This is a genomic window from Pseudomonas sp. Z8(2022), from assembly GCF_025837155.1.
Classification (GTDB): Bacteria; Pseudomonadota; Gammaproteobacteria; order Pseudomonadales; family Pseudomonadaceae; genus Aquipseudomonas.
Map to the genome: position 1 here is coordinate 3553748 of NZ_CP107549.1, position 115343 is coordinate 3669090.

92 protein-coding genes, 3 tRNA genes and 1 pseudogene (2 of these 96 running past the window's edge) are annotated in these 115343 nt (G+C 63.0%); 51 read left to right on the forward strand and 45 right to left on the reverse strand.

Features of this window, described 5'->3' with window-relative positions; all coding sequences use genetic code 11:
- A protein-coding gene (rapZ, locus tag OEG79_RS17040) for an RNase adapter RapZ (protein ID WP_264146132.1) crosses the window boundary here: on the forward strand, positions 1–61 show its 3' portion. Its footprint begins 797 nt before the window's first position; 61 of the gene's 858 nt are visible here — the last part of the coding sequence; its start codon lies off the left edge, out of view; it ends in the stop codon at positions 59–61.
- A 14-nt stretch (positions 62–75) separates the two neighbouring features.
- Complete coding sequence (locus tag OEG79_RS17045) at positions 76–348, forward strand: HPr family phosphocarrier protein (RefSeq protein ID WP_264146133.1); 273 nt, start codon at positions 76–78, stop codon at positions 346–348.
- A 54-nt stretch (positions 349–402) separates the two neighbouring features.
- Here the strand turns inward: OEG79_RS17045 and pmbA are convergent, their stop codons facing one another.
- On the reverse strand, positions 403–1749 hold the full coding sequence (gene pmbA / locus OEG79_RS17050; protein WP_264146134.1) for a metalloprotease PmbA: 1347 nt from the start codon (positions 1747–1749) through the stop codon (positions 403–405).
- A 126-nt stretch (positions 1750–1875) separates the two neighbouring features.
- On the opposite strand from pmbA, the gene yjgA reads away from it, so the two are divergent.
- On the forward strand, positions 1876–2394 hold the full coding sequence (gene yjgA, locus OEG79_RS17055) for a ribosome biogenesis factor YjgA (RefSeq protein ID WP_318840822.1): 519 nt from the start codon (positions 1876–1878) through the stop codon (positions 2392–2394).
- 12 nt (positions 2395–2406) lie between these two features.
- On the opposite strand, the gene tldD is transcribed toward yjgA, so the two are convergent.
- The 8 genes from tldD to mreB all read right to left on the reverse strand — a co-directional run bounded on the left by tldD (position 2407) and on the right by mreB (position 13444).
- Positions 2407–3849, reverse strand: a complete 1443-nt coding sequence (tldD, locus tag OEG79_RS17060) for a metalloprotease TldD (RefSeq protein ID WP_264146135.1) — start codon at positions 3847–3849, stop codon at positions 2407–2409.
- Positions 3850–3851: 2 nt separating this feature from the next.
- Positions 3852–4700, reverse strand: a complete 849-nt coding sequence (locus tag OEG79_RS17065; RefSeq protein ID WP_264146136.1) for a carbon-nitrogen hydrolase family protein — start codon at positions 4698–4700, stop codon at positions 3852–3854.
- Between the two features lie 49 nt (positions 4701–4749).
- Positions 4750–8565: a YhdP family protein gene (locus tag OEG79_RS17070; protein ID WP_264148743.1), complete on the reverse strand. Its 3816-nt coding sequence runs from the start codon at positions 8563–8565 to the stop codon at positions 4750–4752.
- Between the two features lie 23 nt (positions 8566–8588).
- The gene (rng, locus tag OEG79_RS17075; protein ID WP_264146137.1) at positions 8589–10046 is read right to left on the reverse strand and encodes a ribonuclease G; all 1458 of its coding nucleotides are present in this window, start codon (positions 10044–10046) and stop codon (positions 8589–8591) included.
- Positions 10047–10139: 93 nt separating this feature from the next.
- Positions 10140–10742: a Maf family protein gene (locus tag OEG79_RS17080; protein WP_264146138.1), complete on the reverse strand. Its 603-nt coding sequence runs from the start codon at positions 10740–10742 to the stop codon at positions 10140–10142.
- Between the two features lie 49 nt (positions 10743–10791).
- Positions 10792–11280, reverse strand: a complete 489-nt coding sequence (mreD, locus tag OEG79_RS17085; RefSeq protein ID WP_264146139.1) for a rod shape-determining protein MreD — start codon at positions 11278–11280, stop codon at positions 10792–10794.
- The gene (gene mreC / locus OEG79_RS17090; RefSeq protein WP_264146140.1) at positions 11280–12215 is read right to left on the reverse strand and encodes a rod shape-determining protein MreC; all 936 of its coding nucleotides are present in this window, start codon (positions 12213–12215) and stop codon (positions 11280–11282) included. Before mreC ends, mreD begins: the two co-directional genes overlap by 1 nt.
- A 191-nt stretch (positions 12216–12406) precedes the next feature.
- Positions 12407–13444: a rod shape-determining protein MreB gene (mreB, locus tag OEG79_RS17095; protein WP_013714086.1), complete on the reverse strand. Its 1038-nt coding sequence runs from the start codon at positions 13442–13444 to the stop codon at positions 12407–12409.
- A 228-nt stretch (positions 13445–13672) separates the two neighbouring features.
- Here mreB and gatC point away from each other — a divergent pair, with 228 nt between their 5' ends.
- From gatC to OEG79_RS17125, 6 genes are all read left to right on the forward strand, one after another.
- A complete protein-coding gene (gatC, locus tag OEG79_RS17100; RefSeq protein ID WP_264146141.1) occupies positions 13673–13960 on the forward strand; it encodes an Asp-tRNA(Asn)/Glu-tRNA(Gln) amidotransferase subunit GatC in 288 nt (95 codons plus the stop codon).
- Positions 13961–13975: 15 nt separating this feature from the next.
- The gene (gene gatA, locus OEG79_RS17105) at positions 13976–15427 is read left to right on the forward strand and encodes an Asp-tRNA(Asn)/Glu-tRNA(Gln) amidotransferase subunit GatA (protein WP_264146142.1); all 1452 of its coding nucleotides are present in this window, start codon (positions 13976–13978) and stop codon (positions 15425–15427) included.
- Positions 15428–15438: 11 nt separating this feature from the next.
- Positions 15439–16884, forward strand: coding sequence for an Asp-tRNA(Asn)/Glu-tRNA(Gln) amidotransferase subunit GatB (gatB, locus tag OEG79_RS17110; protein ID WP_264146143.1), 1446 nt, complete (start codon positions 15439–15441; stop codon positions 16882–16884).
- 68 nt (positions 16885–16952) lie between these two features.
- Positions 16953–17375, forward strand: coding sequence for a septal ring lytic transglycosylase RlpA family protein (locus OEG79_RS17115; RefSeq protein WP_264146144.1), 423 nt, complete (start codon positions 16953–16955; stop codon positions 17373–17375).
- 93 nt (positions 17376–17468) lie between these two features.
- Positions 17469–18563, forward strand: a complete 1095-nt coding sequence (locus tag OEG79_RS17120) for a calcium/sodium antiporter (protein WP_264146145.1) — start codon at positions 17469–17471, stop codon at positions 18561–18563.
- 2 nt (positions 18564–18565) lie between these two features.
- Positions 18566–18946 (forward strand): carboxymuconolactone decarboxylase family protein, encoded by a 381-nt coding sequence (locus OEG79_RS17125; protein WP_264146146.1) that lies wholly within the window; start codon positions 18566–18568, stop codon positions 18944–18946.
- Positions 18947–18993: 47 nt separating this feature from the next.
- Here the strand turns inward: OEG79_RS17125 and OEG79_RS17130 are convergent, their stop codons facing one another.
- The 3 genes from OEG79_RS17130 to OEG79_RS17140 form a co-directional block, all read right to left on the reverse strand.
- Entirely contained in the window at positions 18994–19935 is a 942-nt protein-coding gene (locus tag OEG79_RS17130; RefSeq protein ID WP_264146147.1) for an AEC family transporter, read from the reverse strand.
- Positions 19936–20060: 125 nt separating this feature from the next.
- Positions 20061–20621, reverse strand: a complete 561-nt coding sequence (locus tag OEG79_RS17135; RefSeq protein WP_024306962.1) for a response regulator transcription factor — start codon at positions 20619–20621, stop codon at positions 20061–20063.
- A gap of 14 nt (positions 20622–20635) precedes the next feature.
- Positions 20636–21889 carry an ATP-binding protein gene (locus tag OEG79_RS17140; RefSeq protein ID WP_264146148.1) on the reverse strand — a complete coding sequence of 418 codons (1254 nt, stop codon included), beginning with the start codon at positions 21887–21889 and terminating at the stop codon, positions 20636–20638.
- 188 nt (positions 21890–22077) lie between these two features.
- Here OEG79_RS17140 and OEG79_RS17145 point away from each other — a divergent pair, with 188 nt between their 5' ends.
- From OEG79_RS17145 to OEG79_RS17175, 7 genes are all read left to right on the forward strand, one after another.
- The gene (locus OEG79_RS17145) at positions 22078–22791 is read left to right on the forward strand and encodes an SIMPL domain-containing protein (RefSeq protein ID WP_264146149.1); all 714 of its coding nucleotides are present in this window, start codon (positions 22078–22080) and stop codon (positions 22789–22791) included.
- 224 nt (positions 22792–23015) lie between these two features.
- Positions 23016–24614, forward strand: a complete 1599-nt coding sequence (locus tag OEG79_RS17150) for an ABC transporter substrate-binding protein (RefSeq protein ID WP_264146150.1) — start codon at positions 23016–23018, stop codon at positions 24612–24614.
- Positions 24615–24666: 52 nt separating this feature from the next.
- Positions 24667–26265: an ABC transporter substrate-binding protein gene (locus tag OEG79_RS17155; protein ID WP_264146151.1), complete on the forward strand. Its 1599-nt coding sequence runs from the start codon at positions 24667–24669 to the stop codon at positions 26263–26265.
- Positions 26266–26393: 128 nt separating this feature from the next.
- Positions 26394–27404: an ABC transporter permease subunit gene (locus OEG79_RS17160; RefSeq protein ID WP_264146152.1), complete on the forward strand. Its 1011-nt coding sequence runs from the start codon at positions 26394–26396 to the stop codon at positions 27402–27404.
- A gap of 108 nt (positions 27405–27512) precedes the next feature.
- The gene (locus tag OEG79_RS17165; protein WP_264146153.1) at positions 27513–28412 is read left to right on the forward strand and encodes an ABC transporter permease subunit; all 900 of its coding nucleotides are present in this window, start codon (positions 27513–27515) and stop codon (positions 28410–28412) included.
- A gap of 10 nt (positions 28413–28422) precedes the next feature.
- Positions 28423–29391 (forward strand): ABC transporter ATP-binding protein, encoded by a 969-nt coding sequence (locus OEG79_RS17170; RefSeq protein ID WP_264146154.1) that lies wholly within the window; start codon positions 28423–28425, stop codon positions 29389–29391.
- Positions 29391–30362 (forward strand): peptide ABC transporter ATP-binding protein, encoded by a 972-nt coding sequence (locus OEG79_RS17175; RefSeq protein WP_264146155.1) that lies wholly within the window; start codon positions 29391–29393, stop codon positions 30360–30362. Before OEG79_RS17170 ends, OEG79_RS17175 begins: the two co-directional genes overlap by 1 nt.
- Before the next feature lie 417 nt (positions 30363–30779).
- On the opposite strand, the gene OEG79_RS17180 is transcribed toward OEG79_RS17175, so the two are convergent.
- Positions 30780–31952: an HD-GYP domain-containing protein gene (locus OEG79_RS17180; RefSeq protein WP_264146156.1), complete on the reverse strand. Its 1173-nt coding sequence runs from the start codon at positions 31950–31952 to the stop codon at positions 30780–30782.
- Positions 31953–32122: 170 nt separating this feature from the next.
- On the opposite strand from OEG79_RS17180, the gene ada reads away from it, so the two are divergent.
- Complete coding sequence (ada, locus tag OEG79_RS17185; RefSeq protein ID WP_264148744.1) at positions 32123–33151, forward strand: bifunctional DNA-binding transcriptional regulator/O6-methylguanine-DNA methyltransferase Ada; 1029 nt, start codon at positions 32123–32125, stop codon at positions 33149–33151.
- Between the two features lie 160 nt (positions 33152–33311).
- On the opposite strand, the gene OEG79_RS17190 is transcribed toward ada, so the two are convergent.
- Entirely contained in the window at positions 33312–33863 is a 552-nt protein-coding gene (locus OEG79_RS17190) for a DJ-1 family glyoxalase III (protein ID WP_024306949.1), read from the reverse strand.
- 199 nt (positions 33864–34062) lie between these two features.
- Here OEG79_RS17190 and OEG79_RS17195 point away from each other — a divergent pair, with 199 nt between their 5' ends.
- The 4 genes from OEG79_RS17195 to OEG79_RS17210 all read left to right on the forward strand — a co-directional run bounded on the left by OEG79_RS17195 (position 34063) and on the right by OEG79_RS17210 (position 38164).
- Complete coding sequence (locus OEG79_RS17195; protein ID WP_264146157.1) at positions 34063–35352, forward strand: NCS2 family permease; 1290 nt, start codon at positions 34063–34065, stop codon at positions 35350–35352.
- 183 nt (positions 35353–35535) lie between these two features.
- A complete protein-coding gene (trmA, locus tag OEG79_RS17200; protein WP_264146158.1) occupies positions 35536–36624 on the forward strand; it encodes a tRNA (uridine(54)-C5)-methyltransferase TrmA in 1089 nt (362 codons plus the stop codon).
- Between the two features lie 197 nt (positions 36625–36821).
- On the forward strand, positions 36822–37256 hold the full coding sequence (locus OEG79_RS17205; RefSeq protein ID WP_264146159.1) for a DUF411 domain-containing protein: 435 nt from the start codon (positions 36822–36824) through the stop codon (positions 37254–37256).
- A 47-nt stretch (positions 37257–37303) separates the two neighbouring features.
- Entirely contained in the window at positions 37304–38164 is an 861-nt protein-coding gene (locus tag OEG79_RS17210) for a neutral zinc metallopeptidase (protein WP_264146160.1), read from the forward strand.
- 8 nt (positions 38165–38172) lie between these two features.
- On the opposite strand, the gene OEG79_RS17215 is transcribed toward OEG79_RS17210, so the two are convergent.
- The 3 genes from OEG79_RS17215 to OEG79_RS17225 all read right to left on the reverse strand — a co-directional run bounded on the left by OEG79_RS17215 (position 38173) and on the right by OEG79_RS17225 (position 43720).
- The gene (locus tag OEG79_RS17215; RefSeq protein WP_264146161.1) at positions 38173–39342 is read right to left on the reverse strand and encodes a Bcr/CflA family multidrug efflux MFS transporter; all 1170 of its coding nucleotides are present in this window, start codon (positions 39340–39342) and stop codon (positions 38173–38175) included.
- An 89-nt stretch (positions 39343–39431) separates the two neighbouring features.
- Entirely contained in the window at positions 39432–42566 is a 3135-nt protein-coding gene (locus tag OEG79_RS17220) for an efflux RND transporter permease subunit (protein WP_264146162.1), read from the reverse strand.
- A gap of 5 nt (positions 42567–42571) precedes the next feature.
- Complete coding sequence (locus tag OEG79_RS17225; protein ID WP_264146163.1) at positions 42572–43720, reverse strand: efflux RND transporter periplasmic adaptor subunit; 1149 nt, start codon at positions 43718–43720, stop codon at positions 42572–42574.
- A 123-nt stretch (positions 43721–43843) separates the two neighbouring features.
- On the opposite strand from OEG79_RS17225, the gene OEG79_RS17230 reads away from it, so the two are divergent.
- Positions 43844–44464: a TetR family transcriptional regulator gene (locus OEG79_RS17230; protein WP_264146164.1), complete on the forward strand. Its 621-nt coding sequence runs from the start codon at positions 43844–43846 to the stop codon at positions 44462–44464.
- Between the two features lie 12 nt (positions 44465–44476).
- Here OEG79_RS17230 and OEG79_RS17235 read toward each other — a convergent pair whose 3' ends face one another.
- Entirely contained in the window at positions 44477–44674 is a 198-nt protein-coding gene (locus tag OEG79_RS17235) for a heavy-metal-associated domain-containing protein (protein ID WP_264146165.1), read from the reverse strand.
- 113 nt (positions 44675–44787) lie between these two features.
- Here OEG79_RS17235 and OEG79_RS17240 point away from each other — a divergent pair, with 113 nt between their 5' ends.
- From OEG79_RS17240 to cueR, 11 genes are all read left to right on the forward strand, one after another.
- Complete coding sequence (locus tag OEG79_RS17240) at positions 44788–45180, forward strand: hypothetical protein (RefSeq protein WP_264146166.1); 393 nt, start codon at positions 44788–44790, stop codon at positions 45178–45180.
- A gap of 64 nt (positions 45181–45244) precedes the next feature.
- The gene (locus OEG79_RS17245) at positions 45245–47617 is read left to right on the forward strand and encodes a heavy metal translocating P-type ATPase (RefSeq protein ID WP_264146167.1); all 2373 of its coding nucleotides are present in this window, start codon (positions 45245–45247) and stop codon (positions 47615–47617) included.
- Positions 47618–47725: 108 nt separating this feature from the next.
- Positions 47726–49768 (forward strand): type VI secretion system tip protein VgrG, encoded by a 2043-nt coding sequence (locus tag OEG79_RS17250; protein WP_264146168.1) that lies wholly within the window; start codon positions 47726–47728, stop codon positions 49766–49768.
- Positions 49765–50328 carry a DUF4123 domain-containing protein gene (locus OEG79_RS17255; protein ID WP_264146169.1) on the forward strand — a complete coding sequence of 188 codons (564 nt, stop codon included), beginning with the start codon at positions 49765–49767 and terminating at the stop codon, positions 50326–50328. The genes OEG79_RS17250 and OEG79_RS17255 overlap by 4 nt, the downstream gene beginning before the upstream one ends.
- Complete coding sequence (locus OEG79_RS17260; protein ID WP_264146170.1) at positions 50325–53186, forward strand: toxin VasX; 2862 nt, start codon at positions 50325–50327, stop codon at positions 53184–53186. Before OEG79_RS17255 ends, OEG79_RS17260 begins: the two co-directional genes overlap by 4 nt.
- A gap of 2 nt (positions 53187–53188) precedes the next feature.
- The gene (locus OEG79_RS17265; RefSeq protein WP_264146171.1) at positions 53189–54136 is read left to right on the forward strand and encodes a hypothetical protein; all 948 of its coding nucleotides are present in this window, start codon (positions 53189–53191) and stop codon (positions 54134–54136) included.
- Positions 54137–54146: 10 nt separating this feature from the next.
- On the forward strand, positions 54147–54419 hold the full coding sequence (locus OEG79_RS17270) for a hypothetical protein (protein ID WP_264146172.1): 273 nt from the start codon (positions 54147–54149) through the stop codon (positions 54417–54419).
- Between the two features lie 329 nt (positions 54420–54748).
- Positions 54749–55369 carry a hypothetical protein gene (locus tag OEG79_RS17275; protein ID WP_264146173.1) on the forward strand — a complete coding sequence of 207 codons (621 nt, stop codon included), beginning with the start codon at positions 54749–54751 and terminating at the stop codon, positions 55367–55369.
- Entirely contained in the window at positions 55370–55555 is a 186-nt protein-coding gene (locus OEG79_RS17280; RefSeq protein ID WP_264146174.1) for a hypothetical protein, read from the forward strand. It begins immediately after the preceding gene.
- Complete coding sequence (locus OEG79_RS17285; RefSeq protein WP_264146175.1) at positions 55552–56490, forward strand: DUF6708 domain-containing protein; 939 nt, start codon at positions 55552–55554, stop codon at positions 56488–56490. The genes OEG79_RS17280 and OEG79_RS17285 overlap by 4 nt, the downstream gene beginning before the upstream one ends.
- Before the next feature lie 276 nt (positions 56491–56766).
- Complete coding sequence (gene cueR, locus OEG79_RS17290) at positions 56767–57198, forward strand: Cu(I)-responsive transcriptional regulator (protein WP_264146176.1); 432 nt, start codon at positions 56767–56769, stop codon at positions 57196–57198.
- 178 nt (positions 57199–57376) lie between these two features.
- On the opposite strand, the gene OEG79_RS17295 is transcribed toward cueR, so the two are convergent.
- Together OEG79_RS17295 and OEG79_RS17300 are read right to left on the reverse strand one after the other, a co-directional pair.
- Positions 57377–58264 carry a PA4780 family RIO1-like protein kinase gene (locus tag OEG79_RS17295; RefSeq protein WP_264146177.1) on the reverse strand — a complete coding sequence of 296 codons (888 nt, stop codon included), beginning with the start codon at positions 58262–58264 and terminating at the stop codon, positions 57377–57379.
- A gap of 153 nt (positions 58265–58417) precedes the next feature.
- Entirely contained in the window at positions 58418–59161 is a 744-nt protein-coding gene (locus tag OEG79_RS17300) for a 5-oxoprolinase subunit PxpA (RefSeq protein ID WP_264146178.1), read from the reverse strand.
- A 228-nt stretch (positions 59162–59389) separates the two neighbouring features.
- Here OEG79_RS17300 and OEG79_RS17305 point away from each other — a divergent pair, with 228 nt between their 5' ends.
- Positions 59390–61648 carry a TonB-dependent receptor domain-containing protein gene (locus OEG79_RS17305; protein WP_264146179.1) on the forward strand — a complete coding sequence of 753 codons (2259 nt, stop codon included), beginning with the start codon at positions 59390–59392 and terminating at the stop codon, positions 61646–61648.
- Positions 61649–61817: 169 nt separating this feature from the next.
- On the opposite strand, the gene OEG79_RS17310 is transcribed toward OEG79_RS17305, so the two are convergent.
- The 8 genes from OEG79_RS17310 to OEG79_RS17345 form a co-directional block, all read right to left on the reverse strand.
- On the reverse strand, positions 61818–63203 hold the full coding sequence (locus OEG79_RS17310; RefSeq protein ID WP_264146180.1) for an efflux transporter outer membrane subunit: 1386 nt from the start codon (positions 63201–63203) through the stop codon (positions 61818–61820).
- A gap of 2 nt (positions 63204–63205) precedes the next feature.
- Positions 63206–65146, reverse strand: a complete 1941-nt coding sequence (locus OEG79_RS17315) for a MacB family efflux pump subunit (RefSeq protein ID WP_264146181.1) — start codon at positions 65144–65146, stop codon at positions 63206–63208.
- Between the two features lie 10 nt (positions 65147–65156).
- A complete protein-coding gene (locus OEG79_RS17320; RefSeq protein ID WP_264146182.1) occupies positions 65157–66359 on the reverse strand; it encodes an efflux RND transporter periplasmic adaptor subunit in 1203 nt (400 codons plus the stop codon).
- A 232-nt stretch (positions 66360–66591) separates the two neighbouring features.
- Complete coding sequence (locus tag OEG79_RS17325; protein ID WP_264146183.1) at positions 66592–67689, reverse strand: alpha-hydroxy acid oxidase; 1098 nt, start codon at positions 67687–67689, stop codon at positions 66592–66594.
- 2 nt (positions 67690–67691) lie between these two features.
- Positions 67692–68369: a Fe2+-dependent dioxygenase gene (locus OEG79_RS17330; protein WP_264146184.1), complete on the reverse strand. Its 678-nt coding sequence runs from the start codon at positions 68367–68369 to the stop codon at positions 67692–67694.
- A 68-nt stretch (positions 68370–68437) separates the two neighbouring features.
- Positions 68438–70711, reverse strand: a complete 2274-nt coding sequence (locus OEG79_RS17335; RefSeq protein WP_264146185.1) for a catecholate siderophore receptor Fiu — start codon at positions 70709–70711, stop codon at positions 68438–68440.
- A gap of 324 nt (positions 70712–71035) precedes the next feature.
- A complete protein-coding gene (locus tag OEG79_RS17340; protein WP_264146186.1) occupies positions 71036–72199 on the reverse strand; it encodes a type III PLP-dependent enzyme in 1164 nt (387 codons plus the stop codon).
- A gap of 432 nt (positions 72200–72631) precedes the next feature.
- On the reverse strand, positions 72632–75160 hold the full coding sequence (locus OEG79_RS17345) for a sulfite reductase flavoprotein subunit alpha (protein ID WP_264146187.1): 2529 nt from the start codon (positions 75158–75160) through the stop codon (positions 72632–72634).
- Between the two features lie 234 nt (positions 75161–75394).
- Between OEG79_RS17345 and OEG79_RS17350 the strand changes: the two genes are divergently transcribed.
- Entirely contained in the window at positions 75395–76978 is a 1584-nt protein-coding gene (locus OEG79_RS17350; RefSeq protein WP_264146188.1) for a peptide chain release factor 3, read from the forward strand.
- Positions 76979–77016: 38 nt separating this feature from the next.
- Here OEG79_RS17350 and OEG79_RS17355 read toward each other — a convergent pair whose 3' ends face one another.
- Positions 77017–79416, reverse strand: a complete 2400-nt coding sequence (locus tag OEG79_RS17355) for a membrane-bound PQQ-dependent dehydrogenase, glucose/quinate/shikimate family (RefSeq protein WP_264146189.1) — start codon at positions 79414–79416, stop codon at positions 77017–77019.
- 180 nt (positions 79417–79596) lie between these two features.
- Between OEG79_RS17355 and cobB the strand changes: the two genes are divergently transcribed.
- The gene (gene cobB, locus OEG79_RS17360; protein WP_264146190.1) at positions 79597–80304 is read left to right on the forward strand and encodes a Sir2 family NAD+-dependent deacetylase; all 708 of its coding nucleotides are present in this window, start codon (positions 79597–79599) and stop codon (positions 80302–80304) included.
- A gap of 140 nt (positions 80305–80444) precedes the next feature.
- Here the strand turns inward: cobB and OEG79_RS17365 are convergent, their stop codons facing one another.
- Both OEG79_RS17365 and OEG79_RS17370 read right to left on the reverse strand, forming a co-directional pair.
- Entirely contained in the window at positions 80445–82625 is a 2181-nt protein-coding gene (locus tag OEG79_RS17365; protein WP_264146191.1) for a hypothetical protein, read from the reverse strand.
- A 201-nt stretch (positions 82626–82826) separates the two neighbouring features.
- Positions 82827–84875 (reverse strand): AsmA family protein, encoded by a 2049-nt coding sequence (locus OEG79_RS17370; RefSeq protein ID WP_264146192.1) that lies wholly within the window; start codon positions 84873–84875, stop codon positions 82827–82829.
- Between the two features lie 137 nt (positions 84876–85012).
- On the opposite strand from OEG79_RS17370, the gene OEG79_RS17375 reads away from it, so the two are divergent.
- Positions 85013–85792 (forward strand): TatD family hydrolase, encoded by a 780-nt coding sequence (locus OEG79_RS17375; RefSeq protein WP_264146193.1) that lies wholly within the window; start codon positions 85013–85015, stop codon positions 85790–85792.
- 74 nt (positions 85793–85866) lie between these two features.
- Here the strand turns inward: OEG79_RS17375 and OEG79_RS21340 are convergent, their stop codons facing one another.
- The 5 genes and pseudogenes from OEG79_RS21340 to OEG79_RS17395 form a co-directional block, all read right to left on the reverse strand.
- Positions 85867–86796, reverse strand: a complete 930-nt coding sequence (locus OEG79_RS21340) for a methyl-accepting chemotaxis protein (RefSeq protein WP_413247549.1) — start codon at positions 86794–86796, stop codon at positions 85867–85869.
- Positions 86770–87864, reverse strand: a pseudogene (locus OEG79_RS21345) (methyl-accepting chemotaxis protein); the annotation flags it as partial. The gene OEG79_RS21340 and the pseudogene OEG79_RS21345, both read right to left, overlap by 27 nt.
- Before the next feature lie 352 nt (positions 87865–88216).
- Positions 88217–89050, reverse strand: coding sequence for a regulatory signaling modulator protein AmpE (ampE, locus tag OEG79_RS17385; protein WP_264146195.1), 834 nt, complete (start codon positions 89048–89050; stop codon positions 88217–88219).
- A gap of 2 nt (positions 89051–89052) precedes the next feature.
- Entirely contained in the window at positions 89053–89604 is a 552-nt protein-coding gene (ampD, locus tag OEG79_RS17390) for a 1,6-anhydro-N-acetylmuramyl-L-alanine amidase AmpD (RefSeq protein ID WP_264146196.1), read from the reverse strand.
- A gap of 202 nt (positions 89605–89806) precedes the next feature.
- Positions 89807–92107: a DUF1631 domain-containing protein gene (locus OEG79_RS17395; RefSeq protein WP_264146197.1), complete on the reverse strand. Its 2301-nt coding sequence runs from the start codon at positions 92105–92107 to the stop codon at positions 89807–89809.
- 409 nt (positions 92108–92516) lie between these two features.
- Here OEG79_RS17395 and nadC point away from each other — a divergent pair, with 409 nt between their 5' ends.
- Positions 92517–93365: a carboxylating nicotinate-nucleotide diphosphorylase gene (gene nadC / locus OEG79_RS17400; protein WP_264146198.1), complete on the forward strand. Its 849-nt coding sequence runs from the start codon at positions 92517–92519 to the stop codon at positions 93363–93365.
- A gap of 32 nt (positions 93366–93397) precedes the next feature.
- Here nadC and tfpZ read toward each other — a convergent pair whose 3' ends face one another.
- On the reverse strand, positions 93398–94135 hold the full coding sequence (tfpZ, locus tag OEG79_RS17405; protein ID WP_264146199.1) for a TfpX/TfpZ family type IV pilin accessory protein: 738 nt from the start codon (positions 94133–94135) through the stop codon (positions 93398–93400).
- 112 nt (positions 94136–94247) lie between these two features.
- The gene (locus OEG79_RS17410; protein WP_318840823.1) at positions 94248–94736 is read right to left on the reverse strand and encodes a pilin; all 489 of its coding nucleotides are present in this window, start codon (positions 94734–94736) and stop codon (positions 94248–94250) included.
- 225 nt (positions 94737–94961) lie between these two features.
- Here OEG79_RS17410 and pilB point away from each other — a divergent pair, with 225 nt between their 5' ends.
- The 5 genes from pilB to yacG all read left to right on the forward strand — a co-directional run bounded on the left by pilB (position 94962) and on the right by yacG (position 99726).
- Positions 94962–96668 (forward strand): type IV-A pilus assembly ATPase PilB, encoded by a 1707-nt coding sequence (pilB, locus tag OEG79_RS17420; protein WP_264146200.1) that lies wholly within the window; start codon positions 94962–94964, stop codon positions 96666–96668.
- 2 nt (positions 96669–96670) lie between these two features.
- Positions 96671–97888, forward strand: a complete 1218-nt coding sequence (locus OEG79_RS17425; protein WP_264146201.1) for a type II secretion system F family protein — start codon at positions 96671–96673, stop codon at positions 97886–97888.
- A complete protein-coding gene (locus OEG79_RS17430; RefSeq protein WP_264146202.1) occupies positions 97889–98758 on the forward strand; it encodes a prepilin peptidase in 870 nt (289 codons plus the stop codon).
- Positions 98759–98926: 168 nt separating this feature from the next.
- A complete protein-coding gene (gene coaE / locus OEG79_RS17435; protein ID WP_264146203.1) occupies positions 98927–99535 on the forward strand; it encodes a dephospho-CoA kinase in 609 nt (202 codons plus the stop codon).
- On the forward strand, positions 99532–99726 hold the full coding sequence (gene yacG / locus OEG79_RS17440; protein WP_264146204.1) for a DNA gyrase inhibitor YacG: 195 nt from the start codon (positions 99532–99534) through the stop codon (positions 99724–99726). Before coaE ends, yacG begins: the two co-directional genes overlap by 4 nt.
- A gap of 36 nt (positions 99727–99762) precedes the next feature.
- Here yacG and OEG79_RS17445 read toward each other — a convergent pair whose 3' ends face one another.
- Together OEG79_RS17445 and OEG79_RS17450 are read right to left on the reverse strand one after the other, a co-directional pair.
- Entirely contained in the window at positions 99763–99978 is a 216-nt protein-coding gene (locus OEG79_RS17445) for a hypothetical protein (protein ID WP_264146205.1), read from the reverse strand.
- Between the two features lie 105 nt (positions 99979–100083).
- Positions 100084–100773 (reverse strand): energy-coupling factor ABC transporter permease, encoded by a 690-nt coding sequence (locus OEG79_RS17450; RefSeq protein ID WP_264146206.1) that lies wholly within the window; start codon positions 100771–100773, stop codon positions 100084–100086.
- Positions 100774–100972: 199 nt separating this feature from the next.
- On the opposite strand from OEG79_RS17450, the gene OEG79_RS17455 reads away from it, so the two are divergent.
- The 4 genes from OEG79_RS17455 (at position 100973) to OEG79_RS17470 (ending at position 103710) form a co-directional block, all read left to right on the forward strand.
- Positions 100973–101602 carry a DUF1780 domain-containing protein gene (locus OEG79_RS17455; protein ID WP_264146207.1) on the forward strand — a complete coding sequence of 210 codons (630 nt, stop codon included), beginning with the start codon at positions 100973–100975 and terminating at the stop codon, positions 101600–101602.
- Positions 101599–102147, forward strand: coding sequence for an MOSC domain-containing protein (locus OEG79_RS17460; RefSeq protein WP_264146208.1), 549 nt, complete (start codon positions 101599–101601; stop codon positions 102145–102147). Before OEG79_RS17455 ends, OEG79_RS17460 begins: the two co-directional genes overlap by 4 nt.
- 24 nt (positions 102148–102171) lie before the next feature.
- Complete coding sequence (locus tag OEG79_RS17465) at positions 102172–102345, forward strand: DUF3094 domain-containing protein (RefSeq protein WP_264146209.1); 174 nt, start codon at positions 102172–102174, stop codon at positions 102343–102345.
- A gap of 63 nt (positions 102346–102408) precedes the next feature.
- On the forward strand, positions 102409–103710 hold the full coding sequence (locus OEG79_RS17470) for an NAD(P)/FAD-dependent oxidoreductase (protein WP_264146210.1): 1302 nt from the start codon (positions 102409–102411) through the stop codon (positions 103708–103710).
- A 320-nt stretch (positions 103711–104030) separates the two neighbouring features.
- On the opposite strand, the gene OEG79_RS17475 is transcribed toward OEG79_RS17470, so the two are convergent.
- From OEG79_RS17475 to OEG79_RS17490, 4 genes are all read right to left on the reverse strand, one after another.
- The gene (locus tag OEG79_RS17475) at positions 104031–105455 is read right to left on the reverse strand and encodes an IS1182 family transposase (protein ID WP_264145506.1); all 1425 of its coding nucleotides are present in this window, start codon (positions 105453–105455) and stop codon (positions 104031–104033) included.
- Positions 105456–105557: 102 nt separating this feature from the next.
- Positions 105558–105633 (reverse strand) — tRNA-Lys (locus tag OEG79_RS17480).
- 5 nt (positions 105634–105638) lie between these two features.
- Positions 105639–105715 (reverse strand) — tRNA-Pro (locus tag OEG79_RS17485).
- A 9-nt stretch (positions 105716–105724) separates the two neighbouring features.
- A tRNA-Asn gene (locus OEG79_RS17490) sits at positions 105725–105800 on the reverse strand.
- Positions 105801–106005: 205 nt separating this feature from the next.
- Between OEG79_RS17490 and OEG79_RS17495 the strand changes: the two genes are divergently transcribed.
- Together OEG79_RS17495 and OEG79_RS17500 are read left to right on the forward strand one after the other, a co-directional pair.
- Positions 106006–108330: a DUF1631 domain-containing protein gene (locus tag OEG79_RS17495; RefSeq protein ID WP_264146211.1), complete on the forward strand. Its 2325-nt coding sequence runs from the start codon at positions 106006–106008 to the stop codon at positions 108328–108330.
- Positions 108331–108339: 9 nt separating this feature from the next.
- Positions 108340–108672 carry a PilZ domain-containing protein gene (locus tag OEG79_RS17500; RefSeq protein ID WP_264146212.1) on the forward strand — a complete coding sequence of 111 codons (333 nt, stop codon included), beginning with the start codon at positions 108340–108342 and terminating at the stop codon, positions 108670–108672.
- Positions 108673–108728: 56 nt separating this feature from the next.
- Here the strand turns inward: OEG79_RS17500 and ettA are convergent, their stop codons facing one another.
- Complete coding sequence (gene ettA / locus OEG79_RS17505) at positions 108729–110396, reverse strand: energy-dependent translational throttle protein EttA (protein WP_264146213.1); 1668 nt, start codon at positions 110394–110396, stop codon at positions 108729–108731.
- A gap of 478 nt (positions 110397–110874) precedes the next feature.
- Between ettA and OEG79_RS17510 the strand changes: the two genes are divergently transcribed.
- On the forward strand, positions 110875–115026 hold the full coding sequence (locus OEG79_RS17510; protein WP_413247550.1) for an EAL domain-containing protein: 4152 nt from the start codon (positions 110875–110877) through the stop codon (positions 115024–115026).
- 158 nt (positions 115027–115184) lie between these two features.
- Positions 115185–115343, forward strand: partial view of a serine hydroxymethyltransferase gene (gene glyA, locus OEG79_RS17515; protein WP_264146215.1) — the beginning only. It continues 1095 nt past the right edge of the window; only the first 159 of its 1254 coding nucleotides appear in the window; the start codon lies at positions 115185–115187; its stop codon lies beyond the right edge, outside the window.

Below are 115343 nucleotides of genomic sequence, written 5' to 3' on the forward strand. Positions count from 1 at the left end.
GAGTCAGGCACTCAAAGATTTGCTGAAGAATGTCCAGGTGCGTCACCGCGACCTCAGCTAAGGAGCCATGCCGCGATGCCCGCACGTGAGATCACCATCATCAACAAGCTCGGTCTGCATGCCCGCGCCGCGGCGAAGTTCGTCGGCGTGGCGAGCACCTACCCCTGCCAGGTACGCATTGGTCGCAGCGCCGAAAGCCTGGTGGACGGCAAGAGCATCATGGCAGTCATGATGCTGGCTGCCGGCAAAGGCACCAATGTACATCTGCTGACCGAAGGCGAGCAGGACGAAGAAGCGATGGCCGCCCTGGTGGGGCTGATCGAAAACTACTTCGACGAAGGCGAGTAATACCTTCCGCCAAAACAAAGGCCACCTGCGGGTGGCCTTATCGTTACTGCCGCCTCAACTGCCGGCGACGGTCATCCTCTCGATCAACACCGAGCCGGTGCAGATATTGCCGCGCCGCTCCAGGTCGCAACCGACCGCGACGATCTGGCGGAACATGTCACGCAGATTGCCGGCGATGGTTACCTCCTGCACCGGGAACTGGATCTCGCCGTTCTCCACCCAGAACCCCGCCGCGCCACGGGAATAGTCGCCGGTTACCAGATTCAGGCCCTGGCCCATCAGCTCGGTCACCAGCAAGCCACGCCCCATGCGCCGAATCAGCGCCTGCTGATCCTCATCGCCATGTGTGACGAACAGGTTGTGCACGCCGCCGGAGTTGGCGGTGCTCGGAAGCCCCAGCTTGCGTCCGGAATAGGTACCGAGCACGTATGACACCAGTTCGCCCTTCTCCACGAACGGCTTGGCGTATGTGGCCAGACCATCGCCATCGAAAGCCGCACTGCCCAGGGCACGCGGCAGATGCGGACGCTCGTCGAGGCTCAGCCACTCGGGGAACAGACGCTGGCCGAGCGCGCCTTCGAGGAAGGACGAATGACGATAGAGATTGCCGCCGGAGATTGCCGCCAGCAGGTGACTGAACAGACCGCCGGCGAGCTCGGCTGCGAACAGGACCGGCACCTCGCAGGTTGGCACCGGACGCGCACCAAGCCGGCTGACAGCGCGATCGGCAGCACGCCGACCGATACCGGCGGCATCGGCCAGCAGTTCCCCCTGGCGATTGACGTCATACCAGTAGTCGCGCTGCATCTGCCCTTCGCCTTCGGCGATCATCACGCAGCTCAGGCTATGTCGGGTGCTGGCATAGCCCCCTACGAAACCATGGCTGTTGCCATACACGCGGCAACCCTGATGGGTGTTGAGACTGGTGCCGTCGGCGTTCTTGATACGGGAGTCAGCAGCGAACGCGGCCGCCTCGCAGGCCAATGCCCGCTCGACCGCCTGCTCCGGGGTGATCGACCAGGGGTGATAGAGATCCAGCTCCGGCAGATCGCGCGCCATCAGTGCCGCGTCGGCCAGACCGGCGCAATCATCCTCGCTAGTGTGTTTGGCGATCGCCAGGGCGGCCGCCACGGTCTCGCGAATGGCCTCGATACCGGTTGCCGAAGTACTGGCCGAGCCCTTGCGCTGCCCCACATACAGGGTGATGCCGAAGCCCTGGTCGCGATTGAATTCGACGGTCTCCACCTCACCCTGGCGTACGGTGGTGGACAATCCCTGACCTGCCGAGACGGCCACTTCGCAGGCACTGGCGCCCTGGCGCCTGGCCTCGGCAAGGATCGACTCGACCTGCTCCTGCAGAGCGTGCAGGGCCTGCGGCCCGATGCGTTCAACTTCACTCATAACCACTCCCGATTCTCTTGGCGCAGCCCTGCCAACGGAGTCCAGGGCCTGCTCTCGACTGCAGGCCAAGGGCCGGCAATCACGGTTACTGCTATCATGGCGGCGTTTCCCTCTGGACCCCACCCCATGTCTGATTCCTATGACGACTTCTCGCTGGAGAAGAGCAAATCCCAGGTCAAGCGCGAACTGCATGCACTGCAGGAGCTCGGTGAGCGTCTGACTGCGCTCAAGCCGGACCTGCTGGCGAAGATGCCGCTGACCGACGCACTACGGCGCGCCCTGGCCGAAGCGCCGAAACACACTGCCAATGCCGCGCGCAAACGCCATATCCAGTTCATCGGCAAGCTGATGCGCGAACAGGATGTCGAGGCGATCGTCGCCATGCTCGATCAGGTGGACAGCTCCACCCGCGAGTACAACGAACGCTTCCATGCCCTCGAGCGCTGGCGCGACCGCCTGATCGGCGAAGGCGACAGCGCTCTGGAAAGCTTCGTTGAGCTTTACCCCGAAGCAGACATCCAGCATTTGCGCGGCCTGGTCCGTCATGCCCAGCACGAAGCCGCGCGCAACAAGCCGCCGGCCGCTGCACGCAAGGTGTTCAAATACATCCGCGAGCTCGACGAAATCCAGCGCGGCCTGCGCTGAGTCGGCAGCGCCTCAGGCACCGGTGCCGCCGACGGTGATCGCGTCGATCTTCAGCGTCGGCTGACCGACACCGACCGGCACCGACTGGCCATCCTTGCCACAGGTGCCGACGCCACTATCCAAAGCCAGATCATTGCCGACCATGGACACCCGGCTCATGGCTTCAGGGCCGTTGCCGATCAGCGTGGCACCTTTCACTGGCGCAGTGATCTTGCCGTCCTCGATCAGGTAGGCCTCACTGGTAGAGAAGACGAACTTGCCGCTGGTGATATCCACCTGACCGCCGCCGAGATTGGCGCAGTAGATGCCCTTCTTCACCGAACGGATGATTTCCTCCGGGTCGCTCGCGCCGGCCAGCATATAGGTGTTGGTCATACGCGGCATGGGCAGGTGCGCATAGGACTCGCGCCGACCATTGCCGGTAGCGGCCACGCCCATCAGCCGTGCGTTGAGCTTGTCCTGCATATAGCCCTTGAGCACACCGTTCTCGATCAGCGTGGTGCACTGGGTCGGTGTACCTTCGTCATCGACGCTGAGCGAGCCGCGACGGCCGGCCAGGGTGCCATCATCGACGATGGTGCACAGGCTCGACGCAACCTTCTCGCCGATCTTGCCGCTATAGGCGGAACTGCCCTTGCGGTTGAAATCGCCTTCCAGGCCGTGGCCAACGGCTTCGTGCAGCAGCACGCCGGACCAGCCCGCGCCCATCACCACGGGCATGCTGCCGGCAGGCGCAGCGATGGCCTCGAGGTTGACCAGTGCCTGACGCAGCGCCTCGCGGGCATAGCCCATGGCGCGGTCCTCATCGAGGAAGTAGCGGTAGTCGGTACGCCCGCCGCCGCCATGCCCGCCACGCTCGCGGCGGCCGTTCTGCTCGACGATGACGCTGACGTTGAAACGCACCAGCGGACGGATATCGGCGCTCAGACTGCCGTCATGGGCCGCCACGAGAATGCGGTCCCAGACGCCGGCCAGGCTCACCGTGACCTGTTTGATGCGCGGGTCGAGCGCCCGCGTGGCACGGTCGATACGCTGCAGCAACTCCACCTTCTCGGCGCGGTTCATGACGTCCAGCGGGTTGCCTTCGGCGTAGAGCTGAGTCACCTGCGGGCTGACAAATGCCTGTACCCGACCCTGCTGGCCGGCGCGGGAAATCGAGCGTGCAGCCTGCGCGGCCTGGGTCAGAGCGTCGAGACTGATAGCGTTGCTGTAGGCGAAGCCGGTTTTCTCGCCGGACTGGGCGCGTACGCCAACGCCCTGATCGAGGTTGAAACTGCCTTCCTTGACGATGCCATCCTCGAGAACCCAGGTTTCCGAGACCTGGCTTTGGAAGTACAGATCAGCGGCATCGATGCCGGGACCTGCGACTTCACCCAGCACGGCACTGAGGCTGTCGAGCGTCAGGTTACCGGGCGCTAGCAGGTGCTCGCTGACGGATTGCAACATCGTATTCATGGTCACTCCACAACGACCGGACGCGGAGCGTCCGATAAAAAGAATCGGCGGTGCTGCTGCACCGGCATACGTTGGCGAATGGCCGCCTGGTCGGCGGCGTCGCGGGCGGCCAGCAACGCGGCCTCCCCTTGATCCTGCTCGACCAGCACGCGGCCCCAGGGATCGATGATGGCCGAATGGCCAAAGGTCATGCGCTGCCCCGGGTGCTCGCCACCCTGCCCGGCCGCCAGCACATAGCACTGGGTTTCGATGGCACGGGCGCGCGTCAGCACCTGCCAGTGCGCCGCGCCGGTAACAGCAGTGAAGGCCGCCGGCACACTGATCAGCTCGGCCCCCGCCTCACGCAGCGCACCGAACAGTTCGGGAAAGCGCAGGTCGTAACACACGGTCAGACCCAGGCGTCCTACCGGCGTGTCCGCCACCACCACGCGCTGGCCATGGGCAAAATCGTCGGACTCGCGATAACGACCAGTGCTGTCGGCTACATCGACATCGAACAGGTGCAGCTTGTCATAGCGAGCCACGCGCTCGCCCTGATCGTCGATCAGCAGCGAGCAGGCGTGCGGTTTGCCCTCGGCATCGTCGTCCGGCGGCAGCGGCAGGGTACCGGCCACTATCCATAAACTGAGGTCACGCGCGGTCCGTTTCAACCAGGGCAGAATCGGCCCTTCACCCAGGGCCTCGGCACGGCCGATGGCGGCGAGGTCACGACGCCCCATGGCGGCAAAGTTCTCCGGCAGCACGGCCAGACGTGCGCCGCCCTGGGCGGCGCGCTCCAGCATACGGCGAGCCAGGCGCAGGTTGGTTTGCACGTCGTCCTGACTGACCATCTGGATTACAGCGAGATTCATGGCGGCACTCATCGGTTGTCGTCACAACAGCCTACGCCAAGACGCACTGTCATTGCGGTTTTTCGAAAGGCTTGTCGAAAGTGATTTCCGGATCCTGCAGCGGGCCCTTGACGTCGTACTGCACGCTGGCGAAACGGGCCACCTTGTCTCCGAGCAACTTGTCCGCCACAAACAGCGCGCCACCAATGGCCGGCGCGCCGACGATCAGCGCCGCCAGCGGCAGGTTGTTGGTCACCGGCAGGGTCACCAGCAACTTGGCATCGACGCGCTCGTCACGCATATCCAGATTGCCGTTGAGCTCCAGATTGCTCGAAGGCCCGGTCATGGTGATGGGCTCCCGAGTCACGAACAGGCCATTGGTTGCCTGCAGATTGCCCTTGACCCGGTCATAACTGAGCCCCTTGCCCAGCAGGTCGGAAAAATCCAGACGCAGGCGGCGGCCGATGGAGTTGAAATTGAGCAGACCGAACACACGCAGTGCCTGAGCTGAGCCCTGTACTTCAACAAACTGGCCCTTGCGCAGCGAGGGATCGAGATTGCCGGAGAGGCGCTTGAAGGAGAACCAGGCTGGCGAACCGGGCCAGTTGCCATCGACATCGACACGGAAACTTTCGCTGGTCACGCTCGGGGCGAAATCCCAGGCTTGGAGGACTGCACCGAGGTCCTTGCCCTGCAGGCGCCCCTTGTACCAGCTGCGCGTATTGCCCGGGGTGCCTCGCCAACCGGCACTGCCGCCGATCTTCAACCCCTGCAGATCGAGATCGAGTTCGTCAAAACGCACGCCCTGGGCTTCCGGGCGCACCTTGAGCGACCACGCACCCAGCACCTTGTCGCCACGCTCTACACGCTGAATGCTGATATCCAGCGACGGTATCTGGCCGGGATCGAAGTCGGCCAGCGGATCAGGCGCATCGGCGACCTTTTCGGCATCGGGGTCCGGCGCCGGCAGACGCACATGCTGCAGGCCGACCCGAATCGGCATCCCCTCGGCGTCGGGCAGCAGCACGCGACCGGCCGTCAGCTCACTGTCGATCTGCACGGCCCAACCCTGACCTTCGCGTTCAAGGCTGACGGCCACTTGGTCGACCTCCTGACCGAAACCGCGGAAGCGCCCGATATCCAGTCGCGCACTGCGCAGCAGGCGCTGGCTGTCGGCGTCTACTTGTATCGGATGACTGCTGCCGAGCTGCTTCCAGGCCTCCAGATCCAGTTCTTCCAGACGTCCCCGCACACGCAGGCCCTTGCCTGGCGGCAGGCCGGCAGCACCACCGCCGAGCACAAGTTCTCCGCGGCCGTCAGCCAGTGCTCCGGCAGGAGCGGCCAGGTTCAAACTGGCCAGATCGCCATAGTCCGCCCAGTAACGGCGCTCGCGCCCGGCGAAAGTCATGCGCCAGCTGGCAGCACGCTCCTGCGCTGCCGGCTTGCCGAACGGCGGCGGCAGATCGATGGCAACCCCGCGCAGGTTGGAATCGACACGCAGCTTGCTGTCGTCGCCATCCAGGGTCAGGTTCAGGCGGTAAGGCAGCAGGCCGCTGACGGGGAGTTTCCGCGGACCACCCAACCACTGGCTTAGCGTATCGACCTGCACCTGACCACGCAGATCGAACACCGTACGTGCCTGTCCGCGCGCGCCCTCGGCGCTGATCTTGCCGCTGACCTGACGTCCGAATACCTCGGCGCGTACCTGCGGAGCGCTCAACCCCTTGGCGCTATCGAAGCGAAACGCGCCCTGCACCTTGCTCAGTTGCAGATTCGGGTTGGGCAGCCTGAGGCTGGCATCCTCGGTGGCGAAATCCACCACGACACCCGGTTTGCCACCCTTCTGCAACGGAATATCCAGCTGCAGCTTTCCGGCCAGCGGGCCTTGGCCCTGCCAGCCGGCAAAGATATCCGACGTCCCCAACGGTGCTTCCTGCAGCAGCCTGATCGCATCGCCCAGGCTGCTCTGCACCTCGCCCTCGAGCAGCAGCCGCGGAGGCTTGCCGTCGTGCAGCAGAGGAATGTTGGCGGTAACGTCATTGACCTGGCTGTCCAGCAGACGCCCACTCTGCAAGCGCACGCGCACCGCATCGTCCTCGATCAGCACCTCGCCTGCACCCTCACGCAGCGAGGGCCAGCCAGGTTGAAATGCCAGCTCGGCATCCCTGACCTTGAAGAACAGACTCAGGCTGCGCGCGCCCAGCGGCGCCCCCTTGTTCAGCGAGCCCTGGAACTGGAAATAGCCTTCCTCGACCTGGCCTGCGCGAATCGCCGTCTTCAACCAGTGATCGAGTTCCGCACTCATGCCGGTTGAAAGGCTCGGCAGGTACTTCTCGGTATAGGCCGCATCGCCATCACTCAGGCCGACGCGCAGATCCATGTAGTCTTCAGCCTCGGGATCGCGCAGCAGGCGAATCAGCATGTCGCCGGCGATCTGTCCCTCTTCACCATCGATGCGTATGTAGGGGCTGCGCAGGGTCAGGCCGGTTTCGCTCCAGTCCCAGCTCAAGCGCGCCTGAGCATGGCGATAGCGCCAGGGCTTGGGAAACAGCTGGTCAAAATGCAGGGCGAAGTCCTCGGCATTCAGGCGCAACTCGCCCTTGAACATGTTGCCCGAGGCGCTGCCGCTGACATTCTCGGCTGCGGGCGCCCCCTGATAGGCCTGGATACCCACCTTGTTCAGATTGGCGGCAAACTGCAGGCGCTCGGCGCCCTCCCGCTGCGGGTAATAGTCGAGCAACAGGTTGCTCACCGCGCCGACCGGGGCCAGCGCAACCAGTACCTCGCGGGCATGGTCGGGCATTGGCACCAGCGCCTCCACCAGTGGCGCCCAGGCAGCGAGATCGAGACGATCGGCCGACAACACCCAGCGCTCGTCGGCCTCGCCGACTTCGGTCTGCCTCAGGTTCAAGTGCAGCTCGCCGATGCGCCGTTCGCCATGGGTCAGGGCCAGGGAGTCGATCTGCGCACGCACGCCCTGCCTGCCCCGGTCGAAGAAGGCGTTGAAAGCCACATCCTTCAAGGTCACGGGCGCTTGCCGGGCCTGACCGCCAACCAGCTCGGGGGCATGCAGGCGCACGGCTCCCTTGCGCAGAGCCAGTCCGCGCCCTTCCAGCCAAAGCTCACCGCCGGCCTGCAGGTGCTGCACCCGCCAGTCGCCGAACAGTGATTTCGGCAGCCAGGTTGCCCAGTCACTCTGCGGCAGGCTCAGATAAAGTTGCGACTCGGCCTCGCGCCAGGTCTCCGGCTGCATGCGCGTACGCAGGTTCAGCGCCACCGGTTGGCCGTCGGGCAGCAGCAGGCGGCCATCGAGACGCTGACTGTTGCTGCCGTAACGCAGGCTCAGGTTGACGTAGCTGAGCAGCAGCGGTTCCCGCTCGAGCGGCTGAACCACCACACGGCTGTCGAGCAGGCTGATGCGATGCACGACCTGCAGTTGCTTCAGCAGCTGCTGGACATCCGGTGCGGGGCCTTCGCGTCGTGGCAACCCCTGCAAATGCCAGTTGCCTTCGGCGGTCTGCTGCACGTTCAGTTGCACACCGTCGAACTGCAGATGGGCGATACGTGGCTGGCGTGCCATCAGGCTCGCGCCCACGTCCGGCACCAGTTGCACACGCTCCAGGCTCAGGCCTTCACCTTCTTCATCGCCCAGACGCACATCATGTGCTACCAGCAGCGGCGCGAACCTCTGCCAGCGCCCCTCGAGACGGCCAATGCGTACCGGTACGCCCAGTTGCGCGCTGGCGCGATCCTCCAGTTCGAGGCGGTACTCAGCCACCAGCGGTACCAGTTCGCGCCCGAGGCTGACGTACAGCGCGGCCAGCACCAGCACGGCGGCACACAGCCCCAGCCCCCAGCGCAGCAGCGCCGAGAACAGACGCGCCAGTGCGCCCTCGGTGCCCGCCGGGCTCAGAGCAGCACCACGTCGTACTGTTCCTGGGAATACATGGTTTCCACCTGGAACTTGATGGTACGTCCGATAAAGGCTTCCAGATCGGCGACGTTGCCCGACTCCTCATCGAGCAGGCGATCGACCACCTTCTGATTGGCCAGCACGCGATAGCTTTCCGCCTGATAGGCGCGCGCCTCACGCAGAATCTCGCGGAAGATCTCGTAGCAGATGGTCTCGGCGGTCTTCAACTTGCCGCGACCCTGGCAGGCCGTGCAGGGCTCGCAAAGGATCTGTTCGAGACTCTCGCGGGTGCGCTTGCGGGTCATCTGCACCAGGCCGAGCTCGGTGATGCCGATGATGTTGGTCTTGGCATGGTCACGCTCGAGCTGTTTCTCCAGAGTGCGCAGGACCTGGCGCTGATGCTCTTCATCTTCCATGTCGATGAAGTCGATGATGATGATGCCACCCAGGTTGCGCAGACGCAGCTGGCGGGCAATGGCGGTGGCCGCCTCCAGATTGGTCTTGAAGATGGTCTCTTCCAGGGTGCGATGACCGACGAAGGCGCCGGTATTGACGTCGATGGTGCTCATCGCCTCGGCCGGGTCCACCACCAGATAGCCACCGGACTTGAGCGGCACCTTGCGCTCCAGCGCACGCTGGATTTCATCCTCGACACCGTACAGATCGAAGATCGGCCGTTCCCCCGGGTAATGCTCCAGACGATCGGCAATTTCCGGCATCAGCTCGGCGACGAACTGGGTGATCTTCTGAAAGGTTTCCCGCGAGTCCACACGAATCTTCTCGGTACGCAGGCTGACCAGGTCACGCAGGGTGCGCAACGCCAGGGACAGATCCTCGTAGATCACCACCGGCGCCTTGGCATTCTGGATCTGCGTGCCGATCTGATCCCACAGGCGACGCAGATAACGGATGTCGATCAGAATTTCATCGGCACCTGCCCCCTCGGCAGCGGTGCGCAGAATAAAGCCACCGGCTTCCTCGATGCCCTCGGCGGCCACGCAATCGGCCACCACCTGCTTGAGGCGGTCACGTTCGGCTTCATCTTCGATCTTCAGGGAAATGCCGACATGGCTGGTACGCGGCATGTACACCAGGTAGCGCGACGGGATCGACAGCTGAGTGGTCAGCCGCGCACCCTTGCTGCCAATGGGATCCTTGGTGACCTGCACCACCAGGCTCTGTCCCTCGTGCACCAGCGCGCTGATCGGCTCCACCGCGGCACCTTCGCGGGTGGAAATTTCCGAAGCATGGATGAAGGCTGCGCGCTCCAGGCCGATATCGACGAAGGCCGCCTGCATGCCGGGCAGAACGCGAACGACCTTGCCCTTGTAGATGTTGCCGACGATGCCGCGCTTCTGCGTGCGTTCGACGTGCACTTCCTGCAGTACGCCGTTTTCCACCACGGCCACGCGCGACTCCATCGGCGTGATATTGATCAGAATCTCTTCGCTCATGCATCCATCCTGGTGATCATGCCGGCCGGGCCACTACCCCGTCCCGCGGACTCAAGCTTTCAACCCCCCCACCGGCGTTGCCGTCGCCAGGCCCTAGAGGTGCCCTCGCGCCGGCAGCTGCCAACAGGCAATACCGAATTCGCCGAGTAGCTCGGCTGTTTCGCACAGAGGCAGGCCGACCACCGCCGAATAGCTGCCCCGCAACTGGTTGACGAACACGGCCGCCAACCCCTGGATACCATAACTGCCCGCCTTGTCACATGGTTCGCCGCTGGCCCAGTAGGCCTCGATTTCCGCGTCGCTGATGGCGCGGAAGCTCACCTCGCTGCTGACCACGCGAGCCGCCTCGCGCCCACCACCGACCAGCGCCACGGCTGTCAGCACCTCATGACTGCGCCCCGACAGGGCTCGCAGCATGGCGCGCGACTCGGCGAAATCCGCCGGCTTGCCAAGAATGCGCCCATCCAGCACCACAGCGGTATCGGCGCCCAGCACCACCGCATCGGCAGGCTCGCCCAAGGCACGCAGACCGGCACGCGCCTTTTCCCGCGCCAGACGCTCTACATAGGCAGCTGGCGGCTCGTCTGGCAACGGATTTTCATCTATCGAGGCGATTTGCGTGACGCATGGCACAGCAATCTGGGCCAGCAATTCACGGCGACGGGGCGAGGCGGAGGCCAGAAACAGCTCGGCCATGCGGGTATCTCCCTTGGCGAACCGCGGCAGGGCGTACGCCAGGCCGCGTTTAATTGACGTTGAGGCGCAGGTGCAGACCACGCAGGATGGTGCAGACCCAGGGCCACAGCAGAGCGCTGACCAGCGCCGGCAAGATGAAGGCCAGGGTCGGCGGACGGCTGCCGGTCAGGGCGTTGAGCCACAGCTGCACCAGCTGGGCGAGGCCGAACACCACCATCAGCACCATGCTCTGCTGCCACATGGGGAACATGCGCAGGCGCTGGTGCAGGCTCAGCACCAGGAAGGTGATCAGGGTAAGGATCAGCGCGTTCTGCCCGAGCAGCGTGCCGAACAGCACGTCCTGCGCCAACCCGAGCACCCAGGCCGTGGTCAGGCCGACACGGTGCGGCAGGGCCAGCACCCAGTAGGTGAGAATCAGGGCGACCCATAGCGGACGGCCGATCTGCATGAACTCGAGCAGCGGCGCAACGCTGAGCAGCAGCGCGAAGGCCAGGCTCAGCCAGATCACCCAACCGTTACGTGACGTTACGCCGACCATCAGTTCGCCTCCTGTGCGGGAGCATCCGCGGCTGCGGCGGGAGGCGCCTGCTGCTCATCCTCCGCCTGCTCGGCCTGGCGATCGGCCGCTTCCTGCGCCTCGGCCGAATCCGCGGCGCGCTGCTCGGGGCTGCGACGATCAGAGAACACCAGCAGCAGATGACGACTGCGATTGAGCGCCGCGGTTGGCGTGGCGCGAACGATGGCGAACGGCTGGCCGGAATCGTGAATGACTTCCTTGACCGTGGCCACCGGGTAGCCCGCCGGGAAGCGCTGGCCCATGCCGGAACTCACCAGCAGATCGCCTTCCTTGATATCGGCGGTATCGGCGACGTGGCGAAGCTCCAGGCTCTCCGGATTGCCTGTGCCGACCGCGATGGCGCGCAGGCCGTTGCGGTTGACCTGCACCGGAATGCTGTGGGTGTTGTCGGTCAGCAGCAGCACGCGCGAGGTGTACGGCATGACCTCCACCACCTGCCCCATCAGGCCGCGCGCATCGAGCACCGGCTGTCCGATGAACACGCAGTTCTTTCTGTTCTCGTCAACGCAGTCCTTCTCGCCCTTGTCGATCAGGATGCGATGAGTATAGGGGTTGGGGTCGACACCGATCAGTTCGCTGACCAGCACTTCCTCGTCCACCAGCGCTGCGGAGTTGAGCAGCTCGCGCAGGCGCACGTTCTGCTCGGTCAGGGTCGCCAGTTTCTGCAGGCGGCGCTGCAGCAGCAGAGCTTCGGCCTTGAGCTTCTCGTTCTCGGCCATCAGCTCGCTGCGCGAGGAAATCTGCTGGGTCGCACCTTCCCAGGCACGCACGGGCAGTTCGGCCACTTCGTACAGCGGCGTCAACACCATACCCATCAGACTGCGCACGGGCTTGAGCGTATCGAAGCGGGCATCGGCCACCATCAGCACTGCCGACAGCACGGCAAATACCAGCATTCGAATGCCCAGCGAGGGACCTTTGGCGAAGAGCGGCTTAATGGGCTGCTCCTTGTGCGCCGCGAGGGCGAAAAGCGCGCGAATTCATGCGAAGGGCAAACCGGTCAAACGAAGAGTGGGCCGAGTGTACTGCAATGCTCGAATATGCGCGTGCCGCCCGGAGGCGGCACGGCGGACACGCGGGGTGAACCTTACTCGGTGGAGAGCAGGTCCATGGCGTGGCGATCCATCATTTCCAGGGCCTTGCCGCCGCCACGGGCGACGCAGGTCAGCGGGTCTTCAGCGACGATCACCGGCAGGCCGGTTTCCTGCGAGAGCAGCTTGTCCAGGTCACGCAGCAGTGCGCCACCACCGGTCAGCACCAGGCCGCGCTCGGCAATGTCCGAGGCCAGCTCGGGCGGCGACTGCTCCAGTGCGCTCTTGACCGCCTGGACGATGGTCGCCAGGGACTCCTGCAGCGCTTCGAGCACTTCGTTGGAGTTCAGGGTGAAGCTGCGCGGTACGCCTTCGGCCAGGTTGCGGCCGCGTACGTCGACTTCACGGATTTCGCCACCCGGGTAGGCGGTGCCGATTTCCTGCTTGATGCGCTCGGCGGTGCCTTCACCGATCAGCGAGCCGTAGTTGCGGCGCACGTAGGTGATGATGGCTTCGTCGAAACGGTCGCCGCCGACGCGAACGGACTCGGCATAGACCACACCGTTCAGCGAGATCAGGGCGATCTCGGTGGTACCACCACCGATGTCGACGACCATCGAGCCGCGGGCCTCTTCGACCGGCAGGCCGGCACCGATGGCAGCGGCCATCGGCTCTTCGATCAGGAACACTTCACGGGCACCGGCGCCCAGGGCCGATTCACGGATGGCGCGACGCTCGACCTGGGTCGATTTGCACGGTACGCAGATCAGCACGCGCGGCGACGGCTGCAGGAAGCTGTTCTCGTGAACCTTGTTGATGAAGTACTGCAGCATCTTCTCGCAGACGCTGAAGTCGGCGATCACGCCGTCCTTCATCGGACGAATTGCGGAAATGTTACCGGGTGTACGGCCGAGCATGCGCTTGGCCTCGGTGCCAACGGCAACGACACTCTTCTGGTTGCCGTGGGTACGAATAGCGACCACAGACGGCTCATTCAGGACGATACCGCGCTCGCGCACATAAATAAGGGTATTGGCAGTGCCCAGGTCGATCGACAGATCACTGGAAAACATGCCACGCAGTTTCTTGAACATTAGGAAGGGACCCTAGGCAACGCGTGGGTGAAGGCCAGGCGCGCAAAACGCGCAGGTAAAAAGTGCGGCAAACTCTAACAACGGCAGGGATTTTGAGCAAGGCGGCAATATGGTAGATTGCCTGTTTTTCCGGGCCTTGTAGCTGCACATCGCGGCCTTTGACCGCTGGCTCGCGACATCCGTTCCCTGCATGCCCTCTCTGTCACACTTCCACTGGAGAACCCCCCGATGGCGCTTGAACGCTCCGAGGTGGAAAAAATCGCCCACCTGGCCCGCCTGGGTCTGAACGAAGGCGATATTCCGCAAACCACCGAGACCCTGAACAACATCCTCGGCCTGATCGACCAGATGCAGGCCGTCGATACCCAGGGCATCGAACCCCTGGCCCACCCGCTGGAAGCGACCCAGCGCCTGCGCGCCGACGTGGTCACCGAGAGCAACCAGCGTGACGCCTACCAGGCCATCGCCCCGGCCGTGGAAAACGGCCTGTACCTCGTGCCAAAAGTCATCGAATAAAGGAAAGGGCCCGACATGCATCAATTGACCCTGGCCGAGATCGCCCGCGGCCTCGCCGACAAGCAATTCTCTGCAGAAGAACTGAGCCGCAGCCTGCTGGCGCGTATCGCGCAGCTCGACCCGCAGCTCAACAGCTTCATTACCGTCACCGAAGACCTGGCCCTTGAGCAGGCCAGGGCCGCCGACGCCCGTCGCGCAGCCGGCGAGAATGGCGCCCTGCTCGGCGCCCCGATCGCCCACAAGGACCTGTTCTGCACCAATGGCGTGCTGACGTCCTGCGCTTCGAAGATCCTCACCGGCTTCAAGGCGCCCTACGACGCCACCGTGGTCGAAAAACTCAAGAACGCAGGCACCGTGACCCTCGGCAAGCTGAACATGGACGAGTTCGCCATGGGCTCGGCCAACGAATCCAGTCACTACGGCCCGGTCAAGAACCCCTGGGACACCAGCCGCGTACCCGGCGGCTCCTCGGGCGGCAGCGCCGCGGCCGTGGCCGCGCGCCTGATTCCGGCCGCCACCGGCACCGACACCGGCGGTTCGATCCGTCAGCCGGCGGCGCTGACCAACCTCACCGGGATCAAGCCGACCTACGGCCGCGTATCGCGCTGGGGCATGATCGCCTACGCCTCCAGCCTCGACCAGGGCGGCCCGCTGGCCCGCACCGCCGAGGACTGCGCCCTGCTGCTCGGCGCCATGGCTGGTTTCGATGCCAAGGATTCCACCAGCGTCGACCAGCCGGTCGATGACTATCTGGCCGCCCTTACTCAGCCGCTGGCCGGCCTGCGCATCGGTCTGCCCAAGGAATACTTTGGCGCCGGCCTCGATGCCCGCATCGGCGAGAAGGTGCTGGCGGTGGTCGAGGAGCTGAAGAAGCTCGGCGCCACGGTGAAGGACATCTCGCTGCCGAACATGCAGCACGCCATTCCAGCCTACTACGTGATCGCCCCGGCCGAAGCCAGCTCCAACCTGTCACGCTTCGACGGCGTGCGTTTCGGCTATCGCTGCGAGAATCCGGTCAACCTCGAAGACCTGTACAAGCGCTCGCGCGGTGAAGGCTTCGGTGCGGAGGTAAAACGCCGCATCATGGTCGGCACCTATGCGCTGTCTGCCGGTTACTACGACGCCTACTACATCAAGGCCCAGCAGATCCGCCGACTGATCAAGAACGACTTCGTCAGCGCCTTCAAGGACGTCGACGTGATCCTCGGCCCGACCACGCCGAACCTGGCCTGGAAAATCGGCGAGAAAGGTGGCGACCCGGTGTCGGCCTACCTCGAGGACATCTACACCATTACCGCCAACCTCGCCGGCATCCCCGGCCTGTCGATGCCGGCCGGCTTCGTCGATGGCCTGCCGGTGGGCGTGCAGTTGCTCGGCAACTACTTCCAGGAAGGTCGCCTGCTGAACATCGCGCATCAGTACCAGCAGGTCACTGACTGGCATCAACAGGCACCGAGCGGCTTCTGAGGACGACACACATGCAATGGGAAACAGTGATCGGGCTCGAGATCCACGCTCAGCTCAGCACCCAATCGAAGATTTTCTCGGCCAGCGCCACCAGCTTCGGCGCCGAGCCCAACACCCAGGCCAGCCTGATCGACCTCGGCATGCCCGGCACCCTGCCGGTGCTCAACGCCGAAGCCGTACGCATGGCCTGCAAGTTCGGCCTGGCCATCGATGCCGAGATCGGCGCGCGTAACATCTTTGCGCGCAAGAACTACTTCTACCCCGACCTGCCCAAGGGTTACCAGACCAGCCAGATGGATCACCCCATCGTCGGCAAGGGTCATCTGGACATCACCCTGGAAGACGGCACCGTCAAGCGCATCGGTATCACCCGCGCGCACCTGGAAGAGGATGCCGGCAAGAGCCTACACGAAGACTTCCACGGCATGAGTGGCATCGACCTCAACCGCGCCGGCACCCCGCTGCTGGAAATCGTCTCCGAGCCAGACATTCGCAGCGCCAAGGAGGCCGTGGCCTACGTCAAGGCGATCCACGCGCTGGTGCGTTACCTGGGCATCTGCGACGGCAACATGGCCGAAGGCTCGCTGCGCTGCGACTGCAACGTCTCGGTGCGCCCGAAGGGCCAGGCCGAGTTCGGCACCCGCGCCGAGATCAAGAACGTCAACTCCTTCCGCTTCATCGAGAAGGCCATCAACCACGAGATCCAGCGTCAGATCGACCTGATCGAGGATGGCGGCAAGGTCATACAGGAAACCCGCCTGTACGACCCGAACAAGGACGAAACCCGCTCCATGCGTGGCAAGGAAGAAGCCAACGACTACCGTTACTTCCCCTGCCCCGACCTGCTGCCGGTGGTGATCGAGCAGAGTTTTCTCGACGAGGTGCGCAGCCAGCTGCCGGAACTGCCGACGCAGAAGCGCGAGCGTTTCCAGAGCCAGTACGGCCTGTCCAGCTATGACGCCAGCGTTTTGAGCGCCAGCCGCGAGATGGCCGAATACTTCGAGGAAGTGGCCAAGGTCTGCGGCGACGCCAAGCTGGCAGCCAACTGGGTGATGGGCGAGCTGTCCAGCCTGCTCAACAAGGAAGGCCTGGAGATCGAGCAGTCGCCGGTTTCCGCCGAGCACCTGGGCGGCATGATCCTGCGCATCAAGGACAACACCATCAGCGGCAAGATCGCCAAGATGGTGTTCGAGGCCATGGCCGCCGGTGAAGGCAGCGCCGACGCGATCATCGAGAGCAAGGGCCTCAAGCAGGTCACCGACAGCGGCGCGATCGAGAAGATGCTCGACGAGGTACTGGCGGCCAATGCCGAGCAGGTCGAGCAGTATCGCGCCAGCGACGAGGCCAAGCGTGGCAAGATGTTCGGCTTCTTCGTCGGTCAGGCCATGAAAGCCTCCAAGGGCAAGGCCAACCCGGGGCAAGTGAACGAACTGCTCAAGAAAAAGCTCGAAGGCTGAGCCGGTCCGGCTCGCCTGCTAGTGAAGAACGCCGGGCTCGCCCGGCGTTTTTCATGGAGACAGCCAAGATGAATATCCATACCCCGAATGCAATCCGGGAATGTTTGCCCCCCCGAATCGCAAGCGGATTGCGCGGCTATGCCCTGTTCGGCGCCCTGGCATTGCTTGCCGGTTGCTCCACCCTTGGCGGCGGAGCAGGCAACAGCGAAAGCGGCAAGGCGTCCTACTACGGAGATCGTCACCACGGCCAGCGTACCGCCAGCGGCGAACGCTTCGATCAGAACGCACTGACCGCTGCGCATCGTACCCTGCCGTTCGGCACCCGGGTGCGGGTGACCAACCTGAACAATGAACGCAGTGTCGTGGTGCGCATCAATGACCGCGGGCCGTTCGTACGAGGTCGCGTGATCGACGTTTCGCGTGCCGCCGCGCTGCAGTTGGACATGCTCCGTGCAGGTGTGGTGCCGGTACGGATCGAGGCGCTGGACTGACGAACAGTAACCAATAAACACCTTTCAACCGCATCTGGCGGCGCAAGAAGCCAGCACGACATTAGCCGCACTTTTTTTCGGAGCAACGCTGCAATGACCCTGATGACCTATGTCTACCTCATCGCCGGCCTGGTGCTGCTGGTGGCCGGCGCCGAAGTGCTGGTGCGTGGCGCGGCCAAGCTGGCCGCACAGTTCGGAATTCCACCACTGGTGATCGGCCTGACCGTAGTGGCCTTCGGCACCAGCGCGCCGGAAACCGCCGTCAGCGTGCAATCAGCCCTCAATGGTAGCGGCGACCTGGCCATCGGTAACGTGGTCGGCAGCAACATTGCCAACGTCCTGCTGATCCTCGGCGTGACGGCGCTGGTCGCACCGCTGATCGTATCGCGTCAGCTGATTCGCCTCGATGTGCCGATCATGATCGGCGCCAGTCTGCTCACCTTCGGCCTGGCCTGGGATGGCGAGCTCAGCCGCCTCGACGGCGCACTACTGTTCAGCGGCATTCTGCTGTACACCGCTTTCCTGATTTACAGCGCACGCAAGGACAAGGGCGGCGATGACGACGAGTTTGCCAAGGAGTTCGGCCTCCACGAACAACCCAAACCCTATGCCTGGGCGATCAATCTGGGGCTGATCGTCATCGGCCTGGTGCTGCTGGTGGTGGGTTCGAATTTCCTTGTGGAAGGCGCCGTACAACTGGCACGTGCGCTGGGTCTCTCGGAGCTGGTGATCGGCCTGACCGTAGTTGCGGTGGGCACTTCGCTGCCGGAGCTGGCCACCTCGATCATCGCGGCCTTCAAGGGCGAGCGCGATATCGCCGTCGGCAACATCGTCGGCAGCAACATCTTCAATCTGCTCTGCGTGCTGGGCCTGGCCTCGCTGGTCTCGCCGGCAGCCATTCCGGTCGCAGCCAATGCGCTGGCCTTCGATTTCCCGGTAATGATCGCTGTGGCGGTTGCCTGCCTGCCGATCTTCTTCAGCGGCTATCGCATCAACCGCTGGGAGGGCCTGCTGTTTCTCGCCTACTACGTGGCCTACACCCTTTATCTGGTGCTGTTCAGCACCGGCCGGCCACAGGCCGAGATCTTCGGCACCGCCATGATCGGCTATGCTCTGCCGCTCACCGCCATCACCCTGGTGGTCATCGCCGGGCGTGCCTGGCAAAAACAACGCGGCCAAGAGGTATAAACATGAACGAGAACCACGACCGTGGCCTGCAGGTACGCCGTGAGGTGATGGGCGATGCCTTCGTCGACCGGGCACTGGGCAACGCGACCGAGTTCACCCAGCCGCTCCAGGACTTCGTCAACGAGCACGCCTGGGGCGGTGTGTGGACACGCAGTGGCCTGCCACGCGCGACCCGCAGTCTGATCACCCTCGCCACATTGACCGCGCTGAAATGCCCGCAGGAACTCAAGGGTCACGTGCGCGGCGCGTTGAACAATGGCTGCACCGTCGAGGAAATCCGCGAAACCCTGCTGCACTGCGCCGTGTATGCAGGCGTGCCAGCCTGCATCGATGCCTTTCGCGCAGCGCAGGAAGTGATCGAGGATTATCAGCGCAACAGCTGAGGCGCCTGAGCCTGCCGACGTATATCCCGCGGCAGGCTATTCAGGAGTCAGATCCAACCGCCCCACTGCAACAGCAGCAGGCCGACATTGGTAGTCACCACCGCAGCCAGCGTGGTGATGACGATAATGGCCGCCGCCAGCTCGTGATTGGCGCCCACCGCACGGGCCATGACGAAGCTCGCCGCCGCCGTCGGGCTGGCGAAGTACAAAAAGAGGATCGCCAGGTCCGCGCCGCGAAAGCCGCACAGCCAGGCACCGACAGTGCTCAGCAAAGGCAGCCAGACCATTTTCATCATGCCCGAGCCGACGGCGGTACCGCTGCTGCGATGCAGCGACGCCAGGCTCAGGGTGCCACCGATGCAGATCAGCGCCAGCGGCAGGGTCATCTGCGCGAAATACTCGGCCGAGGTCAGAAACCACTGCGGCAGCGGAATCTTCCAGTAGGCGAAAGGAACCGCCAGCAACACACCGATGATCATCGGATTGCTCACGATGCTGCGTGCAATGGCTTTGGCACCGGGCTTGGCACCAGGGCTGTAGATGGCCAGCACCACAGCCGAGAGCGCGTTGTAGCAGAGGATGACCAGCGCAGCGAGCAGCGAACCGACCGACAGGCCGTAATCACCGTACATGCTGGTGGCGAGTGCCAGACCAATAATGCCGTTATTGCCACGAAAGGCGCCCTGGGTATAGATGCCACGATCTTCGAATGGCACCCGCCAGATCGCCCAGGCCCAGGCCACGAAGAACGAGGCCACGGTGGCGAGGAAGAAGTAGGTCAGCAGCTGCGGCTGCAGGGCCGCGTCCAGGTCCGCCTTGACCACGCCAAGAAACAGCAGGGCGGGCATGGTGCCGCGAAACACCAGGCTGGAGGCTGTATCGATGAAGGGCGTGTCGATCCAGCGTACACGCTTGAGTACCACGCCGAGAAACAGCATGGCGAACACGGGCGCAGTGATGGCGAGGGTTTGTGCAGCGATGGCGAACATGACCAAACCAGCAGGTTGTATGACGACCTATGTTAGCTGGCTAAGCATTTATCCGCCATGGGCAAAACAGGTTCAGCGTGAAAGAACGGGCTTTGGCCATCCCGGCCCGAGCCCGCTCCGGTATTTCAGCGTCGAACCGGACGCTTCTGCAGCTTGCGCTGCAAGGTGCGACGGTGCATGCCCAGCGCACGTGCAGTGGCGGAGATGTTGCCCTCGTGCTCGGCCAGTACGCGCTGGATGTGCTCCCATTGCAGGCGATCCACCGACATCGGGTTCTCCGGAACCAGGCTGTCGAGATCGGCGTGCTCGGAAAGCAGTGCGGTGAGCACGTCGTCGGCATCGGCCGGCTTGCACAGGTAGTTGGCCGCGCCGCGCTTGATGGCTTCAACCGCGGTGGCGATGCTGGAATAGCCGGTGAGGATCACCACGCGCATCTCGGCGTCCAGCTCGAGCAGCTTGGGCAACAGCACCAGGCCGGAGTCGCCTTCCATCTTCAGATCGACCACGGCGTAATCCGGCAGATCATCCTTGGCCAGGGCCAGGCCTTCTTCGGCGCTGGATGCGGTAGACACGCGCAGGCCGCGGCGACTCATGGCACGCGCCATCACGCGAGTGAAGGTAGGATCGTCGTCCACAAGCAGCAGATGCGGCTGCTCTTCGCCTTCGAACAGGGATTCTTCGCTCATGCTTGGTTTCCTAATCAGGCCACGCCATAGGCTCGCGGCAACTTCAGTTCGGTGAGGGTGCCGCCCTCTTCATGGTTATACAACTTAACCGTGCCACCGGCACGGGTCACGCTGGCCTGGCTGAGGAACAGTCCCAGACCGAAGCCCTTGCCCTTGGTAGTGAAGAAAGGCCGTCCCAGCTGCTCGGCGATCGCCAGCGGCACGCCGACGCCATGATCGCGAATGCTCAGACGCAGCCACTGGTGGTCCCAGTCCAGGCGGATGTCGAGTTTGTCCGGACAGGCATCGGCAGCGTTGTTGAGCAGGTTGAGCAGCGCCTGGGTGAGGTCGGCCGGCGGCATCACGCGCGGCGGCGTGCCACGCCCCAGACACTGGTAGCGGTAGCTGGCCTCGGGGCGCATCAGATGCCAGCGATTGAGGGTGGTTTCCAGCCACTCCACGCAGGACTGCTCGATGACCGCCTGACGCCGGTCGTTCTCGGCAGCGCGCACCAGTTGCTGCAGGGTGTACTTGCACAGCTTGACCTGCTCCTGCAGCAGCGCCAGATCGTCCTGCAGCGCGGGCGTGTCGCGGTATTCCTGGCGCAGTTCCTTGAGCAGCACGCTCATGGTGCCCAGCGGCGTGCCCAGCTCGTGCGCAGCGCCGGCAGCTTGGGTAGCCACGGCCAGCAACTGCTGATCGCGCAGGCTTTCCTCGCGCCGCTCGGCACGCAGCTCGTCCTGACGGCGCAGTTCCTCGGCCATCTTGGCAACGAAGAAGGTGATTAGCGCCGCCGCCAGGGCGAAGCTCAGCCACATGCCGTAGACCAGCAGGCTCTCGCGGGCGGCGGGCAGTTCGAGCGGATGCGTCCACACCAGCAGCAGGGTGTACCCCGCCAGCGCCAGGCCGGACAGCACGATGGTGAACAGCCAGGGCAGCGTTGCCGCGGCGATGGTCAGCGGCACCAGATAATAGGAAACGAATGGGTTGGTCGAACCGCCCGAGTAATACAGCAGCACACTGTGAATGATCAGGTCGCAGCCCAGCTGCACCGCGTACTCGACTTCGGTCACGGGCCAGGGACCGCGCAGACGCAGCGCCGTGCCCAGGCACAACAGCAGAGAAACGCCAAGGGTGACCGAGAGCTGCAACCAGGGCAGCGGTATCATGCCCGACTTGTAGGCAAGCCCGACCGAGCCGGCCTGAGCGGCCAGCACCAGCATGCGGATGAGGGTCAGGCGCCAGAGATTCTGGCGGCTGGCAGAGAGTAACTGCACGGGTTCGAGCATGGCGACTCCAATTGATGGCAGCGAGTATAACCAAGCCTGGCGCGGCCTTCCGCCGCTGCGGCAACCGGACGCACAGGGTTCTTGCCTCAGCGCATGGAAAAAAATCAAAGCTGCTTAACCCGAATGCGCACGCGCGTTCGTCTAACCTCGGGAAACGGCCATCGAGGCCACTGAAAAAGGAACTGCTCATGCGCACCATGCCCCGTATCGCCTCCGCCCTCGCCCTGACCATCGCCAGCCTGGCCAGCACCGGCCTGCTGGCCGACGAGGCACGCTACAACCAGATCGCCCTGCGCGCCGAGGTGAACCAGGAGGTCGCCCACGACCTGATGCACGTCACCCTGTATACCGAAGCGCAGAATGCCGACCCGGCCAAGCTGGCTGCGGAAATCACCAACACCCTGAACCAGACCCTGGAGCAGGTACGCAAGGTTCGCGGCGTTTCGGTCAAGCTGGGCAGCCGCCACAGCTACCCGGTGTACGACGACAAGGGGCAGAAGATCACCGCCTGGCGCGAACGCGCCGAAGTACGCCTGGAAAGCGCCGACTTCGCCCGCCTGTCCGCACTGACCGGCGACCTGCTGCAGAAGATGAAGATGGGCGGCATGGATTTCAGCATCGCCACCGACACCCGCAAGACCCGCGAGGACGCCATGCTCAAGGATGCCGTCAACGCGTTCAAGGCGCGCGCCCAGCTGGCCACCGAAGCACTGGGCGGCAAGGGCTACAAGCTGGTCAGCCTGAATCTCAACACCGGCGGATTCCAGCCGCCGATGGCCATGCGCAGCTTCGAAGCCAAGGGCATGGCGATGATGGACGCAGCGCCCACGCCGCAGATCGAAGCCGGCACCAGCCAGGTCACGGTCAGCGCCGATGGCGTCATCGAAGTGCAGATGCCCTGATCCCTGCCCCGCAACGAAGCCACGCCGTTATCGGCAGATAACGGCGTTTCGCCATCTTTTCCCGACCAAATTTCAGAAATGCGACAGCAAGTTACACCGCTGTAGCGCTAACCATTTTCCGCGCCACGTAGCGCTTGCCTCGGGCACAAGGCCTGCATAGTTTCGCTGGTGGTCTCCATAAGAGGCTCCTCAAGGATCACAACCACAACAACGATGAGGTCAAGATGCGCAAGAACGCCATTATCCAGGCTTTGCTTACCGCTGGGCTGATCGCCAGCGCCCCCCTCGCCAGCGCCGCCAACCTGGTGTTCTGCTCCGAGGGCAGCCCCGCCGGCTTCGATCCCGGCCTGTACACCACCGGCACCGATTTCGACGCCGCAGCCGAAACCGTGTTCAACCGCCTGACCCAGTTCGAGCGCGGCGGCACCAAGGTCGAGCCAGGTCTGGCGGAAAGCTGGGACGTGTCCGAGGACGGCCTGATCTACACCTTCAAGCTGCGCTCCGGGGTGAAATTCCACACCACCGAGTACTTCAAGCCCAGCCGCGAGTTCAACGCCGACGACGTGCTGTTCACCTTCGAACGCATGCTCGACAAGAACCACCCCTTCCGCAAGGCGTACCCCACCGAATTCCCCTATTTCACCGACATGGGCATGGACAGCAATATCGCCAAGCTGGAGAAGCTGGACGACCATACCGTGCGCTTCACCCTCAACGAAGTGGACGCCGCCTTCGTGCAGAACCTGGCGATGAGCTTTGCCTCGATCCAGTCCGCCGAATATGCCGACCAGTTGCTCAAGGCCGGCAAGGCCGCCGACATCAACCAGAAGCCCGTCGGCACCGGCCCCTTCGTGTTCAGCCGTTACCAGAAGGACGCGGTGATCCGTTACAAGGGCAACAAGGACTACTGGAAACCGGACGATGTGAAGATCGACAACCTGATCTTCGCCATCAACACGGATTCGTCGGTACGCATGCAGAAGCTCAAGGCCGGTGAATGCCACGTGACTCTGTTCCCGCGGCCGGCCGACATCGAGTCGCTGCAGAAGGACGCCAAGCTGCAGATGCCCGAGCAGGCCGGCTTCAACGTCGGCTACATCGCCTACAACGTCACCCACCCGCCGTTCGACAAGCTGGAAGTGCGCCAGGCGCTGGACATGGCGGTGAACAAGCAGGCCATTCTCGACGCCGTATACCAGAACGCCGGTCAGCTGGCCGTGAACGGCATGCCGCCGACCCAGTGGTCCTATAACGAGGAGATCAAGGACCCGGCCTTCGATCCGGAGAAGGCCAGGGAGCTGCTCAACGCCGCCGGGGTCAAGGAAGGCACCGAAATCACCCTGTGGGCCATGCCGGTGCAGCGTCCGTACAACCCCAACGCCAAGCAGATCGCCGAAATGCTGCAGGCCGACTGGGCCAAGATCGGCATCAAGGCACGCATCGTCAGCTACGAGTGGGGCGAGTACCTCAAGCGCGCCAAGGCCGGCGAGCACGATGCCATGCTGATCGGCTGGAGCGGTGACAACGGTGACCCGGACAACTGGCTCGGCACCCTCTATGGTTGCGATGCGGTGGACGGCAACAACTTCTCCAAATGGTGCTTCGAGGACTACGACAAACTGGTCAAGGCCGCCAAGCGCACCACCGATGTGGCCGAACGCACCGAGCTGTACAAGCAGGCACAGGTGATCCTCAAGCGCGAGGTGCCGATCACCCCGCTGGCGCACTCCACCGTGTACCAGCCGATGCGCAAGGAAGTGCAGGACTTCCGCATCAGCCCGTTCGGCATCAACTCCTTCTATGGTGTAAGCATCGGCAAGTGATGAAGGACGGCGCACCTCGCGGTGCGCCGTTTCCACCTGGATAGGAGTGCCCATGTCTTCCATGCCCGTTAAGCGCGGCAGCCTGCTGCTCATCGCCTTGCTGTGCGTGCAGGTGCAGGCGGCGAGCGACCTGGTGGTCTGCAGTGAGGCCAGTCCGGAAGGTTTCGATATCGTCCAGTACACCGCGGCGACCACCGCCGATGCCAGCGCGGAAACCCTGTTCGAACGTCTGGTGGACTTCGCCCCCGGCAGCACAGAGATCGTTCCTTCACTGGCGCAGAGCTGGGACATCAGCGGCGACGGCCTGAACTACACCTTCACCCTGCGTCAGGGCGTGAAATTTCACGCCAACAAGGACTTCACGCCAGGCCGTGCATTCAACGCCGATGACGTGCTGTGGAGTTTCCAGCGTCAGCTCGACCCGACGCATCCCTGGCACAAGCTGTCGCTACGTGGTTTTCCCTATGCAGAAGCCATGGGCCTGGCGCAGCTGATCGAGCGCATCGAAAAGCTCGACGAGCATCGTGTGCGTTTCGTTCTCAAACATCCGGAGGCGCCCTTCCTGGCCAACCTGGCCATGGGCTTCGCCTCGATCTATTCGGCCGAATACGCCGAGCAGTTGCTGGCCGTCGGTAAACCCGAACGGCTGAACAACGCCCCCATCGGCACCGGCCCCTTCGTTTTCGAGCGCTACGCCAAGGACGCCCAGGTACGCTTTCGCGGCAACCCGGAATACTGGGGCGGCGCACCCGCGATCAAACGCCTGGTGCTGGCCATCACCCCCGAGCCCAACGTGCGCCAGCAACGCCTCAAGGCCGGCGACTGCCAGATCGCCCTCTACCCCCGACCAGTGGATATCCCGGCGCTCAAGGCCGAGCCGAAACTGCAGGTACTGGAGCTCGATTCGCTACTGACCGCCTATATCGGCATCAATACCCGTCACCCGCCGCTGGACGACGTACGCGTACGCCAGGCACTGAACCTGGCGTTCGACAAGGCCGCCTACATTCGCGCGCAGTATGGCGAGGACAATGCCACGCCCGCCGTGGCGCCCTACCCGGCCACGCTGTGGGGGCATGACGAGAGACTGCAGGACTGGCCGCACGATCCCGAACGGGCCCGCCAGTTGCTGGCCGAGGCCGGCCACGCCGACGGTTTCGCCTTGTCGATCTGGACCCGCCCAGGTGGCGGGCCGACCAACCCCAACCCCGGTATCGGCGCGCAGATGCTGCAGGCCGATCTCGCTGCCATCGGTATCCGCAGCGAAATTCGCGTGTTCGAGTGGGGTGAACTGATCAAGCGTGCCAAGAACGGCGAGCACGACCTGGTATTCATGGGCTGGGCCGGCGACAACGGCGACCCGGACAACTTCCTCACCCCCAATCTGTCCTGCGCGGCTGCCGAGAGCGGCGAGAATCAGGCCGGCTGGTGCAACAAGACCTTCGATGCGCTGATCACCCAGGCCCGTCGCGAGCCCGAGCAGAACGAACGCGCCGCGCTGTATCGCCAGGCGCTGGCGATCTTCCATGAGCAGGCGCCGTGGATCGCCCTGGCCCACCCCAAGCAGTTCGCCGCAATGCGCAGGGGTGTCGAAGGCTTCGTGCTCAGCCCGATGGGCTCGAACAACTTCGCCCGGGTGAAGCTGGAATGAACAGCCATAAACGTACCTATCGCCACCCTCACCCGAGTTCCGGAGCACATCCGGGTCACGACAGAATCAAAAAAGCGCCGGGCCATGTAGTCCGGTGCGCTTATCCCGCCAAGGAGTAGAACCGCCTGATGTTGTCATTCATCGCCAGACGCCTGGGACTTCTGATCCCCACTTTCTTCGGCGTCACCCTGCTGACCTTCGCGCTGATCCGTCTGATCCCCGGTGACCCGGTGGAAGTGATGATGGGCGAACGCCGCGTCGACCCCGAAATGCACGCCCAGGCCATGGAACGCCTGGGGCTGAACAAACCGCTGTACGCCCAGTATCTGGACTACATCGGCCAGCTCGCCAGCGGCAACCTGGGCGAGTCGCTGCGCTCGCGGGAAAGCGTGTGGAGCGAGTTTCTCACCCTGTTTCCCGCCACCGTCGAGCTGGCGCTGGCAGCCCTGCTGTTCGCCGGCACCCTGGGCCTGATCGCCGGAGTGGTCGCGGCGCTCAAGCGTGGCTCGCCGCTGGACCACGGCGTGATGGGCATCGCCCTGACCGGCTACTCGATGCCGATCTTCTGGTGGGGTCTGCTGCTGATCATGTTCTTCTCGGTGGGCCTCGGCTGGACACCGGTCTCAGGACGCATCGACCTGCTCTACGACATCGAGCCGGTCACCGGCTTCATGCTGATCGACACCCTGCTGTCCGACGAGGAAGGCGCCTTCGGCGATGCGCTGCGCCATCTGATCCTGCCGGCCATCGTGCTCGGCACCATTCCGCTGGCGGTGATCGCGCGGATGACCCGCTCGGCGATGCTCGAAGTGCTGCGCGAGGACTATATCCGCACGGCGCGGGCCAAGGGCCTGTCGCCAGCGCGGGTGGTGTTCGTGCACGGCCTGCGCAATGCACTGATCCCGGTACTGACCGTGTTCGGTCTGCAGGTCGGCACCCTGCTGGCCGGCGCGGTACTCACCGAAACCATCTTTTCCTGGCCCGGTATCGGCAAATGGCTGATCGAGGCCATTGGCGCGCGCGACTACCCGGTGGTGCAGAACGGCATCCTGCTGATCGCCTGCCTGGTGATCCTGGTCAACTTCACCGTGGATCTCCTCTATGGCCTGGCCAATCCACGCATTCGCCATCAGAAGTAGGGAAGGCGCAATGAAGAACAAAGCTACCAAATTCCAAGAGGGCACCATGCGCACAAATACCAAGTGCAGAAGAACGGTGCACACAGCTACTGCCGTGGAGGTTTGCCGATGACCGCCGCCAGCCTCGATCAGAGCCTGCTCTATCCCTCGCCGCTCAGGGAGTTCTGGCAGGCCTTCAGCCACAACAAGGGTTCTCTCGCCGGCCTGGCATTCATGCTGCTGATGGTGTTCTGCGCCCTGTTCGCCCCCTGGGTTGCGCCGCATGATCCCAGCGAGCAGTACCGCGACTTTCTGCTCACCCCGCCGGTATGGCTGGAAGGCGGGCAATGGCAGTTTCTGCTCGGCACCGACGAACTGGGCCGCGACCTGCTCTCGCGCCTGATCCATGGTGCCCGCCTGTCGCTGGTGATCGGCCTGGCCTCGGTGGTGCTGTCACTGATCCCGGGCATCCTGCTGGGCCTGGCCGCGGGCTTTTTCCCGCGCCTGCTCGGCCCCGGCATCATGCGTCTGATGGACATCATGCTGGCGTTGCCGTCGCTGCTGCTGGCGGTGGCCATCGTCGCCATCCTCGGCCCCGGGCTGATCAACACCATCTTCGCCATCGCCATCGTCTCGCTGCCCTCCTACGTGCGCCTGACCCGTGCGGCGGTGATGGGCGAGTTGAACCGCGACTACGTCACTGCCGCGCAACTGGCCGGTGCCGGCCTGCCACGGCTGATGTTCGTCACCGTATTGCCCAACTGCATGGCACCGCTGATCGTGCAGGCCACTTTGAGCTTTTCCTCGGCGATTCTCGATGCTGCCGCGCTGGGCTTTCTCGGCCTCGGCGTGCAGCCGCCAACCCCCGAGTGGGGCACCATGCTGGCCTCGGCGCGCGACTACATCGAGCGTGCCTGGTGGGTGGTGACGCTGCCCGGCCTGGCGATCCTGCTCAGTGTCCTGGCCATCAACCTGATAGGTGACGGCTTGCGCGATGCGCTCGACCCGAAACTGAAGAACGCGCAGTAAGGAGCCTGGAATGAGTCTGCTGAACCTCCGCAACCTGTCCGTACGTTTCGGCTCCGCCATACCGGTGGTCGACGGTCTCGACCTCAGTGTGGACAAGGGCGAGGTACTGGCCATCGTCGGCGAGTCCGGCTCCGGCAAGTCGGTGACCATGATGGCGCTGATGGGCCTGATCGACGCTCCCGGCATCGTCCAGGCCGACTGCCTGCAATTCGACGGCACCGACATGCTGCGCCTGAAGGGCCGTCAGCGACGGCATATCGTCGGCAAGGATCTGTCGATGATCTTTCAGGACCCGATGACCGCCCTCAACCCCAGCTACACCGTGGGTTTCCAGATCGAGGAAGTGCTGCGCCAGCACCTCGGGCTGAAGGGCAAGGCCGCGCGCGCACGGGCGCTGGAACTGCTGGAAAGAGTTGAGATTCCTGCCGCCGCCAGCCGTCTCGATGCCTATCCGCATCAGCTTTCCGGTGGCATGAGCCAGCGTGTGGCCATCGCCATGGCCATTGCCGCCGAGCCCAAGCTGCTGATCGCCGACGAGCCGACCACCGCTCTGGATGTAACCATCCAGGCGCAGATCATGGAGCTGCTGCTGAACCTGCAGCGTGACCAGGGCATGGCGCTGGTGCTGATCACTCATGACCTGGCGGTAGTGGCCGAAACTGCCCAGCGCGTCTGCGTGATGTACGCCGGCCAGGCGGTGGAGCTGGGCCAGGTACCGACCCTGTTCGATGCCCCCAGCCACCCCTACACCGAGGCATTGCTCAAGGCCATCCCCGAACACAGCGCCGGTGCCAGCCGCCTGGCCACCCTGCCCGGCATCGTGCCCGGTCGCTACGACCGGCCGCAGGGCTGCCTGCTGTCACCGCGCTGCCCCTACGTGCAGGAGCGCTGCCACCAGCAGCGCCCCAGCCTGGAGGAACATTCCCGCGGCGCCGCGCGCTGCTTCTTCCCTCTTGAACCAGCGGCGGAGGTAGCCTGATGAGCTCCGTACTCAAAGCCCATGAGCTGACCCGTCATTACAGCGTCTCGCTCGGCCTGTTCAAACCGGCGGCAACGGTGCAGGCGCTCAACGGCGTGTCGTTCGCGCTGGAGGCCGGCAGGACCCTGGCGGTGGTCGGTGAATCCGGCTGCGGCAAGTCCACCCTGGCTCGTGCCCTGACCCTGATCGAGGAACCCAGCGCCGGCTCCCTGCAGATCGCCGGGCGCGAGGTGGCCGGCGCCAGCAAGGCCGAGCGCAAGCAGCTGCGCCGCGACGTGCAGATGGTGTTCCAGAACCCCTATGCCTCGCTCAATCCCAGGCAGAAGGTCGGCGATCAATTGGCCGAGCCGCTGCTGATCAACACTGACCTGTCGCGAGCCGAGCGCCGCGAGCGGGTCCAGGCGATGATGCAGCAGGTGGGGCTGCGCCCCGAGCACTACCAGCGCTACCCGCACATGTTCTCCGGTGGTCAGCGCCAGCGCATCGCCCTGGCCCGCGCCATGATGCTGCAGCCCAAGGTGCTGGTGGCGGATGAACCGACCTCGGCGCTGGACGTTTCGATCCAGGCGCAGGTGCTCAATCTGTTCATGGACCTGCAGGAAGAGTTCGACACCGGCTACGTGTTCATCTCGCACAACCTGGCGGTGGTGCGCCATGTCGCCGACGACGTGCTGGTGATGTACCTCGGCCGCCCGGCGGAAATGGGCGCATCGGAATTGCTCTACAGCCGCCCGCTGCATCCCTACACCCGTGCGCTACTGTCGGCGACGCCGGCCATCCATCCCGACCCGGACAAGCCCAGGATGAAGATCAGCGGTGAATTGCCCAATCCGCTGAATCCGCCTTCCGGCTGCGCCTTCCACAAGCGCTGCCCGCATGCCGACGAACGCTGCCGTGTCGAGCGCCCGGAGCTGCGCCTGATCGATGCGCGGCAGGTGGCCTGCCATCACGTGGAGCGGATCGTCGATTGACACTTGCGATGGCCACGCAGGTCGCTAGGTTCTGTACGAAAACTGCCTGCGCTCGGTGATGCTTCGTTAAAAACAGGTTCGGAATGCTCATTTACAGCTCGTAAACTCGAATGCGAGCCCAGTCCGTTCCTCACCTGTTTTTGCCTCGCCTGACCTTCGCTCGACGACTTTTCGTACAGAACCTAGTGTCTCTTCAACCATGGAGTATCGGTTCGGCGCCCGGCTTCCTGGGAAGGGCTTTAGCCGCGACGCTTTTAGCGCATTCAAAGTCGCTCGCGGCTGAAGCCCCTCCCACGGTTCAAGGCAGCGACCGATCATCCGTGTCGCGACACTGGGGTGCCGTGGGCCGAGTCGGTGGTGCACGGCAGACGCGGTGCAGCGGTGCGCATAGCGCATCCTGCACGAGCCGCCACTACGTCAGGACGCCGGCGGCATGGTCAGCTCGATGCTTTCTGCCAGCGAATCTTCCAGGCGCTGCAGCTCGACGCCGACTGCAGCGGCGTCGTCGGCCAGGCTCTGGGCGATATGCAGGAACTCCGGGGTCGCCTCGACGAAGGCCAGCACTACCATCGGATCGAAGCGCGTACCGCTGGCCGCGCAGATCTGCGATACCGCCTGCTCCGGGCTGACAGGCGGCAGGTAGGCATGCTGGCAGGTCAGCTCTTCGAAATGCCCCACCAGCGCCATCAGCCGCGCCGACAGCGGGATCTGCTCACCAAACAGGCCCTGCGGATAGCCCTTGCCATCCCAGCGCTCGTGCTGGCCGTAAACGATATCCTTGGCGTCGGAGAGAAAGTCGGTGATGCTGCCCAGCTTGCGCTCGGCTCGCTCCAGCGCTTCACGCCCGGCGATCACGCCCTCGCTCAAAAGGCGCAGATCACTCTCGTCCGGCTCGCCATGGTTGAGTAGTACGCGATCGGGCAGGGTCAGCCGGTCGATCACATGCAGCATGGCCGACTTGCCCAGCTGAGCGATGCGCTCCTCGTTCAACGTTTCGGACAGGGCCGGCTGCTGCCGCGCCAGGGCGGTGGCCAGGCCGATCATGTAGCGCTCGATACGCTCCAGGCGACGGCTGCGCGGGTTGTCGCGCATCACCGCGACACTGGCCATGGCCTCGATGGTGACGTCCTGCAAGCGCTGAATATCGCGCGTACGCCGTTTGACCTCGAGCTCCAGGTACTCGCTCTTGTCGCGCAGGTAGTCGGTGGCTGCCTTGAGTTGCAGCTGCGCCCGCACGCGAGCAAGCACGATGGGCGGGCTGACCGGCTTGGTGATGTAGTCGGCGGCGCCGAGGTCGAAACCCAGCTGCTCGTCGGCGGCATCGCTTCTGGCCGTCACCAGAATCAGCGGGATGTAACGTATCTGCGGGTCGCGCTTGAGTTCGCGGCACAGCGTGTAGTCGTCCTGCCAGTTGAGCAGGATCAGGTCCGGTTGCGGCCGCGACCTGGCCGCCGCCAGCGCTTCCTCATTACCCACCAGTCTCACCTGATAGCGGTCGACCAGCAGCGCGCCGAGTCGCTGGCGCGCCTCGACGGCATCGTCCACCACGAGAATCAGTTCCTGTTCCGGCCTATCGAGCATCCCGCGCATGGCGACCTCCTTTGGCATCCGCCTACCTTCATTAAAGACGCTGGGCTGTATTTGCGCTCAGGCCGTCATACAAATGACCGCACATGGCTTTTGAAAGTGCGATACGGATTGGCAGCACCCGGGTGCCAGCCGACAATCGTCGCCAGATCACTTACGAAAAGGGCTGCCCCATGCTCGATCAGGAACGCTGCTGGCGGGCTGTCTGCGAGCGTGACGAGGCGTTCGACGGTCGCTTCGTCTTCGCCGTACGCAGCACCGGCATCTATTGCCGGCCGAACTGTCCGGCGCGGCGACCGCGGCGTGACAATGTCAGTTTTCATGAAAATTCAGCGAGAGCCGAAGCGGCTGGCTTTCGCCCCTGCAAGCGCTGCTCGCCACAAGGCCAAAGCCCGGCACAACAGCTCGACGCGCTGGTCACGGCCGCCTGCGAACTGCTACGTGGCGAACAGCGCCTGACACTGGCGCAACTGGCCGCACGTATCGGCCTGTCGCCATCGCACCTGGCCCGCGCATTCAAGGCGCGCACCGGGATGACGCCCAATGCCTGGGCGGCGGCGCAGCGCCGGCAGCGTCTGGAGGCCCGGCTACCCGAGGCGGGCAGCGTGCTCGATGCGGCCCTGGCCGCCGGTTACTCCGGCACTCGCGCCCTGTATGAAAAACCTCAGGCCCTGACGCCCGCGCAACGCCGCCAACGAGGGGCCGGCGAGCGCCTGCGTTACAGCATCGCCCCCTGCCCGCTTGGCCAGGTGCTGCTGGCCACCAGCGACAAGGGCGTCTGTGCGCTGCTGTTCGGCGACGAGCCCATGGCCCTGCGCGAAGAGCTGCAGCAACGCTTTGCCGCGGCGCAACTGGAAGAGGATGAGACAGGCCTGCGCAACTGGCTGCAGCAGATCCTGGCGCAGTTGGAGGAGCCCGAGCGCGCCGCCCGCCTGCCGCTGGACATTCGCGGCACGGCCTTTCAGCAGCGCGTCTGGCAGGCGCTGCAGGACATTCCTCGCGGCGAAACCCGCAGCTACACCGAGCTGGCCGGGCAACTCGACAGTCACCCCCGTGCGGTTGCCCGTGCCTGCGCCAGCAACGCCATCGGCCTGCTGCTACCGTGCCACCGCGTGGTGGCCGGCGATGGCAGCCTCAGCGGCTACCGCTGGGGGCTGCAGCGCAAGCGCCAACTGCTAGAGCAGGAAAGCCAGGAGACATAGCCCGTGCGGGCGCTTCAACTCGCAGGGTGGGCTTCAGCTCGTAGGGTGGGCTTCAGCCCACCAGTCCTGGACCGCGCGTTGCGTAACCCGGATGCAATCCGGGGAACATCATGGCCAGCGCCCCGGATTTCATCCGGGCCACAGAGTCAGGTCGCGTCCTCTACACCAGCATCGCCTTGGCCACCTCGCTGCGCGTGCCACGCCCGACCAGACGCTCGACCAGGGTCAGCGCAAAGGCCAGCGCGGTTCCCGGCCCCTGGCTGGTGATGCAGTTGCCGTCGACCACCACGGCCTCGTCGACGAAGGTGCAACCGCTGAGACGATCACTGAACGCCGGGTAGCAGGTCATGCGCCGCTGCCTGAGCACGCCGTAATTCTGCAACGCCAACGCCGGTGCGGCGCAGATGGCGGCGAACAGCTCACCGGCCTTGGCCTGCCTGCGCACGCGCTCGGCCAGCGGTTCGAACTCGGCCAGGCGCTGCGCGCCAGGCATGCCACCGGGCAGGACGATCAGGTCGAAATCCTGGGCCAGCACGTCGACCAGCATGGCGTCGGCCGTCAGACGCGTGCCACGGGCGCAGGTGATCATCCGCCGCTCTTCGATGCTCGCCACCAGCACCTCCACATCGGCGCGGCGCAGCACGTCGATCAGGGTCACGCATTCCAGATCCTCGACACCATCGGCGACGGCAATCAGTGCTCGCTTGCTCATTTTTCAACTCCTTCAGGCACAGAACGAAACTGTCCGGCCGGTCATGAAAAGGCCGAAAAGACCATAAATTCACCCGGAAAAACCTTGCTGGTATGATGCGCGGCTTTTGCGAGACCGAGCAATTTTCCGGCCCGTACGGACGAATGTGCTTTGCTGTCTGCAGACCAATTTCGGCGCGTTCGCGCCTCGGGGAGCCACCATGCTGGAAAGACTGTTCCAACTCCAAGCCCACAACACCAACGTGCGCACCGAAGTGCTCGCCGGTGTCACCACCTTTCTGACCATGGCCTATATCCTGTTCGTCAACCCGAGCATCCTCGGCGAGACCGGCATGGACAAGGGCGCGGTGTTCGTCGCCACCTGCCTGGCCGCCGCGTTCGGCTCAGCGGTCATGGGCATGATCGCCAACTACCCGATCGCCCTGGCCCCCGGCATGGGCCTGAACGCCTTCTTCACCTACACCGTGGTGCTGGGCATGGGCCACACCTGGCAGGTGGCCCTCGGCGCGGTGTTCCTCTCGGCGTGCCTGTTCTTCCTGCTGTCGATCTTCAAGATCCGCGAGTGGATCATCAACAGCATCCCGCTGGAACTGCGCTCGGCCATCGCCGCCGGTATCGGCCTGTTCCTCGCGCTGATCGCCCTGCAGAACGCCGGCATCGTCGTCGCCAACCCGGCCACCATGGTCGGCATGGGCGACATGGGCTCGCCGCAGGCGCTGCTGGCGATCCTCGGCTTCTTCCTGATCATCGGCCTGGAGGCCATGCGCGTGACTGGCGCGGTGCTGATCAGCATCCTGGTGGTCACCGGCCTGAGCATCCTGCTCGGTGTCAGCGAGTTCGGCGGCATCGTCTCGATGCCACCGTCGCTGGCCCCCACCTTCCTGCAGCTGGACATCCTCGGCGCGCTGGACGTGGCCCTGATCAGCGTGATCTTCGCCTTCCTCTTCGTCGACCTGTTCGACAACTCCGGCACCCTCATCGCCGTGGCCAAGAAGGCCGGCCTGATGCGCAAGGACGGCCATCTGCCGAAGATGGGCCGCGCCCTGATCGCCGACAGCACCGCGGCGCTCGGCGGCTCGCTGCTGGGTACCAGCACCACCACCAGCTATATCGAATCGGCAGCCGGCGTCAGTGCCGGCGGGCGCACCGGCCTGACCGCCATCGTGGTGGCCATCCTGTTCCTCTTTGCCCTGTTCTTCGCCCCGCTGGCCGGTAGCGTGCCGGCCTTCGCCACCGCCCCGGCGCTGCTGTTCGTCGCCGTGCTGATGGCCTCGGGCATGGCCGAGATCGACTGGGACGACATCACCGTCGCCGCCCCCGTGGTGGTTACCGCGCTGGCAATGCCGCTGACCTATTCGATCGCCACCGGTATCGCCTTCGGCTTTATCACCTGGGTCGCTGCCAAGACCCTGGCCGGTCGCGCTCGCGAGCTGAACGGCATGCTGGTGGCGCTGGCGGTGTTCTGCGCAATCAAGCTGGCGCTGTTCTGATCGAAGTGGGGCGCGCCGTCATGGCCGCCCCAGTTTGCCGGCTCATGGTGGATGAGCAGAGCGTCATCCACCCTACCTCCAGCCAGCAGTGCCCGTCGGGGCAGCACACCGACAAGCAACTCAAGGCACGGCGGCACCGGCTCCGTTACAATGGCGCCCCGTTTTCCTGTCCATGAGTGACCAATGAGCCGCCCCGCATTCGACCCCGCCACCTACGACGCCCAACTCGCCGAGAAGAAGGCCCGCCTGGTCGAACTGCTCGGCCCTTTCGCCGCACCGGAGCCACAGGTGTTCGATTCGCCGCGCGAGCACTACCGCCTGCGCGCCGAGTTCCGCCTGTGGCGCGAAGATGGCCAGCGCCACTACGCGATGTTCGCTCCAGGCGACAAGCACACGCCCATCCTGCTCGACGACTTCCCCATCGCCAGCCTGCGCATCAACGAACTGATGCCGCGTCTGCGCGCCGCCTGGCAGGCCAGTGAGGCGCTGTCGTTCAAGCTGTTCCAGGTCGAGTTCCTCACCACCCTGGCCGGCGATGCGCTGATCACCCTGGCTTACCACCGTCCGCTGGACGAAGCCTGGCAGGCCGCAGCAGAAAAACTGGCCGGCGAACTGAACGTCAGCCTGGTCGGCCGCTCCCGCGGCCAGCGCCTGGTGATCGGTCGTGACTACGTGGAAGAAGAACTGAACGTGGCCGGACGCAGCTATCGGTACCGCCAGCCGGAAGGCGCCTTCACCCAGCCCAACGGCCGGGTATGCGAGAAGATGCTGGGCTGGGCATACGACGTGCTCGGCCAGCGCGACGACGATCTGCTGGAACTGTACTGCGGCAACGGCAACTTCACCCTGCCGCTGGCCACCCGCGTGCGCCGCGTGCTGGCCACCGAGATCAGCAAGACCTCGGTGAACGCGGCCCTGGCCAACCTGGCCGACAACGGCGTGGATAACGTCGAGCTGGTGCGTCTGTCCGCCGAGGAACTGACCCAGGCCCTGAACGAGGTGCGCCCGTTCCGCCGCCTGGCCGGTATCGACCTGAAGAGCTACGAGTTCGGCAGCGTCTTCGTCGACCCGCCGCGCGCCGGCATGGATCCGGACACCTGCGAACTGACCCGCCGCTTCCAGCGCATCCTGTACATCTCCTGCAACCCGGAGACCCTGGCCGCCAACATCGCCCAGCTCAACGACACGCACAAGGTGACGCGCTGCGCGCTGTTCGACCAGTTCCCCTACACCCACCACATGGAAGCGGGTGTGTTGCTGGAAAGGCGCTGAGAATCAGGCCGCCTGCGAGTCGTCCGGCAAGGCGATGGTTTAGCCAGTGGGCGACAGCACCAGGGCATGGCCTCTTTCCGCGGCAAGTCGCAACGCCTCCAGGCATGGCTGCCACCCGTCGCGACGCATGGTCGCAATCACTTGGGCCATGCCTGCCGCGGCGCTATGCTGAGCCCTCGTTTATCCGGAGCCCTGCCATGCGTCGTTCCCTGCTCGCCCTCTTCCTCGTCACCGGTCTGGCGCATGCCAGTGAGTCTCTGAGCATCGATGTGCACCGCGACGCCAACTGCGGCTGCTGCAAGGCCTGGATCAGCCATCTGCAGGACAATGGTTTCACCGTCAACGACCACGTCGAGGCCGATATGAGCACCGTTAAGCAGCGCCTCGGCGTACCGCCACGTCTGGCGTCCTGCCACACCGGAGTGATCGACGGCAAGTTCGTCGAAGGCCATGTGCCGGCCGCCGACATTCTCAAGCTGCGCGAGCGTGCAGACCTGATCGGCGCCGCCGTACCCGGCATGCCCATGGGCTCGCCGGGCATGGAATATGGTGACCGTGTCGACGCCTATCAGGTCATCGGCCTGGATCGGGAACGCAATGATCAGTTGCTCAGCGACTATCCGACCAACTGAGCCGGACCCGGCTAAACTGCGCAAATAATCAATCAGGGAGAGCGGCCATGCGCTGGCAACGCGGTAGACGCAGTGACAACGTGGTGGACGCACGCGGCCGTTCCGGCACGCGCATGGGCGGAGGACTGAGCCTGGGCGGCGTGGCGCTGATCGTTATCGTTGGCCTGCTGACGGGCCAGGATCCGCTGCAGATTCTCGGCCAGATCGCCGGCCAGGCCACCCAGCCGCAGGTCGCCCAGACCCAAAGCGCACCGCCGGCCAACGACCAACAGAGCGAGTTCGTCCGCGCCATTCTGGGCGATACGGAAGACACCTGGCGCGCGCTGTTCCAGCAGGCCGGCCAGCAGTATCGCGACCCGCAGCTGGTGCTGTTCTCCGGCGGCGTCAATTCGGCCTGCGGCTTCGCCAGCTCGGCGGTCGGCCCCTTCTACTGCCCAGGCGATCAGCGCGTGTATCTGGACATGGCGTTCTTCCGCGAAATGGAACAGCGCTTCTCCGCTGCCGGCGACTTCGCCCAGGCCTACGTGATCGCCCATGAGGTCGGCCACCACGTGCAGACGCTGCTAGGTGTTTCGGCCAAGGTCAACGCGGCGCGCCAGCGCGGCGAACGTGTCGAGGGCGACGGCGGCCTGCTGGTACGTCAGGAGCTGCAGGCCGACTGCCTGGCGGGCGTCTGGGCGCACCACGCGCAGCGCCGGCATGACTGGCTGGAGGCAGGCGACCTGGAAGAGGCACTGAATGCCGCCAGCGCCATCGGCGATGACCGCCTGCAGAAGCAGGCACGCGGCCAGGTAGTGCCGGACGCCTTCACCCACGGCACCTCGCAGCAGCGTGTGCGCTGGTTCAGCACCGGCTTCGAGAGCGGTCAGCCGGGGCGCTGCGACACATTCAAGGCGACCCGTCTGTAACGCGCGGCTCAAACCACGAAGCGCTTGCTCCACCAGGCGAAGCCACAGGCGACAGCACCGCACAGGGCGATCACCAGTGCCATGGGCATGGCCGAGCCATCGTGCAGGAAGGCCACCAGTGCCGACGCGCTGGCCGCCACACTGAACTGCATGCTGCCGAGCAACCCGGACGCGCTGCCGGCATGACGGCCCTGCCCGGCCATGGCACAGGCCGTGGCATTGGGCAGCACGCAGCCAAGGCTGGCGACGCAGATGAACAGCGGAATCATCAGCGGCCACAGTTGCGTCGGTTGCCACAACGCCAGCGCCAGCAGGCACAGACCACTGATCAGGTATACCAGCACCATGCGCCGCAGCCACAGCGCCGGCCCGCCGCTACGCACCAGGCGTGCATTGACCTGCGCCATGATCACGAAACCCGCGGCATTGCTGCCGAACAACCAGCCGTAGTGCTCGGCCGGCACCCCGTAAAGCTCGATGAAAATGAAAGGCGAGCCGGCGATATAGGCGAACATGCCGGCCATGGCGACACCTCCGGCCAGGCTGTAGCCCATGAACGGCGCATTGCCCAGCAACGCGCGGTACTGGCCGAACGCCCCGCTCAAAGGCGCCGGTTGCAGATTCTGCGGGCGCGTCTCCGGCAGCCACAGCAGCACAGCGAGCAGACACAACCCGGCGAAGACCGCCAGGCTGTGGAAGATCGATGGCCAGCCCAGGGTGTTGAGCAACAACCCGCCCCCCAGTGGAGCGAGAATCGGCGCCAGCCCCATCACCAGCACCAGTTGCGAGAACACCTTGGCCGAAGCCAGCGGGTCGCACAGGTCACGCACCACCGCGCGGGTAATGACCATGCCGGCACAACCGCCGAGGGCCTGCACGAAACGGGCGGTCACCAGCCATTCCAGGTTCGGCGCCAGGGCGCAGGCCAGCGATGCCACGGTGAACAGGGCCACCCCGACCAGCAGCGGCACACGGCGACCGAAACGGTCCGCCAATGGCCCGTAGAACAGCTGACCAATGGAGATACCGACGAAATAGGCCGCAAGCGACAGCTGTACATGTTCGACATCGGTGCCGAACTGCCGAGCCAGGGTGGGAAAGCTCGGCAGGTAGAAATCGATGGCCAGGGGTCCGAAGGCGCTCAGCGCGCCCAGAATCAGAAGTGTTCGCAGATTCATGAATAGTCCGGTTTTTTATTAGCCGGCTAATCATCTCACCGACCCGGCCGCTGGCGAAAGCGCGGGTCGCCTTGCGACGACCCCGTGGCTCAGTGCGACTCAGTCTGCCCGGTCTTGCCGCGTCGGCTCATGCGCTGCGCCGCCGACTCCACCAGCAGGTAGAACATCGGAATGAAGAAGGTAGCCAGCAAGGTGGCTGCGAGCATGCCTCCGATCACCCCGGTGCCGATGGAATGGCGACTGGCAGAGCCGGCGCCGGTGCTGATGGCCAGCGGCACGCAACCGAGAATGAAGGCCAGTGAGGTCATCACGATGGGGCGGAAGCGCAGCTTGGCCGCCTCCAGCGCCGACTCGAAGATGCCCTTGCCCTCGGCGCGCAACAGCACGGCAAACTCGACGATGAGAATGGCGTTCTTCGCCGCCAGGCCGATCAGGGTGACCAGGCCGACCTGGAAGTACACGTCGTTCTGGATACCGCGCAGCCACACCGCGAGAATCGCCCCGAACACCGCGAAAGGTACGGCGGTGACCACGGCCAGCGGCAACGTCCAGCGCTCGTACTGCGCCGCCAGGATCAGAAACACCAGAATCAGGCCGAAGACGAAGGCCTGCGCACCCGAGCCCTGGGTCGCCAGCTCCTGATAGGCCGAGCCGATCCAGCCCAGGCTGTAGTCCTCGCCCAGCACCTCGTCGGCCACTTCCTGCATCGCCGCCAGCGCCTGCCCGGAGCTGTAGCCCGGTGCCGGACCACCGAGCACCTTGGCCGACGGATAGACGTTGAAGCGGTCGTAGGAATCCGGCCCGAGAATGCGCCGCACCCGCAGCAAGGTCGACAGCGGCACCAGATCGCCACTGCTGGAGCGCACATAGACCTGACCGAGATCCTCCGGCTTGCGGCGGAACTGCGACTCGGACTGCAAGCTGACCTGCCAGGTACGCCCGTAGAGGGTGAAGTCGTTGACGTAGTAGCTGCCGAAGGTCGCCTGCATGGCAGTGAACACGTCGCTGACGCTGACGCCCAGCGCGCGGGTCTTGGTGCGGTCCAGGTCGATGTAGTACTGCGGCACGTTGGCGCTGAAGGTGCTCTGCACCCCGGCCAGCTCCGGCCTCTTGCCGGCAGCTTCGACGAAGGCCTGCACCTTCTCGCCGAGTTTCTCGACGCTGCCGCCGGAGCGGTCCTGAATATAGGACTCGAAACCACCGGTGGTGCTCATGCCGGTGATCGGCGGCGGGTTGAACGACAGCACCAGACCATCCTTCTGCGCGGCGCCCATGCCCATGAACGTCCGCGTCAGGTTGCGCGCATCGAGCTCGTCGGTGGTGCGCTCGCTCCAGTCCTTGAGCGGCACGAAGGACACCCCGGCATTGCTGCGCACGCCGAAGGTGAGCACGTCGAAACCGGCGAAGGTCACCACATCCTGCACAGCCGGGTGCTCCATCAGTTGCTGGCTCACCGCCCCGGTCAGGGCTTCGGTGCGATTGAGCGACGCGGCCGGCGGCAGGTAGTAGGCATTGATCACATAGCCCTGGTCCTCGTCGGGTACCAGCGAACCGGGCACCCGCGCGAACAGCAGCAGGACCAGCGCGATCATCCCGCCAAACAGCAGCAGGCCGACCACCGAACGCTTGAGGAAGAAGCGCACGCCGGCGCCATAGCCTTCGGTGGCCTTGTCGAAGAAGCGGTTGAAGACGCGAAACGGCGCGGCCGGCTCGTGGTGGCCGGGCTTGAGCAACAGAGCACAGAGCGCAGGCGACAGGGTCAGGGCGACGATGCCGGAAATCACCACCGATACTGCGATGGTGATCGCGAACTGCTTGTACATCTGCCCCGCCAGGCCGCCGAGAAAGCCCACCGGCACGAACACCGCGCAGAGCACCAGGACGATGGCGATGATCGGTCCGGTGACCTCCTCCATCGCCTTGATCGATGCCTCGCGGGCGTTCAGCCCCTGGGTACGCATGACCCGTTCGACGTTCTCGATTACCACGATGGCATCGTCCACCACGATGCCGATGGCCAGCACCATGCCGAACAGGGTCAGCAGGTTGATGGAAAAGCCCAGCAGGTACATGCCGGCGAATGTGCCGACCAGCGACACCGGAATCGCCAGCACGGGAATCAGCGTGGCACGCCAGTTCTGCAGAAACACGAAGACCACCAGCACCACCAGCAGCAGGGCCTCGAAGAAGGTGTGGATCACCTCCTCGATGGAGACCTGGACGAATTTGGTGGTGTCGTAGGGGATCTTGTAGGCGATGCCTTCGGGGAAGCGCTTGCTCAGCCGCTCCATGGTGCGCTCGACCGCTTCGGCAGTATCCAGCGCGTTGGCGCCAGGCTGCAGGTAGATGCCGAAGGCGGCGTTCTGCTGGCCGTTGAGGGTGGTGACCAGCGAATAGTCCTGCGCCCCCAGTTCGACCCGCGCCACATCCTTGAGCAGCAGGCTGGCGCCGGTATCGCCGGTGCGCAGGATGACGCTCTCGAACTCCTTCGGGTCAGTGAAACGGCCCTGGGTGGTGACGGTGTAGGTGAAGTCCTGCGGCTCCTTCAGTGGCTGCTGGCCGAAGCTGCCGGCAGCGAACTGCGAGTTCTGCTCGCGGATGGCGTTGACCACGTCGGTGGGCGTGAGGTTGTACTGCGCCAGCTTGTCCGGGCGCAGCCAGATGCGCATGGAATAGTCCTTGGAGCCGAACTGGCTGGCATCGCCCACGCCTTGAAGACGCTTGAGTTCATCGATGACGTTGATCAGCGCGTAGTTGCTGATGAAGATCGGATCGCGCGAGCCATCCGGCGAGTAAAGGGTGATCACCTGGAGGATGTCGGAGGATTTCTTCTCCACCTTCACGCCCTGGCGGCGCACCTCCTCCGGCAACTTGGCCAGCGCCGCCTGCACCTTGTTGTTGACGTTGATGGTGGCCTGGTCCGGGTCGGTGCCGACCTCGAAATACACCGTCAGGCTCATCGCCCCACTGCTGGATGAGTTGGACAGCTGGTAGATCATGTTCTCGACGCCGTTGATCTCCTGCTCCAGCGGCGCGGCCACGGTTTCGGCGATGACCTGTGAGCTGGCACCGGGGTAGGCGGCGGTCACCGACACCTGCGGCGGCAGGATTTCCGGATACTGGGCAATGGGCAGCGAGCGCATCGCGGCCAGACCGGCAAGGACGATGACGATGGAGATGACGGTGGCGAATACCGGACGGTCGATGAAGAAGCGCGAGATCATGGCCGTTACTCCTGCGCCACACTTGCTGGCGCGGCTGCCTTCGCCTCCTCGACCTTGACCGGGGTGTCCGGCCGCACCTTGGGCAGGCCGTCGACTATCACCCGATCTCCATCATTGATGCCGGAGAGGATCAACCAGCGCCCTCCGGCGGTGTCGCCCGTGGTGACCTGGCGCATGCGCGCGATGTTCTGCTCGTCCACCACGTAGACGAAAGTCCCGCGCGGCCCCTGAGCGACGGCGCGTTCCGGCACGGTGATGGCGTTAGGGCGGGTCAGGCCCTTGACCTGCACCCGCACGAACTGGCCGGGCAGCAATTTCTGCTCCGGGTTCGGCACCACGCCACGGGCGCTGACGGTACCGGTGCCGCGGTCGATCAGGCTGTCGGTGAAATCCACCTCACCCGCCGTCGGATAGGTCGATCCATCACCGAAATGCACTTCGACACTGAGCTTGCCGCTGCTCGGCGGCACCAGATTGCCAGCGGACAGATCGCGACGCAGGCGCTCGGCCTCGGCGTCCGGGTAGGCGAAGTTGACGAAGATGGGATCGAGCTGAGTGATCTGCGTCAGCAGGCTGGCACTGGGGTCGCCGGCGACGATCAGGCTGCCTTCGGAGACGCTTTCCTTGCTGGTGATGCCGGTGATCGGTGCCCTCACCGTGGTGTAGTCGAGGTCGATCTGCCGTGACTGCACTTCGGCCTGGGCCGCCTCGATATTGGCCTTGCTCTGCTCGAAGTTGGAAATGGCGTTGTCCAGCTCGCTCTCGCTGGCGAAGCCCTTCTTCTGCAGCTCGCGAATGCGCTTGAGGTCACGATCGGTCTGGCGATAGCGCGCCTGCTCCTGCGCCAGCGCCCCCTTGGCGCGCGCCAGGGCAGCTTCGTAGGGGCGCGCATCGATGCGAAACAGCACCTGGTCCTTCTGGACCCGGCTACCCTCCTGATAGGTACGCTCCTGCAGGATGCCGCCAACCTGAGCCCTGACCTGCACTTCGCGATAACCGGTGGTTCTTGCGGGATACTCCAGCACGACGGGCAGCTCGCCGACCTTGACCTGTTCGACCGTCACCGCCGCGGGTGGGGCGTCTGCGGCATGCACCCCCAGCGCGAAGATGAATGTTGCAGTCAGGCAGAATCGATCCAGACGAACAAACGGCATGAGGCATCCTCTCCATGGCGATACGCAAAGCAGAAGCAATACGACGAAGCATGCCACCAGCAGGCGGGGCAAAATCGGTAAACTCGACACCCACTGAGCCTAGCTCCAATTGCCCGGATCGCCATGCGTAAAACCAAAGAAGACGCGGAGAAGACCCGTAGCGCCATCCTCGCGGCGGCGGAACAGTTGTTCCTCGAGCGCGGGGTGGCCCACACCAGCCTGGAGCAGATCGCACGGCACGCAGGGGTGACACGCGGGGCGGTCTACTGGCACTTCCAGAACAAGGCGCATCTGTTCCACGAAATGCTCAATCAGGTACGTCTACCGCTGGAGCCCCTGGCCGAGCAGCTGGCTACAGTCGATGGTCTGTCATCCCTGCAACTGCTGCGCGATCTGTGCATCGAGGCCATGGCCAACCTGGTGCTGGATCAACAGCGCCGACGCATCCTCACCGTACTGCTGCGCCGCTGCGAGTTCACCGAGGAACTGCGCGAGGCCGAAGAACGTCACGAGACCTTCATCAACCAGTTCATCGCCTTGTGCGAACAGCAGTTCGCCCTGCCGGCAGTGCAAACGCATCTGCAGCCGGGCATCACCCCGCGCCTGGCCTCACGTACCCTGCATGCGCTGATTGTCGGCCTGTTCAGCGACTGGCTGCGCGATCCCAACCTGTTCGATGCGCAGACAGATACCCCGGCGATGATCGACAGCTGCTTTCGCGGCCTGCTGCGGCAGTGGCCGTAGCCGCCTCTGGTTCTACGCAGGCTCGACCTCGTAACCCTCGTCACGAATGGCAGCCTGAATCTGCGTGGCATCCAGGTCGCTTTCCACACGCACCATCCCTGCGGCCAGATCGACCTCGACCCTGGCCGTCTGCTCCAGCGCCTGGATCGCCTGGGTGACGGCCCGCACGCAATGGCCGCACGACATTCCGCTAACCTTGAATTGCTGCATCTGCTGACTCCTTCAAGCAATGAACGATGGGTGTAGTCTCGACCTTGCCACGATGGCAAGGTCAAGCCCGGCCTTATCCGATCGACCCCGGTTTCTGCATGAGGACCACCACCATGCGCCTGCCCTTCCCTGCCTTCGCCGTGCTGCTGACGCCTCTGGCTCTGGCCGAACCCCTGGCACCGCTGCCTTCCACGACACAGGGCGAGGGGTACGCAGTACTGATCGTCTCGCGCGAACGCCTGGAAGTGGCGACTACCTGCGAGGTCGCACTGTATGTGCATGACCAGATGGCTGCACGCCTGCATCAGGGCCAGTCGGTGTCCTTCAACCTGCCACCGGGCATGGTTTCGCTGCGTCTGGGCCTGACCGGCTCCGGCCCGTGCCGGGACGGCGTCACCCAGCTGAGCGGGCAATCGCTGGAACTGCAAGCCGGCGAAGTACGTCGCTACCGCATCGCCATGAGTAGCGACGGCCTGCGACTGCATGCCGCGCCTGCACTGAACTGAATGCTTGACCTTGCCATGGGGTCAAGGTTGATCCTGTAGCCACGATGTTACAGGGAGCCGAACCATGACCACCTTCGACCTGCCGATCCAGGGCATGACCTGCGCCAGCTGCGCCGGCCGTGTCGAGCGCGCATTGCGCAAACTGCCGGAGGTGAGTAACGCCAGCGTCAATCTGGCCAGCGAGCAGGCGCGTATCGAAGCGCCGGCCGACAGCCTGCCGCAGCTGATCGCCGCCATCGAGGGCGCCGGTTACAGCGTGCCCAGCCAGCCACTGGAACTGAGCGTCGAAGGCATGACCTGCGCCAGTTGCGTCGGCCGTATCGAACGCGCCCTTGGCAAGCTGCCGGGTGTCAGCCAGGTCTCTGTCAATCTTGCCGACGAGAAAGCGCGCCTGCAGGTGCTCGCCGGTTTCGACCCACAGTTGGCGCTGAAGGCTGTAGCTGCCGCCGGATATAGCGCGCAGCTGCACGCAGAACGTCCGGCTACCGATCAGGCCCAGCGCCGTTTGCGCCGTGAGCGTCTGACCTTGCTGGCCGCTATCGCCCTGGCCCTGCCGCTGGTGCTGCCGATGCTGGTCGAGCCGTTCGGCCTGCACTGGATGCTGCCGGCCTGGGTGCAGTTCCTGCTGGCCACACCGGTGCAGTTCATTTTCGGCGCACGCTTCTATCGCGCAGCCTGGCAGGCACTGAAGGCTCGCGCCGGCAACATGGATCAACTGGTCGCCATCGGCACCAGCGCCGGCTACGGTCTCAGCCTGTATCAGTGGGCCGTGACACCGGCCGGACATATGCCGCACCTGTACTTCGAGGCGTCGGCGGTGATCATCAGCCTGATCCTTCTCGGCAAGTACCTGGAGAGCCGCGCCAAGCGCCAGACAACCAGTGCCATTCGCGCATTGCAGGCACTGCGCCCGGAACATGCAGTACGCCTGGTGGACGGGCGCGAGGAGCGCGTCGGCATCGAGTCGCTGGCACTGGGCGACCGCATTCTGGTCAAGCCTGGTGAACGCTTCCCGGTCGACGGTGAGGTCGTGGAAGGCCATAGCCATGCGGACGAAGCGTTGATCAGCGGCGAAAGCCTTCCGGTAGCCAAGCAGCCGGGCGACAAGGTCACGGCCGGCGCCATCAATGGCGAAGGTCGCCTGCTGGTGGAGACCACTGCCCTGGGCGCAGAGACCGTACTGTCACGCATCATCCGCCTGGTCGAGGATGCCCAGGCAGCCAAGGCCCCCATCCAGAAGCTGGTGGACAAGGTCAGCCAGGTGTTCGTCCCCGCCGTGCTACTGATAGCTCTGGCCACGCTACTGGGCTGGCTGGCGTTCGGCGCGCCGCTGGAAGACGCCCTGCTCAATGCCGTCGCCGTGTTGGTGATCGCCTGTCCCTGCGCCCTCGGTCTGGCCACCCCGACCGCGATCATGGCCGGCACCGGCGTCGCCGCGCGGCACGGCATTCTGATCAAGGACGCCGAAGCACTGGAAGTGGCGCACGCCGTCCGCCACGTTGCCTTCGACAAGACCGGCACGCTCACCGAAGGCAAGCCGCAAATCGTCCACCTGGGGCTGGGCGAGGTCGGCGAAGAGGAACTGCTGCGCCTGGCCGGTGGCCTGCAACAGGGAAGCGAACACCCGCTGGCCAAGGCCGTACTGCAGCGCTGCGCCGAACGGCACATCACCCTGCCGACGCTGAGTGAGAGTCGTGCGCTGGCCGGGCGTGGTATCGCCGGCAAGGTCGAAGGCCACTCCCTGCAACTGGGCAGCAGCCGCCTGCTGCAGGAAAACCATCTGCAGGCTGGCATGCTGGCCGACTCCGCACGTGCCTGGGAGGCTGAAGGGCGCACCCTGTCCTGGCTGATCGAAACCGGCAACTCCCCTCGCCTGCTCGGTCTGCTGGCCTTCGGCGATCAACTCAAGGACGGGGCTGCCGACGCCATCGCCGAACTGCGCGCACTGGGCATCACCAGCCACCTGATCAGCGGCGACAACCAGGGCAGCGTGGCGGCGGTCGCCAGTGTGCTGGGTATCGACGAGCCGCACGCTCAGGTACTGCCGGCGGACAAGGCGCGCCTGATCGGCGAGCTGCACCAGCACGCCACAGTGGCCATGGTCGGCGACGGCATCAACGACGCCCCGGCACTGGCCGCAGCGGACGTTGGCATCGCCATGGGCGGCGGCACCGACGCTGCCATGCATGCCGCCGGTATCACCCTGATGCGCGGCGATCCACGCCTGGTCCCAGCGGCGCTGGACATCAGCCGGCGCACCTACGCGAAGATTCGCCAGAACCTGTTCTGGGCCTTTATCTACAACCTGATCGGCATCCCGCTGGCCGCCGCTGGCCTGCTCAACCCGATGCTCGCCGGCGCCGCCATGGCCCTGTCCAGCGTCAGCGTGGTGAGCAACGCGTTGCTGCTCAATCGCTGGAAGCCGAAGGGGTCGTAGCCGGCATTTTCTTGAACCGGCGCATGGTACGGGAATGCCATCATTGAACCAGAGCCCCGTGTCCGGCACCCTTCAGGCCTCGCCCAACTCATGGATGGAGGCCAAGGCATGATGGATGCCAACCAGGCGCATATCACCCTCGCCATTCCCGCTGTCGAAAACGACCTGCAGGTTCTGAGCTTCGAGGGGCGCGAATCGCTCAACAAGCCCTACCGCTTCGATGTCGAACTGGTTAGCCAGAACGCCAGCCTCGACCTCGACGCGCTGATCAACCAGACCGCCTACCTGGCCTTCGGTCCCTCCGGCAAGGGCGTGCACGGTGTGATCTACGCCATAGAGCAAGGCGACTCCGGCAAGCGCCTGACGCGCTACCGCATCAGCCTGCGACCGCAACTCGCCTACCTGGCCCACCGTTACAACCAGCGGATATTCCAGCACCTGACGGTGCCGCAGATCATCGCTCAGATTCTCGAGGACCACGGCATCCAGAGCGATGCCTACCAGTTCCAGCTCGGTTACATCTACCCCGAGCGCGACTACTGCGTGCAGTACGACGAAAGCGACCTGCACTTCATTCAGCGCCTGTGCGAGGAAGAAGGCATCAGCTTCCACTTCCAGCACGGTGAGGACAGCCATCGCCTGGTATTTGGCGATGACGCCAGCGTCTTCCCCAAACTCGCCCCGCTCAACTATCAACAGGGCAGCGGCCTTTCCGCCGATCACGAAGTGGTACGCGCCTTCGGCGTGCGCCTGGAAACTCGCAGCACCCAGGCCTCCTGGCGCGACTACGACTTCGAGCAGCCCAAGCTGCAGATGGAAGCGGACTACAGCAGCGAATTCACCCCGGCGCTGGAGGTGTACGACTACCCCGGCCGCTTCACCGACCGTACGCGTGGCAAGCACCTGGCCAAGCGCAGCCTGGAGCGTCTGCGCAGCGACTACGAACTGGCCGAGGGCCAGAGCGACGCCTACCTGATCTGCGGCCACTTCCTCGCCCTGGCCGGGCACCCGCGTGAGCAGTGGAATGACCTCTGGCTACTCCATGAAGTCATCCACGAAGGCAAACAGCCGCAGGTGCTGGAAGAATCGGTGACCAGCAACACCCAGCCCGATGATGGCTTCCAGCAGGGCTACCGCAACCGCTTTACCGCCACGCCCTGGGACATCCCCTACCGCCCCGCACTTGAACACCGCAAACCCAAGGTGCTCGGCAGCCAGACCGCCGTCGTCACCGGCCCGGCCGGAGAGGAAATCCACTGCGACCAGTACGGCCGGGTGAAAGTGCAGTTCCACTGGGACCGCGAAGGCCTGGGCAACGACACCACCAGTTGCTGGCTGCGCGTGGCCTCCAACTGGGCGGGCGATGCTTACGGCGGTGTAGTCATTCCCCGAGTGGGCATGGAGGTGCTGGTCACCTTTCTCGAAGGCGACCCCGACCAGCCCCTGATCACCGGCTGCCTCTACCACGCCGAGCACGTGGTGCCCTACGATCTGCCGGCGAACAAGACCCGCAGCCTGTTCAAGACACTGAGCAGTCCGGGCGGTGGCGGCTACAACGAGTTACGCATCGAAGACCGCAAGGGCGCCGAGCAGATCTATGTTCACGCCCAGCGTGACTGGGACGAGAACATCGAAAACAACCAGAAGATCCGCGTCGGTAACGAACGCCACGACACCGTCGAGGCCAACACCTACACCGAACTCAAGGCCGAAGAACACCGCACCACCGACCTCGATCGCAAGGTGGAAGTGCGCGCCAACGACCACCTCACCGTCGGCATTACTCAGCACAACAAGATCGGAACTGGCCTGTTCATCGAAGCCGGCAACGAGATTCACTACAACGCCGGCAGCAAGGTGGTGATCGACGCTGGCATGGAACTCACCGCCGCAGGCGGCGGCAGCTTCGTCAAACTTGACCCCAGCGGCGTAACCATCAGCGGCGCGACCATCAAGATGAACACGGGAGGGGCGCCGGGTAGTGGCTCCGGTGCCAAGCCGATTCTGCCAGGACAGGTGAAACCGGCAGATGCCGACAAGGCCGGTATGCCCCTGGAAGCGCTAGCCAAGCAACGTCGCGCGTTCTTGCAGGCCACCAGTGGTGTCTGCGAGGTGTGTGAAGCCGCCAAGCAAGCCAAGGAGGCGAAATGATCGGTAGAGGATTTCTGCTCTTCGATGGCGCCTCACACAAGCAGGCATTGGCATGGCTGTGCCAGACCTTCCCGGAGCACAGCCCGCGCCCTTTGCTACAAGGCACCGCATATGAAGCTTTGGCGGAGCTTGGCCCCATCCTACTGGAAGCGGATGTGGGGAGCGCACTGCATGATGCCTGGAGCCAGGGCCGTGAAGAGCTGCTCAACGCTGTTTGGCTAAAGAGCGACTTCGCCCTGCCTGACTTGCGTAATGCTCTGCAGCGTCGCCTGCGCATCTTTTCCCCTGATGGCCGGGAGTTCTGGTTGCGATTGGCGGATGGCCGGCCGCTCTTGAACGCTTGGCGGGTCCATACCCACTGGCCTAATGGGTTCTGGCACGGCGTGCAGCAAGTCTGGCTACGTGATCATGACGCCCCCGTGTTGGCCTGGAGCAACGTCTATCCCGAACTGGACACCACCCGCCCACAGAACACGCTTGACGCCCAGATCACCCTGGACTGGCCATTGCTGGAAGCCTTGGCGCAACACGAACCGCACTTGCAGGATGCACCCGCATGAACCAAACCGTCGCCCAACCTGATCGTCTTCAGCCTACGGCTTGCACGCTGCTGGCAGCGGTACTGCCAGTTCGCTATGCCATCGGCCCCATTGATCCGCGCCACCCGTCCAGCCTGGACGCTGCCAGCCTGGGCTTGCCCGCTATCGAGGGACTGTTTCCAGATTTGGGGCCGGATCATCCTCAACTGCATGAACGCCCGCTTGGTTATGTGCCACGCATGCTCCGTGATGGCTGGCTGTATGTCTGGGATGGCGGCCTGCAGGAGCTGAACGAATACCGAGTCGAAGCGTCCGTGCTCACACCTACGGCACGTGGCGGCCAGGCACGGGATAAAACCGCCAGACCTTATCTGATGCTGGCAGCCGGTGTTCCGGTTGCCCTGAGCTGGTCGCCAGTGGAGTGGAGTGCTGAAATCTATACAGAGGTCAAGCAACAGGCTGCGCGGCGTGAGCGACTGATGCGCACGATCATCCCTGGCGCTTCGCCTTTCAGCGCCACGATCAAGCCACTGCATGCGCAGATCGGCGATGTGAAGCCGGAGAACTACCGCTGGAGCTGCGCCAGAGAGCCAAAGTATTGGCTGCTGGAAGAGCCACCGCTAAAACCCATGGGCCGTTGCGAGCAACAGCACATCGCCCTGGTTGATGATCCATGGGGCGTGCTACTCGACATTGCCTGCCTACTGCGTGCCCGCAATCAGGCGTTCGACAAACTCAACAAGCACCGCTATGACGAATGGTCGATGGCCGCTGCGGTCAAATCCATCGGCGAGGGCGACCAGGACATACGCCCGCGCCTTGCTTCGATCATCGACGTTGCGCGCGTGCAGCGGGTATTGCAGGAGCAAGAGCGCGAGCAGGCCTCGCTGGATCAGGACCGACGGCGACTCGCCGAGCTGTGGGCGGCCTGGTTCACCACCCTGGGGGGCAGCACACCTGCCGACCTGGAGTCAGCCTGCAACCACTTCGACCTCGGCCAACTCGCCCAGCGCGACATGCTGGAAGCCAGCTTCGCAGCGGCCTGCCTGGGGCCAGCGGCTACGCCGCCTGGCGTCAAGGCGATCGAAGAGGCGATGAGCCTGCAGAGCCCCAGAGGTGACCTCTGGCTGCTGTTGGCCCTGCTCGGAGTGAACAGAAAGATCGAGCCAGGTAACCTCAAGCAACTGCTGCATATTCAGGAAGGCGTCGAAGCCGCTGCCGATGTCAGCGCCGCCGCCGCCAGCCTTTCCCGCGCTACAGCATTGACCCTTGCCCTCAACCTGGGGGCAGAACGGCTGCGGGGTCTTTCCCTCGCAGGCGGTGGCGAGGCCTTGTACGCGGCGCTTTCCCCCATTCTCATGGGCAATCTGCGCTTGAGCCTGGCCCAGCAAATCAACCAACAGGCCTATAACCTGATCACCGCCATGCTGGCTCGCTCCCAGCAACAGTTGGAACTGGTCGAGCTGAGCCCCGCCGATGCTCGCCGCTGGCTGACGGCACAGATGGAACAGGGGCATAACAAAGGACAAGTGCGTAGCCTCAAGAACCGTATCGCACAACTGGAGCGCGAGGAGGCCCGTGCGGCCCGTACGGCGGGCACATCGGCGCCAGCGAAAAGCCCCACTGCCGTTCAGGTCGAGGAAGCCATCCCGCATCTGCGCGTCATCCCCGCTGCGCAGCCTGCGCCCGCACATCCTCAGCCGGGGTATGGCAGCGATGTGCCACACCCGGCGCCGAGCAAGCCGGCAACGGCCTTACCGCCCTTGAGCGGCGAAGAGGCCCAAATGCAACTGCCGCGCAATATCCGTGATTTGCTGGATGAGGCGCCGCTAAAGGCGCTGATTACGGCGGTGGCTATTTGGAACACTGCAAGCACTGTGAGCACATGGAACGACGCAAGGTCAGCGAAGAACTTTATCGCTATCACAAGTGCATCGATGGCAACGCTGACAGCCGGTACAGCAGCGTTGCAACAACTTGCAGACTCCAACTGGGAACATCATGTCGCCCAGGCGAGTCATCTTGATGGCAAAGCCCAAGAGTATTTGGCAAGGGCGCTGGGGCTAGGCGCTGCCGCCATGCTTTTGCAGTCCATCACCGCTGGCATCGACGTGTTCTATTATGGCTGGCATGCGCTGGACGCCTATCGAAACGGGGATCTGGATACGGCGGTTGTCAGCACCAGCCTGGCCGGTGCTCAACTGGGCTACGCCCGTATATCGCTCCAGGCCATGCGTGCCATGCGCGTTGCCCGTAGCGCTGCCCTCGCAGGCGAGGCAGAAGCGCTGGCCACGGGTATTCGCGTGCTCTCCCTGCCACTGCGCCTGAGCCTGGTAGGGCTGACCATCACCATCTTTATCGGGCTGATCTCGCTGATCTACACCGAAGATACGCCGCTGGAACAGTGGCTCAAAAAGACCCGCTTCGGCACGCGCCCGGCGGACTGGTCTGGCGACTTCAACCAGAGCATGCGCGAGTTCTACCGCATCGTCTTGCCGGTCAGCCTCAAGCTCGAACGCTGGAACGACATCAACCCGCGCTCGGGCCTGATCAATGAACTGCGCCTGGTGCTGCGCCTGCCTGGTCAGCGTGAGTACCGGCAAGGCATGGTCAGCTTCGACGGTTATGAGGAGTGGCAACGCTCCACCGGTCTAACGAGCTCTGCCAAACGTTGCATACCGCTGGTCTGGGGTGAGGACGACCCCATTCCACTCGACCCCGACGTTGGCTCCCGCGTGCAGCCCGAAGCCGATGGCAGTGTGCGCCTGCGCCGCGCCTACCACGAGGACGTCGAGGATCTTGTCGCCATCCGTGGCAGCCTGACCTACCAACCCATCGAAGGGCTGTACCTGGCGCCTATCGATATCGACCTGAGCTGATCATGATCACTGCTACCGACCACCCTTTTGCCCAACGCCTGGCCCAGTTACCGGATAGTCGTCTACTCCGTGCTGATCAACCTACCGGCGCTCCGTTGATGTGCATGCCGGAAGTGGAAGAACAGACGGAGCACTATCTGGCCATCGAGCATGGAGATAGTGCAGATAGAGGAATGCTGACGGGGGCTCTGGGGTGGGGAATCGGCTTGACCTGTATATTTACAGGATTTTCCGCCTATTTGGATCGAGATACTGAATGGGTTATTTACAGTCTAGTTATCAGTCTCGCAGCTTTTATCTTTCCATTCGTATGGGAAGTCCTGCGCCCCATACCACTCCCCATCTTGCTCAATCGCCGCACCCGTGAGCTGTACTTCGAGCAAGAAGGTGATATTTACCACACTCCCTGGGATGGCATTGCCGCTGCCACCTACGCCTATGGCACAGTAGGCCCCTACACGGCTGGCATGCGCCATGCCGCACTCGAAGCTCTGCTGCATCGCTATGGCCACCCTCAGGAGCAGGTGGTGATCAACCTAAGCTCGCCCACTGGAAAGAGCCTGGAGATGCAGTTGGGGTTTTGGGAATACCTGCGTGCGTATATGGACAACGGCCCCTGGTTCGATGAGCAAGGGCAACCCAGTGACTCGCCTGAGTTCAACCAGAGCCTGCTGGCCGTACGCAAGCGCCGTGGCCACTGGACGCGCCTGCAATGGCGTGACATCAAGGAGCAGTATCAAGCCAATGGTGGCCGTAACTTCCTGAGTGGCTCTGACTTCGTGCTGTTGGTCGGTAGCCTCTTTTTGGCACCTCTCAACGCCATCCAGAACGTCACCTACGCTGTGGCCAAACGCCGTTCGCGTAGCCAGTGGCCGCAGATGATTCGTGAGCGCCTGCGTGGCGACGGCCCCACCAGTCGGCTGGTGGATCTGGAGCAAGGCCAGGCCTAGGCGGCAAAGCGTGGTCAGCTTCGACGGCTACGAAGAGTGGCAACGTTCCACTGATCTCACTAGTTCTGTCAAACGTTGCGTCCCCCTGGTCTGGGGTGAAGATGACCCTATTCCACTCGATCTGGACGTCGGCACCCGCGTACAACCCGAAGCCGATGGCAGCGTACGCCTGCGCCGCGCCTACCACGAGGACGTCGAGAAACTCATCGCCATCCGTGGCAGCCTGACCTACCAACCCATCGAAGGGCTGTACCTGGCGCCTATCGATATCGACCTGAGCTGATCATGACCACTGCTACCGACCACCCTTTTGCCCAACGCTTGGCCCAGTTACCGGACAGCCGCCTGCTCCGTGCCGATCAACCTACCGGCGCTGCGTTGATGTGCATGCCGGAAGTGGAAGAACAGACGGAGCACTATCTGGCCATTGAGCATGGTGATAGTGCTGATCGAGGGATGTGGACTGGTGCCTTGGGGGGGGTGGCCGGTTTTTTTTGGGGAGTTTTTTCCCTAGCCCTCTATCTAGATCATCGACCTGAACAAGCGCTAACCACTTTATTGGTCGGACTTGCTTTCTTTACGGTGCCATTCATTTGGGAAGTCCTACGCCCCATGCCACTCCCCATCCTGCTCAATCGCCGCACCCGCGAGCTGTACTTCGAGCAAGAAGGCGAGATTTACCACACTCCTTGGGACGGTATCGCCGCAGCCACCTATGCCTATGGCACGGTCGGCCCCTATACGGCCGGCATGCGCCATGCCGCACTCGAAGCCTTGCTGCACCGCTATGGTCATCCTCAGGATCAGGTGGTGATCAACCTAGGCTCGCCTATAGGCAAGAGCCTGGAGATGCAATTGGGATTCTGGGAGTATCTGCGCGCCTATATGGACAATGGCCCCTGGTTCGATGAGCAAGGACGACACAGTGACTCGCCTGAACATCTACAGGCTTTTCAGGAAGTGCGTAACAGCAAGGGACAGTCGGTGCGCCTGTACTGGGGGCTGATCAAAGAGGAATACAAAGCCAACAAGGGCCGCAACTTTCTCAGCTATGCCGACTTCATGTTGCTGTTCGGCAGCATGATGCTACTGCCCGTGCGTATCCTGCAGAACTTCACCTACGCCATGGCCAAACGCCGTTCGCGTAGCCAGTGGCCGCAGATGATTCGCGAACGCCTGCGTGCCGACGGCCCCACCAGTCGACTGGTAGATATGGAGCAAGGCCAGGCATAGGTGGCAGGGCTGGAGAACGTGATCGGTGGCCCGCGCGGGCTTGCCTACACCCTTGGCCCCAGCGGGCTGCTGAGTGATGGTGAGGTGATCGAACTGCGCGCCGACGACCCGACCACGGAGCTGGATCGCGCCACGTCCCACCGCCTGGACGGCACCGTCTATCTGCAACCCAAGGACACCGTATGAGCCAACCCGCAGCCGGCAGCAGCCGCAAAGGCCTGTTTTCCCGTGACGACTACCTGGCCCCGCCGCATATCCCAACCGGTCAACCTCCCAAGGATGTGCTCAATACCATCTGGCGCAAGAACGAGGTGTTTCTCGATATCGGCTCGTACAGCATTGGCTCGGCGGTAATGGTGATATGGCCAGCGCTATTGCTTGCAGTTCTGATTCTATGGAATACGGGAGGGTTTGTCGGGCGAAATACTGGCTTGACGATACTCTTTTCCATAATGCTTGGTATCCCCATCCTGATCTTGCTGCATAGCCTGACCCAGCCTGTACCGCCCCCAGTGCGCTTCAACCGCCAACGCCGCGAAGTCTGCGTGCCGCAAAAGGATGGCAGCTATTGGATCGTTCCCTGGGAACAGGTAACCGCTGCCGCCACTGCCGTTTCCTCGGTTGGCCAGCATGGCAAGACCACCCAGGCTCTACTGGTGGTTGGCTTCACCAACCCCGACCCGAATGCCAGGGATGAGGATAAGCATTTCAGCCTGGGGTTCAGTTGTGGAGGTGGCACCACCGCCATGCGCTTATGGGAGTGTATGCGCAGCTATATGGAGATTGGCCCGGAAGCGGTGTCCGACAATACCTATCGCCTCAGACGCAGCAAGGGCATCTGGGCCACCTACATTGATGACCTGGTCGAAGCAGCTCGGCGCAAAGGCTGGTTTCTAGCATTGCTGTGGGAAGGTTTTTGCGGTTTGGTTGTATTCAATACATTGCTTATAGATTTGATCGAACGGAAAAAACTCTCCCCCCCTCCCGACCTGACCGACCCAGCTATCGTCGAATGGTCACAACCCTTGCCGCCAGAACAATGGGCCAAGCGCTCCCCGGAATTGGAGCGCGCCATTGCAGAGCGCGAGGCTGAGCTGGCAAGCGAGCAAGCTACCGCATGAGCCAACCCGCAGCCGGTAGCAGCCGCAAAGGCCTGTTCTCCCGTGACGACTACCTGGCCCCGCCGCATATCCCCACCGGCCAATCGCCCAAGGAAATGGGGTAGAACCCCCTACGCCATGGCCAAACGCCGCTCGCGTAGCCAGTGGCCTCAAATAATCCGTGAGCGCCTACGGGCAGATGGCCCAACCAGCCGGCTGGTTGATTTGGAGCCAACGAGTTCCGACATAGTCGTTTAGCGTTATCCTGCGCAACGACTCAATGGCTAGAGTTTTCATATGAACATCGGCGAAGCCGCCAAACACACCGGCCTGAGCGCCAAGATGATTCGCTACTACGAGTCCATCGGACTGCTGCCCCATGCCGGGCGGTCGGAGAGTGGCTATCGGCAGTACAACGCAGACGACCTGCATCGCCTGGCCTTCATCAAGCGCGCACGGGATCTGGGATTTTCTCTCGAGGAGGTTGGCAAACTGCTGGCCCTGTGGCAGGACAAGCGGCGCGCCAGTGCCGATGTAAAGGCGCTGGCCGAGGAGCATATCGCCGAGTTGGAGCGCAAGATCACCGAGATGAGCGCCTTGCGCGATACGCTGGTGGAGCTGGCGAACAGTTGCCAGGGTAACGACCGGCCGGACTGCCCGATCCTGAAGGGCATCGAACAGGGTGTGGGCTGTAGCACCTCCAACTGCGTGCATGGAGGCACCAAGTAGCCCGGATGTAATCCGGGGAAGCTGCCAAAACACCCCGGATTTTATCCGGGCTACGATTTATGCGCGTATGGAGACCCTGGTAGCCCGGATGCAATCGGGGGCATGCCAACGTCGCTACAGGACGTGGTTAGGCCCACAACGCCAGGTGCGCGCGGCGTACCCTACGGAGTAGAGCCGTTCAGCGCATCCAGGGCGGTATCGGCTCAGCGTCCCTGGGTTCGTCTTCGGCGTTGAGCAGGGCCTGCTTCTTCGCTTCCTCGGCCAGGGCGGCCTTGATCTCGCGCATCACCGCGTCGATATCGGCAGCGTCCTCGGGCTCGGCGAACTCACCGGTCAACTGTGTATCTGGCTGCAGTTTGCCGGCCTCGTAGAGCGCCCACATTTCCTTGGCGTACTTGGTGTACTTCAGCTCCGGGGCAAACTGGCCGAAGTACTCGGCCATGTTGCGCACATCACGCTCCAGCATGCTGAAGGCGTGGTTGTTGGCGGCGGCATCCACCGCCTGCGGCAGGTCAATGATCACCGGGCCTTCGGGTCCAAGCAGCACGTTGAATTCCGACAGGTCGCCATGCACCAAGCCGGCGCAGAGCATCTTGACGATCTCCTGGATCATGAAGGCGTGAAATTCGCGAGCATCGTCAGGGTGCAGGTCGACGTCATTGAGTCGTGGCGCAACGTCACCCTCACCGTCACCCACCAGCTCCATCAGCAATACGCCATCGAGAAAGTCATAGGGTTTGGGCACCCGTACGCCGGCATTGGCCAGGCGGAAGAGAGCAGCGACTTCGGCATTCTGCCAGGCCTGCTCCTGCTCCTTGCGCCCGTACTTGCTGCCCTTGGCCATGGCTCGCGCCTGCCGGCTGCCACGCACCTTGCGCCCTTCCTGATACTCGGATGCCTGGCGGAAGCTGCGTTTGTTGGCTTCCTTGTAGACCTTGGCACAGCGCAGCTCGTCGCCACAGCGCACCACATACACCGCTGCTTCCTTGCCACTCATCAGCGGTCGCAGCACCTCGTCCACCAGGCCATCCTCGACCAGGGGTTCAATACGTTTGGGCGTCTTCATCGGTGTGGAACACGGATCCTTTCTGACGGAGAGAGTAATTGCCGACCATCGTCGCACAGCAGACACCCTGATCAAAGCTCGCGAGCCCGAGCCGGGCGGGTGATGAACAGCCTGAGCGTCCGTGAACAGCCCCGCAGCAGCCCGAACTATTCCTCAGAGCGCGTCCAGGCTGGCGCGCAGTCGGCGCAGCACCGCCAGCGATTCGGGGTTGTCGCCGTGAACGCACAGGCTGTCGGCCCGCAGACGCAGGGGCTTGCCATCGATATCGGCGAAAGGCTCGCCCTGGGCGATAGCCAGGGCCTGACTCAGGATGCGCTCAGGCTCCTGGTGCACTGCGCCACTGAGCCGGCGCGGTGCAAGTTGCCCATCCGACAAATAGGCACGGTCAGCAAACGCCTCGAACATCATCGGTACGCCGGCCTTGTCAGCCAGGCGCAGCTCGCGACCATTATCGGCCAGTGCCAACACCATCAGTGGTAGCCCTTGGCGGTAGCTGGCACAGGCATCCAGCACCGCCATCAGAAGCGCGTCATCACGAACCAGATCGTTGTACAGCGCGCCATGGGGTTTGACGTACGCCACCTGGCAGCCAGCCGAGCGGCAGAAGGCATCGAGTGCGCCGAGCTGATAAAGCACCAGCGCACGCACCTCCTCCGGCGAACATTGCAGATGACGCCGGCCAAAGCCTTGCAGGTCGGGATAGGACGGATGCGCTCCGATGCTCACACCGTGCGCCACGGCCAGCTCGACGCTTCGCGCCATGATCAGCGGATCACCTGCATGGAAGCCGCAGGCCAGGTTGGCTTGGTCGATCAGCGGCATCGCCAGTTGATCATCGCCCATGCACCAGGCGCCGAAGCCTTCGCCCATGTCGCAGTTGAGAAGAATACGGTTCATGTCGGCAGCTTAGAGGGTCATGACGACAGGCGTAAAGCTCGCCGAAGATTCGATAACCAATCTCATTTACAAAATTTACATCTGCCTTCAGCCCAGTCACCGCGGCCTCTCCAGCCATCTTCAACAGCCACCGGTATCGTGCGCGATTGATCCTTATATGCAAATCACTATCATCCCGGCCGTTCATAACCGTTCCGACTGCACCCTCTTATCGCCAGGAGTAGATCGATGTCCGCCCTCAATTCCCGCACCGCCTTGGCTAGCGCCATTGCTCTGGCCGCCAGTTTCGGCGCTCAGGCCAGCGAGCCCATCACCCTGGGTGACGTGGTCGTCAGTGCCTCCGGCTTCGAGCAGAAGATCACCGAGGCACCCGCCAGCATCAGCGTGATCAACCGCGAGGAATTGCAGCAGAAGCGCTACAACAACCTGGCGCAGGCGCTGGGTGACGTTGAAGGTATCGACATTGGCCAGGGCACCGGCAAGACCGGTGGGCTGAACATCAGCATCCGTGGCATGGAGAGCAAGTACACGCTGATCCTGATTGACGGCCGTCGCCAGAACGCTGCCGGCAACATCACCCCGAACGGCTTCGGCGAGACTTCCACAAGCTTCATGCCTCCACTGTCAGCCATCGAACGTATCGAGGTGATCCGTGGCCCGATGTCGACCCTTTACGGTTCCGATGCCATGGGTGGCGTGATCAACATCATCACCCGCAAAGTGGGCAAAGAATGGGCGGGCTCCTTCACTCAGGACTACACCTATCAGGAAGACCGTGATTACGGCGATACCCGCTCTACCAGCCTGTACGCCAGCGGCCCGCTGATTGATGAACTGCTGGGTCTACAGGTTCGCGGCAGCCTGTTCGACCGGGACGAATCCAATCTGGAGTTCGCGCCAGGTGTGCCGATGAGTCGCCGAGGCGGCTCTGCGGTAGAGGGTGGCAACCACAATATCGGCGCTCGTCTGACGCTGACGCCGCATGCGGACCATGACTTCTCGCTCGACTTCGATCGCGGCCGCCAGTACTACGAGAACGACAATTGCCAACTGGGCACACTCGACGGCTGGGGCAGCGGTCCTGCCGATACGGGTTGTCAAACCGTGCAACCGACGCAGGCCAACGGTTACTCCGACAAGCTGCGCTTCGAGCGGGATCAGTACGCTCTCAGTCATACCGGCCGTTTCGGTTTTGGTACGCTTGACAGCAGCCTGATGCGCAACACTACCGAGACCCTGGGCCGCACGATCCCCGGAGGCACACTGGGCCGCCCCGGATTCCTGCCCATCGGCTCCCCCTATGCAGGCTTCCCATCGATCATCGTGGGTGACGACCGCGAATTGAAGACCACCAACACGGTGTTCGACAGCAAGCTGACGGCCCCAATCGGTGACTCCAACATCACGACCGTCGGTGTGCAATGGTGGAAAGCGAAGATGACCGACAGCCTCGCTGGCGAGGACTTCGAACAGACTACCAAAGCGGTATTTGCTGAAAACGAGTGGCGCATTCGTGACGATCTGGCTCTTACACTGGGCGGACGTTACGACGATCACGAGGCATTCGGCGGCAACTTCAGCCCACGCGCGTACCTGGTCTGGAATACCACCGACAACTGGACGCTCAAGGGCGGCGTCAGCCGTGGCTACAAGGCTCCCGATCTCAACGACCTGCACGGTGGCATCAACGGCGTCTCCGGTCAGGGCAGCACAGTGACCATCGGTAACCCTGACCTGAAGCCTGAAACCAGCACCACTACCGAGTTCGGCGTCTACTTTGACAACCTGGCCGGTTTCAATGCCAACGCAACCCTGTTCCATAACAAGTTCAAGGACAAGATCGCCGCTGGCGATCCGGTGAGCGACCCGCTGTGCGCCGGCAACAGCAACGGCACCTGCTCGCAAAATATCAACGTCGATGAGGCGGTCACTCGAGGTCTGGAACTGGCCGCCAGCTGGAACTTCGCCCCGGCGTGGACACTGAGCGGTAACTACACCTATACCGACAGCGAGCAGAAGAGCGGTAACGACAAGGGGGCTCCGCTTACCAATACACCGGCCCACCTGGCCAATGCCAAGCTGAACTGGCAGACCACAGACACGCTGAACCTGTGGCTGAAGGCTGAATATCGCGGCGAACGAGCGCGTTTCACCTCCAAATACGAGAATCTGGACGACAACGGTCGCTACTCCACCAACCAGTCGATCTGGGACACCCTGGGGCGCAACACCGAGGCGTATACCCTGCTGCACCTGGGGGGCTCGTTCAAGGCCACGGAAAATCTGACCTTGAATGCCACCATCTACAACCTGTTGGACAAGGAGTTCAACAAGGGCAAGGCGTACACCACCTACTCGTACAACAACAGCGGTGTGCTGACCACCGGCACCGCCTACGGCACCGACTATGCCAACTTCGGTCAGTCCACTACCGGCACCGTGCAGGAAGGCCGTCGCTTGTGGGTATCGGCGACCTTCGACTTCTGATCGAATCCGCTGCACAACAGCCGCCACCGCGAAAGCGCTGGCGGCTTTTTTATCGGTGCCGTCTCGCCGCGGTTGCGGTAGCGGGTCTACCCAGTGATCTCCTCCAGAAATGCCTGACGCATCGCATAAGGCAGATCATGTGAAGGTGGCCGTGGAGCCCGAGCCCGACTCAGATCGCCTCGCCGCCATAGCCCCCACCCAGCACTTTGTACAGCTGCACCTGGTTCTGCAGCTGGGCGGACTGGTTCTGCAGCAGGTTGTCGCGTGCAGAGAAGAAACTCTGCTGCGCGCTGAGTACGGTGAGGATATCGGTGGCACCCTCGCGATACTGCAATTCGGCCAGACGGAAGGTGCGCTCGGCGCGCTCCAGCACGCGTTGCTGGCTGAGGTATTGGGCCTGCCCTTCGCGCAATGCCACCAGCGCGTCTTCGACTTCTTTAAGTGCCGTAAGCACGGTCTGCCGATAGCTGCTGGCCAGTTCTACATAGCGTTCCTGCGAGACTTCGACCGCACCCCGCAGCGCCCCCCCACGAAATATCGGCTGCAGCAGCGACGCGCCCAAGCTGCTGGCCAGATTGCCGCCGTTGAACAGCTGCTGCAGCGCATCGGCGCTGTAACCGGTCGAGCCGGTCAGGCTCAAGCTGGGGAACAGCGCCGCACGAGCAGCGCCGATATTGGCGTTGGCCGCCAGCAGGCGTGCCTCCTGGGCACGAATATCCGGCCGGCGCAGCAACAGCTCTGACGGCAGGCCTGCCGCCTGTTGCGGTGCCAGCAGAAGGTTGGCCAGCGAATCGGCCTGTACCTGCCGGGCAAAGTCTTGCGGCACTTCACCGAGAAGAATGGCCAGAGCGTTCTCAGCCGTCTGACGCTGCTGACGAATACCCGGAATAGCGGCACGGCGCTGCTCGACGAAGGTCTGCTGCTGGAGCAGATCCAGATCACTGATCGAGCCGAAGCGCGACTTGGCCTCGGTCACGCGCAACACTTCCTCGGCGTTGGCCAGGTTCTCCAGGGCGATGCGCTCCCGCTCGCGCAACTCCAGTACCTTGAAATAGCTGGTGGCGGTTGCCGCGGTTACGGTCAGCGCCACCGTGTCACGTTCGAACGCGCTGGCGCGCGCGCCCTGTTCGATGGCCTCAAGGTTGTTGCGGTTCTTGCCCCAGAGATCAATCTCGTAACTGATCGACAGGCCAGCGGACAAGGACTCGCGCACACCGCCGCCGGCATTGTCGGCCAGGAAATTGCGGTTGCCGCCGGCGTTGCCGCTGATGCTTGGCAACAGTGGTGCCCCAGCGATACGGGCCTGGATGTCAGCCTGGCGCACCCGACTGATCGCTCCGGCCAGTTCCTGGTTGCCTTGCGCGGCGCGTGCCACGAAGGCGCTCAGCTCATCGCTGTCAAATGCACGCCACCAGTCCGGCGACACTGACGCAGCGCCAGAGCCGTGTTGGTAATACGCCGGCAAATCCTGCTCCGGGCGTTCGTAGGTCGGCGCCAGGTTGCAACCGGCCATCAGCATTGCGCAAACCAGCGGGGCCACTCTCAATCGTTTCATAGTCAATCCGAAGCCAATGCCTGAACGGGATCCAGATGCGCGGCCTTGCGGGCCGGCATCAGGCCGAAAACGAGACCGGTGGCGAACGCACAACCGAACGCCAGTAACACCGGAGCCAAAGTGAACTGCACCGCCGTGCCCAATGCCTGAATCACCCATGCCGCCCCCAGACCTGCCAGCACGCCGATCACCCCGCCGATGGCCGAAACCACCAGTGCCTCGGTGATGAACTGCTGGAGGATGTTGCCGGTACGCGCTCCGGTGGCCATGCGTATGCCGATTTCACGGGTGCGCTCGGTCACGTTGACCAGCATGATGTTCATCACCCCGATGCCGCCGACCAGCAGTGAAATCGCGGCGATCGAGCCGAGCAGCACGGTGAGCGTGTCCTGGGTCGCGGTCACCGCTTCGAGCAGCGAAGCGGTGTTGCGGATCTGGAAATCCTCGACGCCGTTGTGACGCTTGAGCAGTTCCTGGCGGATCGCTTCCTCGGTGTCGGCGATGGCACCGATGTCATCGATATAGGCGGTGATGCTCTGCACGTAGCGCTGCCCGAACAGGCGCAGGCTGCCAGTGGAGAACGGCACCAGCGCCACGTCGTCCTGGTCCTGCCCCCAGGGCGTCGCCCCCTTGGCCGACATCACGCCGACCACCTGGAACGGCACGTTGCTGATCAGCAGGTACTGGCCGACCGGATCCTGTCCCGGGAACAGGTTTTCTGCCACGGTCTGGCCTAGCACGGTCACCGCGGCATAGGCGCGCTCATCGTTCTCGCTGAAGAAGGCGCCAGACGTCAGCGGCCACTCGCGCACCTCCGGCATCGAGGCATTGGTGGCGGTGATCTGGGTCTTGTAGTCGATATTGCCCGAACGCAGCGTGGCATTGCCCTGCAGTTCACCGAGCGCGTCACGCACATTGGGCAGAGCGCCGACGGCTTTGGCGTCCTCAGCGGTCAGGGTCGCGGTCACGCCATCGGCGGAACGCGGCATATTCGGCGCCCCCGGGCGAATCGACAGCAGATTGGTGCCCATGGCGCTGATCCGGTCCACCACGCTCTGCCGGGCACCATTGCCGACGGCGAGCATGGCGACCACCGAGGCGACGCCGATGACGATGCCCAGCAGCGTCAGAACGGTGCGAAACAGGTTGGCCTTCAGCGCGCGCCCGGCCATGCGCACCGCCTCGCCGACATCGGCGCTGCTGGCGCCAGCGGGCGTGGTGTTGATCGCCAGCTGAACAGGCGCGGCACCATTGCGCTCACGACTGCCACTGTCGGCTACGATAAGCCCGTCGCGGATCTCGATCTGGCGGTCGGCATGCGCCGCCACTTCGCGGTCGTGAGTGATAATGATCACCGTCTTGCCCTGCGCCGACAGCTCCTTGAGCAGGGCCAGCACTTCCTGACCGGACTTGCTGTCCAGCGCACCGGTGGGCTCGTCGGCCAGGATCACTTCGGCGTCGTTCATCAACGCGCGGGCAATCGACACCCTCTGCTGCTGCCCACCGGACAACTGGCTGGGGCGATTGCGCAAGCGGTCGGCCAGTCCCAGACGGGTGAGAAGCTCGCTGGCACGCTGGTGCCGTTGCGCGGCAGGCAGGCCGGCGTAGATGGCCGGTATCTCGACGTTCTCCAGCGCGTTGGCCGAAGGAATCAGGTGATAGCTCTGGAACACGAAGCCGAATGCCTCACGGCGCAGCGCCGCCAGGCCGTCGGTATCGAGATCCGCCACCCGATGGCCGGCGAACAGGTACTCGCCACCGGAGGGCTTGTCCAAGCAACCGAGGATGTTCATCAGGGTACTTTTACCCGAGCCCGAAGCCCCCATGATGGCTACGAACTCGCCTCGGCCGATCTCCAGGCTGATGCCGTGCAGTACCTGGACCTCTATCTCGCCGCTGGTAAAGCGTCGGGTGATGTCACGCAGACTGATCAGTGCACTCATGGCTCGCCCCCTAGATCCGCGGGCCGCCGCCCGCTCCCATACGCCGGCCGCCTTGCTGGCCTTGCTGGTTCGGCCGGTTCGCCGCAGCACGCGGGGCGGCGCTCATCAGCACCACGTCACCCTCGCTGAGGCCTTCGAGAACCTCGGCGTTGACCCGGTCACGCAGGCCGATGACCACGCTGCGCTCGACCGCCTTACCCTTCTCCAGCACCTGCAGGCGATAGCCCTGGCCCTTCTCCAGCGGCCGTCCCGGACGCCCTTGCAGCACGGCCAGCGGAATGGTCAGCACATCGTCGGCCTGGGCATTGATGAAGAACACCTGCGCAGTCATCTGTGTCATCAGCCGGCCATCCGGGTTGTCCACGTCGAACTGCGCGTTGTACAGCACCACGTTGTTGGTCACTGTCGGTGTCGGCAGGATCTGCCGCAGGTTCGCCTCCCAGCGGCGATCCTGCCCCAGCGTGGTGAAGTACGCCGGCATGCCCTCACGCAGCTTGCCGATATCGGCCTCCGAGACCTGGGTGTCGACGGTCATGCGCGACAGGTTGGCAATCTGCACCAGCACCGGTGCCTGCTGATTGGCGTTTAGGGTCTGGCCCTGCTTGGCAGATTGCGACACCACGGTGCCGCTCATCGGTGCGTAGATCTTGGTGTACTCGAGATTGGTGCGATCCTCTTCCAGGCCCGCCTCGGTCTGCTTGATCTGCGCCTGCAGCGCTTCGATCTGCGCCCGTTTGACCTTCACATCAGCCTGCGCCGTCTGCAGCAGCTCCAGGCTGGTGGCACGTTCCTCGTACAGCGCCTGCTGGCGGTTTAGCTGGGTTTGCGACAGTCCCAGCTGCGCCTGGTACTGCTTGAGCTGGGCACGCTGATTGGTCAACTGCGCTTCGCTGGCCAGCACCTTGGCCTGCAGCACCCGCGGATCGATCTCGGCCAGCAACTGGCCCTCTTCCACTGTGTCGCCCAGTGCCACGTGCAGCTTGAGCAGCTGACCGGAGACCTGCGCACCGACGTCGACGTAGTCGAACGGCTGCAGCGTACCGAGCGCGGTGATGGTGTCCTCGATGGAAGCCCGCACCACCGTGGCGGTAGCCGGCGCGGCGCCGCCGGCGGCCTCGTCGCCCAGCCACCACCAGCCGGCCGCGACAGACACTGACAGCAGCCCGCCGGCAAGCAGCGTGCGGCGTGAAAACAGGGATCGGATCAGAGACATAGGCAGGCGCATCCGGATGACTGAAGGTTTCTCGGGAATGGCCGTGATGCTAGTGACTCGCCTGTCAGGACTAAAGACGGCAAAGGGTAAAGGGCGGGTAAAGTCCGGCTTTACACAGCGACCGGCGTTCACCTGCGCCCACGCATTGTCCGATATGAAGGACCGCCACCATTGCAAAGGCGACGCTACAAAAACGAATAAATGAGCGGAACGGCATGACGGATCAGCCGGCTTATACCCGCTCCACCATATCCCGCGTGATGTCGCTCAACTGACGGCACCCACAAAGCGCCATGGTCACCTCTAGCTCTTCCCGCAGCAGCCTAAGCAGATGGGCCACCCCCAGAGCTCCAGCAGTGGCCAAGGCATACACGTAGGAACGGCCGATCAGCACCGCATCGGCCCCCAGCGCCAGGGCTTTGAAAATGTCGCTGCCACGGCGGATACCACCGTCCACCAGCACCGGCACACCTGCACCAAGTTCAGCGCGAATAGATGTCAGTGAACGCAACGCCGGCCACTGCGAATCCAGCACCCGGCCACCATGGTTGGAGACGATCACTCCGGCGGCTCCAGCCTCCACCGCCAGGCGCGCGTCTTCAGCGTGCAGAATGCCCTTGAGCAGCACAGGCAGGCGACTGTGCCGGCACAGCGAGGCGACATCCTGCCAGCCGGGAGCCACTGCCATCAGTCCATCGAATACGGCGCTACCATCTTCCGGCAGTTCGGGCAGCTGCACCGTCTGCTCGAGATTCACCGCACGTACATCCGGCGGCAAGCGAAAGCCGGCACGCTGTTCACGGTTGCGCACCCCGGAAACCGGCGCGTCCACCGTCAGCACCAGCGCCCGATAACCAGCTGCCTCGGCACGCTGCGCCAGGGCCAGGGTCGCCTCCGCGCTACCCTGCCAGTAGAGCTGGAACCACAGCGCCCTCTTCGCGACCTCGGCCACATCCTCCAAGCGGGTGGAGGCAAAGGAGCTGAGCACCGCGGCTCCGCCCATGACCCCGGCAGCCAGCGCGCTGGCACGTTCGCCTTCGCTATGGAACAGATGCTGATAGGCAATCGGCGCCAGCACGATGGGATGCAGCAGAGAATCGCCAAGCAACTGGCAGCGCGTATGACCACCGCGCAGATCGCGCAACATGCGCGGCAGCAGTGCCCATTCCTGCCAGGCCTGCAGATTCGCCTGACAGGTTAGTTCGTCACCGGCCCCGCCCAGCAGGTAAGCCTGCGCGTTGGCATCCAGTCGCTCTAGGGCGTAACGCTCGTAATCGCTCGCCGATACCAGGTCGGCGGGAATTTCGCTCAGCGGCGGCAGGCGGTTCATGCTCACTCGCTCCATTGGCGCAACAGGTTGTGATAGGTGCTGGTCAGGCCTAGCACCTCCGGGCTGTCACCCAGTTGCGCACGCAGCTTGAGAATGCTCATGTCCAGTTCGAACAGCAGCTTGCGCTGCCAGGCATCGCGCACCCAGCTCTGCGTCCAGAGAAACGAGGCAATGCGCGCGCCGCTGGTTACCGGCTCGACACGGTGCAGGCTGGTCGCCGGATAGACGATGGCATCGCCAGCAGCCAGCTTCACCTCGTGCTCACCGTAGGTATCCTCGACGATCAGCTCACCGCCTTCGTACTCTTCAGGCTCGCTGAGAAATACCGTGGTGGAGACGTCGGTGCGAACCTGCAGACCGCTGAAACGGTCACGCTGCAGGGCGTTGTCGACATGATTACCGTAGAGCCCACCGCCACTGTAACGATTGAACATCGGCGGCAGCATGTGCCGAGGCAGCACTGCCGAGACGAACAACGGATGCCGCTGCAAGGCGATAGCGATGATCTGCGAAAGTCCGGCGAAGGCCGGAGATTCCGCCGGGAACTGCTGATTGCTCTTGAGCGCCGCAGCCTGGGCGCCGGAGCTGCGCCCACCGTCGTCCCAGTCATGGGCCACCAACTCGGCACGCAGCGCAGCAACCTCCTGTTTGCTCAATACCTGCGGAATATGCAGCAACATCGGGCGGTCTCCTGCTTTGAACGCAAGAAGCCCGCGCATTGCGCAGGCCTCATGCGGTACAGCTCAGATTAGAAGGTCAGTTCGGTGGTGAACATCGCCGAGCGTGGTGTACCGAGGCGGGCACGGGCACCACTGTTGTTCAACGACTCGATGTACTCCTTGTCGAACAGGTTATACACATTCAGACGCAGGTTGACGTTCTTGTTTAAACGGTACGCGGCCATGGCATCCGCGACCCAAAAGGACGGAATCACCGGCATGTTCTGCGTGCTCGTATCGACACCGGAGGCAATGACCCGATCCTGCTCGGACACGTAGCGGGCGCCACCGCCCAGGGTCAGGTCCCCCAGTGTATAGGACGTCCACAGCGTCGCGGTCAGATCCGGCGACCAACGCACTCCGGTGTTCTGGCTCACCGTGTTGTTGTTGGCGCTGAAGCTGGCTTGGTCGAGCTGCTTGGTGTTCATCTGGGCAACACCCGCGGACACTTGCCAGAAGTTGGTGAGCTGACCGACCACACCCAACTCCACGCCTTCGACGCGGGTCTTGCCTTCCTGGAAGTAACGGGCAGCGAAGGAGTCATAGCTGACCTGATTCTCGTTCTCCGTGCGGTAGGCTGCCAGGGTCACCGCCAGGCGCTGATCCAGCAGGTCCCACTTGGTACCGACTTCCACATGCCGGGTTTCCTGTGGCTCCAGACCGACCTGCTCATTGGACGAGGAAGCCGCCGAATCGGCCACCAAAGCAAAGTTGCCGCTGCCAGGCGGGGTCATCGAATTGGCGAACGACAGATAGATGCTGCCATTCTCCTGCGGCTTGAACACCACGCCGGCGTTCCAGCTGGTCAGGTCACCCGACTCATAGCCGCTGCCCGGTACACGGGCGTTCGAGGCGATTGCGACGCTATCGGTTTCCGTGCGGAAATGCTCGAAGCGTACACCGCCGTTGAGCGCCCACTGCTCATTCAGGTGCAGGGTGTCGAAGACATAGAGCGCTGCGGTCTTGGTCTCGCCGTCGGTATAGGCGCCGGTCTTGTAGGGATCGCCAAGGGCATCATGGGCGTTCGGGTCATACAGATTCCCCGGTGGCAGCGGCACCGCCGGATAGGCCACACCATCGATGGTCTGAGCGGAGGTGGCGTAACTGCGATTGAGCTGTTTCTCGCGCATCAACTCAAGGCCTGCAGCCAGCTCATTGCGCAGGCCGAAGGTATCGAACTGAGCATTCATGCTGGTCTGGTTCGCGAGAATCTCGTTCTCCTGATCGACCACCTGACGGCTGCGCGCCACAGTCCAGTCCGCCGGGTTGGTAGAGCCATTGGCATTCAGCGCGTTGATGCCGGTGAGAATGCGGTCGTTGTTGCTGCGCCCCCAGCGGGAGAGGTTGCGCAGGGTCAGAGCCTCGTTGACGTCGTGCTCGACCTTGAGGGTGAACATGTCGCCATCGATGCGCTCGTAATCGCCCTTGGCCCCGTAATAGTTTTCGCGATCGACCTTGCCGCCCGCGTTCAGGGCCGCGTTGGCGTTATAGAAGCCGCTCATGCCGATGGTCGGGATGCCGCCGTCGGGTGTGTTGTCCTGACGTACATGCTGGGAATACAGGTACACACGGGTGTCAGTATCCAGGCCGAAGGCAATCGACGGCGCCACGCCATAGCTGCTGTTGTCCACGTAATCGCGACCGTCCACGTCACCGGCGCGGCGCATCAGATTCAGGCGTAAAGCCGAGCTCTCACCCAGTTGGCGGTTGATGTCGACGGTGAGATTGCTCTTGTCGGCGGTACCGTAGCCGAGGGTGACGAAAGTTTCGTCGTTCAGGGTTGGCAACTTGGAAATCAGATTGATATAGCCGGAGGACGCGCCACGGCCGATGTCGGAGCCGGCGGCGCCCTTGACCACCTCCACCTGCTCGAGGTTGAACACGTCACGACTGACCGCACCGAGATCACGCACGCCGTCCACGAAAGTCGATTGCTGGGTGGAAAAACCGCGCATCATGAAAGTGTCGCCAGCGGAGGTGTTGCCGTTCTCGCCGAGCTGCATGGTGATGCCGGGCGTATTGCGCAGCGCTTCCATCAGGCTGTTGGCGCCCTGCTCGCGCAGCATCTCCTTCTTGATCACCTGCACGGTCTTGGGCGTATCCAGCAACGGCTGAGTCAGCTTGGTGTTGGCGCTCTTGTCAGCCTTGTAAGGCACTTCCGCCTTGGAGGTCACCACCATTTCGGGCAGATCCACACTGGATTCACCATCACTGGTCTGGGCAGCCGCCAGCGCCGGCAGAGTTGCCGCGATCAGTGCAGCGAGGTGATTGACGTGATGGTGCTTGCGACTACGGATTGTCATGGATATCCCCAGGTTGGAAAGGCCGCTTTCCTGGCGTTGCAAGAGATAACGCAACAGGAAGTAACAAATGCTGAACTAAGCGGCACGAATGCTAATCACTCTTAAATGCATTGGCAATACACATGCATTTACATGTTTCAGCCGCAGTTCCCGATGTCCATCTGCATCTACAAAAAAGGCCACCTGAAAATGCCTGAGATAGAGCGGGCGAGACTCATCCAAAACCAAATTGATGTCGCATCACAGAGGCTGCTGTACAACCGCGAAAAAGCCGGCCCCAAATGCAAAAACCCGCCGAAAGGCGGGTTTTTTATCGAGGCGTCCTTACAGGTAATAGGACTTCAGCGGTGGGAAACCGTTGAACTCCACCGCGCTGTAGCTGGTGGTGTAGGCACCGGTGGAGAGCCAGTACAGGCGGTCGCCGCTGGCCAGGTTGAGCGGCAGACCGTACTTGTAGTGCTCATACATGATGTCGGCGCTGTCGCAGGTTGGGCCGGCGATCACCACCTCTTCCATCTCGCCCTTCTTCTCGGTCCAGATGGGGAACTTGATCGACTCGTCCATGGTTTCGATCAGGCCACTGAACTTGCCCACATCGGCATAGACCCAGCGTTCGACGGCGGTACGCGACTTGCGCGCAACCAGCACGACTTCCGAGACCAGCACACCAGCGTTGGCGATCAGCGAACGGCCCGGTTCGAGGATGATTTCCGGCAGATCATCACCGAAATCCTCGCGGAGGAAGCGGGTGATTTCCTCGGCGTAGGTCTCCAGGTCGTTGGTGCGCTGGATGTAGTTGGCCGGGAAGCCGCCACCCATGTTGATCATCTGCAGGCTGATGCCGTCTTCTTCCTTCAGGCGCTCGAAGATCACCTTGACCTTGGCGATGGCCGCATCCCATACATCGATATCACGCTGCTGCGAACCGACGTGGAAGGAAATGCCATAGGGCACCAGACCCAGTTGCTTGGCCAGTATCAGCAGGTCCAGCGCCATGTCCGGCTGGCAGCCGAACTTGCGCGACAGCGGCCAGTCGGCACTTGTGGAGCCTTCGGTGAGGATGCGCACGTAGATCTTCGAGCCCGGCGCAGCCTTGGCGATGTTGCGCAGATCGGCTTCGGAGTCGGTGGCGAACAGGCGCACGCCTTTCTCGTAGAAATAGCGGATGTCACGGGACTTCTTGATGGTGTTGCCGTAGCTGATGCGCTCCGGGCCGACGCCAGTGGCCATCACCTTGTCCAGCTCGTAGATCGAGGCGATGTCGAAGTTCGAGCCCTTGTCGCGCAGCAGCTCGATGATCTCGACCGCCGGGTTGGCCTTGACCGCGTAATAGATCTTGGCGAACGGGAAGCAGTTGCCCAGCTGGTCGTAGGCGTCGGCGATGATCTGCCGGTCGATCACCACGAAGGGGGTTTCGTGCTGATCGGCAAATGCCTTCATGCGTTGGAAAGTAGCGGGTGCGTAGTAGTCTTCGACCTTGATCGACATGCTGGGGACTCCAATGGCAAAACCGGGAACACATGGATTCGGGCAGCGAAACACCTGACAGGTTCCGCTGCGTGTCGGGGGTGGCCGCGCAACGCGCAAGCCTGAACGTCTGACAGTTTCCCCACTTTGGTTCGCCTACTTCCCAAGGCATGTCGCCGAGCATCGCTGATCGCGGTGGGCCACCAGCGATCTCTCGTCGTCAGTACTTGAGCCGGATGGATCGTTTCCAGCATGGACGTTCGGGCGCGGACTTTAAGACCATGCGCCCGTCAGATCAACCGGAAATTCCTGCTAATTTCGGCTCGTTCCGGATATCACACAAAACGTTCTGAAATGCTGAACAGGCGGGGCTTACAGCCAATCTGGCGCAGCCTCTTTTCAGTGCCGTTGCAGCACCTCGGGCGAGCGGCCTGCACCGCTCGCCCACACCCCTCAATAGACGTCGCGGCGATAGCGACCTTCCTCGACCAGATCCTGCACCGTCTCGTCGCCAAGCAGCTCGCGCAGGGCTGCATCGACGCCACCGGCCATGCCGTGCAGGCTGCCGCAGACATAGATTGCCGCGCCCTCGGCCAGCCACGCATGCAGGCGCTCGCGCTGCTCGCGCAGCAGGTCCTGCACGTAGCGCTTGTCGGCCTGATCGCGGGAGAACGCCAGATCCAGATGCTGCAGTTCACCGGTCTCCAGTGCCGCCTGCAGCTCGTCGCCACAGAAGAAATCACAGGCGCGATTGCGCTCACCGAACAGCAGCCAGTTGCGCCCCTGCCCCGCCAGCGAGCGTGCCCGCAACAGCGAACGCAGCCCGGCCAGCCCCGTGCCGTTGCCGATCAGAATCAATGGGCGATCATCCTCCGGCAGATGGAAGGCACTGTTGCGGCGCACCCGCGCCACAAGCTGGCCGCCTTCGGGCAGATACTCGGTCAGCCAGCCGGAGCCCAAACCCAGGCTGCCATCGGCCTGCACCGCCTGACGAACGATCAGCTGCAGCACGCCATCGGCGGCTACGGAAGCGATGGAATACTCACGCGTATCCAGCGGCACCAGCGCGTCGACCAGCGCCTGGGCGTGCAGCCCGACCAGATGAGCGAAGCTGTCCGGCAACTGACGTTCAGCCAGGGCTTCGCGCAGGCTGGTCGCCTGGCCATCGAGCGTCACCGGCTCGAAGCCCTCGAAAGCGGAATGCTGCAGCCAGCCCTGCACAGTGGCCGGGGCATGGCGCGGACGAACCTCGAGGATGTCGCCGGCTTGCCAGGCGTTCCGCGCTGCAGGCGTCAGACCAAGCAGGAACGCCGGCGCGCCCTGGCTGCCAGGGTTGAGCAGGCGCCGCTCGATCAACGTCCAGCTCTGCCAGGGCGCCTGCTCGAAACGTGCCGGAGCGGCGCCGGTCAGCTCGCTCAAGTGCTGCTGCCAGCGTTGCAGTGCGGCCTGGTCGGCTCCATCCACCTCGACGCTGTCGAACAGACGCTGCGCGCCCTGCAAACCCAGCCAGTCGCTGACACGCCGGGCGAAACCGCAGAAGTGCTGGTACTGCCGGTCGCCCAGTGCCAGCACGGCGTAGCTCAGCTGACCGAGCGGCACGGCGCCACCGAGCACCTTACGCTCGAAGCCCTGCGCGGCGTCCGGCGCCTCGCCGTCACCGAAGGTACTGACCACGAACAGCGCCTTGCGCGTCTGCCGCAGGCTGTCGGCGTCGAGACGTGACAGCGGTTCGACCCGCACCGGAATACCGGCCGCCTGCAACTGCCCGGCGCTCTGCCAGGCCAGTTGTTCGGCAAAGCCGCTCTGACTGGCAAAGCCGACCAACCAGCCGCCTGCCGCATCTTCATCCTTGATCGAACGGCGCGCGGCCAGTGCTGCGCGCTTCTTGCGCCGACGATCCAGGTACAGCAGCCAGCCTGTCACGAAGAACAGCGGCATCGCTCCGGTGGCCAGCATCATCAGAATGCGCCCCGGCATGCCGAAGTACTCACCGACGTGCAGCGCGTAGATGCTGGTCAGCAACTGCGCCTTGAAGCTCTTGTCGGCGTAGCGCTCGTGGCGGCTGATCGCGCCGCTTTGCGGATCGACCTGGAACTGGTTGAAGGCACGTACATGGTCAGCCCCTTCGAGCATGTAGAAGACGCTGGCAGGTTGTCCGGCCACCGGCGGCAGACGCAGGTTCCAGGCCACCAGCTTGGGCCCCGCGGTCTGCTGGATGCTCTGCCACACAGCGTCGTAGTCGACTTCGGGGGCCGGACCTCTGGGCGCCTCACGACCACCGCGACCACGGCCTTCGCGCTTTTCCTGCGGTGAATCGGAGAGCATGCGCGTCAGCCCCTCACGGTACCAGTCATAGGACCAATACAAGCCGGTGAGTCCGGCACAGAGGTAGAACAGCAACGCCCAGGTGCCGGCAACGGCATGCAGGTCCCAGTTGAAGCTGCGGCCTTTCTTCTTCCAGTCGAAGGTCAGCCAGGTACGCCAGTTCAGCACCTTGCGCGGCCAGCGCAGATACAGGCCGGACAGGCAGAAGAAGATCAGTGCCAGGGTGCTGGCCGCGGTGATCTGCTTGCCCACTTCGCCCATGGACAGGAAGCGGTGCAGCATCAGCATCAGGTGAAAGAAGTCCTGGCCAGCGGGTTCGGCCAGCACCTCACCGGTGTAGGGATCGAAGACGACACGCGGCCCGCGTCGTTCGCCTGGCGGCGGGGCGAGAAAGGCCATGCCCGGCCCCTCGTGTCGACTGTCGACCCCCAGTCCGGTAACGCGATCAGCGGTGGCGGCTTCGATCCGCGCAACCAGTTCACCCGGCGGAAGGTGGCCCTGCTCGCCTGGCTGGATCTGCCAGCGCTCGGTGTTGAGCGCCCGAATGATCTCGCCCTCGAAGCTGTAGAGAGCACCGGTAATACCCATGACGGCCAGCACCAGACCGGCGCTGATGCCAAAGAACCAATGCAACTGGAAGATGATTTTCTTGAACACGACGGAGCCACCCTTACCCTGACCCACTACCACGGGCGGCCACTCTATATGGGAATAATTTTCATAACCATTCCTTTACGAGATATTTACGCATTATCTGACCCACCAGCGCGCCACCTGAAAGCCTGACTGCAAACCCGATAGGCGTGCCTCCGCCAGCGTCGCCAGTTATCGGTATAATCGCCAGCTTTTCGGGCCAGGGCGCCCTCAACGATTCAATCCAGGCACACATTCATGACCACCCAGGCCGCCGAAGTCGCCAAGCGCCGTACCTTCGCCATCATTTCCCACCCGGACGCCGGTAAGACCACCATCACCGAGAAGCTGCTGCTGATGGGCAAGGCCATCGAAGTGGCCGGTACCGTGAAGTCGCGTAAATCCGACCGTCATGCCACCTCCGACTGGATGGAGATGGAGAAGCAGCGCGGTATCTCCATCACCACCTCGGTAATGCAGTTCCCCTACCGCGAGCACATCATCAACCTGCTCGACACCCCCGGTCACGAAGACTTCTCCGAGGATACCTACCGCACCCTGACCGCGGTGGACAGTGCCCTGATGGTGCTCGACGGCGGTAAGGGCGTCGAGCCGCGTACCATCGCCCTGATGGATGTGTGCCGCCTGCGTGATACGCCGATCGTCAGCTTCATCAACAAGCTCGACCGCGACATCCGCGACCCCATCGAACTGCTCGACGAGATCGAGGCAGTGCTGAAGATCAAGGCCGCGCCGATCACCTGGCCGATCGGCTGCTACAAGGACTTCAAGGGTGTCTATCACCTGACCGGCGACTACGTCGTCGTCTACACCCCGGGCCACGGTCACGAGCGCACCGAAGCCAAGATCATCCAGAAACTGGACTCCGACGAGGCCCGCGCCCACCTCGGTGACATGTACGAGCGCTTCGTCGAAGAGCTTGAACTGGTACAGGGCGCCTGCCACGAGTTCGAGCCCGAAGCCTTCCTCAAGGGTGAAATGACCCCGGTGTTCTTCGGTACCGCGCTGGGCAACTTCGGCGTCGACCATGTGCTCGATGCAGTGGTCGACTGGGCGCCGCGCCCGCTGCCACGTGCCGCCAACGAGCGCAGCGTGGAGCCGACCGAGGAGAAGTTCACCGGCTTCGTGTTCAAGATCCAGGCGAACATGGACCCTAAGCACCGCGACCGCATCGCCTTCATGCGCATCTGCTCGGGCAAGTACAGCCAGGGCATGAAGATGCGCCACGCCCGCCTGGGCAAGGACGTGCGCGTCGGCGACGCACTGACCTTCTTCTCCAGCGAGCGCGAGCACCTGGAAGAAGCCTATGCCGGCGACATCATCGGCCTGCACAACCACGGCACCATCCAGATCGGCGATACCTTCACCGAAGGCGAGAACCTCGGTTTCACCGGCATCCCGCACTTCGCCCCGGAGCTGTTCCGCCGCGTGCGCCTGAAGGACCCGCTCAAATCCAAGCAGCTGCGTCAGGGTCTGCAGGAGCTGGCCGAGGAAGGCGCCACCCAGGTGTTCTTCCCCGAGCGCAACAACGACATCATCCTCGGCGCGGTCGGTGTGCTGCAGTTCGACGTGGTCGCCAGCCGTCTCAAGGAGGAATACAAGGTCGAGTGCGCCTACGAGGCGATCAACGTCTGGTCGGCGCGCTGGATCGAATGCAGCGACGAGAAGAAACTCAAGGAGTTCAAGGACAAGGCCTACGAGAACCTCGCCATCGACGGCGGCGGCCACCTCACCTACCTGGCTCCGACCCGCGTCAATCTCAGCCTGATGGAAGAGCGCTGGCCTGATATCAGGTTCCGCGCCACCCGCGAACATCACTGACGCTTCGAACAAGGCCCGCTCTGCGGGCCTTGTTGTCTCTACTCCTCCTCCAGCGTCCAGGCCACCAGTGAATCGCCCAGGCGCGTGCCGAACGAGCCGTGCCCGCCGGCCATCACCACCACATACTGCTTGCCGGTCTTTTCCGAGACGTAGCTCATCGGCGTCGCCTGGCCACCTGCCGGCAATCTGTCCTTCCACAGCTCTTCGCCGGTGCGCAGGTCGTAGGCACGCAGGTAGTAGTCCAGCGTACCGCTGAGAAAGCCCAGGCCACTGGCGGTGACCAGCGGCCCGCCGAGCGCCGGTACGCCCACCGTCAGAGGAATGCCGAGCGGAGCACTGTCACGGCTGGTGCCGTTCTTGCGCTGCCAGACCTTTTCCATGCTGCGCAGGTCGACCGCCGTGACAGAACCCCATGGCGGCGCCTGGCAAGGCAGCCCCAGCGGCGACAGGAAAGGCTCCAGGCTGACCATGTAAGGCGCACCGAGGTTGGGTTGCAAACCACGTTCACTGCCCCCGGATCCGGGACGCTCGTCACCCGCCTTGCGCTTGACCAGCCGCGACACGAACGCCAGGTAGTTGGGGGCCCCAAAGAGGATCTGCCGCTGCGGATCGACTGCCACCGAGGGCCAGTTGAACACGCCGACGTTGCCCGGATAGATCAGCGAGCCCTGCTCCGACGGCGGAGTGAAGTCACCCTCATACCGCAGCTGGTGGAACTGGATGCGGCAGATCAGCTGATCGAATGGCGTTCCGCCCCACATGTCGCGCTCATGCAGTGGTTCATCCGGGGCATAGGTGAGTTTCGATGCCGGCTGGGTCGGTGCGGTGAAGTCGCCTTCAACGGCCCCCTGCGGCACCAGCAGCTCGTTGACCGGCACCACGGGCTCGCCGCTGCGCCGGTCCAGCACATACAGGTCGCCGCGCTTGGTCGGCTGGATGATCGCCGGCACCGCTCCATCGGGGCCGTCGATATCCACCAGGGTGGGCTGGGACGGCAGGTCACGGTCCCACAGATCGTGATGCACGGTACGGAATTCCCAGCGAACCCGCCCGGTTTCCAGCTCCAGCGCCACCAGCGCCGCGGTGAAACGCTCGGCCTCGGGGCTTCGCGGCACGCCCCATTGATCGGGTGTCTGGTTGCCCATGGGAATGTAGACCAGGCCCAGCGCCTCATCCGCCGTGGCGATGGTCCAGGAGTTCGGTGTGCTGCGCACATAGGTCTCGCCAGCCGGCAGAGGCTCGGTGGCCTCGGGGCGGCCAGGATCGAAGTTCCACACCAGTTCACCACTGCGTACGTCATAGGCGCGGATCACCCCGCCCGGCGAATCCACCGAGCCGTTGTCGGTCACCGAACCGCCGACTATCACCAGCTTCTCGGTCACCACCGGCGGCGAGGTGGGCAGGTAGACGCCCAGGGCATCGTCGCCCAGGCCCACCTTGAGATCGACCATGCCGGCCGCACCGAAGTCCTCGCAGGGCTTGCCGTCATGCACATCGAGCGCGTAGAGCGTGGCATCGTTGGTCGGCAGGAAAAGCCGCTGAGTACAGCGCGGCGCCGCCGCTGATGACGATTGCGGCGCCTCGCCATCCTGAACCGCATTCATCGGACTGCCGTCGTGGTAAGCCAGGCCACGGCAGGTCATGTGCTGGTAATACTCGGCCTTACGATTGATCGCCGGATCGAAGCGCCAACGCTCCTCGCCGGTGTCGGCGTCCACGGCGATGGCGATGCTGTGCGGCGTACAGACGAACAGGTTGTCACCGACCTTCAGCGGCGTCACCTGGTTGGTAATCTCGCCTGGGTCGCCCTCACCCGGCAGGTCCCCCGTGTGAAACTCCCAGGCCTTCTTCAGCCGTCCGACATTGGCCGTGGTGATCTGTTCGGCGCTGGTGTAGCGCTCGCCTCGCGACGAGCCGCCGTAAGCAGTCCATTGGCTGGCGGAGCGACTGGCTGTTCCCGCAGCGGCCATGCGCGACTCGTCGAAGTAACCGGGCAGACGATGGTAATCCTGCGTCAGTGAATAGACCGCCATGCCCGCGCCCAGCAGCAGGCCGATACCCAGCAGCACGCTGGCACCGTCACGCCAGGGCTGCCCAGGCGCGATGTGCCGGTTTACCCAGGGCAGCAGCAGCCACAGGCCGAGCACGCACCACAGGTCGATGCGCGGCGCCATTTGCCACCAGTCGAAACGCACCTCGTAAATTGTCCAGACCAGGCTCGCCAGCAGCACCAGGGCATACAACCACAGCGCCGCACGCTGGCGACGACGAATCAGCACGCCCACCAGCAGCAGGCCAATACCCGCCAGCAGGTAGTAGCAGGACCCGCCCAGCCACAGCAGATATGCGCCACCAAGCCCCAGCAGCGCGCCCAGAACGATAGCCGCCCAGGCCGTCAGTGTGATGCGCAGGGGCTGCGCGTAGTTGCTCTCGGTCATTGCTCGCTCCCCGAAACACTGCCACTCAAAGATAGAAGCCGTGGACGGTGGATGCGAACTGAAGGTAAGAGTTCAGCGATTCTGCGGCAGCATGCGCGACAATCTGCGCAGCAGCGTCCTCCCCGCGTCGTCAGTGTTGGCATACAGTGACGCCTGAACCCGAGCTGCCCTGGAGCACCGATGGCCCACCCGAACATCGTCATTCTGACCGGCGCCGGTATCTCCGCCGAGAGCGGCATCCGTACCTTCCGCGCCGCTGACGGACTCTGGGAAGAACACCGTATCGAAGAGGTAGCCACCCCCGAAGGCTTCGCCCGCGACCCGGCGCTGGTGCAGCGTTTCTACGACATGCGTCGTGCCCAGCTACGCGATCCGGCCATTGCACCGAATGCCGGACATCTGGCCCTGGCAGAGCTGGAGGCGCGCTGGCAGGGTGAATTCCTGCTGGTCACGCAGAACGTCGACAACCTGCACGAACGCGCCGGCTCCAGGCGCCTGCTGCACATGCATGGCGAATTGCAGTCGATGCTGTGCAGCAACAGTCAACAGCGTTTTCCGCTCTTCGACGATATGCCTGTCAGCCAGGCGTGCGCCTGCTGCGGCCTGGTCGGCACCCTGCGTCCGGATATCGTCTGGTTCGGCGAGATGCCCTATCACATGGAGCGCATCTATGACGCGCTGGAGCAGTGCGAGCTGTTCGTCAGCATCGGCACCTCGGGTCATGTGTACCCGGCGGCGGGTTTCGTCGAACAGGCGCGCCAGGCCGGCGCGCATACCCTGGAGATCAACCTGGAGCCGAGCCTGGGTCACTCACTGTTCGACGAGAAACGCTACGGCCCGGCCAGCGAACAGCTGCCCCGCTGGGTGGCGGAACTGTTGAGTAGCTGAGAGAGAACGCAGGCGGGTGAAAACCGCCAATACGCAAATGGCTGACCGACCAAGCATTCCAACCCGCAGGAGCGCTTCAGCCGCGAACGGCTTTCGTGGCTGAAACCACTCCTGCAAGGGCCCAATGCCCGGCAGTACCCTTAGCCGGCGGCGTCCTGAGCTGGCACCGCTGCTTCGGCCGGCACCTCGGGCTCCGGACTGAATACGCCGTTGCTCCAGGCGTAGTAACCCACTCCCAGCGCCAGCAGCAGCGCGATGACCCAGGGCCACAGCACCGGCTTGTTGGCATAGGGGTCACGCAGTGCCCGGTCGCTACCCTTGGGCAACGCCGCCATCTGCGTCAGCGCAGTGCCGAACGGGATGCTGATGCGCGCCTGGGCATTCACCGCCCAACCGTTGCCGTCGAGAATCGGACCAAGGCTGCGGCGGCGCAGCTTGAACCAGGCCAGCAGCATGGCCGGACCGGAAATGGCCAGCAGCACGCCGAGCAACAACAGCGGCACCTGCCACCAGGCCAGCGACAGGATTCCGGTGACCACCGCCGCCAGCGCCGTGCCCAGCGCCCCGACCGCCAGGCCGATGGCTGCGAAGATACCGGCGAACTTGGCGATGTCGAACGCCGGGGCGGGAGTCGCCGCCGGCGCAGCGCCGGTTTCGCTGACCGTTGCCGCAGTCTTGCTGACCATGTCGGCATCGCGACTGGCGGCCAGTTTCTGCACCTGATCGGAAACCAGCTTGGAAATGCGGCGATACGGCGACCAGAACGCCTCGCGAATGCTGATCGCGTTCTGCACCACCTTGACCACGGTAGCATCCCAGTCGTTGCCGTCGCGATCGTAGAACAGGCCATGGCGCCCCGCCTGCAGGTCGCCCTCGCTGCCAGCCGTTACCGCCACGACGATGTTCAGCGTCTCCTTGCCGCGTACCGGCTCACCGCGGCGAGTACAGGCGCAGTAAAGCAGGAAGCAGTCACTGGCCGACGCAACCTTGGCGTGAGCTTCGACGTCTTCGACTTCCACCGCCAGCTCACAGCTCTTGCCGTCGATATACAGCACGCCGGCCTGGAACACCGCCTTCTCGTGACGCGAATAGAAGGCCTGGAAGGAGACGAAGTTGCGCAGCAACGTGACCAGGCCATGACGCAGGCGAATCAGCTTGTCCAGCTCGACCAGGCCATCCGCCGCTTCGGCTACGGTCTTGTCCTCTTCCACCAGCGCCAGCAGACGCGCCTCGGTGCCCTGTTCCACCAGTTCGAGAATGCGCCCGCGCTCGAGAACCTCGGCGATCGCCACTTGCGGCGTCTCGGCACGCCAGGCCAGGTAGTTGCTGCACAGCGCGACCAGATGCTGCCACTGTTCGCGCGACAGGCTGTCCTGCTCACCGTAGACAGGCACCACCACACGCATACGGAACGCATCGATGGCTTGCTGCCAGGCCGGGTTGAGCCCCTTGTTCAGCGGCAGCTCGTCGCCATGCTGCACCACCGCCAGAGGCAGGCCGGCCACCTCGCCGGCGTCAGCCAGGGACAGCGAGGCCAGGCGCACCAGCTCTTCTTCCTGGGCGTTCATCAGGGCCGCGGCGCGCGGATCGAACTCGGCCATGGCCACGCGGGTGAAATAGTCGTCGATCTTGTCGCGCACGGCGCTCAGCGCCTCGACCGCCGCCACGGTACCTTCACCGAAGGCATCCAGCCCCTGCTCGGCAGCGCGCGCGTGCCAGGCGTGCAGCTGACGCGCCTGATCGAAGAAGGCGGTGATCTGCTCGACACCGATGGCCGGCTCGCCGCTGCGGTCGGTCTGTGCATCGAGGCAGGCGATGATGTCGGCGATGGCAGCCTTGAGCTCGGCATCGTCGGTCAAGGTCGCCGGCACCAGGCCGTCGCCATTGGGCTGATGCGGCGGGAACAGCTGCGCCAGGTCAGCGGTATCGGCCGGCGTCAGGCTGTCGCCATCGGGCCGCCCGAGCACGCCGAGCAGGCGTTGGGCCGCCAGGCGCAGGCGCGCGCCCACGGCATCGTCGGTCAACGAGGACAGTTGCAGCGGGCCGTCCTGGAACAGCACGTCCGGGTCGCGCAGGCGCGCCAGGGTCCAGTCCACCACGTCGAGAATTTCCGGGGCGCGGATACGACCATCAGCGTTCAGATCGATGTACTGCAACATGCGCCGATCCAGCTCCAGGTTGTTCACCGGGCAGGCCAGACTGGCCCAGAGTTTCTGGTCCAGGCTGCGCAGGGCGGCGAGGTCGGCGGGCGTTTCCAGTTGCACCTGATCGAAGCCGCCGGCACGGAAGAAGCGCCAGCGATGCGCGATAGCTTGAGTCATCTACAAAAGATCCTTTGTTTGTGAGGGGACTGCGCCAAGGAACCGGCCATGGTCAGCGTGCGCATCGACGCTGAATAATGTAACTGGCTCCTACGTCCCAGGCGCTGCTCGGTCCAGTGTAACCGAGCTACAGCGGTGTGCGCCTACCCCGCCCCGGCTGTTTGATCAGCGTTTCGAGCCCCCGGAGGGCGACCAGCGTCCCTAGCCGCCGCGGATCTGCTTCAACAACGGCTCGCACTGGCTAGGCTCGTCTCCCGCACTGGGCGCCACCAAGGCCAGCAAACCGGCTGCCGGCGCCACGGCTACACCCAATGCCACCAGCCCGGCACCGCGCAACGCCAGCGGTGTCGCCTGTACCCCCGGCGACGGCGCCTTGAACGTGCCGCGTACGTAGAGCGGCGAGCGCAGGGAAAAGATGCGGAAGCCCTTGGTCGACGGTGTGATGGTGAAATCCAGCCGCTCGCTGGCGAAGTTGGCGCTACCGTCGACCTTGATCACCGCGTTGTCGGTATCGATGACGAACAGCCGCGTGCTCATCAGCCCACCCTTGATGCCGAGATCGGCTGCCGCGCAGTGGATCTTCACATCCTCGTCGCCGAACAGCCGACCCACCAGGTAGTTGCCGACATTCAGCCCGGCGATCTCCATCAGCCCGCGACTGACCGCGCCATCGTTGATCAGCATGTTCAGCTCACCATCGGCACTGCCGAGCAGGGCTGCCACCGAGTTGCCGCGACCGCTGATGCGCGCATCGCCGTTCAACTTGCCAAGGCTGGTCTGCATCGGCGCAAAGGTGGGGAACAGCTGCTTGAGCCCGAGATCGCGCGCGCGCAGGCGCATCTGCCCCTGCAACGGCGTGGTCGCGCCATCGAGGTGAATCTGCGCATCGAGCGCGCCGCCGGCCATGCCGAAGCGCAGCGGCTCGAGACTGAGCACGCCGTCGTTGAGCAGCACATGGGTGTCCAGATCGCTGATCGGCAGCTGCTCGCTGTGCACGATGCGCTGGCCGACGAAGCGCACGTCGGCATCCATCGCACGCCAGCGGTCGGTACGGAACTCCGCGACCGGCAGGACCTTGTTCGCCGGCTGCGTATCGCGTTCACCACGCTCACGCTTGTCGGCGCTGGAATCCGCGCCGATCAGCGGCGCCAGATCGCTGAACAGCAGCTGCCTAGAGGTCAGGCTGCCGGACAGTTTCGCTCGTGGCTGCCCCGCAACGAAGGTCAGATCGCCGTGAATGTCGCTGTCGCCGATACGCCCGTTGAAGCCCAGATAGCGGAAGGTCGCCCCGTCGGCATCCCGCAGATCGGCCTGCAGGTGACCGTCGGTGCTGTAGGCCGGCGTATCCGGCAGGGTGACGCCGGTAAGCGGATAGAGATGCCCCAGACTGGCGCCGGACAGTTGCAGACGAAGATCCAGCGCGCCCAGACTCTGCGGGTCGCTCAGGCTGCCGGCGACACGAATACGAGTAGCGTCGATACGCACATCCGCCTGTAACGGGAAAGGTCGCGAGGCATCATGCAGCGCCAGAAGGCCGCCGACCTTGCCGCTCCCGGTCAGCGGCTGGCCGCGAAAGCTACCCTCGGTCTGCCAGGCGAAGGCGTAATCCTGCGCGCTGGCATTGCTCTCGGCCAGACGCCCGGCAGCGTCCTTGCCGACGATATCGGCAAAAGGAATGGGCTCGCCAAGCGGCTGGACCGCCACCTCCAGGCGGGTATCGCTGACCTTGTCATCCAGCTTCACCTGGCCCTGGTCGAACGCGATGGTGCCGATATCCAGCGTCCAGGGACTGCTCTGTTCGTCCTCCTGCTCGCGGCCCAGATCGAACACCCAGTTGGCGCGCCCATCGGCCAGGCGCTGCAAATCGACGATCGGCGCACCGAGTTCGATACTCGGGATGCTCACCGTCTTCCACAACAGTGGCAGGAGCGACAGGCGCAAACGCACGCTGTCGAGACTGACGAAAGTGTCGCCCTGCGCCCAGTCCGGATTGCCCAGACGCAGGTGCTCGGCAGCGAAATTCGGCCATGGCACCCAGCCGCTCGGCCCCTGAAGGTCGGCTTCGCGCTGCCAGATCACCCGCAGATCGCCTTCGATGGCGAAGGGTCGATTCAGCGCCGCCGAAACCTGCTCATTGATCAGCGGACGCGCGCGATTCCAGTCGAACAGCACCAGAAGCAGCATCAGCGCCGCCACCAGCAGCAGAAAAGTGGCGAACAACGCGCCCATCAGCTTGCGAACCTGGCGCACCCGGCGACCTCCTTGATTTCACGGTCCGAATAAAACTCGTGCATAACCATACGACTGAAAAGACTGGCCAATGCTCCCCGGCACTGGCAGGAGAAGCGAAAATAGCCGACCCTGAAAGCCCGCTTGCGAGCCGACCGATGCGCCTGATCGACACCCACACCCACCTGGACTTCCCCGACTTCGACGCTGACCGCACCGAGGTACTCGCACGCAGCCGTGCGCTGGGCGTACAGCGACTGGTGGTACTCGGGGTCTACCAGGCCAACTGGCAGCGCCTGTGGCATCTGGTCGAGGCAAACGAGGACCTGCATGCCGCGTTCGGTTTGCACCCGGTGTATCTGGATGATCACCAGCCGCAGCACCTCGACGAACTGCGCGACTGGCTGAGCAGACTGGCTGGCCACCGCAAGCTCTGCGCCGTCGGTGAATTCGGCCTGGATTACTACCTGGAAGCACTGGATCGGCAGCGCCAGCAAGCTCTCTTCGAAGCGCAGCTTGAACTGGCAATCGAGTTCCAGTTGCCGGCACTGCTACACGTGCGCCGCGCGCACGCCGCCACCATCGCCACGCTCAAGCGCTTTCGCCCGAAACGCGGCGGCATCATCCATGCGTTCGCCGGCAGCTACGAAGAAGCGCGTGAGTATATCAAGCTGGGCTTTCGCCTAGGCCTCGGCGGCGCCGCTACCTGGCCGCAGGCCAATCGCCTGCGCAAGGTGGTGGCGCAGCTACCGGAGCAATCCATCGTGCTGGAGACCGACGCTCCGGACATGGCGCCGGCCATGCACCCACACCAGCGCAACAGCCCCGAATACCTGGCGGACATCTGCGCCGAGCTGGCAGCGTTGCGCGGCGTTACGCCCGAAGAGCTGGCAGCTGCCAGCAGCCGCAATGCGCATGAGCTGTTCGGCTGGGATTAGTTCGAACGCATCCGTGGAAGAGGCCTCAGCCACGACCGCCGCACAAGCGTCGCCGCCGAAGCCCCCACGAATGGTCAGACGCGGAATGCTCCGATCAACTGCTTGAGCCGTACTACCAGTTCGCTCAGTTCGCGACTGGCCTGTTCGGTCTGGCTGGCGCCGGCAGCCGTGCGCTCACCGGCATGGTTGATCTCGACGATGTTCTGATCGATGTCGTGCGCTACCGCCGTCTGCTGCTCGGCTGCGGCGGCGATCTGCTGGTTCTGGTCGACGATCATGCCCACGGCGCCAAGAATGTTCTCCAGTGCCTGCTGCACCTTGCCCGACTCGCTCATGGTGCCATCGGCCGTCTGGTGACTGGCATTCATTGCCTTGACCGCAGCGGCGACACCGCCCTGCAGCCTGGCGATCATCGCCTCGATCTCCTCGGTGGACTGCTGGGTACGCTTGGCCAGGTTGCGCACCTCGTCGGCCACTACGGCGAAACCACGGCCCTGCTCTCCCGCACGCGCCGCCTCGATGGCGGCATTGAGCGCGAGCAGGTTGGTCTGCTCGGCAATCCCCTTGATCACGTCCAGCACCTGGCTGATCGACGCACTGTCGCTGGCCAGCTGGTTGATCACTGCTACCGACTGGTCGATTTCGCCCGCCAGCCGCTGGATCGCGCCCACCTGTTGCTCGACCAGCTCACGGCCACTGACCGTTTCCTGATTCACGCCCTGCGCACTGGCCACTGCTGCGGCAGCGCTGCGCGCCACTTCCTGGGCGGTGGCGGACATCTCATTCATCGCCGTCGCCACCTGTTCGATCTGCGCGCGCTGGCTGGCCACGGCCTGGTTGCTCTCACCCGAAACCATTTCGACCCGGTCGGCCTGCCCACCCACCTCGCCCACGGTATGGCCGACACGCTCGATCAGGTCATGAATGCGTTTCACGGTCTGGTTGAATACCTGGCCCAGCTCACCCAGCTCATCGCGGCTGTGCGCCTGGAAGCTGACCGTCATGTCACCGGCAGCCACCTTGTCCATGACCTGACCGAGATTCTTCAGGGTTGTGCGGGTGGACACGTAGAAACCGCTGTAGAGGTAAACGATCAGCAGGAAAACCACCACCAGCGCCACCACCAGCAGCACCATCTGCGCACGGTTTTCAGCGAGTCGCGCGCTCAACTGGCTGTCGAGGAAAGCCAGCAGGCCGTCATTGAAAGCATAGGTCCTGGCCATCTGCTGGCTGATCTGCTCATAGAACTGCGCCCAGGGCGTATCCAGGCTGTCGGCAACGATGACCTGATCCTCGAACAGCACACCACTGTCCTTCAGGCTCTGCCGGCTCGCCTCTGCCAGGCTGCCGAGACCGCCCTGTGCAGAGACGTTGCCAGACAGGGCCTCCTGCAGATTCAGGCCGTACTCGGCATGCAGTTTCTCCAACTGCAGCAGCAGATCGTCGAACTTGGTGCTGGCGGCAGAGTTGAGAAACCCCTGGCCCAGGGAATAGGAGCCGATGGCGCGGCCCTGACTGAGAACTTGGCTGATCTGCGGAGTGACGTTGGTGATCAGCTCGGTGAGCTGGCGCACCTGACGCTGCGGATCTTGGCTCAGGCCAGCCTGACTGGCGATCAGCTTGATGAAAACCTGGGACGATCCCAACAGTTTCTCGACGATCACCATCTTGCTCTGCAGCGAAGTCTCGGCCTCTGCGCCTTTCAACTCAGCCAGCAGTTCGTCACGCTTGGCGACGAACTCCTCTGCCTGTTCGCTATCACTGGTCACCGGCTGCAACGCTTGCAGCCCGGCACTGAGCGAGCGCTGCAGCTGATCGATGCGGCCTTCCAGATCACCCGCCTGACCGGACTGACCAATCATCGCGTTGATCTGCACCAGATCGTTGAGGCTCTCGAGGTCACGGCGCAGTTGCAAGCTGGCGCCAAGCAGCTCGAGACTTTCCAGAGCCGTCTGGGTGCCGACAAACTGACGATAGGAATCTCGCACCAGATAGAAGTTGGTGACGAGCATGGGCAGGAAGAATAGAACGCTGATCAGGCTGAACTTCATACCGAAGCTGAGGCGATTCATCAGCGCAATGGCCGGATACAACACGGTCTTCACTAGAAGTCTCCAGTTGCCATTATTGTTATAAGTATCGTTGGATCACTGCTGAGCCTCTTGCGGGCTGGTGACAGTGTCCTATGTCGACCGATCTCTTGCGCGCCCATCCATGAGGCGAATGCAGGCAGATAAATGTGACGAAAATCACCAAACCGGATCGACTGCAGCCCGTTATACCCGTTATCGACACGCCTCTCTGTAACTTAAGGTTAAACGCATGCCGGGCCGGCGCCTGCTGATGAAGCACGCCGATAACCCACCCAGAAATGCACAGGGCGGCTTACGCCGCCCTGAGAAGAATGTTGTGCTCCTCGCCCAACTAGAAAAACAGCACCCAGACCGCGTAACCGGCGTACCAGACCACCGCAGCACGAATCAGCAACTGCCAGAGCTGGTCCAGCGTATCGACGCCGGCCTCGCCCATCACCGGAGGCGGCATCTCGCCGGCTGCACGCCCGGCCTTGGCCACCAGTTGTGCGGCAGAAATGTCCCAACTCAGCAGCTCATGCAGCACAGCGCGGCTGACGGCGACGAAGTTGCCGACCAGCGCAAAGCTCGAAGCCAGCACCCGCGACGGCAACCAGTCGAAGGCATGGCGCAGCTGCACGGCGCGCTCACGCAGGGCCGGCTGCTCAGCATGTTCGGCACTCAGCGCCAGCAGACGATAGGCCAGCGCAGCCATCGGCCCCAGCATCAGATACCAGAAGATCACTGCGAAAAAGCTCTGATAGGCCTGCCATAGCAGATGTCCCTGAACCTGAGGCAGCAACTCGGTGCCCTCCTCCGGCTGCAATCTCAGGTCACGTTCGGCCGCGTGGTAGGCAGCCTGACCATCACCGCGCCGCCAGGCATCACGAAACGGCCCCAGCGCCGCGAGCAGATCACCACGCCCCAGGCTGTAGATCAGCACCAGCAGATGCACCGGCAAGGCCAGCCAACCATAGGCCAGCGGCTTGAGCAGCAGCAGAAGCAGTCCCAGCGCCAACACCGGCAACAGAACCAGAACGGCCAGGCACAACCATGGAGCCTGCTGCAGCCCGCCCTGTTGCAGGCGTTGCAGTTGCCTCAGCCAGGGACCGTCCTGCTGGATACGCAGGCGCCAGGCGGAAAATTTCTCGGCCCACAGCACCAGCAGAATCACCAGAAAACTCATTGCTACCTCTCCTTCAGTTCGGCATGCAGACGCGACCAGTCGAACGCGGGGCCCGGATCGGTCTTGCGTCCGGGGGCGATGTCGCAGTGACCACGGATACGCTGCGTCGACAAGGCCGGATAGGCATCCAGCAATTGCCGCGTCAGCTCCGCGAGTCGGGCGTATTGCGCATCGCTGTAGGGCAGATCATCCGTCCCTTCCAGCTCCACACCCAATGAAAAGTCGTTGCAGTTGTCGCGCCCCTCGAACCAGGAAACCCCGGCGTGCCAGGCGCGATCCAGGCAGGAGACGAACTGGGTCACCCTGCCATCACGCTCGATGAAGAAATGCGCGGAAACCTGCAGAGTCGCAATCTCGGCAAAGAAGGGATGCTCGTGTGTCGGCAGACGGTTCTGGAAGAATTCCAGCACCTTGCCCGTTCCGAACTGCCCGGGCGGCAGGCTGATGTTGTGCACCACCAGCAGGGAGATCTCGCCCGTGGGGCGAGCATTGAAATTCGGCGAGGGGCAGTGATGAACACCCTGAAACCAGCCGGTCGTGGGGTCGAGTTGCATGTGGCACTCCTGAGCGTGCCCACACTCTAGAGCAGCCAACCCGCACGGCCAAGAGCGAGACAGCAACAGGGTGTATGAATCGAAGGGATTGCGGCTTGGAAAATACGCACGGTGGAGCGATCAAGCGGGACCGGAGACGTCGCCGCCGTGAGGCACCTAAAAGCCCTCCGTTACCGGGAGCCAGGCGCCCCCCGGCAACGAATCAGGCGTTCTTCAACTTGCGCAGGTTGCCGATCACCGACTCCAGGGCACGATCGAACAACAGGGCATCGTCAAGCAGGCGGATCGTATTGCGACGGAATTCCACGGCCAGCGCATTACGACTCTTCTCCAGCACCTTCATACCGGTACGGTTGACGAAGACGTACTTGCCGGTGGGCTTGATGATCGCCGCCAGTTTGCAGCGCAGCTTGTGCTCGTCATCTTCCTGGAACTCGACCCAGCTGCCCACGCGCAGGCTATCGACCTGCAGCAGCGCCTCATCGTCGTCCGGCAAGACAACGTCCGGCTCCTCAGGGCGGGTCTGCCCCGGTGCCAACAGGACGATCTCCTCGACCACCTCGACCATGGCCGGCGCATCTTCGACTTCTTCCGCAGTCGGCAACTCCAGCAGCGGCAGTTCAATACCAGCCTGTGCGGCGTCTGTGGTAGTCGCGGGTTCGTCCGGCGCGGCCCCCAGCTCGGGAGCGGCACGCTTGAAACGCTGGAAGGCCTGCACATGCAGTGCCTCCAGCTGACTGAAGAACTCGCTGGTGGAGAACGGATCGAACGCCGCGCTGGCCATACCCTCACGCAGCGCCTTGAGCATACCGGGCACCAGCTCCAGCAGGCGCAGACGCGCCTCGGGATCTTCATGCGGAGTGACGCTCCAGACCAGATCATCCATGGTCTGCAGAGCAGAGCGCCATTCGTCCGAGTCCACACCATGCTTGAGGCAGGTGAGCATCAGCACCTTGCTCCAGGCCTCCTGCAGCAGACGCACCACCACTTCCGGCAAGGTCTTGCCCAGCAGCCGCTCGTTCAGCGCTTGCTCCACCTCACGGCGTGCCAGTTCGGCTTTGGCGCTGCCCTCTTCGGCATCGCGGGTACGCTGCTCCAGCAGTTCGCTGCGACGGCGTTCGTCGCCGGTGAATGCCATGAACTCGGCCAGCAGCTCGGAAAAGATCGCCGGATCGTCGACGAAGTCGTTCAGCAGGCGCTGCACCACCTGTTCGATCTTCTGATACAGGCTGTCACGCTGCGCATCGTCCTGATCGACCCAGCCCAGTGCCGCGGAAGCAATTTCGTTGAGCAGACGGCGAGCCGGGTGGCTGCCGCGGCTGAAGAAGGTCTTGTCCAGCACCGCGACCTTGAGCATCGGGATCTGCAGGCGGCCGATCAGTGCCTTGAGCGAATCCGGCAGGGTGCGATCATCGAGAATGAATTCGAACAGCATCGACACCAGGTTGATCACGTCCTCATCGACTTCACCAACCACACGCGCCTTGCCGCTCTTGGCACTGGCACGCTCGAGCAGACGCTCGAGCTGATCACGCAGATCGAAGTCCTCGACACTGGCCTGCGCCGGGGCACGCTGCTGCATGTGCGAAAGCAGGCGCATCAGGTCGTTGCTGGTGATCGGTAGCGCATCGGCCACCTGAGCGCGGCGCGGCATCGCGGAGCCACGCACCTGCGAGAGCAGATCCTGCAGCACTCCGAACACTTCCTGAACGCCCTGATCGGCACCTTCGAGCAAGGGAATACCTTCCTCGTCCGGGGCCTGGGTATAGGCAGAAGCCGCAGGACGCTGCTGGCGGCGCGGCGGCGCGGACTTCAGCTCCGGCAGTACCCCAGCGCTGACCAGAGCCTGATTGGCCTCGGCATATAGAATGTCGCAGCTGCCCAGCACGTATTTCTCGAACAGCTTGAGGATGATCAGCTTGACCTTGATCTCCACGCCCAGTCCGCTGCAGGCATCGAGGAAATATTCACTGAGCAGGGTCGGACCGAGCGGGTTGCTCTTGTCGTCGAGTTTCTTGCTGACGACCGCATTGAGGCGCGTGGTGAGATGACCGAGCGCCACGGCATCACGGCTCATGACCTTGGCCACCATGGCGTCCAGCGCCACGGTCTCCTCAAGCTCGTCGTTCTGTACCAGGCTCAGACTGTCGAACGACACTGCATCCAGCGTCGGCTGCTGCTTGCCGATTTCATACTGATTGAGATTGGAGAAGGACTCGAACACCTTCTGCAGGAAACCACGTTCGATGTTCTTGCGTTTCAGGCGCAAGTCACGCATGGCCTCGAAAAAGGCGTTCTGCTCGGCATTGCTGGTCGCCCGATCCGCCATCTCGAAGAGGGTATCGTCGGCGTTATCGAACAGGCTCTGCAGATTCTGCTTGAGCTGTTGCGCGGCTTTGTCACGCACCTGAATCAGCGCCACGGGCAGTCTTCCTACCGGCGAAGTTGGCGATAGCTCAGCGGTGGCCTTGGTAAGGTGCACCACGTTCGCGTCGGTCTTCATTCTAGTCTCCCGCAGACTGCCCGAGCCCGGGCTTCCTGGTCTGCACAGCGTCAACCGAGCGTCATCCGTAACGTCAAAGGCCTGGCGTCAATAATGTAAAAAGTAAAGGCATTATAGGGAGGCTGCGCGCCATACCAAGCCAATTTTTCCCACAGACATGATCCAGATCACAGATAGCCGAGCACCACCTACAGACGGTAGCCGATGGATCGCTATCGCACCTACAGCCTAACGCCAGCAGGCAGATAACGCTGCACCGGTGGTCAGGGTACTCTCCCCCGATAAGAGCGTCGCCCCGCTAGAAAAGTGCCCGTCAGTGATCAATAACTCGCAAGGCTGGGCCGGGCCAGAGCATTGCCCTAACCTCACCTGGCTCTATAATCGCCCCTCGCCTAAACCGGAGCCGACCATGCCCAACCTGACTCTCACCGAACTCGGCAGCGAAATCGAAGCCAATGTCCGTCGCGCCCTGGCTGAAGACATCGGCAGCGGTGACATCACCGCCCAGCTGATTCCTGCCGAGCGTCTGGCCAGTGCCAGGGTGATCACGCGTGAAGAGGCGATTATCTGCGGCACGGCGTGGGTGGATGCGGTTTTCCGTCAGCTCGACCCGCGTGTAACGGTGCATTGGCAGGTGCAGGATGGCGACCGTGTTAACGCAGACCAGACCCTGTTCACCCTCGAAGGTCCAGCCCGCGCGCTGCTCAGTGGCGAGCGTAGCGCCCTGAACTTCCTGCAGACCCTGTCTGCGGTTGCCACCCGCTGCCGCCACTACGCCGACCTGGTTGAAGGCACTCAGGTGAAACTGCTGGATACTCGCAAGACCCTGCCGGGTCTGCGCCTGGCGCAGAAGTACGCCGTGACCTGCGGTGGCTGCCACAACCACCGTATCGGCCTGTTCGACGCCTTCCTAATAAAGGAAAACCACATCGCCGCCTGCGGCGGCATCGCCCAGGCAGTATCCACCGCCCACCAGATCGCGCCCGGCAAACCGGTTGAGGTGGAAGTAGAAAGCCTGGAAGAACTGCGTGAAGCGCTGGAAGCGGGGGCGGACATCGTCATGCTCGATGAGCTGTCACTGGAAGACATGCGCAAAGCCGTAAGACTCACCGCCGGTCGCGCCAAACTCGAAGCTTCGGGCGGCATCAATGACAGCACCTTGCGCACGGTAGCCGAAACTGGGGTTGATTACATCTCGCTGGGGACGCTGACCAAGGATGTGAAGGCGGTGGATTTGTCGATGAGGCTGGCGCTTTAGAGCGCCAGCACAACATACGAAAGCCCTTTAGCTCATAGAGTCCAGGGGTGAAGCGCTACCACTCCAAGCACTTCGCTACCGTCCCCTCCCAGCAGCACGACCATCGGTTCAAAACGCGCCATAAGGGGTAACCACGCGGTAGCCTGAGGCCACTCTGCTAGCACTTGCGCCACACTAGCCTCGTCGTTGAAATCATTTAACCGTTCGAGAGGTTGAGCGCGCTGTGTAATTTGCTCAGAGAGAGAACTTAGCGGGACATAAAACTCGGGCCTCTGAGCCAAATCACTGCCACCAGCCAAGCTCTCAAAGATGATTTCCTGCTGAATGCGGGCATCATGCGGTTTACGGGCACCGACCCACTGCGGCCCGAACCAAGGCGCAGAGCCATACTCCGGCGATGCCGCCGCCAGCCCTCGCTCATCAATATCGAGTACCTGCACGAGATCAAAACGATCCGAGTTAAACACAACCCATGCTGGACGCCCCTGGCTCACCGACCAAAGTCCATAAGCCAAAGCAGTAATTTGCATGATCACGATCACTGCAAGATCGAAGACCAAGGTTTTCTTGCCTGTTTTATAAACCAAAAAAGTTAGAAGTGGCCCAATCACCACATCTACCGATATTAAAATAATAAAAATTGAAGTAACACCAAGTGCTATATGCAAAGGTGAGGGAAACCATATTCCAAACACCCAGCACAAACTGCACAGAGCGATACCCATAGAGCACAGTAAATGTACGAAGAAGGCTTTAAAACGGGAACTCATCGAAAACATCCATTCGCTCAGAAAGCCAAAAACAAGAACGCCTCGTCAAACGAGGCGTTCTTGCTCACACCAACCAGCAGAAAGGTCTAAGCCCTCCCGCCCGTAGCGAAAATTAGCGGCAGCTAGCCGGCATGTACTTAGCGTCACCGCTGAAGGTACAGATCCAGGCTTTGACCGGGATGTTGTTCGGAGACACATAGTCATTCGCGGTCATGGGAGTATTGCCAGCAGTATCGGCATAGGGAGTGAGAATGACGGTTTGGCCATCGACATCGGTAGCTTTGATGTTCTGGGCAGTGATGGTGATCACACCATCAGCATCGGTATTGATCTTCTCAACGTACTGGGTTTCAACCGGGTTAGCAGAATTTTCCTCGCCGCAACCCCAGTCATCACCTGCCTTAACAGCGCGCAGACCGCTATCGGCAGACTCCTGAATGGAAGTCTTACAAACCGAACCAGCCAGAATCACTTCAGAAATCTTGGCGCGTGCGGTGTAGTCCTGATAAGCCGGCAGCGCTACAGCGGCCAGAATACCGATGATCGCTACAACGATCATCAATTCGATCAGGGTAAAACCCTTCTGAACTTGAGCTTTCATTCGTTAACTCTCCTAGAAATGAACAGGTCCTGTGACCTAAGCTCAGTAATGCACACCCTGTGCCAATTCACCCGAACAGTGAATTTCGCAGATCTGCCAGCGCCAGACAGCATCAAGAAAAACCCTACCTGACAATAACTGCCAATTTTTGTCACACCCCTCAACCTCATCTGGCAGCCCGCAAGAGACTAGGTTATAAGGCAGGCATTGATTGTGGAGCACATGATGAACGAGAACATCTCCCTGTCTGGCCTGGCCAAACAGATGGTGCTGGCCGAACTAATGGACGAGAAAGCCGCCCAACAGGCCCAGCAACAAGCGCAACGAAACAAGCTTTCGCTAGTGACTTACCTGGTACAGAACAAGTTGGTTAAAAGTCGTGCCCTGGCAGAGCTAGCCGCCGAACAGTTTGGCGTCGCCTTTTTCGACCTGAACGCTATAGACAAGGACGGTCAACCCCGCGACCTCATCAGCGAGAAATTGGTACGCCAGCATCGGGTGCTCCCATTATGGCGCCGGGGCAACAAGCTGTTCGTCGGACTTTCTGATCCGACCAATCACCAGGCCGTGACGGATGTGCAGTTCAGCACCGGCCTCAATACCGAGGCAATTCTGGTCGAGGACGACAAACTGGGCGATGCCATCGACAAGTTCTTCGACTCGGCCAATAGCGGCATGGAAGATCTGGCCGATGTGGACCTGGACGGACTGGACGTCGAAGCAGTAGATGACGATAGGCAAACCGGTGACGGCGGGGGGGGCGATGCCGATGACGCGCCAGTCGTACGCTTCGTCAACAAAATGCTGCTCGACGCCATCAAAGGGGGCTCATCCGACCTGCACTTCGAACCCTACGAGAAGGCCTACCGGGTACGCTTTCGTACCGACGGCCTGCTACACGAAGTGGCGCGCCCGCCAATTCAGCTTGCTCCGCGCATTTCCGCACGCCTAAAGGTGATGGCCGCTCTGGATATTTCCGAGCGACGCAAGCCGCAGGATGGCCGGATCAAGATGAAAATATCCAAGACCAAAGCCATCGACTTTCGCGTCAACACCCTGCCCACACTGTGGGGTGAGAAGATCGTGATGCGGATTCTCGATCCGACCAGCGCACAGATGGGCATCGACGCTCTGGGTTACGAGGAGGAGCAGAAAGAGCTGTATCTGGCAGCCTTGAAGCAACCTCAGGGCATGATTCTGGTCACCGGACCCACCGGCTCAGGCAAAACGGTTTCGCTCTATACCGGCCTGAATATCCTCAACACTCCGGATGTGAATATCTCCACGGCCGAAGACCCCGTGGAGATCAACCTGGAAGGCATCAACCAGGTTAACGTCAATCCCAAGCAGGGCATGGATTTCACCCAGGCACTACGCGCCTTCCTGCGCCAGGATCCGGATATCATCATGGTCGGTGAGATTCGAGATCTGGACACCGCCTCCATCGCGGTCAAGGCCGCGCAAACCGGCCACATGGTGATGTCCACCCTGCACACCAACAGCGCCGCGGAAACCCTGACCCGCCTGCGCAACATGGGTGTGCCATCCTTCAACATCGCCACCTCCGTCAACCTGATCATTGCTCAGCGCCTGGCGCGCAAGCTGTGCAACAGCTGCAAGAAGGAAGTTAACGTGCCGCGTGAAACCCTGCTGGCCGAGGGCTTCCCTGAGGACAAGATCGGTACTTTCAAAATCTATGGCCCGGTAGGTTGCGATAACTGCAAAGGCGGTTACAAAGGCCGTGTCGGTATTTATGAAGTGGTTAAAAACACGCCGAACCTGCAGCGGATTATCATGGAGGAAGGCAACTCCATCGATATTGCCGCACAGATGCGTAAAGACGGCTTTAATGACCTACGCACCTCCGCTTTACTCAAGGCCATGCAAGGGGTTACCAGCCTTGAAGAAGTCAACCGCGTGACCAAGGATTAACCATGGCCGAAAAAGCTCTAAAAACCAGCATATTCACCTGGGAAGGCAAGAACAAAACCGGCTCCATCGTCAAAGGGGAAATCAGCGGGCAAAATCCCTCTCTGGTGAAAGCCCAGTTGCGCAAACAAGGTATCAACCCAACCAAGGTGCGCAAAAAATCCAGCCTTTCGCTGGGTGGTGGTAAGAAGATCAAACCCATGGATATCGCCCTGTTCACTCGACAGATGGCGACCATGATGAAAGCCGGGGTGCCGTTGCTACAATCCTTCGACATCATTGCCGAGGGTTTCGACAATCCCAATATGCGAAAAATGGTAGACGAGGTGAAGCAGGAAGTCGCCGCAGGTAATAGCTTTGCCACCTCGCTGCGCAAGAAACCCGAATACTTTGACGAACTGTACTGCAACTTGGTTGAATCCGGCGAGCAAGCGGGTGCCTTGGAGAATCTGCTAGACCGGATTGCCACCTATAAAGAAAAGACTGAGGCACTGAAGGCCAAAATCAAAAAAGCCATGAATTATCCAATTGCGGTTGTAGTAGTTGCGGTTATCGTAACTGCCATCCTGCTAATCAAAGTAGTGCCTCAGTTTGAGCAAGTATTCGCAAACTTTGGCGCAGAATTACCTGCATTCACTCAAATGGTAATTGGAATATCTCAGTCGCTTCAACAGTGGTGGCTGGTATTTCTTATTGCGATATTCATAGCTGCCTTTTCCTTCAAAGAGGCGATGAAACGGTCGCAGAAATTACGGGACTCGGTAGACCGCGGAGTACTTAAACTCCCTATCGTCGGCGATATTCTCTACAAATCTGCAGTGGCACGCTTTGCTCGCACGCTATCTACCACCTTCGCTGCTGGCGTACCATTGGTAGATGCACTGGACTCGGTTTCCGGTGCCACCGGCAACGTGGTTTTCAAAAACGCCACCAATAAGATTAAGTCTGACGTTTCTACAGGCATGCAACTCAATTTCTCCATGCGTACTACCGGCACTTTCCCTAGCATGGCCATTCAGATGACAGCAATTGGTGAAGAGTCCGGCTCTCTGGATGAAATGCTCGACAAGGTTGCCTCTTTCTATGAAGCCGAAGTAGACAATATGGTCGATGGTTTGACTAGCCTGATGGAGCCTATAATCATGTCCGTATTGGGCGTACTGGTTGGCGGCTTGATCATTGCCATGTACCTGCCGATCTTCCAACTGGGCTCCGTGGTCTAAATGCTCGTGGTCGAATTTCTGGCCAGCCACACGCTGGCCTTTGTTTTGTGCGCCCTGTTATTAGGCTTACTTGTAGGCAGTTTCCTTAACGTTGTCATCTATCGCCTGCCTCTGATGCTCCAGCGCGACTGGCAAAGCCAGGCCCGTGAAGTACTGGAATTGCCACCAGCCCCCACCCAACAAACTTTCAACTTAGTCCTACCCAACTCCTCATGCCCTCGCTGCGGCCATGAGATTCGCCCCTGGGAGAACATCCCGGTTATCAGCTACCTGTTCCTGCGCGGCAAGTGCTCAAGCTGTAAAACGCCGATCAGCAAGCGCTACCCCATGGTAGAAGTGGCCTGCGGCGTGATTTCCGGCTACGTCGCCTGGCATTTCGGCTTTACCTGGCAGGCGGGTGCGATGTTGTTGCTGGCCTGGGGGCTGCTGGCGATGAGTCTGATCGATGCCGACCACCAGATCCTGCCGGATGTGCTGGTGCTGCCGCTGCTATGGCTGGGCTTGATCGTCAACTACTACGGATTGTTCACCAGCCTGGAAGATGCTCTGTGGGGGGCGATTGCCGGTTATCTGAGTCTGTGGTCGGTGTACTGGCTGTTCAAGCTAATCACCGGCAAGGAAGGCATGGGTTACGGTGACTTCAAGCTGCTGGCCATGCTTGGAGCCTGGGGCGGCTGGCAGATACTGCCGCTGACCATTCTGCTGTCGTCGCTGGTCGGCGCGGTACTCGGTGTGATCCTGCTGCGCCTGCGCGGCAGCGATTCCAGTACGCCAATTCCCTTCGGCCCGTATCTGGCGATTGCCGGATGGATCGCATTGCTCTGGGGCGATGTGATTACCGGCAGTTATCTGAAATTCGCCGGTTTTTAAGCCTTCCCCTCAAAACCGCGTCGCCCCCCACGAAAGCAGCAGCCCGGAACGTTTGGGCATGCTGCCTTTTGCGAGAATGGCAACCAGCAAGCAGCACACCGGTTCGCATCACATCCCAATCCCCCCTACAATCGCGGCCTTGAGCAATAACGAGGCTGCTTTGGCGTCATGAAACCCTGGATACTCGGCCTGACCGGCGGCATTGGCAGCGGCAAGAGCGCTGTCGCGCAAGGTTTTATCGAGCGCGGCGTACATGTGGTCGACGCTGATCACGCGGCACGCTGGGTAGTAGAGCCGGGCCGGCCGGCGCTGGCGAAGATCGTCGATCACTTCGGTGAGGGCGTGCTGCAAGGCAATGGCGAACTGGACCGCGCCGCCCTGCGCAAGCTGATATTTGCCGACCCCGAGCAGCGCCGCTGGCTGGAAGGCCTGCTGCACCCGCTGATCGGCCAGGAGATCGTTCAGGTGCTGGCACGGGCCGAATCGCCTTATGCCATTCTGGTTTCACCCCTGCTGGTCGAGTCCGGCCAGCGGCAGATGACTCAGCGCGTGCTGGTGGTCGATACCCCCGCCGAGCTGCAGATCCAACGCACCATTGCGCGCGATCAGAGCTCGGAAGAGCAGGTTCGCGCCATCATGCAGGCACAGGCCAGCCGCGAAGAACGCTTGCGCCATGCCCACGACGTACTGGTCAATGATCGGGACATGGCCTGGCTGGACGCGGAGGTCGAACGCCTGCACAACTTCTATCTGACGCTGCGCGGAGGCCAGCCATGACCACGACCGTTCAATGCCCCACCTGTGGCGCGCCAGTCGAGTGGAAACCCGAGAATACCTATCGCCCGTTCTGCTGCGAGCGGTGCAAGCTGATCGATCTGGGCGCCTGGGCTGCCGAAGAGCACGCGATCCCCGGCAACGATCTGGAAGACGAATTGTTTAGCGGCGACCTGCCGACGCGACCGCATTGATGCCAGACGAGCCGGCACATGCCCTTTCCCCTACCCTCAGGGACGCATAAAGCAGTAGTCGCGATCATCGTCGAGGTTGTCAGCGAGAAACTGCAGTTCGTGGGCCAGTTCCCGGGCATCACGCACCGCCTTGTTCTGCTGAACGACCTCAGCCAGTAGCGCGCGCACCATCATCACGCGCTCATGGCCATGACGTTCCCCGTCATGCAAATCGTCCTGAAGAACCTTTCTGGCCCAGCTGTGAATGCTCATGTCGAAGCCTCGGAAGAGTTTTTCACAGCATGGCGGCTGATCTGCTCCAGACTTTGACCGGAATCAATCCCGGCAGCAGCATTCAATCGGTCAATACACCGCCATTCATTCGCCGCGACCATTCTCCTTCCAGGGTGCCTGGAGGTAACGGCTACGATTGAAGGTTTCCAGCCAGTCCGGGTAGAAGACCACCAGCGCAGTGACAACGGTGCCGTTGATAAAAGCCTCGGGGAATGCCACGAGCCACAGGTAGCCGGCAAAGTCGTCCAGCCAGGGCGGCATGGGAAACAGCCCGTCCATCCACAACAGGGCAAGGCCACCGAGCAGCGTCATCAGCGTCGCCAGCGCGGCCGGGAAGAAACCACAGAAAAAGATGTAGACGAACAGGTTGCGCGGCTGTGCGCGCTCCACACGCAGCGCGCACAGCTCGGTGATCAGCACCGGGATCAGCACCAGAAGCACACCATTGATGCCGAGCGAGGCCAGGTCCATACGCCCCATGGCCAGCAGCCCAAGCTGCGCCGCCAGGCCGGCAAGGACGGCAAGGGGCCAGTCGAGCAACAGCGTCACGGCAGTCATGCCGATAAAGTGATAGGACAGCCCGGAGTCGAAATCGCGGCGCACCAGCCAAAGCAGAAACAACGCGAGCATGGTGCCGAACAGCAGATGCTGGCGACGCAGGTCGCTGAACAGCTCGACCCAGGGCGCACGCACAACCGCCCAGAGCAATGCCAGGCCGTAGATCAGCCAGCCGCCCAGCAGAGTGGAGAATGCCAGTAGATTGGAAGCGATCACGCGTACACCCTCTCCTCTTTCATCGCCATGCCGGGCAGTCTACACCGGCACCTTTCGCAAATCCGACAACGGGTCCCCGGAAAAAATGTCCACGAGTCGCCCGAACAGCGCACGCCCCCCCGCACAGTAGCCACAAGCCTCTGCAGTGAGCCCTGATCAGCAGTGGCGGGCAACTCAGCGCTACGGCTAAGCTGTGGATATGGACGACTCCGATTATTTACGCCTTTTGACGTACCAGGCCGAACAAGCCAACGCCTTCCTCTCCAATGCGCGGAAATGGGAGCGCGAGCGTTGGGTCTGCCAGCGTCTGCTGCAGGCGCTGAACGTACGTCACAATCAAGACGACTTCACTCCCAGCGGCCAGGAACCGCCGGACGTACTGTTTCGCGACGCCAGCTTCGAGGTATTTTTCGTGCTCGACGAGGGGCGACGCCTCAACGATGAGTGGCGCGCCGAGCTTGAGCGCCGCCGCAGTGCCTTCTCGCTGAGTCAGCTGGTGCGCCGCGAGGCACGTCCCAAGCGTATCCCGGCCGGCGAGATGCAGGCGCGCCTGGCGCCGACCCTGCGCAAGAAGGCGCACAACTACCGCGAACGGGGCATTGATCTGTGCGAACTCGACCTGGTCGCCTTCGTCAGCCTCAAACGCGCCGTACTCGACTGCAACAGCCATTTCCCGCCACCAACCGAATATCTGCGCCAGGGCTGGCGTTCGCTGTCGCTGGTCGGCCCGCGCTTCGCTCGCGTGCTGTTCGCGCATCCGGATGCACCGGATTTTCTGCGGCACAACCTCGGCCGCACCCTGCTGTTCGACATCGGAATCGGGCTGTGAGCCCACTACAGCAATTACTGGCCGAGGTACCCCAGATCGGCCAGGTACGCTGGATAGGCGTTCGCCCCAAGGCGCGCGAGGCGATGCTCGAAGTCGAAGCCGTGGAAGCCCGGCGCGAAGCCGGACTGACCGGTGATCACAGCCGTCCTGGGCCACGTAACGCGCGACAGGTCACGCTGATTCAGTGGGAGCATCTGGCGGTCATCGCCGCCTTGCTCGGCCGCGATGCGCCCGTGCACCCGAGCGAGCTACGGCGCAATATCGCGGTTGCCGGGATCAACCTGTTCAGCCTCAAGGGCAGGCGCTTTCGCATCGGTCAGGCGCTACTGGAAACCACCGGCTGGTGCCAGCCCTGCGCCCGTCTTGAAGAGCGTCTTGGCCGTGGAACCTTCCAGGCCATGCGTGGCCACGGCGGCATCACCGCCCGCGTCATAGAAGGCGGCATCATCCGTCTTGACGATACCCTGAGCGTGGAAGGTATCAGCCCAGTATCTGACCCGCAGGACAACGATGCTCGCCAAGGCTGGCGGGCACGCCTAGAATAGCCACATTCAAGCAGAGGCCCGCCCATGACCAGCCGCCTGAGCCCCGAAGACCAGCAGAAAGTCGACCAGTACCTGAGCGCACCGCAGCATCAGGTGGAGCGTCAGCCGTTTCGTGTCTGGCTCCTGCTCACCGTGGTGCTGGTCGTCGTTATCGGCCTGGGCCTGCTGAGCCGTCTTCTGAGTCGACTGGTGCTATGAGCTGCTTCGCGCTCGCCCTCTCGCACTCACACCGTCTTTTTCAAAGCCTTGTGAGTATTTTCCATGTCCCATCGCATCGTGATTGTCGGCGGCGGCGCCGGCGGTTTGGAGTTGGCCACCCGTCTGGGTAGAAAACTGGGCAAAAGTGGCGCAGCACGGATCATCTTGGTCGACGCCAACCTCACCCATATCTGGAAACCCCTGCTGCACGAAGTGGCCGCCGGCTCGCTGAACTCCTCGGAAGACGAGCTCAACTACGTGGCCCAGGCCAAGTGGAATCATTTCGAGTTTCAGCTCGGGCGCATGTCTGGCCTCGACCGTGCAGGCAAGAGCATCACCCTGGCACCGACGCTCGATGACGACGGCCAGGTGCTGATGCCTGAACGCCGCATCGCCTACGACAGCCTGGTGCTTGCCGTTGGCAGCACCACCAATGATTTCGGCACGCCTGGCGCAGCGGAACACTGCATCTTCCTCGATACGCGGGGGCAGGCCGAGCGCTTTCACCGGCGCCTGCTCAGCCATTATCTGCGCGCACACGCCAGCGAGAACGGAGACGCTTCGAAGATCGACATCGCCATCGTTGGCGCTGGCGCCACCGGGGTCGAACTGGCCGCCGAACTGCATCACGCCGCCAAGCAGCTGGTCGCCTACGGCCTCGACCGCATTCGCCCCGAAGACATGCGCATCACCCTGATCGAAGCCGGGCCGCGTGTGCTGCCTGCCCTGCCCGAGCGCATCGCGCGACCGGTGCACCAGACCCTGGAAAAACTCGGTGTCACGGTACTGACCGGTGCGGCCGTCAGCGAAGTAACCGCCGAAGGCCTGAAGACTGCCGACGGCAACTTCATTCCGGCAAGTCTGAAAGTCTGGGCAGCCGGCATCCGCGCCCCCAGTTTTCTCAAGGAACTCGACGGTCTGGAAAGCAATCGCATCAACCAGCTGCTAGTACGCCCGACACTGCAAACCACACTGGACGATGACATATTCGCCTTCGGCGACTGCGCGGCCTGTCCGCAACCGGGCACCGAGGGCCGCAACGTACCACCGCGTGCCCAGGCGGCGCATCAGCAGGCATCGCTGCTGGCCAAGTCGCTGCGCCTGAAGATCAGCGGCCAGGCCCTGCCGGAATATCGCTATCGCGACTACGGCTCGCTGATCTCGCTGTCGAGTTTCTCCGCAGTCGGCAACCTGATGGGCAATCTGACCGGCAGCGTGATGCTCGAAGGCTGGCTGGCGCGGGTGTTCTACATATCGCTCTACCGCATGCACCAGATGGCACTGTATGGCGTGCCGCGCACCCTGTTGCTGATGCTCAGCGACCGCATCGGGCGCAGCACCGAGCCGCGTCTCAAGCTGCATTAATAGCGGCCGCCATGCGGCTTTCTGATGACCCTCTCCCATAAGGGAGACGACTGCATGGATGCAGGAGCCAAAGCCGAGGGCACCCGAAGGGCGGGAGAGGGTGCGGCAGGCGACTCTGCAGCCAATTGGCCCTCTCCCCAGCCCTCTCTCGCAAGCGGGAGAGGGCAAGCACATAGCCTGGACACCGGAATGCAAAAACGAAAAAGCCCGCACTAGCAGACTGTGTGAAAACGTTCTGAACTGAACCGGTTCAATACAAACGCCTCGATTGATTCGGGGCGTTTGTGTTTTTACTGGTGCAATGATGCAAAGTGCAGCGCTCAGGTCAGCAGCTCGATCATGCGGCGTGCCCCGAGTACCGAAATAGCACGTTTGAGGTTGTAGGCTTGCACGGCCATCGCCATCTCTGCTCTCACCCCGCTGAAATGGCGCACTAGAAAACGACCGTTGCCCAGAATCCATTGTTTGAGATTGCCAAAAGGGTGCTCGACGATTGCTCGTCGCCGTCCCATCATCTCAGGGTGAGTTTCGAGTCGTTTCTCCATCCGCGCGAACGCCTCTTCGTTGGGATGGCGGCTGATATGACGCCGTTGGGCCTGTGTGCACTTGGCTTTTAATGGGCAGTTCCCGCAGTCCTTGGCACGGGCTGCGTAAAGGCGAGTGCCACGATTTAGCTGTTTGAGTGATAGGGTCTTGCCCGCAGGACATTGGAAGCTGTCGGTCGCAGGATCGTAAGTGAAGTCCTGACGCGCAAACAGTGTGCCGCCGCCCTGGTTGTTGGGCGCGCGATTCACGGGGACGAAAGCCGTAATGCCCGCTTCTTCGCAGGCCTGAAACTGCGCCCCGTTGGAATAACCTGCATCAGCCGTGACGGTCAGCTCAGACTGCTGCAGAACCGCCTGAGTCGCTTTGGCCATCGGCTCCAACTGCTGATTGTCGGTGCAGTCACTGGTCACTTCGTGATGCACGATCAGGCCATGCTCGGCATCGACAGCGCTCTGCACGTTGTAGGCCACGCAAGGGCTCTTGCCTGAGCAGCGCATCTTCTTGGCATCCGCTTCGCCTTCGACGAACTGTTCCAGGCCCTGCGCCTCCATCAGCGCTTTTACGGTCAAGTTATCGGCATGGCGATCCTGTAGCTGGCGTAGCGCCTGTTTCACCGCTGCCCGGTCAATCGTCTCTTGCGCGTCTTGTGCATCACCCTCATCAAGCTGGGCCAGGTACTGGGCAATGTGTTTTTCCAGCTTCGCTTGTTGACGCTTGAGCTTCTCCACGCTCAGGTGCTTGCGCAGCGAAGCTACCGCTTGGAACTTGCTGCCATCGATGGCCACCAGCTCCCCACTGATCAAGCTCGCCTGGCGACAGAACTGGACGAAAGCCTTGCAAGTCGCCTGAAAGGCCATGCTGTTGTCTTTGCGAAAATCCGCGATGGTCTTGAAATCCGGCGCCAGACGACCCAGCAACCACATCACCTCGATATTGCGCTGGCACTCCGCCTCCAATCGACGAGAGGAGCGAATGCGCTGGAAGTAGCCATATAGGTATAGCTTGAGCAAATCAGCTGGATCGTAGCCAGGGCGCCCAGTCTTGAGCGGCTCAGCCTTGCTGAACCCCAGTACCTTCAGATCCAGACGAGCCACATAGGCCTCGATCACCCGTACCAGGTGATCCTCCGGCACCAGCTCCTCCAATGTGGGAGGAAACAGGCTGCTTTGCTGACGACCTTCGCCCTGGATGTAGCCCATAAACGACAATGCCCCCATCGACTGATGGAGGCATTGTCTTCAGCTTGCTCTCAGACTGCTAGGTTTTCACACAGTCTGACTAGGCGGGCTTCTTCGTTATGGTGGTGGGTCGTGTAGGATTCGAACCTACGACCAATTGGTTAAAAGCCAACTGCTCTACCAACTGAGCTAACGACCCAAATATGGTCGGGGTAGGGGGATTCGAACTCCCGACATCTTGCTCCCAAAGCAAGCGCGCTACCGGACTGCGCTATACCCCGTTAGGAAGTTGGCTCCGCGACCTGGACTCGAACCAGGGACCCAATGATTAACAGTCATTTGCTCTACCGACTGAGCTATCGCGGAACTTCGGTCTTCCATCTCTGCTGCGTTTCGGCTTTTGCTTTACCGCTTCAGAGGCGCGCCATTTTACGTAGCAAAAATTCCCTGTCAACCCCTGCAAACTGCTTTTGCGACAATGCTTTGCGGAAGGGGCATGGGCTACTATATCTTTCATTGACAGCGGCAGCGTGCAGGATGCATCAGCCGACGACGCCAGCCAGGACAGTCCATGAGCAACCAGGACAAGCCCCCCGTTAATCCCAAGGTGGTCAGCCTCGCCAGCCGCGGCATCCAGCCGCGCTTCAGCGATTTGGTGCAAGCCTGCCGCAAGCTGGTGATGAACCGACTGGCGGAGCATCTCAACGGTGTATTCGGCCAGGTCGACGACACCCTGTTCGAGTGCGCGGAAAAAGCCGAGAACAATAAGGTACAGACCCTGTTCTTCGACAGCATGCGTGAAGTTCGCCGTCAGCGTCCGCAGATCGAACGCAGCTATCACCAGAAGATCGCCAGCAACTTCTCCGACTTCCTCGATGGCAAGCTGCAGGATGCGACTGCCGTCCAGGTGGATCCCGAACAATTGTCGCTGGTGCAGAACGAGGATTACGAGGAGACCCTGCAGGTCACCAACATGGTCAGCCGGGTCAAGGCGCGCTGCACTGAGCCGCTGTTCGCCCTGGACCAGCGGCTGGCCCTGCTCAACAACGGCCAGAAGCTCGGCGAGGACAGCAATCCCTTCGGCCCACAGGCCATCGCCCAGGCATTTCGCGACGCGCTGGCGCCCTGCCCCTTCCCGCTGCAGATCAAGACCATTCTCTACATGCTCTTCGACCGGCATGTCATGCAGAGCCTCGATTCGCTCTACGGCGCGCTCAACCAGCGCCTGATCGATGCCGGCGTACTGCCCAACCTCAAATACAGCGCGCAGATCAATCCGGGCGTCAGCCGCCCCGCGCCTACAAAACAGGACGCCCCGGCAAACCGGCAACAGCCGACGGGCAGATCCGGCAGCGCGCCGTCCAGCAGAGAACCGGCGCTGCTCGATCTGGATCTCAGTGCACCGCCGCCGAGTGACCCGAGCGCGCTGTTCAGCGGCCTGTCCAGCCTGCTCGACGAGCATCGCCATAGCCACCCGGATGCCCCACTGCTGGGCGGCACACGCAGCATCGTCAGTTTCGCTCCACGCGAAGCCAGCCGTACCTACAGCGCCAGCGAGCTGCTCGCCGCGCTCAACCGCATGCAGCAGCAGTCGGCCCACGAACTGGCACAGCGCCTGCACAAGCCGCAGGCAGTCGAGGGTCTCAAGGCCGACCTGCAACAACAGCTCGAGTCGCACAGCAGCCTGCCGGGCGACAGCAAGGTGTCCGATCAGGAAGCCGACGTGATCGACCTGGTGGGCATGCTGTTCGACTTCATCCTCGATGACGAGAATCTGCCGGACGCCTGCAAGACCGCACTTTCGCATCTGCACACGCCCTATCTGAAAATCGCCCTGCTGGACAAGGCGCTGTTCACCCAGCACCACCACCCGGCCAGACGCCTGCTCAACACCATGGCCCAGGCCGGAGTGCTCTATGGCAGCGAAGGCGACGAACGTGGCCTGCTGGCCAAGATGCAGTGGGTGGTGGAACGGGTGATCCACGGTTTCAGCGGCGACCTGGGGTTGCTGGACAGCCTGAACGAGGAGTTCAACGAGTACGTCGACACCCTCCGCCACAAGGTCGAGCTGCGCGAACGCCGCGCGGTCGAGGCCGCCAAGGGCCGTGACCGCCTGCTCGGCGCTCGCGAGCAGGCGCAGGAGGTGATTCGGCACTGCGTGGACCAGCGCGACCTGCCGGTGATCATCCGTAACTTCCTCGAACTGACCTGGGCCGATGTCCTGGTCTTCGTGCTGCTGCGCCATGGCGAGCAAAGCGCAGAGTGGCAGCGTGCCTGCGAGGTGGCCGAACAACTGGGCTGGAGCGGCACCCCGCTCGGTGACACCGACAAGCAGCGCCTGCAGGACATACGCGTGCCCATGCTGAGCGATCTGCGCAAGGGCCTGGAACTGCTCGGTGGCTACCACGAAGACGGCATCCGTCGTCTGCTTCAGGACCTGGTAGCCTGCCAGCACGCGGTGCAGGCCAAGCAGCCGCAACTGGCGGCGCAGCTCAAGCCGAACCTGCCGGAAAGCCCGCTGGGCGCCATGCTCGGTGAGGATGCCGACTTGGCCCGGCAGGCGCCGTCACGCAACAAGCTCTCTGCCCGTGCACAGGCCCTGGCCAAGGAGCTGGCCAACGTAGAGTTCGGCACCTGGTTCGAGTTCGTCGAAGGCGACAAGAGCCGCGTGCTCAAGCTTTCCTGGTTCAGCCCGACCACGCATAACTACATGTTCGTCGACAACAGCGGTCAGCGCGTGGCGATCAAGCCGCTGACCCTGCTGGCCAGCGAAATGGAAAAGGGTCTGGCCCGTATCGTCACTCCAGAACGCGCGACCCCGCTGATGGATCGCGCACTGACCGCCATTTACCGTGTGCTGCAGCGTTTCACCGGACGCACAGCCGAACCCCGCTGAGGAATATCCATGGAAGAGCGTCGCCAACACAGCCGCCATGGCACTGATATGCAGCTGGAGGTCTTCGACCTGAACAGCGGCCAGCGCCTTGGCCGTATCGTCGACCTGTCGGCCGATGGCTTCATGCTGTTCAGCGATACGCCACATGCGGCCGATGCCGTACTGCAATGCCGTCTGGTCTGCACCTCGGAAAACGACGAGATTCAGGAAGTACGCCTGGGCGCCGACTGCCTGTGGAGCCGTCCCGGGGCCGATGGCCAGCACTGCTGGGCCGGATTTCATATCATCGACCTGGCCGAGGACCAGGCCAGGGCACTGGAAGCGCTGCTGGCCCGTTTGTAGCAGCACCGGCCACATAAAAAACGGAGCCTGAAGGCTCCGTTTTTTATCCGCCACGCTTACTGCGCGAGCTTCTTGTAGCGCACCCGGTGCGGCTGGGTGGCCGCTTCGCCAAGGCGCTTCTTGCGATCGGCCTCGAACTCGGTGTAGTTGCCCTCAAAGAAAGTCACCTTGCCATCATCCTCATAGGAAAGAATGTGCGTGGCGATGCGGTCGAGGAACCAGCGATCGTGGGAGATCACGATGGCCGAGCCGGGGAAGTCCAGCAGCGCCTCTTCCAGCGCACGCAGGGTTTCCACGTCGAGGTCGTTGGACGGTTCGTCGAGCAGCAGCACGTTGCCGCCCTGTTTCAGGGTCAGCGCCATGTGCAGACGACCGCGCTCACCACCGGAAAGATCCTTGACGAACTTCTGCTGGTCGGCGCCCTTGAAGTTGAAACGACCGACGTAGCCACGCGACGGCACCTCATAGTTGCCGACCTTGATCATGTCGAAACCATCGGAGATCTGCTCCCACACGGTCTTGCTGCCGTCGAGCATGTCACGGCTCTGGTCGACGCTGGCGATCTGTACGGTTTCGCCGATCTCGATGCTGCCGGAGTCCGGCTGCTCCTTGCCGGTGATCATGCGCAGAAGGGTCGACTTACCGGCACCGTTGCCGCCGATCACTCCGACGATGGCACCTTTCGGAATGCTGAAGGACAGGTCGTCGATCAGCACGCGGTCGCCGAAGGACTTCGACACGTTGTGGAAGTCGATGACCTTGTCGCCCAGACGCGGACCAGCCGGGATGTAGATCTCGTTGGTTTCGCTGCGCTTCTGGAATTCCTGCGACTGCATTTCCTCGAAGCGTTGCAGACGCGCCTTGGACTTGGCCTGACGGGCCTTGGCACCCTGACGCACCCACTCCAGCTCCGCCTTCATCGCCTTGGCGTGCGACGCCTCGGCCTTGGCTTCCTGGGCCAGACGGTTGGCCTTCGATTCCAGCCAGCCGGAGTAGTTGCCCTCGTAGGGGATACCGTGGCCACGGTCGAGTTCGAGAATCCAGCCGGCTACGTTGTCGAGGAAGTAACGGTCGTGGGTAATCGCCACCACGGTGCCCGGGAAGTCGTGCAGGAAGCGCTCCAGCCAGGCCACAGAGTCGGCGTCCAGGTGGTTGGTCGGTTCGTCCAGCAGCAGCATGTCGGGTGCCGACAGCAACAGGCGGCACAGCGCCACGCGACGCTTCTCGCCACCGGACAGGTGCTCGATCTTGGCGTCCCATGGCGGCAGACGCAGGGCGTCGGCGGCGACTTCCAGCTGACGCTCCAGGTTGTGACCATCGGCAGCCTGCAGGATGGCTTCCAGCTTGGCCTGCTCGGCGGCCAGCGCGTCGAAGTCGGCATCCGGCTCGGCGTAGGCGGCATAGACCTCGTCGAGGCGCGCCTGGGCCTGCTTGATCTCGCCTACGGCCTCCTCGACCACGTCGCGCACCGTCTTGCTCGGATCAAGCTGAGGCTCCTGCGGCAGATAGCCGACCTTGATGCCGGGCATCGGACGGGCTTCACCGTCGATCTCGGTATCGACACCGGCCATGATGCGCAGCAGGGTCGACTTACCTGCGCCGTTGAGGCCGAGCACGCCGATCTTGGCGCCCGGGAAGAACGACAGGGAAATATCCTTGAGAATTTCACGCTTCGGCGGGACGACCTTGCTGACCCGATGCATGCTGTAGACGTACTGAGCCATGGAAAACCTGACTGGTGAGAATAAAGGGCTGGAAATGGCGGGCCTTGCAGATACTGCGAGAACGTTGCGAGTGAAACACTGCAACGCCGCAGTCCAGCAGGCGGCAAACTCTGGCGCCTGTCGGCCTGGCCGCCGCGTTAGCGGCTGCAGGCAATCTTTCATCGGGCCTGCAGCGGGGCGTTGGCAGAGACCTTAGCCCCTGCCGGAGCGAACGCCAAGTACCGCGCGGACAGTTCACGCGCGCGGCGCAAAGCTACCGCAATGTACGTGACAGGGCAAACCTACACTCGTCGGCACAGCTGGCACTTGGCCAGTTTTACAGGCATTCTAGCCGACCCGCGCGAGCACAGGCCTGTTCGCACGCCCCGAAGCCCACGATAGATCAGCGCCGGCTGCAGGTTCACAGAACGTGTCGACCCTCTCCTCCCTGCCTTCATCCTCTCCGGGCGAATCGCGCGCACCGAGACGTCGTGTAGCGCTGAGGCGCGCACTGGTAGCGCTGGTTCTGGCGATCCTGGGGGTGCTGGCCTGGCAGCTGACGCAGCAATATCACCAGTTGCTCGACAACCAGAAGCAACTGAGCCGGAGTTATGCCGGCCAGTTGGCCAGGCACCTGAGCCTGAACATGCGTCTCAAGGCGCAGGCAGGCCAGGCGATGCTGCAAAACGCCCCCGAGTACGGCAGCGACAGCAGCGACGTGCTGGAGAGACTGCGCAGCATATTTCCAACGCTCGGCAGCATGGCCTGGCTCGATGCCAACGGGCAGTTGCTGGCCGACAGCGCCAGCGAATCGCGTGACCTGAGCTTCATTCGCAACCTGCAGCAACGCAGCGGCTCGGAACCCTATCACTTCGCCTTCAGCGCACTGGATGGCGGAGCTCTCTACCTGCTGTTGCGCCAGCCCGACGGCAGTCAGCGCGTCCTGCGCATGCGTGCCAATGCGCTGCGCAACTGGCTGCGCGAGCAACATCAGAGTGAGTACCGCTGGTTGCTCGAAGACCTGCTGAGTCAGCGAGTCATCGTCCGCGCCGATGACCTGCAACAAGGGGTAGAAAGCATCGCTCCGGTTACCGCAGCGGAACAGGCGCAAAGCCTGGAACTGATTGCCCTGCCCGGCAGTGACTGGCGACTGCGCGCACTTCTCGACAGTGACCGCGTCGGCAACGCGCTGATGCCGACCCTGGCCGGCAAGTTTCTGCTGTTCGCGCTGTGCAGCCTGCTTACCTTGCTGGCCCTGTACGGGCTGCAACGCGAGCAACGTCGCCTGCAACACCTGAATACCGAATCGCGCCGCTCGCTGCGTCAGGCCGCCAGCGCTCTCGGCGCCATCGAAGAACGCGTTCTGGTTACCCAGGCCGATGGCAAGTTGCGCTACCTGAACCCGCAGGCCGAGTCACTGCTTGGTCTCAGCAGCGAAGCGGCCTGGGACATGCATCTGCTGGACCTGCTGCCGGACCTCGACCCCCTGCTGCTCAACAGCCCGCAACCGATCATGGATCTGGGCCCCGAGCTGGTCAGAGTAGAAAGCGAGGGACGCGTGCGCCTGTTCGCCGTGACCCGCAGCGACATCAGCGAAACCGGTCACCAGGCCGGCTATGTCTGGGTACTGCGCGACGTGACCGATGAACAGCAGGCCATGCGCGTGCTGCAGGAAACCCGCAGGCGCTATCAGGACATTTTCGAGGGCACTGGCGTGGCCCTCTGCGTACTCGATCTATCCGGCGTGCGCGACCTGCTGCTGCGGCACAAACTGCGTGACAGCGCAGGCCTGCAGCGTTGGCTACGAGCCAATGCCGAGCATCAGGAGCTGCTGATCGAGCAACTGCGGATGACCGAGGCCAACCAGGTCGCGCTCAATCTGCTCGGGGTGAAGACCATCGAACAGGCCTGGCAGCAGTTGATCGATAACGGCCCGATTCAAGCGGATGACCTGCGCTATCGCCTGGCCGTGGCCGTGCTCGAAGGCCCCAATCTGGTGGAGCTGGAAACCCAGCTGGTCACCGCGCAGGGACTGCAGCGTCACGTCTGGCTGGTACTGCGCCTGCCGGAAATGATCCAGGACTATCAGGCCGTTACCCTGAGCATCAGCGACATCACCAGCCGCAAGCGCATCGAACTGTCGCTGATCGAGCGTGAGCGCTTCTGGTCGGAGGTCGTGCGTTCGGTGCCCGACCTGCTTTACGTCCATGACATGCAGAACAGCCAGGTGCTGTTCAGCAACCACAGCCTTGGCCTGCAGCTGGGCTACAGCGAGACCGAGCTGCGCGCCATGCGCGAGGATTTCTGGGTGCAGGTGCTGCATCCGGACGACGCCGAATACTACTGGCGTATCCGCAACCTGCAGAAAGTGGTCGGTGATGGCCTGTTGCTCGAATCCGTGGTGCGCTGGCGCCATCGTAACGGTCAATGGCACTGGTTCAGCATCCGCGAGCAGGCTCTGGCGCGCGATGACCGCGGCCGCGTCAGTCGTCTGATCGGCGTGGCCAAGGACATCACCGAACAGATCGAACGCAACCAGTCACTGCGCGACAGCGAGCAGCGCTACCGCCTGCTGGCCGAAAGCATCAGCGATGTGATCTTTTCCACCAACAGCGCGCTGAATCTCAACTACGTCAGCCCTTCGGTCGAGCCGGTGCTGGGCTATTCCGTCAACTGGGTGATGGCCAACAGCTTCTACAGCCTGGCGGCCAATCCACAGCAACTGAACGGACTCCATCTGCTGCTCGAACGCATCCGCGATGCGCTCGGCGAACGCGACCGTCTCAATCGTCTGCGCGATGAGCTGCCGGATCAGCTGTTCGTCTTCGATTGCCTGCGTGCCGACGGCCGCAAGATCCCGGTGGAACTGCGCCTGGTGCTGATGTGGGACGAGAACGGCAGCTTCGAAGGCATCCTCGGTGTGGGCCGCGACATCAGCCAGCAACGCCGTGCAGAAAAGGACCTGCGCATGGCCGCCACGGTATTCGAGCACTCCACGGCGGCGATTCTGGTGACCGATCCGGCCGGTTATATCGTGCAGGTCAACAAGGCATTCAGCCGCGTCAGCGGCTATTCGGCCGGCCAGGTGCTCGATCAGCTGCCGAGCATGCTCACCGCCGACCGCCAGCAGGCCACTCACATGCAGTACATCCTCAGCCAGCTCAACCAGCGCGGCAGCTGGGAGGGCGAGGTCTGGCTCAAGCGCAGGGATGGCGAGAACTTCCCGGCCTGGGTCGGCATCACCGCGGTGCATGACGAGGAAGGCGATCTGGTCAGCTACGTGAGCTTCTTCAGCGACATCAGCGAACGCAAGGCCAGCGAACAGCGTATCCACCGCCTGGCCTACTACGATGCACTGACTCACCTGCCCAACCGCACCCTGTTCCAGGACCGCCTGCACAGTGCCCTGCAGCACGCCGAGCGGCACGACGAGTGGGTGGTGCTGATGTTCCTCGATCTCGACCGCTTCAAGCCGATCAACGACTCCCTTGGCCACGCCGCCGGCGACCGCATGCTCAAGGACGTGGCCGTGCGGCTGTCTGCCTGCGTCGACGGCGACGACACCGTGGCACGCATGGGCGGCGACGAGTTCACCCTGCTGCTGCAGCCGCGCACCACCCGTGAGGGCGCACTGAATCGCGCCATTCATGCCGCCGAACAGATTCTCTCCAGCCTGGCCCGCCCGTTCGTCCTCGAAGGCCGCGAGTTCTTCGTCACCGCCAGTATCGGCATCGCCCTTGCCCCGCAGGACGGCAACGAGCTGAGCCAGCTGATGAAGAACGCCGACACGGCCATGTACCACGCCAAGGAACGCGGCAAGAACAATTTCCAGTTCTACCAGGCCGACATGAACGCCAGCGCCCTGGAGCGCCTGGAGCTGGAGAGCGATCTGCGCCACGCCCAGGAGCAGGGCCAGTTCGTGCTGCACTACCAACCGCAGTTTTCCAACGACGGCCGCCGCCTGACCGGTGTGGAGGCGTTGCTGCGCTGGAACCACCCGACCCGCGGCCTGGTGCCGCCGGATGAGTTCATCCCGGTACTGGAAGAGCTCGGCCTGGTGGTGCAGGTCGGAGAATGGGCGCTGGAGGAAGCCTGCCGCCAGCTCAAGACCTGGCACGATGAAAAGATCCGCGTCCCCAAGATCTCGGTCAATCTGTCAGCCCGCCAGTTCGCCGAAGGCGATCTCGCCTCACGCATTGCCGCCATTCTGAGCAGAACGGCGGTGGCACCAGCCTGCCTGGAAGTGGAGCTGACCGAAAGCATCCTGATGCAGGACGTTTCCAGCGCCATGCAGACTCTCGGCGAGCTCAAGCGCCTCGGGCTGTGCATTGCCGTGGACGACTTCGGCACCGGCTACTCGTCGCTGAACTACCTCAAGCAGTTCCCCATCGACGTGTTGAAGATCGACCGCAGCTTCGTCGATGGCCTGCCCGATGGCGAGCAGGACGCACAGATCGCCCGCGCCATCATCGCCATGGCGCACAGCCTGAACATGATGGTGATCGCCGAAGGCGTGGAAAGCCATGCCCAACTGGAGTTCCTGCGTGAGCACGGCTGCGACGAGGTACAGGGTTACCTGCTCGGCAGACCGATGCAGGCGCGCCAGTTCAGCACCCAGTTCGGCGGGGCGGCACTGCTCATGCCCAGCTAGGCAGGCACCTGAGCGCGCCAAGGCCGCAGCCAAGGCGGCTCGACCTCGCATGAAGGCATTTTGTCAGGCCCATGACCGACCTTCATATGCCTGAATGCGACCTTTGCGGTAGAATCCGCCCCCTCTTTCAACCGCCCAGCTGATTTCAGGGGACCGCCATGTTCAGCCGTGATTTGACCCTCGCTCGTTTTGACGCCGAACTCTTTGCCGCGATGGAGCAGGAAGCCCAGCGCCAGGAAGAGCACATCGAGCTGATCGCCTCGGAAAACTACACCAGCCCGGCGGTCATGGAAGCCCAGGGCAGCGTGCTGACCAAC

Coding starts and splice junctions, on each gene's coding strand:
- OEG79_RS17045 (WP_264146133.1), top strand. CDS start 76: ATGCCCGCACGTGAGATCACCATCATCAACAAGCTCGGTCTGCATGCC.
- pmbA (WP_264146134.1), bottom strand. CDS start 1,749: ATGAGTGAAGTTGAACGCATCGGGCCGCAGGCCCTGCACGCTCTGCAG.
- yjgA (WP_318840822.1), top strand. CDS start 1,876: ATGTCTGATTCCTATGACGACTTCTCGCTGGAGAAGAGCAAATCCCAG.
- tldD (WP_264146135.1), bottom strand. CDS start 3,849: ATGAATACGATGTTGCAATCCGTCAGCGAGCACCTGCTAGCGCCCGGT.
- OEG79_RS17065 (WP_264146136.1), bottom strand. CDS start 4,700: ATGAATCTCGCTGTAATCCAGATGGTCAGTCAGGACGACGTGCAAACC.
- rng (WP_264146137.1), bottom strand. CDS start 10,046: ATGAGCGAAGAGATTCTGATCAATATCACGCCGATGGAGTCGCGCGTG.
- OEG79_RS17080 (WP_264146138.1), bottom strand. CDS start 10,742: ATGGCCGAGCTGTTTCTGGCCTCCGCCTCGCCCCGTCGCCGTGAATTG.
- mreD (WP_264146139.1), bottom strand. CDS start 11,280: ATGGTCGGCGTAACGTCACGTAACGGTTGGGTGATCTGGCTGAGCCTG.
- mreC (WP_264146140.1), bottom strand. CDS start 12,215: ATGCTGGTATTTGCCGTGCTGTCGGCAGTGCTGATGGTGGCCGATGCC.
- mreB (WP_013714086.1), bottom strand. CDS start 13,444: ATGTTCAAGAAACTGCGTGGCATGTTTTCCAGTGATCTGTCGATCGAC.
- gatC (WP_264146141.1), top strand. CDS start 13,673: ATGGCGCTTGAACGCTCCGAGGTGGAAAAAATCGCCCACCTGGCCCGC.
- gatA (WP_264146142.1), top strand. CDS start 13,976: ATGCATCAATTGACCCTGGCCGAGATCGCCCGCGGCCTCGCCGACAAG.
- gatB (WP_264146143.1), top strand. CDS start 15,439: ATGCAATGGGAAACAGTGATCGGGCTCGAGATCCACGCTCAGCTCAGC.
- OEG79_RS17115 (WP_264146144.1), top strand. CDS start 16,953: ATGAATATCCATACCCCGAATGCAATCCGGGAATGTTTGCCCCCCCGA.
- OEG79_RS17120 (WP_264146145.1), top strand. CDS start 17,469: ATGACCCTGATGACCTATGTCTACCTCATCGCCGGCCTGGTGCTGCTG.
- OEG79_RS17125 (WP_264146146.1), top strand. CDS start 18,566: ATGAACGAGAACCACGACCGTGGCCTGCAGGTACGCCGTGAGGTGATG.
- OEG79_RS17130 (WP_264146147.1), bottom strand. CDS start 19,935: ATGTTCGCCATCGCTGCACAAACCCTCGCCATCACTGCGCCCGTGTTC.
- OEG79_RS17135 (WP_024306962.1), bottom strand. CDS start 20,621: ATGAGCGAAGAATCCCTGTTCGAAGGCGAAGAGCAGCCGCATCTGCTG.
- OEG79_RS17140 (WP_264146148.1), bottom strand. CDS start 21,889: ATGCTCGAACCCGTGCAGTTACTCTCTGCCAGCCGCCAGAATCTCTGG.
- OEG79_RS17145 (WP_264146149.1), top strand. CDS start 22,078: ATGCGCACCATGCCCCGTATCGCCTCCGCCCTCGCCCTGACCATCGCC.
- OEG79_RS17150 (WP_264146150.1), top strand. CDS start 23,016: ATGCGCAAGAACGCCATTATCCAGGCTTTGCTTACCGCTGGGCTGATC.
- OEG79_RS17155 (WP_264146151.1), top strand. CDS start 24,667: ATGTCTTCCATGCCCGTTAAGCGCGGCAGCCTGCTGCTCATCGCCTTG.
- OEG79_RS17160 (WP_264146152.1), top strand. CDS start 26,394: ATGTTGTCATTCATCGCCAGACGCCTGGGACTTCTGATCCCCACTTTC.
- OEG79_RS17165 (WP_264146153.1), top strand. CDS start 27,513: ATGACCGCCGCCAGCCTCGATCAGAGCCTGCTCTATCCCTCGCCGCTC.
- OEG79_RS17170 (WP_264146154.1), top strand. CDS start 28,423: ATGAGTCTGCTGAACCTCCGCAACCTGTCCGTACGTTTCGGCTCCGCC.
- OEG79_RS17175 (WP_264146155.1), top strand. CDS start 29,391: ATGAGCTCCGTACTCAAAGCCCATGAGCTGACCCGTCATTACAGCGTC.
- OEG79_RS17180 (WP_264146156.1), bottom strand. CDS start 31,952: ATGCGCGGGATGCTCGATAGGCCGGAACAGGAACTGATTCTCGTGGTG.
- ada (WP_264148744.1), top strand. CDS start 32,123: ATGCTCGATCAGGAACGCTGCTGGCGGGCTGTCTGCGAGCGTGACGAG.
- OEG79_RS17190 (WP_024306949.1), bottom strand. CDS start 33,863: ATGAGCAAGCGAGCACTGATTGCCGTCGCCGATGGTGTCGAGGATCTG.
- OEG79_RS17195 (WP_264146157.1), top strand. CDS start 34,063: ATGCTGGAAAGACTGTTCCAACTCCAAGCCCACAACACCAACGTGCGC.
- trmA (WP_264146158.1), top strand. CDS start 35,536: ATGAGCCGCCCCGCATTCGACCCCGCCACCTACGACGCCCAACTCGCC.
- OEG79_RS17205 (WP_264146159.1), top strand. CDS start 36,822: ATGCGTCGTTCCCTGCTCGCCCTCTTCCTCGTCACCGGTCTGGCGCAT.
- OEG79_RS17210 (WP_264146160.1), top strand. CDS start 37,304: ATGCGCTGGCAACGCGGTAGACGCAGTGACAACGTGGTGGACGCACGC.
- OEG79_RS17215 (WP_264146161.1), bottom strand. CDS start 39,342: ATGAATCTGCGAACACTTCTGATTCTGGGCGCGCTGAGCGCCTTCGGA.
- OEG79_RS17220 (WP_264146162.1), bottom strand. CDS start 42,566: ATGATCTCGCGCTTCTTCATCGACCGTCCGGTATTCGCCACCGTCATC.
- OEG79_RS17225 (WP_264146163.1), bottom strand. CDS start 43,720: ATGCCGTTTGTTCGTCTGGATCGATTCTGCCTGACTGCAACATTCATC.
- OEG79_RS17230 (WP_264146164.1), top strand. CDS start 43,844: ATGCGTAAAACCAAAGAAGACGCGGAGAAGACCCGTAGCGCCATCCTC.
- OEG79_RS17235 (WP_264146165.1), bottom strand. CDS start 44,674: ATGCAGCAATTCAAGGTTAGCGGAATGTCGTGCGGCCATTGCGTGCGG.
- OEG79_RS17240 (WP_264146166.1), top strand. CDS start 44,788: ATGCGCCTGCCCTTCCCTGCCTTCGCCGTGCTGCTGACGCCTCTGGCT.
- OEG79_RS17245 (WP_264146167.1), top strand. CDS start 45,245: ATGACCACCTTCGACCTGCCGATCCAGGGCATGACCTGCGCCAGCTGC.
- OEG79_RS17250 (WP_264146168.1), top strand. CDS start 47,726: ATGATGGATGCCAACCAGGCGCATATCACCCTCGCCATTCCCGCTGTC.
- OEG79_RS17255 (WP_264146169.1), top strand. CDS start 49,765: ATGATCGGTAGAGGATTTCTGCTCTTCGATGGCGCCTCACACAAGCAG.
- OEG79_RS17260 (WP_264146170.1), top strand. CDS start 50,325: ATGAACCAAACCGTCGCCCAACCTGATCGTCTTCAGCCTACGGCTTGC.
- OEG79_RS17265 (WP_264146171.1), top strand. CDS start 53,189: ATGATCACTGCTACCGACCACCCTTTTGCCCAACGCCTGGCCCAGTTA.
- OEG79_RS17275 (WP_264146173.1), top strand. CDS start 54,749: ATGCCACTCCCCATCCTGCTCAATCGCCGCACCCGCGAGCTGTACTTC.
- OEG79_RS17285 (WP_264146175.1), top strand. CDS start 55,552: ATGAGCCAACCCGCAGCCGGCAGCAGCCGCAAAGGCCTGTTTTCCCGT.
- cueR (WP_264146176.1), top strand. CDS start 56,767: ATGAACATCGGCGAAGCCGCCAAACACACCGGCCTGAGCGCCAAGATG.
- OEG79_RS17295 (WP_264146177.1), bottom strand. CDS start 58,264: ATGAAGACGCCCAAACGTATTGAACCCCTGGTCGAGGATGGCCTGGTG.
- OEG79_RS17300 (WP_264146178.1), bottom strand. CDS start 59,161: ATGAACCGTATTCTTCTCAACTGCGACATGGGCGAAGGCTTCGGCGCC.
- OEG79_RS17305 (WP_264146179.1), top strand. CDS start 59,390: ATGTCCGCCCTCAATTCCCGCACCGCCTTGGCTAGCGCCATTGCTCTG.
- OEG79_RS17310 (WP_264146180.1), bottom strand. CDS start 63,203: ATGAAACGATTGAGAGTGGCCCCGCTGGTTTGCGCAATGCTGATGGCC.
- OEG79_RS17315 (WP_264146181.1), bottom strand. CDS start 65,146: ATGAGTGCACTGATCAGTCTGCGTGACATCACCCGACGCTTTACCAGC.
- OEG79_RS17320 (WP_264146182.1), bottom strand. CDS start 66,359: ATGTCTCTGATCCGATCCCTGTTTTCACGCCGCACGCTGCTTGCCGGC.
- OEG79_RS17325 (WP_264146183.1), bottom strand. CDS start 67,689: ATGAACCGCCTGCCGCCGCTGAGCGAAATTCCCGCCGACCTGGTATCG.
- OEG79_RS17330 (WP_264146184.1), bottom strand. CDS start 68,369: ATGTTGCTGCATATTCCGCAGGTATTGAGCAAACAGGAGGTTGCTGCG.
- OEG79_RS17335 (WP_264146185.1), bottom strand. CDS start 70,711: ATGACAATCCGTAGTCGCAAGCACCATCACGTCAATCACCTCGCTGCA.
- OEG79_RS17340 (WP_264146186.1), bottom strand. CDS start 72,199: ATGTCGATCAAGGTCGAAGACTACTACGCACCCGCTACTTTCCAACGC.
- OEG79_RS17350 (WP_264146188.1), top strand. CDS start 75,395: ATGACCACCCAGGCCGCCGAAGTCGCCAAGCGCCGTACCTTCGCCATC.
- OEG79_RS17355 (WP_264146189.1), bottom strand. CDS start 79,416: ATGACCGAGAGCAACTACGCGCAGCCCCTGCGCATCACACTGACGGCC.
- cobB (WP_264146190.1), top strand. CDS start 79,597: ATGGCCCACCCGAACATCGTCATTCTGACCGGCGCCGGTATCTCCGCC.
- OEG79_RS17365 (WP_264146191.1), bottom strand. CDS start 82,625: ATGACTCAAGCTATCGCGCATCGCTGGCGCTTCTTCCGTGCCGGCGGC.
- OEG79_RS17375 (WP_264146193.1), top strand. CDS start 85,013: ATGCGCCTGATCGACACCCACACCCACCTGGACTTCCCCGACTTCGAC.
- OEG79_RS21340 (WP_413247549.1), bottom strand. CDS start 86,796: ATGACGGTCAGCTTCCAGGCGCACAGCCGCGATGAGCTGGGTGAGCTG.
- ampE (WP_264146195.1), bottom strand. CDS start 89,050: ATGAGTTTTCTGGTGATTCTGCTGGTGCTGTGGGCCGAGAAATTTTCC.
- ampD (WP_264146196.1), bottom strand. CDS start 89,604: ATGCAACTCGACCCCACGACCGGCTGGTTTCAGGGTGTTCATCACTGC.
- OEG79_RS17395 (WP_264146197.1), bottom strand. CDS start 92,107: ATGAAGACCGACGCGAACGTGGTGCACCTTACCAAGGCCACCGCTGAG.
- nadC (WP_264146198.1), top strand. CDS start 92,517: ATGCCCAACCTGACTCTCACCGAACTCGGCAGCGAAATCGAAGCCAAT.
- tfpZ (WP_264146199.1), bottom strand. CDS start 94,135: ATGAGTTCCCGTTTTAAAGCCTTCTTCGTACATTTACTGTGCTCTATG.
- OEG79_RS17410 (WP_318840823.1), bottom strand. CDS start 94,736: ATGAAAGCTCAAGTTCAGAAGGGTTTTACCCTGATCGAATTGATGATC.
- pilB (WP_264146200.1), top strand. CDS start 94,962: ATGAACGAGAACATCTCCCTGTCTGGCCTGGCCAAACAGATGGTGCTG.
- OEG79_RS17425 (WP_264146201.1), top strand. CDS start 96,671: ATGGCCGAAAAAGCTCTAAAAACCAGCATATTCACCTGGGAAGGCAAG.
- OEG79_RS17430 (WP_264146202.1), top strand. CDS start 97,889: ATGCTCGTGGTCGAATTTCTGGCCAGCCACACGCTGGCCTTTGTTTTG.
- coaE (WP_264146203.1), top strand. CDS start 98,927: ATGAAACCCTGGATACTCGGCCTGACCGGCGGCATTGGCAGCGGCAAG.
- yacG (WP_264146204.1), top strand. CDS start 99,532: ATGACCACGACCGTTCAATGCCCCACCTGTGGCGCGCCAGTCGAGTGG.
- OEG79_RS17445 (WP_264146205.1), bottom strand. CDS start 99,978: ATGAGCATTCACAGCTGGGCCAGAAAGGTTCTTCAGGACGATTTGCAT.
- OEG79_RS17455 (WP_264146207.1), top strand. CDS start 100,973: ATGGACGACTCCGATTATTTACGCCTTTTGACGTACCAGGCCGAACAA.
- OEG79_RS17465 (WP_264146209.1), top strand. CDS start 102,172: ATGACCAGCCGCCTGAGCCCCGAAGACCAGCAGAAAGTCGACCAGTAC.
- OEG79_RS17470 (WP_264146210.1), top strand. CDS start 102,409: ATGTCCCATCGCATCGTGATTGTCGGCGGCGGCGCCGGCGGTTTGGAG.
- OEG79_RS17475 (WP_264145506.1), bottom strand. CDS start 105,455: ATGGGCTACATCCAGGGCGAAGGTCGTCAGCAAAGCAGCCTGTTTCCT.
- OEG79_RS17495 (WP_264146211.1), top strand. CDS start 106,006: ATGAGCAACCAGGACAAGCCCCCCGTTAATCCCAAGGTGGTCAGCCTC.
- OEG79_RS17500 (WP_264146212.1), top strand. CDS start 108,340: ATGGAAGAGCGTCGCCAACACAGCCGCCATGGCACTGATATGCAGCTG.
- ettA (WP_264146213.1), bottom strand. CDS start 110,396: ATGGCTCAGTACGTCTACAGCATGCATCGGGTCAGCAAGGTCGTCCCG.